A 113,501-nucleotide genomic window follows, 5' to 3' on the forward strand; every position below is an offset into this window, starting at 1 on the left:
CTCACCGCCGGCGGGCGGGTTCTGGTGCATGGCGGGGCGGGCGGGGTGGGTTCCTTCGTGGTGCAGATCGCCGTGGCCCTGGGCGCCTCGGTCACGGCCACAGCCTCGGCCCAAGACGCGGAATTCGTGCGTGAGCTGGGCGCGGAGTACGTCGTCGACTACGCGAGCGAGCGGTTCGAGGACCAGGTCAAGGATGTCGACCTGGTCTTCGACACGGTCGGCGGCGACAGCCAGACCCGCTCCTGGCAGGTGCTGCGGCCCGGGGGTGTGCTCGTCAGCATCGTCGCCCCGCCCGACACGAGCCGGGCGGGCGAGGCGCGTGGCGTGTTCTTCGTGGTCGAGCCGGACCGTGCCGGGCTCACCGAGCTGGCCCGGCTGTTCGAGTCCGGCAGGCTGACGCCGCGCATCGACCGGGTGGTGCCGCTGTCGGACGCGGCGGGGGCGTATGCGGCGCTGGAGCGGGAGCACCGCCGGGGGAAGGTCGTGCTCAGGGTGTCGTAGGTGTGGCCTCGGTCTTGCCGATGCCCACCTCACCCGCGACGACCAGCGCACCGCCCCCCTCGGGGAGCCGTCCGACCAGCTCGGCGAGGGCCCGGAGTTCCGCATGGCGCCCCACGAGGTCCTGTTCGTCCATGCTCCCCCGCGTTTCGGGAGTGACCGGTCGAGACCGAGGCGAACCGCTCGCGGGGCGGCGGCCCTGGTCTCATCTTGAGCCGCGCACGCCGATCTCGCGAACCTTCCGCCAATCCTGTGGCGGGCGGTGCCGGCGGTACGGGCAGGAGGCGACGAAGGGTGGGTGAGTGCGTCGGTGGAACAGTCGTATAACCCAAGCCCGCCCCTCGGCCTCCGCGTACGGTCAACGGTGTGGGCGGCGAGCGCCCCGGAGATTCCTCCCGGAGACGTCAGGAGCAGGTCATGGACCATGAACTCGACGGTCAGGTCGCCGTCGTCACCGGAGCAAGCCGCGGCATCGGCCTCGCCGTCGTACAGGCGCTCGCGGGTGAGGGGGCCCGGGTGATCGCGGGTGCCCGCCACTCGTCGGGCGAGCTGGACGAGTTGGCCAAGACCGGTGCCGTCGAGGTCGTCGAGGTCGACCTCGCCACGGAGTCGGGTCCCGCCCGGCTCGTCGAGCGGGCGGGCGACCGCGTCGACATCCTGGTCAACAACGTCGGCGCCGCCCCCGTACGGCCCGAAGGTTTTCTGAGCATCACCGACGAGCACTGGCTGACCTCGCTCAACCTCAACCTGCTGGCGGCGATCCGGACGACCCGCGCCGCGCTTCCCCTCATGCTCGCGCAGGGCCGCGGCAGCATCGTGAACATCGCCTCGGTGAACGCCGCGCTGCCCGATCCCCTGGTGCTCGACTACAGCACGGCCAAGGCTGCGCTCCTCGCCTTCTCCAAGGGCCTGTCGAAGGAGGTGGGCGCCCGCGGGATCCGCGTCAACACGGTCAGTCCGGGCCCGGTCGCCACCGATCTGTGGCTGGCCGACGACGGCGTGGCGGCCACGATGAGCCGGGCGACCGGGGCCGATCCGTCGACGGTGGCGGCGGGCGCGGCGAAAGCGATGGTCACCGGCCGGTTCTCGCAGCCGGCCGAGGTCGCCGAGGCCGTCCTGTTCCTCGCCGGTCCCCGGGCCGCGAACACGGTGGGCACCGACGTGCGGGTCGACGGCGGATTCATTCCGACCTGGTAGTCGGCGAAGGCCGCGTGAGCGCACCCTGGAGATATCCGGCCACTAACCGCAACCTTTCAGCCATCCCCCATGTCTCATCCAATATCAGCACCAAGCATGCTTCGGGGGACGTGATGAGACGAAGCAGAACACTATGGGCAGCGCTCACGGTCACGGCAACCGCACTGGGAGTGACCGCACTCCCGGCCGACGCCGCGCCGGCGGCAGCAACGCAGACCACCGCCTGCCCCACCGGCTGGGGCAGCCTTACCAAGACCTACACAGCCAGTACGACGACGCCGGTGACGAATGTCAGGACCGGCCGTCACGCCTGCTACGACCGGATGGTGGTCGACATCCCCGGCGCGGGCAAGAGCCACCTCGGCTACTCCGTCAGGTACGTCAAGAACCTCTACCAGGACGGATCCGGTCGCCTCATACCCGTCGGCGGCGGAGCCGTCCTCGAGGTGCGGGTGACGGCGCCGAGTTACGACCCCGAGACCGGGGCGCCCTCGTATCCGGCACGCGCCGGCCGTCCGCTGCCGGGCGTCGATCTCACCGGGTACCGCACCTTCCGGGACACCCGGTTCGCCGGCAGTTTCGAGGGCGACACCCAGCTCGGACTCGGTGTCCGGGCCCGGCTGCCGTTCCGGGTCCTGCGGGTGGACGGCCACGTGGTCGTGGACGTGGCCCACAACTGGACCGGGGCGCGCTGAGGCGCGTCGGGCTCAGAGCTCGAGGGAGAGGAGCCAGTCGATCAGGAGCCGGTTGACCTCCTCGGGGCGTTCCTGCTGGATCCAGTGGCCGCAGCCGTCGAGGACGTGCGAGGAGGTCAGACCGGGCAGCGTGGTGGGGTAGGCCTCGATCGCGTCGGCCAGCCAGACGGTGGAGGCGTCCAGGGCCCCGCCGGCGAAGAGTGAGGGCAGGCGGATCGGGGCGCCGTGATGGTCGGCCAGATCCGCCCAGTCCCGGTCCATGTTGCGGTACCGGTGCAGGGCTCCTGTCATGCCGGTCCGTTCGAACTCCCCGGCGTAGACGTCGAGTTCGTGCTCGCCGAGCCAGGACGGCAGACGTCCCGCCGGGAATCGGTCGCGCATCCTCCCGTCCCGGGCGACGAAGTGCGGGGCGGGGGCGCCGGGTTGGGGCATGGTGTCGGCCGACAAGGCGGCGTAGAAGCCGGCGAGCCAGCCGCGCACGTCGGGTTCGATCTCCGCCTCGGCGCGGCCGGGTTGCTGGAAGTAGGAGACGTAGAACTCCTCCTCGCCGCCCATCTGCGCGAAGACCTCGCTGGGCCGCGGTCCGCCGGGCGGCGTGTAGGGCACGCTCAGCAGTCCGACCGCGCGGAACACATCCGGCCTCAGCAAGGCGGAAGTTGCTGCGATGGTCGCACCCCAGTCGTGCCCGACGATCACCGCGGAGCGCTCGCCGAGTGCGTCCACCACGGCGAGGTTGTCCTCGACGAGGTCGAGCATGCGGTACGAGGCCACGTCCCGGGGTTTGGAGGAGCGGCCGTAGCCGCGGACGTCGACGGCCACGGCGCGGTGACCGGCGGCAGCCAGCGCGGGCAGTTGGTGGCGCCAGGAGTACCAGGACTCGGGGAAGCCGTGCAGGAGCAGCACGAGGGGCCCGCTGCCCTGCTCGACGAGGTGGGTGCGGCCGGCCGGTGAGGGGACCAGGCGGTGGGTGGGGGCGGTGACGGGGGGCTGCGTCATGGGTCCTTCCCGGAGCGGGGGCATGGACGACGAGCATGCAGGGGTCGGGACGGTGCACGCGATACCTGTTGCCGTTTCAGCAATGTCCGGGTGAACGCGGGCCCGGGGCAGGGTAGTTGTCGCCCGCTCGGAGCCCGTTGCGTTTGTACGGCCGCACTTCCTCAGTCGTCCGCGACCAGTTCCACCGGTGTCGCGATGACGTCCACGAGGGCGTCACCGCGCAGGGCGGTCAGGGCGAGTGGTCGCCCTATGGCGTCCTCGAGCATCAGCCGCTGCAGGGCCTGGGCGCTGGTCACCGGCCCGCCGTCCACGGTGATCAGCAGGTCGCCGTTGCGCAGCCCGGCCCGGGCGGCCGGCGAGGCTGGGACGACCTCGACGATCCGCAGGCCGGTGGATCGTCCGGTGCGGGCCCGGAGCAGCGGCGGCAGCGGTGCGGGGATGCCGGCGAGGCCGAGGTAGGCGCGGCGCACTCTGCCCTCGGAGAGCAGGGTCGCGATGATCTGCCGGCTGGTGCCGTTCACCGGGATGGCCAGGCCGAGGCCGACCTCGGCGATGGCGGTGTTGATTCCGACGACCTTGCCGTCGGCCGTGGCGAGCGCTCCGCCCGAGCTGCCCGGGTAGAGCGTGGCATCGGTCTGGACGACGTTGTCGATGACGCGTGTCGCGGTGCCCGCGCTCGCCGGCAGTGAGCGGCCCAGCGCGCTGACCACGCCGGCGGTGACGCTGCCGGTCAGTCCGAGCGGGTTGCCGACTGCCACGACCAGCTGGCCGACCCGCAGTGTGTCGGCCTCGCCGAGCCGGGCCGGGGGCGGGGTCGGCCCGTCGGCGCGGACCACCGCGAGGTCGGACAGCGGGTCGGCGCCGATGACGTGGAAGGGGGTGGTGGTGCCGTCGGCGAAGGACGCCGTACCGGCGTCGGAGTGCCCGACGACATGGGCGTTGGTGAGCAGGAAGCCGTCGTCCGTGAACACCACCGCGGAGCCTGTGCCGCGCACGAACCGGCCTCTGGAGCGGCGGTGCGCGACGTTCAGGGCCGCCACCTTCGGTGTGAGTTCGGCGGCGACGGAGGTGACGATCCGGGAGTAGGAGTCGAGCGCGGCCTGCTCCTCACGGGAGCGGTCGGGCTCGGAAATGGTCTCGGCCACGAGTCGACCTTTCCGCTTGCCCAAGGGCTTGGATTACATGCTTACACCCTTGAATCGGTGTGCGGGCGGGACTTCGCTGCGGGCTGACGGCCCAGGCGGTGCCCGGTGCGCACAGCCCCCGCGCCGGCCACGACCACCATCGCGATCGCTCCGCACTGCGGCAGGGACAGCCCCTGGTCCAGCACCGGATAGCCCGCCAGTGCGGCGAGGGCCGGTGACAGGCTCGTCAGGACCGCGAAGGTCGCCGCGGGCAGCCGTCGTAGAGCGAGGAGCTCCAGGGTGAAGGGCACGCCCGAGCTCAGCACGGCGACCGCCAGACCGAGGGCGAGCGCTCCCGCTTCCAGCAGCGTCCCGCCCGCGGCGCCGATGCCCAGCGGCAGGCTGACCGGCGCGGCGACGGTCATCGCGAACGCCAGGCCGTCCAGCCTCGGGAAGCGGGCGCCCGCGCGGGCGTTGAGCAGGATGTACGCCGCCCACATCAGGCCGACGCCCAGCGCGAAGGCGACGCCCCGGCGTCGAGCCGGCCCAGGCCGGCGCGGCCCAGCAGGTAGACCCCGGCCGGTGCGAGGCAGGCCCACAGGAGGCCGGCGGCCCGGCGCGAGGCGACGACCGACAACAGCAGCGGTCCGAGCAGGTCATCCCGTTGCTGCGCCGCTGGGACGAGACCCGTCCGGACGTTCCTCTGCAGCTGCTCCGCATCGACGACCGCACGGCCGGCCTCACCCAGGGCAAGGTCGACGCGGCCCTGCTGCGCGGGACGGTCACTCGTCCGGCCTCTGCACGGAGCTGCTGCTGTCGGAGGAGCGGGTGGTGGTGATGCCGACGGACAGTCCGCCGGCGGCGCTTCCCGAGGTCAGGCCGGCGGATCTGGCCGCCCATCCGATCGCCCTCAACACCGTCTCCGGTACGACGACGATGGGTCTGTGGCCGCCGACGGCGCGTCCCGTCCGGACCATGGAGGTGACCAACACCGACGAGTGGCTCATCGCCATCGCCGCGGGCCGTGCCGTGGGTATCTCCACGACGGCCACCCCGGGCAACCACGCGCACCCCTCGCTGATCCACCGGCCACTCGTGGACGCGCCGAGGGTCCCCGTCGTCCTGGCGTGGCGCCCGGGACCGGTCCACCCTGCCGTCCCGGACCTGCTGGCGCTCGCCCACGAGGTCGTCGCGGCCGGACGCGCCTGAACGCTCTCCGCCCGCAGCGTCCGAGTCGTGTTATGGAGCCGCCGGAGGCGTCCAAGTCCTGCCGTGGGCAAGGGCGTTCAGCGTGCGCGGGATCCCGTGGAAGTGCTGGATGCCGCCCGGCGGGAGGTGCGCAGTTCGCCGATCGTCTTCAGCAGACGGTCGGCGGGTGCGCGCAGCTCGGGATGGGCGTTGACCGTGTTCCGCAGGCCCCGCACGGGTCTGCGCCACAGCCGGTGCGCCGTCGCGACCGGATGGGGGCGGCTGGCGAACCCTTCCGCCACACGCAGTTCGCGGGTCTTGAGCCAGTCCTTGTACTCCTTGTCGCCGCGCCCCAGGTCCATGAGCGTCACCCCGTGCCGCGCGGCCGCCTCAGCCGTACGCAGATGCATCATCAAGCCCGGCGAGTAGTAGTGGAGTTCGGGGTCGTACGCGGTGAACCAGGCGGCGAGCACCGTGCGTGAGCGGGGTCCGAAGTGCGCGGCCACGGGCCGGTCCCCGGCGTAGAGCACGGACAGGACGCCGGTGAAGTGTTCCTCGCGGACCTGGAAGAGATGGTCCACCAGGTCGACGATCCAGGGCCGCGCGAAGCGGTCCATGCGTCCCGTCCTGCGGTACTGGGCGGACTTCCACTGCATGAGCCGGCGCAGCATCTGCGGGTCGCGCTCGTCGAACTCGAAGCGCACCTCGCCGACGTCGCGGCCGATACGGCGCTCCTTCTTCAGCGTCGTCTTGGCCAGTCCGGGGTAGGCGCCGCGCAGCCAGGGCGCGTAGCCGCTCTCGTCGGGCTTCAGGTCGACCACCGGGGAGGCGAACTTCCCCGTCACATGCCGTCCGAACGGCTTCTGCTCCTCCACGAGATGGTCGAACTCGAAGATGGACAGCCCGCAGGCCTTCAGCAGCTCCTGGGCGTCCCAGGTGACCCCGGGGCAGTGCACGAGGGCCTGGCAGTCGGACAGCCCGAGTCCGACGGCCCGGCCGACGCCGAAGGTGTTGCGCTCGTACGGGAAGAAGCCGACCGGCGTGCCGTTCTCACGCAGGATCGCGATCCTGGTGCCGGCGCGGTATCTGCCGATGCCTTGCGCGAACTCCGGTGCCAGGAAAGGGTTGGCGTATTCGGGTGATTCGTCCATCGCGCGGTGCCATGCCGTTCGAAGCGAGTCGCTCAGCTCGTCGGCTCTGTGGATCGTGACGTCCACTTCAGATCAACCGCCCTTCCACAGGCTCCGCGAGGGACGTGCCGGCCGCGGCACAGACCGGAAAGGCGTGTGAACCCCTGCTTGTCGATCGCATCGGCGACCGCTCCCCCCGTGACGTCCCCCCATGACGCGCTGTCCGCGTCCTACCACTTCTTTGAGTATCAGCCGATTCCACGCCGTGTACACGCTCGTTTCGCGGATGACCCCGGGATTCCGAACTGCCCGTCGAGGATCAAACGTCGCGAAACAGTACGCATGTTGTCAAGAGTGCCTACCGCAACGAAAGACCACGCGGCGTCCCGCCTGCGGGTGCCCGTTCCGCGCGAGGTGACACAGGGGAGAAATCCCCCTCCGCCCGGCGCTCAGCCGACGGGCAGATTGGCCAGCCTCACCTGTCCGCGGGCTGTGAGTCGTCCCTCGTCGTCGACGATGTCGACCGTCCACAGTTGCTGGGAGCGCCCCCGGTGAACGGGGACGGCCGTGGCCGTGAGCCGTCCGTCGCGCACCGCCCGTAGGAAGTCGGTCTGGTTGGCGCTGCCGACGACCCGCCCGCGGTTTCCGAACCACAGGCTGGCGCCGACGCTTGCCGCGGTCTCCACGAGCGCGCAGTACACGCCGCCGTGCACGATGCCGTGGGCCTGCAGATGCTGGGGAGTGACATGGCAGGAGAGCACCACGCGGTCGGCGTCCAACACCTCGTACTTGATGCCCAGCACCCGCGCCAGGCCGACGTCGATGACCTCCGGGTCCACGCCCCCGGGGAACCCGCCTTGGTCTGATTGAGAACTCATGCGAATGGTCAAACCCTTCTCGCTCTGCGCCCTTGATGTCGACGATTCCCGACTCTAGAGATCTTTGACGGCTGGGGTCAGCACCTTCGGCACTCGGCGCAAGCGGATGCCGGAGCCCATCACGGCGTCCCGCCCCTCGAACCGCGTGCGCGTCCGCGTCGTAGGAGATCTGTGGTCCTGCCATGCACGGGGGCAGAATGTCGAGGCATGCGGGACCGGCCGACGGGCTTGAGCGAAAGCGTACTGATCCGGGCGCTGGCCGACGGCTGGGCCATCGAGGCCCGATCGGCCCGGTACCTGCCGGTGGGCGCGGGCAGCTATCAGTGGTCGGTGGTCGACCGGCAGGGGACGGCCTGGTTCGTCAAGGTCGACGACCTCGGGTTCGAGGCCACCGGGCGCGATGACGCGTTCGGCCGGCTGTGTCGAGCGTTGGGCACCGCGCTGGCCCTGAACCGCGGTGCCGGGCTCGACTTCGTCCTCGCGCCGGTCCCGGCGGTGACCGGCACGGTGGTGTGGCGGCTCACCGAGCGGTACGCCCTCTCCGTGTTCCCCATGGTCGCGGACACCGCCGGGCAGTTCGGGACGCACCGGCCCGAGGACCGGGCCGAAGTGATCGACCTGCCGGCCGAGTTGCATCGCGCCACTGCGGTGGTGGCCGACATCGCCGTGCGCACAGATCTGGCGCTGCCCGGCCGGGACCGGCTGCACGAGGCGCTGCGTGACCTCGGCCAGGAATGGACCGGCGGGTCGGAAGGGGCCCGCAGAGTGCTGGCCGCGCACGCCGGGCGCACCACAGCCGGCTCGCCGACTTCGACCGGCACATCGCTGCGGTTCGTGGCACCGAGGCGAACTGGGTGCTCACCCACGGCGAGCCGCATCCCGGCAACATCATCCGCTCCCCGGCCGGGCCACGGCTGATCGACTGGGACACCGTGCAGATCGCCCCGCCGGAACGAGACCTGTGGATGCTCACCACCGCCCTGGCCGACCTGCTCGGCGAGGAGCCGGCCTGCGATGACGATCAGGCACTTGCGCGCTACACCCGGCTCACCGGCCGCACCGCCACGCCGACCGGCATCGCGCTGTATCGGCTGTGGTGGACGCCGGCCGACATCGCCGTCTTCGTCGACGAGCTGCGCCGGCCACACGGCACCGGTCAGGACGTCACGGCGGCACTGACCTACCTCACCGGCTGTCTCGAATCCGGCCGGAACCACCACCAGCGGCAGCGGCCGACCGCCGGAGTCCCTGCTGACGTGCTCGACCGGATCTCCACACAGACATGGACGGCTGCCTGGACAAAGGCCGAGTGACTGCCTGTCAGCAGTGGATGCGCAGGCGGACGACCAAGGCTCGCGGCCCGTTGTGAGACGCGGGTCCGCATGCCCGTAGAGCCGGCGGGGCGGCTCAGTCGGCGGTGAAGTAGTGGCCGTCGTCGAGGTCGGCGATCAGGCCGGGGTGGACCGGCTCCCAGCCCAGCAACTGCCTCGCGCCCGTGTCGGGCATCGTGATGTCGAGCGTGATGAACGGGAATCCCTTGAAGTGGTCCGCGGCCTGCTCGGCCGGGATGCTCACGGCGGGAACGTCGAGGTGGCGGCCGATGGTCTCGGCGATCTCGCGCACCGTGATGCCCTCTTCGGCCGCGGCGTACAGCTGCGAGCCGGCCGGGGCCTTCTCCAGGGCCAGGCGGTACAGGCGGCCGACGTCCAGGGCGTGGGCGGCGGGCCAGCGGTTGGTGCCGTCGCCGACGTAGCCGGACACGCCCGTGGCGCGGGCGATCCTGATCAGCGTGGGGATGAAGCCGGTCCTGTCCCGCGGGCTGTGTGTGACCGGTGGGATCGCGACGAGCACGGTCCGCACGCCGCGTTCGGTGAACCCGGCGAGCGTGCGTGCGACGGCGGATCGGGGGTTGGCTTCGATGGCCGCGTCCCGCTCGGCGTCACCGGTGCGCGTCAGCCCGATGCCGACGAGAGTCTTGCCCGTGCCGGCCAGCACGTCGCCGAGTGCCTGCACCACTGCCAGGTCGGCTGCCACCGCGTCGGTGAACTTCCCGGCGGCGATGGCGTCATGGTTGAACGCGAGATGGATGACCGCGTCCGCGTGGGCCGCGGCCTCGCGCAGGCCGTCCAGGTCGTCGAGGTCGCCGTGGCGGACTTCCGCGCCCATGGCCTTGACCGTGGCGGCCGAGGTGTCGGACCGGGCGAGGCCGACGACCTCGTGGCCGGCCTGGATCAGTTCGGGCACCGCGGCCGACGCGATGTGGCCGCTGGCTCCGGTGACGAAAACACGCATGAGTGGCTCCCAGGATGGAGCACTCCGCCCGGGCAAGGCGAAGTGATGTGACTTGGTACCGTCACTCTAGCCGGTGACGGTACCAAGTCACATCACTTATGCTGTCCGCATGGCTCGATGGGAACCGAACGCGCGGGAACGGCTGGTGCGTGCCGCACTCGACCTGTTCACCGAACAGGGCTACGACGCCACCACCGTCAAGGAGATCGCCGATCGAGCCGGTCTGACCAAGACCACGTTCTTCCGGCACTTCCCCGACAAGCGGGAAGTGCTCTTCGCCGGCCAGGACGTGCACGCGCGGCTCCTCGCCGACGCGATCACCGAGGCACCCGGCTCGGCCACGCCCATGGAAGCGGTCGGCGCGGCCCTCGACGCGATCACGGCCACCTTCACCGACGACCGCCGCGAGTTCAGCGCCAGGCTCCGGCCGGTCATCGCCGGCCACAGCGAACTTCAGGAGCGCGCCGCCCTCAAGCGAGCCGGACTCGCCCGAGCGATGACCGACGCACTCCGCACGCGCGGCGTATCGGAGCCGACCGCGAGCCTCGCCGCCGAACTCGGCGTCCGCGCCTTCTACGACGCCTTCGACCAGTGGGCCGATCCGGCCGACCGACAGACCTTCACCGAGCTCGCACGCCACACACTCGACGAACTCCGGGCCTCGGCAGCCGCCCTCGGCTGACACCAGCGGTCGCAGGACACCCCTTACGCTACTGCTCTTGATCGGCTCATCGGATCGGGCGATCAGGGCATCAGGGGGGACGGGGACCGATGAACAACGCGACCGAGGTGTTCCAGCCACTGCAGGCGGACGACCCGCCCTTCGTGGCCGGTTACCGCCTCGCCGCCCGGCTCGGCGCGGGTGGGATGGGCCGGGTCTATCTCTCGCACACGCAGGGCGGCCGCCCCGTGGCGATCAAGGTGGTGCGCCCGGAACTGGCCGACGACCCGGACTTCCGGCGGCGGTTCGGCCGGGAGATCAGAGCGGCACGGCGGGTCCGGGGCGCGTACACCGCCGAGTTGATCGACGCCGACGCGGACGGCCTACCGCCGTGGCTGGCCACGCTGTACGTGCCCGGCCCCTCCCTGGCGGAGGCTGTCGCGCGGCGCGGACCGCTGCCGGTGCCGGCGGTGCTGTGGCTGATGGCGGGCGTGGCGGAGGCGCTGCAGGCGATCCATGGCGAAGGCATCGTGCACCGGGACTTGAAGCCGTCGAACGTGCTGCTGGCCGCCGACGGGCCGCGCGTGATCGACTTCGGCATCTCGCTGGCCTCGGACATCACCTCGCACACGGCGACGGGAGCCGCCGTAGGAACACCGCAGTTCATGGCCCCCGAGCAGGCGACCGCGGGCAAGGTCACGGCGGCGACCGACATCTTCGCGCTCGGCCAGACCGCAGCGTTCGCAGCGCTCGGCGAGCCGCTCTACGGGGACGGCCCCTCGCCCGGCGTGCTGTACCGGATCGTGCACTCGCAGCCCGACCTGTCCCTGCTGCCCGAGCAGCTGCGTCCGCTGATCGCCCGGTGCCTCGCCACCGATCCGGAGGAGCGGGCCACCCCGGCGGAGGTCGTCGAGTGGTGCCGTCAGCAGCTGGGTCGGGACGCCGACGCGGGCGGCGGCCCGGCCGTCTGGCGGGAGGTCACCGGGCCGGAGGTGACGGTCCCGGCTCCGGTCCCCCACCCCACGCCGGTGCACACAATGCCGTTGCTCGCACCGCCGCAGCCGGTGGGGCCGACGGTCGCGGACGAGTTGCGCGTCCGTCGGCGCCGTATCGCGCTGGTCACAGCCGTCGCCGTGTCCACGGGCGCGCTGCTGCTGACGGGTCTGGTCTGGAAGGTCAAGGAAGGGGCGGACCGGGGCCGGGACACAACCGCCTCCTCCACGGCGTCCGAACGGTCGTCGGCGTCCTCCTCCACATCCGGCGCGGACTCGACGGCCGGGGACCGGGCGCCGGAGGCGTCGAGCCCCTCGTCGACCACGGCCGGGAAACCGCGAGCACACGCCTACGCCGCACAGGACCTCAACGAGAAGAACTCCCTGTACATCGACGTCGAGAAGCCGGGCACGCGCGACGACCGCAACGGAGACATGCGCTTCACCTGCGAGAAGATCGGCTGCGCGCTGGAGAGCGACGCCAGCGCGATCGTCCAGCTGTTCGGCGATCCGGGCGCCACCTTCGAGGATTGCCGTCTGCTCCTCTCCGGCGCCAAGGGCGCCACATTCCACAACTTCCCGCTGGCCTCGGCGGCAATCGGCACCGAGTTCTGCATCAAACCGCCTTCCGGAGCCATCACGCTGCTCGCGATCCAGCAGAAGTCGACCGCACTGTGGGACACCCCCGGGGTCAGCTTCGTAACCGCGGACATGACGATCTGGCGGGCGGCGTAGACGCGTGCGATCTTCGTGGTCATGTTCAAGTGGTGGGATGTGTTGGCGGACGACGATCGGCAGCAGTGGACGCTCGCTCCGTTCGTGAGCGTGGGGCCGCTGCGTTTCGGCATGAGTCCCGGTGAGGTGTCGAAGGCGCTGAGCGGCGTCACGTCGGAATCCCAGCGCCACAGGGTTCGGCGCTCCTCGAACGGGACCGTCGTCACAGTCGAGGAGGGCAGGTACCAAGAGTTCGGCCTGACGCTCTACTACCGGCAGGAGCGGCTGGCCGGTGTTGTCGTCGACGCGCTGCGCGGGCCTCAGGTCTGCGCGGAGAGCGTGGCGCTCGTCGGCCGGGTTCCCTCGGTCCTGGAGCAGTGGATGGTCGACCGCGCGCAGGCCCGTGAGCCCGAATCGGATCTCTTCTACGTGGACGCCGGCGTGCCCGGGTCGGAAACACTGGGTGTGGTGATCGATGTGCAGCGAGCGGGCGACAACCTGCTCACGCGGCCGGTCCTCGTACCCTCCGAGGCGCTGGACGACCTTTCCCACTTCCTCCCGAGGGCTGCATGGTCGCTGTGCTGAAACACGCCGCTCGTTCAGCCCCCTGCCTCTGCGACGAGGTGAGTTTTCAGAGGCCGGCGAGCAGTTGGAGGCGTTCGGCGTCGGCTGAGTCCTGGTCGGCGTAGTAGAGGACGAGCAGCTGCCGTGCTTCCGGCCTGAGCAGTTTCTCGTAGCGCAGTTCCAGTTGGCCGACCAGAGGGTGGTTGAACCGGGTGTGTCCGGTTGAGCGGCGGCGCACTTCGCGTTTGGCCCACAGCGTGCGGAAGCGTTCGCTGGCGACGGTGAGTTCGCCGACGGTCTCCAGGAGTTCGGGGTCGGTGTCGTCGATGCTGAGCGTGGCACGCAGCCCGGAGACGGCTTTGGCGGTCATGTCGTCCCACTGCGGGTAGAGGCTGCGCATCTCGGGTTCGAGGAATGCGGCGCGCAGTGGGTTGCTGCCCACGGCGAAGAACGGGCACAGGATGACGGCGAGACGGTTCGCGGCGACGACACGGCCGGCCGTTCCCTGCGCGTAGGCGGCCGTGAGGGGCCAGCTGTCGAGGAGCGGCTGGAGATGGTCGGCCGAGGCGGCACGAGGCCGGGGACGGCGTCGTCGGGCCGAGGGCGTGGGATGGGCGAGGCGGTGCAGGTAGGCGACGGCGTCGTCGTCGAGTTGCAGCGCGGCGGCCAGACTTTCCAGGATCTGGTCGGAGGGGTGCTGGTTGCGGCCCTGTTCCAGACGCAGGTAGTACTCGGGGCTGATTCCGGCGAGGTGAGCGACCTCCTCGCGGCGCAGCCCGGGGACGCGGCGGCGTTCGCCGGCGGGAAGGCCTGCCTGCTCGGGGCTGAGCTGTTCCCGCCGGGTCCGCAGGAAGGCGCCGAGGGTGTCCGCCATGTCATGCATCCTTCGACGTTAGTCGGCGAGCAGGCCGAGCCGTACCAGACTGTCCGCGCTGGCGACGACGGCGTCCTCGTTCGAGCGCGGTGACCAGTCCAGTTGCTCGCGGGCCTTGGCGTTGGCCGCCCGGCGGACGACGCCGAGTTGCGGCACCGTCTCGCGCAGCTGCGGGGTGAAGGCGGACAGCAGCCGCAGCAGCCAGGCGGGGGCCGATCGGGTGGGGGCCTTGGCGGCTGCTTCGCCCAGCCGGGAGCGGAGCGTGAGCGCGATCTGCTGGAAGGAGACCGGTTCGCCGGCCAGCGCCAGATACCGCTGCCCGGCGGCGTCCGGTGAGGTCATCGCCTTGATGTGCAGGTCGGCGACGTCCCGGACGTCGACGGTGTTGGTCCAGATCGGGGGTGCGGCACGCATGTCGCCGGTGAGCATCGCATGGATGATGCGGATCGAACTGGAGTAGTCGGGACCGAGGACCGGGCCGAAGATCCCGACCGGGTTGATCGCCACCAGTTCCATTCCCTGGCCCTCGGTCTCGATGAAGTCCCACGCGGCGCGCTCCGCGACGGCCTTCGACTTGATGTACGGGGCGACGCCGGGCCCGTCGACATTCGTCCAGTCGTCCTCGGTGAAGACGCGGTCCGCCGGTGCGTGGCCGTATCCGACGGCGGCGAACGAGGAGGTGAGAACCACGCGTTTCACGCCTGCGTTCCGTGCGGCGCGCAGCACCCGCAGTGCGCCGTCGCGTGCCGGGATGATCAGTTCGTTCTCGTGCTTCGGGCGTGAGCCGGGAAAGGGCGAGGCGATGTGCAGGACGTGGTCCACGCCGTCGGCCGCCTGCTCCCAGCCGTCGTCGGAGCCCAGGTCCGCCTCGAAGTAGGAGACTCGTTCCCGCCCCGGGGCCCCGGCCCTGGCGAGCATCCTCTCGACGTCGGCTTTCCGCTTCATCGAGCGCAGTGTGGTTGTGACCGTGTGCCCCGAGGTCAGGAGCTGGGCGATCGTATGGGAGCCGAGAAAACCGCTGCCGCCGGTGACGAGTACGTTTGCCATGGGCCCAGAATCACCGCGCACGAACCCCTGGCTCCAGATCCTGCCGATACCAGTACTCGCAGGGACAGGCAGGGCTGCCGGTGGGCCGGCTGGTGGAGCCGACTCCTAGGCGCCCGCCTCGGCGAGGGTGAGCGCCTCCTCCACCGCGGCGGGGATGTCGCTGATCGGAAACAGCGCATGCCGTACGACGCGGTCCGGGCCGATGACAAGGATGAGCCGCTTGATGCGCAGGCTCTGTCCGGCTCGGAAGGTCGGCAGGCGCAGTGCCGCGGTGAGTTGGAGCCGGTCGTCGGACAGCAGGGGAAACGGCAGGTCCTCGGCGTGCGCGAAGGCGGCCTGTTGCCGCGGTGACTGGGTGCTCACGCCGTGGACGGCGATGCCGGCCGCCTCGAACCGCGGCCAGGAGGCGCGGAATTGGCGGTTTTCCAGGGTGCAGCCCGCGCTGCCGGGTACCGGCGGTCCGGTGAGGTCGGCCGGGATCCCGGGAATGCCGGTCGCGGGGTAGGCGAACAGGACGGTCGATCGAGCGCCGACGGGGTCGTGCTCGTGGCTGTCGGTTCCCGGCAGTCGTAGACCACCCGGGACGGCTTCGCCGACCAGCGACGCGACCCGGCGCGCCTCCGCCCCCTCGTCGGACGCCTCGCCGGTGAGGGTGCCGTCGCCCAGCAGCCATCGGTCGGCCCAGTCCTGGAGGGAGACCAGCACGGGCAGCAGCCCGCGGCCCTGCTCCGTCAGCACGTACTCGTGACGCGGCGGGCGCTCCTGGTACAGGCGCCGCTCCAGGACCTGGTGGTCGGTCAGCGTGCGCAGCCGTTCGGCGAGAACCTTCCGCGAGACGGCCAGTTCGTCGGCGAGTCGGTCGAAGCGCACATGCCCGCGCGCGACCTCCCGCAGCACGAGCAGGCTCCACCAGTCGCCCACCACCGCCGCGGCCTGCGCGATACCGCAGGCATCGTCGGCCACACGCCGTGGATGCATCGTCGCTCCAGGGAATCGGGAAAGACGGAACGGGGACACGGAACGGAAACCCTTGGCGGGCCACCGCGCACCCATAGTAGGTTCACTTTCGGAACGCAGTCAGTATCGAAAGGGAACCGACGTGTCTCAGCAGACCTGGACCGCCGTCGACGACTACTTCAACGGACTGCTGGTCGAGGAGGACGACGCCCTCCTCACGGCCGTGGCGGACAGTGACACGGCAGGGCTGCCCCCGCACCAAGTCGCCCCCAATCAGGGCAAGTTGTTGAACCTGCTGGCGAAGGTCCAAGGTGCCCGCACGATCCTGGAGATCGGCACCCTCGGCGGCTACAGCACCATCTGGCTCGCCCGGGCCCTGCCCGCGGACGGACGGCTGGTCACCCTCGAGGCCGACGACAAGTACGCCGCCGCGGCCGCCACCAACATCACCCGCGCCGGGTTGGACCACATCGTCGACCTGCGCGTCGGCAAGGCCCTGGACGCGCTGCCCCGGCTGGCGGCCGAGGGGCAGGTCCCGTTCGACCTGGTCTTCATCGATGCCGACAAGCCGTCCAACCCGGCTTATCTGCAATGGGCGTTGAAGCTCACCCGGCCCGGCAGTGTCATCGTCGGCGACAACGTCGTCCGTGACGGCGCGGTCACGGACCCGGACAGCGACGACCCCCGCGTCCAGGGCGTCCGCCGCTTCACCGAGCTGATCGCCGAGCATCCCCGCCTCACCGCGACCACGATCCAGACCGTCGGCTCCAAGGGTTACGACGGCTTCACCCTCGCACTCGTCACCGGCTAGAGACCTCACTCGTCACCCGCCGGAGAGAGCCAGAGACCGCCAGAAAGCCGGAGGGCAACACATGGCCCACGTCGACGAGTTGACGTACTACCCCGTCAAGGGATGTGCCGGGGTCACGACCCGTGAGGCGCTCCTGACGCCCGCCGGTCTCGCGCACGACCGCAGTTTCATGGTCGTCAGCGAAGAGGGCGTCTTCCGCTCCCAGCGCAGGGACCCCCGACTGGCCCTGATCCGACCGGCCATTGACAGCAACGGCGAACGGCTGACCCTCCACGCTCCGCACACCGAGCCACTGGAGCTGCCCGTGGATGCCTCGGGCGCCCGCCGTCCGGTGGACCTGTTCGGGGTCGCCTACCAGGGCATCGACCAGGGCGACACGGCCGCCGCATGGCTGTCCGACGTGCTCGGTGCGCCCAGCCGTCTGGTGCGTGTGCCGCCGGAACACGAGCGGGTGACCGACGGCAGAACGCCGGGCACTTCCGGCTACGCCGACAGCTGCGCCCTGCACCTCATCTCGCGCTCCACCCTCGACCTGCTCAACCGGAAGCTGGCCGAACGCGGCGCTGTGGCGCTGCCCATGAACCGCTTCCGCCCGAACATCGTGATCGACGGCTGGCCCGATCCCCACACCGAGGACCGGGTCCACGGCCTGACGATCGGCACGACCGAACTGGGCTACGCCAAGCTCGCCATCCGCTGTGCTGTCACCCTGGTCGAGCAGGAGTCGGGCCGACGCGCGGGACCGGAACCACTGCGCACCCTCGCGGGCTACCGGCGGGCCGCGCAGGGCGGAGTCGCCTTCGGCACGAAGCTCTCGGTGCTCCGGACCGGAAGGGTGCGCGTCGGTGACGCCGTGACCGTCACCTCGTGGAGAGAGTCCGAACTGCACGCCTACCAGGCTTTTGCGTCTGCCCGCCGCCCGGATGACGGGGTGCCACGGTGACCAAGCACGCTGAGGCGGGGGCCGTCCGACTATTGACCCTGGCCTGGGTGAGCCGGCACCTGGAGGTCGGCGAACGGATCGTCGGAGGAACCGAGGCGCTGCACGGAGGCATCACCGCCGAAATGCGGCGGCTGACCCTCCGCACTCGGGACGGAGGCATCCGTGACCTGGTGCTGCGGACCTTCGTCGACGTGGAGTACGCCGAGGACTGGCTGACCAGGGAGGCCGGCGCCCTGACCCTGCTCCCGGGGACCGGCGTGCCGGCTCCTGAACTGGTCGCGGTTGATCCGACCGCCGCGCAGTGCGAGTATCCATCGCTCCTGATGACACATCTGGCGGGCCGGACGGTCCTGGACAATGAGGGCTTGGAGACGCGCGTCCCTCTGCTGGCCCGTCAACTCGTGGCGATCCACGCGCTGCGACCCGCTGAGCGGCCCCGGAAATATGTGACGTTGACGACCGCCGACACCGTCGTGCCCCCGAAGGGCGCCGACGCGGCGGCATGGGCCGCGGCGATCGACGTGATCCGGGGGCCTGCGGCACCCTGTGAAGGGCGATTCCTGCACCGCGACTTCCATCCCGGCAACGTGCTGTTCGACGTGCCGCCCGCAAGCCCGGCAGCTGCCCGGATCACCGGCGTCGTCGACTGGGCAGCGACCTCCTGGGGCCCGACGGGCCTGGATGTGGCGCACTGCTCCGCCAACCTCGCGCTGCTGCACGGCCCGGCGTGGGGTCTGCGGTTTGCTGCGGCGTACGAGGAGGCCGGTGGGGTGCCGGCGGCGGCCGCGAGCGAGCGGCTGTGCTGGCTGGTGCGGGACGCGCTGGCGTTCTCGGAAGAAGTGCAGTCGGTGTCGCAGCCATGGCGGGAGGCGGGGAGGACGGATCTGACGACGCGCGCCGTGAAGGAGCGGCTGGATGCCTATGTCACCGCCCTCATGGACACGCTGGGCTGAGCCAGAACAACCCGGGTGCGGGCGGGCGACGCCAACTGGCCGCACATTATGGGCGATTGGTGAACGCGGTGCGCGCGGGCGCGTCTCGGCGTCGGTTCACGGACCCGACTTCCGCGCGATCCCGCACGATGATCTTACCGGTGTTGCGGCCGCGCAGCATTCCCAGGAACGCCTCCACGATGTGCTCGAACCCGTCGACCACCGTCTCGTCCAGCACGAGCCGCCCGCTCTGCAGATGCGGTACCGCGAACTCGTACAACGCCTCCTGCACATCACGGTAGTTGCTGACCAGGAAGCCCTCCATGCGCAGGCTCTTCTCCACGATGTCCGCGTAGTTGAAGCGCGGCGACGTCGCGTCGGGGTTGTTGTACTGGCTGATCGTGCCGACGCGCACGATGCGCCCGAACTCGCGCAGCGCTCCCACTGCCGCGGCCAGCTGCTCACCGCCGACGTTGTCGACGAAGACGTCGATGCCGTCCGGTGCGACCTTGCCGAGCAGGTCGGCGGCGGGGCCGTCGCGGTAGTCGAAGGCGGCGTCGTAGCCGACCTCTTGAGTGAGATGGCGGGCCTTCGCCGCCGAGCCCGCGCTGCCCACGAGCCTTCCGGCGCCGAGCAGCCGGGCGAACCGCCCGGTCGCCGTGCCGACCCCGCCCGCCGCGGCCGACACGAACAGGTCCTCGCCCTCCTGGAGCCGGGCGATCCGGGTCAGGCCCACATAGGCGGTCAGGCCGGTGCCGCCGAGGATGCTCAAGTACGCGGTCAGGGGCACCCCGTCGAAGCGGGGCAGCTGCCGGATCTCCTCGGGCGTGACGACCGCGTGCGTGCGCCAGCCCTGCCGGTGGAACACGATCTCACCCTCGGCCAGCCGAGGCGTGCGCGAGGCGAGGACGCGCCCGATGGTGCGGCCCTCCAGCGGTGCGCCGAGTACGAAGCCGCCGGGCACGTCGTCCATCATCTCGCGGTGATAGGGGTCGACGGACCAGTAGAGGTTTTCCACGAGGGCGCTGCCGGCTACGGGTTCGGGAATCGTGGATTCGACGAAGGTGAAGTGCTCGGCGGTGGGAAAGCCGTGGGGGCGGGCGGTCTGGTGCACGGTGAGCGCGGTCTCGTTCATGCCCGGACCGTAGGGCGGGAATGCCCCTGGTGGGCAGCCGGTTGGGCTCATGCGACACCACGTTCCATGAGCAGTTCTCATATGTTGAGGTGAGCGCCCCGTGGCCCGCACGACCGACGCCGATCTGGCTCCGCACGAACTGCGCGTCCTGGTGGCCGTCGCGGTCACCGGCGGCTTCTCGGCGGCGGCCGAGACACTGGGGCTGACTCAGTCGGCGGTCTCCCACTCGGTCCGCGGCAGCGAGCGCAAGATCGGTGCCGTGCTCTTCGAACGCGGCCGCAACGGAGCCCGCCCCACCCCTGCCGGTGAGAAGGCCGTGGCCCACGCCCGCCGCATCCTGCGCCTGCTGGACGTCCTGACCACCGAGGTGCGCGGTGCCGCCCGGTCCGACGCGGCGAAGGGGCCGTTGCGGATCGCGGCCTTCCGCAGCGCGGCCCTCCATCTGCTGCCGCCCGTCCTGCAGCGGCTGCGCGCCCGGCATCCCGGGATCGAGCCGCAGGTGCGGATCATTCGCGAGGTGGGGCGCGGCACCATGGGCGAAGTGGCCGACGGGAAAGCCGACATAGCCATCGCCACGCTGGGCGGCTCCGTGCCGCTTGGATCGGGATTGGTCGCGAGCCGGCTCTTCGAGGAGCCGTACGCGCTGGTGCACGCGGCGGGTCACGCCGCCCCGCGCTCGCTGCCGCTGGTCGACTGGGCCGAGAACTGCGGCTCGTACACCCGCGACTGGTGGGCTGCGCAGGACTGGATCCCGAAGGCGACCGTCGAGGCCGAGGACGACGGAGCGGTGCTCTCCTTGGTGAGCGCAGGTCATGGCATGGCGATCATGCCCGCGCTCTCCCTGGTCGGCGCACCGGACTCGGTCGGGATCACCGACCTCGGCCCCAACCGCCCCACCCGGCAGGTCGGTTACGTCACCGCCTCCGAACTGGCCGGATCCGCGGTCGTGCGCGCTTTGGTCAGGGAATTGCGGGCCACGGCTCCCCAGGGCGTGAGCGTTCCTGGCCGCGAGGCTTGATCCGGTCGAGGGCGTGACCGCGGTACCGATCGGTTCTGGACATTCACCGGCCCATCATGTCCAGGACGTTGAGCCTGCCCACGTCCCAACTAGCGTCTGGAGGTGGCCCGAACCGACACGAGTGAGGTTTCGATGTCCTCAAGACATGTCCTCGCCGGCCTGGCGCTGGCTCCGCTGTTCGCCGTCCCGGCGACCGCCCATGCGACACCGTACGACGGCTCCGAAGTGCCGTACCAGAAGGCGCAGTTCGACCTGCAGGCCCATCGCGGTGGCATCGGCATGACGACCGAGGAGTCCCTGGAGGGCTTCGGCAAGGCGATGCGCCTCGGGGTCTCCACGCTGGAGCTGGACACGCACGTCACCAAGGACGAGAAGGTCGTCGTCAACCACGACCGGCAGATCAGCCCCGTCAAGTGCCGTGACACGGCGCCGGTCACGCCGGGCGACCCGATGTACCCGTATGTCGGCAAGTACATCAAGGATCTGACGTTGGCTCAGATCAAGACGATGGACTGCGGTTACCAGCAGCTGCCCGGCTTTCCCGAGCAGGAGGTGGTCAAGGGCTTCCGGATGGTGGAGCTCAAGGACGTCCTGAACCTGGTCAAGAGCTACCGCGCCAAGCAGGTCAAGCTGAACATCGAGACCAAGGTTGAGGCGGGCGCGCCGGAACAGACCGCGCCGCGCGAGCTGTTCGTGCGCCGGGTCCACGAGGAGATCCACCGCTCCGGCATCGAGAAGCAGGTCACCATCCAGTCCTTCGACTGGGGCGCGCTGAAGGCGATGCACAAGCTGGCCCCGAAGTGGCCGCTGGTCGCTCTCACCAACTACGACTTCCTCCAGGTCGGGCAGCCCGGCGCGTCCCCCTGGCTGGGCGGGATCGACGCCGACGACTACGGCGGCGACTTCGTCAAGGCGGCCGCCACCATCCCCGGCGTCAGAGCGCTCTCCCCCAACTACGGCTTCCCGCAGTCCGGCAAGGTCGGCGACCCGGACTTCCGCTTCTACGCGGACCGGACGATGGTGCGCGAGGCGCACGCGCGGGGTCTGAAGGTCGTCCCGTGGACCTGCGACGACCCGGCCACCGTCGAGGCACTCATGGACATGGGCATCGACGGCATCATCACCAACTACCCCAACCACGTCCGTCAGATCATGGCCGAACGGGGCATGCGCCTGCCCAAGGCGTACGAGCCGCACTGATCCGTCTCTCCGACCTGCCCGTCCAGCTCCGGTCGAGGCTGCATGCCCCGAATCCACTCTTTGACACTTGTCCATTTATTAACAGGTGTCTACGATCGTGGCGTGCAGCCTCGAACCCCCGGAGAGCCCGAACCGCGCAGCCAGGACCGCCGCGTGCTGCGCTCGCGCGCCGCGCTCATGGCCGCCGCCGTACAACTGGTGTCCGAGCGCGGCAGCACCGCGATCCCCGTCACGGATCTCGCGGAGGCGGCCGACGTCAGCCGGCAGCTGATCTACCTGCAGTTCGGCGACCGGGACACCCTGCTGGTGGAGGCCGCAGCCGACCTGGTGCGCCGTGAGCTCATCGCGGAGACCGAGGACGACGACCTCGAGGCGCTCGAGGGGGCGCCGGCGATGGCCCGGCACTTCGCGGCGCACCGCCCCTTCTACCGGGCGATGCTGACCGGGTCGTGCGCCTTCGCCATGACCAGGACGCTGAACAGCCTGTTCAGCAGGGTCAACGAGAAGGCCGTACGGCAGCGGTTCGGGGAGCTGGACGAGGACGTCGCGCGCGATCTGGCGGCGTTCGTCGCGGGCGGCACCGGTGCGGTGGTCAACGACTGGCTGATCGGCGGTGCCGATCCCCTCGACCCCGAGGAGCTGGCGCACCGCCTGCTCCGCCTCTCGGAGGTCGTCACCGGCAGCCGCACCCCGGCGGACGGAGGCCCCAACCGATGAGGCTCAGCAGCCACCTCGTCCAGCGCATGCTGCGCCTTCCCCCGCCGCCGACCCGGAACCTGACCGTTGAGCGGCGTCTGCGCGTGCCGCTGCGCGACGGTGCCGTCCTGCTGGCCGACCGCCGTTCCCGGCATCCGGCGGTGACGGCCTGCCGACCGCGCTCATCCGCATCCCGTACGGCAGGTCGGGACTGATCGCCGAACAGATGGTGCGGCCACTGGCCGAGCGCGGCTTCCAGGTGCTGGTGCAGAGCACGCGCGGCACCTTCGGCTCGGGCGGCGCCTTCGACCCGCTGCGGTGCGAGCGAGAGGACGGTCTGGACACCCTGGAGTGGCTGGTCAAGCAGCCGTGGTGCGGTGACGGTGTGGTGCTCTACGGCGGCAGCTACCTCGGCTACGCGCAGTGGGCGATCGCCGATGCCGTACCGCCGCAGGTGAAGGCGATGATCCCCGGTGTGTCGCAGTCCGCGTTCACCCTGGACTTCGTAGGCAAGGAGTCGTTCTCGCTGGAGGCGACGTTCGGGTGGGGCCTCCAAGTCGCCGAGCAGGAAGGCAAGTTCGCCCTGCTGCGCCAGCTGCTGCGGATCCGCAAGGAGCAGCGGGCCTGGTACACGCTACCCCTCGAACGGGCCGACACCGCGGTCCTCGGCCGACCTTCCGACTACTTCCAGAACGTCCTCGCCCACGACGCCGACAGCCCGTTCTGGCAGGTCCTCGACCACAGCGGGCGCGTCGCCGACATCACCGTGCCGGTCAGTACGGTCGGTGGCTGGTACGACATCTTCCTGCCCGGCCAGCTCCGCGACTTCCGCACGCTGCAGGAGGCCGGGCGCTCGCCGATCCGCCTCACCGTCGGCCCCTGGGCGCACATCTCCACCGGCGGCGGCCAGGTGACCACCGCCGAAGCCCTCGACTTCGGGCTCGCGCTGGCCCGCGGCGAGCAGCCGGCCGAGCGTGCGCCGGTGCGCCTGTACGTCATGGGCGAGGAGAAGTGGCGCGACTTCCCGTCCTGGCCGCCGCCCGGCTACGCGCCACAGCGCCTGCACCTCCACCCGCACAGCACCCTCTCGACCGAGGAGCCCGCCGACTCGCCCCCGGACGGCTACAGATACGACCCGGCCGACCCGACCCCGGCGGTCGGCGGCGTCCGCATGGCGGTCGGGGTGAAGTCGGGCCGCGTGGACAACACCGCGCTGGAGGCCCGAGCCGACGTCCTGACGTACACAACTCCCCTACTGAAGAAGGACATTGAGGCGATCGGGGACGTGGAGGCCGAGATCTTCGTCCGCTCCGGCCTGCCGTACGCCGACGTCTTCGTCCGCCTGTGCGACGTCGACGACAAGGGCCGCTCCGTCAACGTCTGCGACGGCCTGATCAGCCTCACCGGCGCCGACGAGACGACCTGCGCGACGCTACGACTGTGGCCGACGGCCTACCGCTTCCGGCGCGGCCACCGCATCCGCGTCCAGATCTCCAGCGGCGCCTTCCCCCGCTTCAACCGCAACCCGGGCACGGGCGAGCCCAGGGCGACAGCCACCACGCTCCGCGCGGCCGACCAGCTGATCTTCCACGACCCGGTGCACCCTTCCGCGATCGTCCTTCCGGTACGGGAAGCGGACTGACGGCACCTGGGCGCGCAGCGCAAGCCGATCCAGAAGACCCGGCCAACAGGCCTGTCGCGGCCCAGGGAGCCCGATACGCTGAAGAGCGGCCATGAACCGGGGGCGGGGCTGGGGGCGGGGGCATGGATCCACGGATGCAGTCGTCGGTGGGCGGGTACATCTGCGAGCGCGAGCTCGGCCGGGGCGGGCAAGGTGTGGTGTGGCTCGCCCGGGACCGTGCGGGGCGGCCCGTCGTGGTGAAGTTCCTGTTGCCGGGCAAGGAGTACGACGAGGTCGCGCTCGCCCGCGTACGCCGGGAGTTCGGCGCGGCGAGCCGGGTCGGTGAGCTGGCCACGGCGCGGGTCCTCGATGCCGACCTGTCCGGGCGACACCCGTTCATCGTCAGCGAGTTCGTGCCGGGTCCCACGATCCACCAGCATGTGGATGCCAATGGCCCGCTGCCCTCCGGGCGGCTGCAGTCCGTGGCGCTGGCCGTCGCGCACGCGCTGGCTCAGGTGCACCGGGTGGGTGTCGTGCACCGGGACATCAAACCGTCCAACATCCTGCTCTCCCCGGACGGACCGCGGATCATCGACTTCGGTATCGCCCGCGACGACCGGTTGCTCGAGTCGGCGCTCACCACACCGGGCAATGTGCTCGGCTCACCCGCGTACATGTCGCCCGAGCAGGTCCAGTCGGCCCGGGTGACCAGCGCCTCCGACGTGTTCTCCCTCGGCGGCACGCTGTACTTCGCCGCCACGGGACGCCACCCCTTCGACGGGGAGAACGGCTACGAGGTGCTCGTCGCCGTGTGCGAGCGCGACGCGGATCTCACGGCGGTGCCGGAGCCGGTCCGTACGGTCATCGCCGACTGCTTACGCAAGGACCCGGCGCAACGGCCCACCGCTGCCCGGCTCGTGGCCCGGCTCGCGGGGACGGTGGAGGCCTCGGAGGGTGGGCAGACGGAGTCGGGTACGCCACCTCCACAGCCCCCTCCATCGCCTCCCCGCGGACGTGGGAGCGGCGCCGGCTCCGGCACCAGCGCCAAACAGCTGCGGCTGTGGGGGTTCGCGGCCGGTAGCGCCGCGGCGGCGGCGCTGCTCGCCGTCGTGCTCAGCACCACCTCGGGAGGATCTGCGACGGAGGGCGGCGCGCAGGCCCACGGCTCGGCCTCCGGGTCCTCGTCGTCCGACAGAGTCAAGAACTCGGCGGGCTCCCAACCTCTGTCCTACACCGATGATTTGACCGACTCGGGCAACTGGTCGCACAAGGACCCCGCCCTGGCGAAGATCACGCACAAGGGCGGGACCATGCTGGTGGATCCCAGGACCCAGCTGGAGGTGTGGCCGCAGGCTCCCTTCCAGCCGTCCTCGTTCGCGGTGGACCTGAGCACCCAGACGGAGTGGTACGGGGGCGAGGGCGGGGTCGGGCTCTGGTGCAACGGCTCGGGCGACTACCAGAAGGGTTCGCGCTGGGCGACCTACCTGACCACGGATCAGGAAGCCCTGATCGTGCGTGAGTTCCGGTTCAAGGGAAGCTTCCAGCACGACCGGGTCGTCGAGGTCGACCTCGCGGACGTGGGCCTGAAGGTGGAGAGTCAGCAACAGGTCGACATGTCGATGACCTGTGCCCCCGCCGGCGCGGGCCGGATCAATGTGGAGCTCGCCGTCGACGGCACCCGGGTCGCCTCGTACACCGGAGCCGCCTTCGACGACCGGGGCTGCGGTGTGGCCGCCTTCCACTACAGCGCGACCGACCCGAAGGGAACGGTCTTCCACGCGGGTTTCGAGCGCTTCACCGCGTCCGAGCCGTCGGCAAGCTGACGACAGGAGCCATGGCGGCGTGGCCCGCCGCCGGTACGGGGGGCGGCGTCACGCCGCAGGGCGGCAGCAACCTGGCGTTTCTGCCGCTGTGTCCCGCGCTGATCCGTGGCGTGCACGAGGTGACCGGGCTGGGGTGTCGCTCCGCCGCCGTGGTCAGCGCGCAGCTGTCGCTGGTCGTCGCGCTCGTCGTCATACATCGGCTTCTCGTACGGCTGTACGGCCTCGTACCGCTATGGCCGCGATCGTCCTGCTCGCCGCGCCCAGCCCATGGCGCTCGTGTCTTCATGGGCTACAGCGAGTCCCTGTTCCTCGTGCTCTCGACCCTCCTGGCGCTGCACCGGCGGGCGTGGCTGACCGCCGGGGGTCCTCGGACTCCTCGCGGACTCACGCGGCCCACCGCCGTCGGCGTGGCGGCCGCCCTCACGGTGGCTGCGGTCGGACATCCGGTCCGCGAGCGGCGGTGCGACTGGCGGCCGGTCGCGGCCGTGGTGCTCGGCGTCTCGGGGATGCCGCTGTATCTGTGGTGGGTGGGGAGGCGGGTCGGGCGTACGGACGGCTGGTTCCTGATCCAGGACGCGCGGTGGGGCACGCACTGGGACTACGGGCGGTCGTTCGTCGGCTTCCTCGGCTACGCCCTGGTGTGCGGCGACGGCTGGGTCGCCGTCAGCACCGCCATGCTCGTCCTCGGCCTGGTCATGGTCGCCTTCGCCGTGCCGGGCAGAGGGAGCCGGCCACAGTTGATCGTTTACGGTTTCACCGTGATCGTTCTCGCTCTCGGGCAGAGCAACTACTTCCACTCCAAGCTGCGGATGCTCGTACCGGCGCTGATCTTCCTGGTGCCGCCGGCCCGCGCTCTGGCCGAGACCCGCCCCGCACCGCCCCCGTCGTCCTCGGCTGTGCCTGGCTCTTCGGCTCCTGGTACGGCGCCGATATGCTCACGGCCTGGCGCTATGCGATCTGACCTGCGCAGACCCGCGATCGCCGCCGCGTACGCCGTGTGCGCGGTGTCCGCCGGTGCGGCCGTCGTCGTCCGCGCCGCCGCGGGCGACGGCCCGAATTCCCGGGGCACCTGCACGACTGCCGTGGTGGTGCCCGGTTCGCCGGCTGCGGAAAAAGTTCCGCAGCGATGTCAACCAAGTCCCTGCCCCCGGGCGTACAGAACTTGCAACGTGATCAGCATCGGGGAGCCCCATGACCGTCGAGGAGGTCGAGGAGTTCTACGCGCACTCCCGGCAGTCCCTGGTGGGTCAGCCTCCACAGGGCGGGCGGGCGAGCCGTCCGCGGACAGCAGCAACACCGCCGCCCCTCACGTCAGCACCACCCCCACCGGCTCCGTGGACGAGTCCGCCGCCGTGGTCGTACCGAATCCCGGCTCGTAAGGACATCGCCCCCGTGCCCAACACCCAGCAGGACGCCCCCACTTCACTGCTGCCCGAGCCCTCCATACCGGCGCCGGTCACGCCTCCCCCGTGTGACCGGCGCCCCCGTCCCCCCGGCCGACGCGACCCCCGCCTCCTGGCGGGCGCCCTGTTCCTCGCGTACGCGGCCCTGTCCATCGGCCGGTACCGGCATCTGGCCGCCCGGTCCTGGGACCTGGGCATCTTCGAGCAGGCCGTGCGCGCGTACGCCCATCTGCAGGCGCCGATCGCGGATCTGAAGGGCCCGGGCTTCAACATCCTGGGCGACCACTTCAGCCCGGCCCTCGCACTTCTCGCCCCCGTCTACCGCCTCTTCCCCTCCCCGCTCACGCTGCTGCTCGCGCAGGCCGCCCTCTGCGCACTGGCGGCCGTGCCGGTGACCCGTGCGGCCGCCGGGCTGCTGGGCCGGCGGCGCGGGCTCGCGCTCGGGATCGCGTACGGGCTGTCCTGGGGCCTGCAGCGGGCCGTCGACTTCGACTTCCACGAGATCTGCTTCGCCGTACCGCTGATCGCCTTCAGCCTGGAGGCGGTTCTGCTCCGCCACTGGCGGGCCGCGCTGCTGTGGGCGCTGCCGCTGGTGCTGGTCAAGGAGGACCTGGGTGTGACGGTGGCGGCCATCGCCCTGGTCGTCGCCCTGCGCGCCCGCCGCTCCTCCAGGCGGACGGTCCTGTACGCCCTCGCCGTGGCCGTTCTGGGCATCGCCTCGACCCTCGTCACCCTCACTCTCGTCATCCCGGCCTTCAACACGGCCGGTGACTACGACTATTGGACGAAGATGGACGGCGGCTTCGTCCTCTTCGACGGTGCGGGCACCAAACTCCGCACGCTGGCCTGGCTGTTGCTGCCCACCAGCGGTCTACTCGCCCTGCGGTCACCCCTGTTCATCGTGGCCCTGCCCACCCTGGGCTGGCGCTTCTTCTCCTCCGACGAGCACTACTGGGGCACCGACTGGCACTACAGCGCGGTCCTGATGCCGGTCGTCGCGCTGGCCCTCGTCGACGCACTCGTCCGGGCGCGCGTCAGCCCCCGGCCCTGGCTGCGCTCGTACGCCCAGCACGTGCCCGCGGCCGTCGCCGGTGCCGCGCTGGCACTCACGACCTCGCTCCCGCTGTCCGCGCTGACGGAGTCCGCCACCTACGAAACCCCCGAAAACATCCCCCGCATCGAACGCGCCCTGGACCACATCCCGAACAACGCGACGGTCGAGGCCAACATCGGCCCCAGCAGCCGCCTCACCTCCCGCTGCCGCGTCTTCTGGCTCGGCAACACCCGGGGCATCACGCCCGACTACATCGCCCTGGACAACACCACCAAGTGGGTCGGCGACGTGCAGGCGTACGCCCACCAACTCCACCCGAACGCCCGGTACACGATCGACGACGCCGCCTACGGTTACGTCGTCCTCAAGCGCAGCTCGTGATCGGCGCGGAGGCCGCTGGTCCCCTGCTCGCCACATCGTGATGGTCGTCATTGACAAGTCGATCATCGAGCGTTGTCATGAGCACATGCTGCGTTGCCCCGGGACCTGCCGCACTCGCCGCGAGTACGGTCATTGACCGGGCGCCGCGAGCTGCTCGAAGCCGCCCGGGCCGAGTTGACGGGTCGTTCGGGCGTGCTCTTCCACGGGCCTGCGGGGATCGGCAAGTCCACGCTTCTGACTGCCCTGTTGGCGTCCTTGGCCGCGCATGACCGGTCATGCACGGTGTTGCACTGCTCCCCCGCGCAGCAGGACGCACGGCTGCCGTACGTCGGACTCGTCGACCTGTTCGCGCGGGTGCCGGAGAGCTGCCTGGAGGCCCTGGCGCCGCAGCCGCGGGCGGCGTTGAAGGCAGCCCTGCTGCAGGGCACCGAACCGGCCGACGACCACAGCCGTCTCGCGGTGCGCGTTGCCGTCCTCGAAGTGCTGCGGAACCTCGCCGCCACCGGTCCCGTTCTGCTGGTCCTCGACAATCTCCAGTGGCTCGACGAGCCGAGTGCCGAGGTGCTCGCCTTCGCCGTACGACGTGTCGAGGGCCTCGACATTCGGGCGGTGGCCGCCGAGCGGGTGGCCGACGGCGAGCAGCCTGAGCGGCTGCGCTGCTGCCCGCCGGACACCGTCGATGTTCCCGTGCCGGCCATGACGGACGGCGAGGTGGCCCACCTCGTGCGCACCGCGGTCGGGGCCGATCTGCCACCGGCCGTGCTGCGGGCGGTTCAGGAGACGGCTGCCGGAAACCCTTGGTATGCGCTGGAGTTGGGGCGGGCGGCCCCGTGCGACGTGACGTCCGTCGGCTTCGACCGGACGCTGCCCGTACCCCGACGACTGCGTGACGTGCTGCTGGGCGAGGTGCGCACGCTGCCGGATGCTGCGCGTCGCACACTCCTCGTCGCGAGCGCCGCCGCCCGGCCCAGCCTCACCGTGCTGCGTGCCGCCGGGCTCCCCCACCCGGCCGAGGACCTCGCGGCGGCGGAGCGGCTCGGCGTCGCGGCGGCCGACGTCGACGGGGCCGTACGTTTCCGGCATCCGCTGATCGGGGCCGCCGTCCACGCCGACGCCCCGGAGTACGGCCGCCGGGAGGCGCATGCCCTGCTGGCGCGAGCGGTCACCGAGCCGGTGGAGCAGGCCCGTCACCTCGCGCTCGCCCATCCGTACGAGGACGAGTCCACCGCCTGCGCGCTGCACTCGGCGGCCGAATCCGCACGCCGCGACGGCGCGCCCGATGCCGCCTTCGAACTGGCCGGGCTCGCTGCCCGGCGCACTCCCGGCGACCGTCCGGCGGACCGCGCCGACCGGCTCCTGTCCGCGGCCGAATACGCCTGTGACGCCGGGCAGTTGGAGGAGGCGGGGCAGGCGGCCGAGACCGTGCTCGCCGGGTCGGGCTCCGCACGGCAGCGGGTGCGGGCCCGGCTGATCCTGCTGCGCAATGCCGGGCAGGCCCTCGACGGCACCCGGGACCTGATCGAAGAGGGCCTGCGGGACGCGGACGGCGATCCGGAGGCCGAGGCCTGGCTGCACCACTGGGCGGCCGTACGCGGCCTGCTGTGCGGGGAGTTGGCGGACGCGGCCCGGCACGCCCGGCACGCCGCGCGGCAGGTGGAGCGGGCGGGCGACACGGACACCCGGATCGGGGCGCTCGCCACCCTCGCCCGGGTGCGATCCCTGGCCGGGGAACCGGTCGCCGCCGGTGCCGCGATCGAGGAGGCGCTCGCCCTGGCCGGGGGCGCCGGAGCCGGGCCGGAGAGCTGGGGGCTGATCCGGATGCGGGCGATCCTCGCGCTGGACTCCGACAAGGTCACGGAAGCCGGGGAGCAGGTCGCCCAACTTCTCGCGGGGATAGGCGAGTTCGCCGGGGTCGAGGAGGTCATGGCGACCTTGGTCGCACTGACCCGTATCCAGGTGCGCGCCGGGCACTGCCGGGAGGCGCTGCACACCGCCGCCCGCTGCTCGCGCGCCCAGGCCGAGACGGGCGTACAGGCTGCTCCGGCGCTGTATGCGGCGGCGCTGGCGGCGACCGCGGGCGGCAGCGCCGAGGAGGCCCGGAGCCTCGCCGAACAGGCGGTGCGGGCCTCGGAGGCCGACGGCGACCGGCTGTTCCTGCTGCGTGCGCTGGCGGTGCTCGGGCAGGCCGAGTTGCTCGCCGGCGACCCGCGGGGTGCGGCGTCCGCTGTCGAGGCGCTGCAACGCGTCAAGGAGCTCGGCGAGGCCATGTGCGCCGCCGATCCGCCGTTGCTGCACTGGTACGGCGACCTGGCCGAGGCCCTGGTGGTCCTGGGTGAGACGGACGCCGCCGGGTCCGTGCTGCACGAGGCCCGTACGCGGGTGTCCGGGGATGCGCCCGGGAGCGTGCTGGCGGCCCTGGAGCGGGCGGAGGGGCTGCGTGAGGCAGGGCTCGGCCGGGCGAAGGAGGGGGCCGTTCGGCTGCGTGCCGCGGTGGAGGGGCTGCGTCAACTGCCCTTGCCCGTAGAGCTCGTTCGCACCCTGATCGCGCTCGGTACGGTCGAGCGCCGCGGCCGCCGCAGAAGCGCGGCACGTGCCGTCCTGGGCGAGGCCCTGGAGACCGCGACGCGAATCGGCGCCGCTCCGCTGGCAGTTCGGGCCAGGGACGAGCTGGCGCGGCTGAATGCCGGAGACCGGAGCGGGGAGGCGGGCGCGGGCCGACCCGAACTCACCCCCACGGAAGCCCGGATCGCCGAACTGGTCGGCGGCGGGGCCACCAACCGGGAAGTCGCCGCAGAGCTGTTCATCAGCGTCAAGACGGTGGAAGGCGCCCTGTCACGGGTCTACCGCAAGGTCGGAGTCCGCTCGCGCACGGCGCTGGCCCATGCGATGGCGGTCGCCGTCATCGCATCCGGGGCGGCGGCGTCCGTGAGTTCCGGCGACGACGACCAAGTGCGGCCCACGGTCCAGGCGGTGACGGTAAGTCAGCCGGGCCGTGTCCGGGGCGGCCGGGCGCTCGACACCCGCCGTTGACCCACCGTCGGCCCGGCGTCCGCCGCCCTGCCCGACATGCGCCGTTGACGTGACATCCGCTGTTAACACGTGAAGCAAGGGTTCCCCCGCTTATGCGGGTGGGGCCGGTGTTCCTACGTTGAAGCCGTTCCGATGCGCGTTCCGCTTCCGGGACACACCCCCCACTTTCCGGAGGACCTCAGTGAAGTCACGCCTGAAACTGCTCGGTCTGGTCACGGTGCCGGCCCTGCTCGCCGCCGCCGTACCCGCCGCCTACGCCGCGAACGCCGCTCAGCCGCACGCAACTCGCGCGGCCCTCACCGGAGATGTCCTGAAGGGCCTGAACAAGAACGCGACCCGCACCGGCAACGTGGCGGCCGGGAAGCGGATATCGGTGGCGATCAGCCTGACGCCCAGAAACGACAAGGCACTCGACACCTTCGTCGCCAAGGTCAGCGACCCACGGTCGAGTTCGTACGGCCACTACTTGACGAAGCGTCAGTTCGCGGCGCGCTTCGGCCGGACCGACGCCGAGGTCAAGCAGCTCAAGGACTACCTGCGCGCGCAGGGGCTCACCATCGGCAAGGTCCATTCGGGCAACCTGCTGGTCGACGCCAGCGGCACCGCCGCCCAGCTGGAGAAGGCCTTCGGCACCAAGCTGTCGACCTTCAAGGACTCGGCGTCGGGACGTTCGTTCTACGCCAACGACAGCGCGCCGACCCTGCCGTCCTCCGTCGCCTCCCTCGTCAGCGACGTGGCCGGCCTCAACAACCGCCTCACCCTGCACCACCAGGCGCCCGCCACCGTCACCCCGCACAACGGCCCGGGCGGCGGTTACACCCCGGCCCAGCTCAAGGGCGGTTACAGCGTCTCCGATACGTACACCGGCAGCGGCCAGAAGATCGCGCTGCTCGAGTTCGACGGATTCCAGCAGTCCAACATCACCAAGTACGACACCAACTACAGCCTGGGTTCGCCCACTCCGACCGTGCAGAAGGTGGACGGTGGTTCCGGCGCGCTCGGCGACGGCCAGGTCGAGGTCGAGCTGGACATCGAGGTCCTGCACGCGATCGCCCCCAAGGCGAACGTCACCGTCTTCGAGGGCCCCAACTCCGACGCGGGCGAGGTCGACACCTACCAGGCGATCGTCGACAGCGGCATCCCGACCACCTCGATCAGCTGGGGCGCCGCCGAAAGCGCCCGCACCACCTCCAACATCAACGCGGTCGACGCCGTCTTCAAGGCGGGCGCCGCCCAGGGCCTGGGCTTCTACGCGGCCTCCGGCGACGACGGCTCCGACGACGCGGGCGACGGCGGCACGTCCGTCGACTACCCGGCCAGCGACCCGTACGTCACCGGAGTCGGCGGCACCAAGCTGACGGTGACCTCCTCCAACGCCTGGAGCAAGGAGGTGGCCTGGTCCGGCGGCGGTGGGGGCAAGTCCTCCGTCTTCAAGATCCCGAGCTGGCAGACCGCGGTGCAGAAGAGCGCGGGCGGCGGCTTCCGCCAGGTCCCGGACGTCTCGGCGCACGCCAACCCCAGCCCCGGCGTCTCGATCTACTCGCAGGGCTCCTGGTCCTCGGTCGGCGGCACCAGCGCGGCGGCGCCCGAGTGGGCGGCGTTCGCGGCCCTGTACAACCAGCAGGCCGCGGCGGCCGGCAAGGCCGACCTCGGCTTCGCCAACCCCGCCCTCTACTCGGCGAGCGGCACCGGCTTCCACGACATCACCAGCGGCAGCAACGGCGCCTACTCGGCCGCGACCGGCTGGGACTTCACCACGGGTTGGGGCTCGTACAACGCCGCGACCCTGGCGAGCAAGCTGCTGGGCTGACGGCCGACGGCTGAAGACCGACCAACGGGGCGCGGGCCGGGAGCACTTCCGGCCCGCGCTTCCGCTCGGTCAGTCGGCGAACCCGTCTCGTACGGCGTCGAAGACGGGACGGTACGAGTTCCACTGGGCGTTCGGGGCCGACAGGTAGATGTCGTACTCCCGGCCGCCCGCCGTGCCGTATCCGAGATCGATGGCGCGGAAGGCGCGGGCGCGGCCGTGGAAGGTGAACTCCCACACCGCGGCCGGCTTGCCCCTGAAGGTGGTCTTCTGGAGGCGCAGCCTGCGGTATGTGGAGTAGTTGGCCCTCGTGTTCGCCTCGATGTCCTTGAAATGCTCGATCGGGTGCGAGCCGGCCGGGTCCACCATGCCGATGGTGATACCGGCCAGTCCGGTCGGGTCGGCGTAGGTGACCTCCGCGTCCGCCCCCTTCTTCGCCGTCCAGCCGTCCGGCACGGGGAAGGAGACGCCGAGCTTCTGGTCGCGGACCAGGTGGTAGCCGTCGGGGACGGGCGAGGGCGTGACGGATGCGGTGCCGCTGCTCCTGTGCGGACCTGCCGTGCTCCCGCCGTCGTGCAGGGAGACGTAGAGGGTCACCGCCGTGGCGGACGCGACCAGGACGGCCCCCGCTGCCGGCAGGATCCGCCGTCCCCGTTTCCGGCCCCGGCGGCGACCTCGCCCGCCCCTGTCCGGCGGAGCGGGCGGGGCCTGCGGTGTCGGGGACGCATGTGTCTCGACTGGGGTGCCATCAGGCCCGGAGGGGGCGAGGACGGCCGCGGGGGCGGTCGGCGAGCGACCGGCCCAGGCGGCATGCAGGGCACGTTCCGTCTGCTCGGCCGTGGGCCGGTCCTCCGGGTCCTTCGACAGCAGGGTCTCGATGAGCGACTCCAGCGGACCGGCCTGCCGCATCGCCTCCAGCGGGTCCACGGCGATGGCGTACGCGGTCTCCATGGCGGTGTCGCGGCGGTACGGCAGACGTCCCTCGACCGCCTGGTACAGCGTCGCGCCCAGCGACCACAGGTCGGAGGAGGGGCCCGGCTTCTGTCCGCGGATGCGCTCCGGGGCCATGTAGTCGATGGAGCCGATCATCTCGCCGGTCTGGGTGAGCGTCGAGGCCCCGGCGGTCTGGGCGATGCCGAAGTCGGTCAGGACGACCCGGCCCCCGTCGCCCAGCAGGACGTTGCCGGGTTTGATGTCGCGGTGCAGGACACCGGCCGCGTGGGCAGCCCGTACGGCGGCGATCATGCCGAGTCCGATGCGGGCGGCCTCCTCGGGCGGCAGGGTCCGGCCGTCCTTGAGGGCGTCACCGAGGGTGGGCGCGGGGACGTACTCCATGACGATGCAGGGCCGCCCGTCGTCCTCGACGACGTCGTGGACCACGACCACGTTGGGATGGGCGACCTGGGCCGCGCTGCGCGCCTCGCGGCGGGTCCGCTCGTAGAGCGTGCAGACCTCGGCGTCGGACAGGTGCGGCTGCGTATGGAGCTGCTTGAGCGCGACCTGGCGGGCCAGCAGCTCGTCCTCGGCCCGCCACACCGTGCCCATACCTCCGCGGCCGATGCGTTCGACCAGCCGGTAGCGCCCGGCCACGAGCCGTCCCTCGTCCGACACAGCCCTGCCCTCCGCCTGCTCTGCCCCCCTTCATGACACTTGGTCCTGCACACTAACCGACCCGGTCAAGAGACCGATGCACGGTCCGGCATCTGGAGCTGCACGTTGCTGACCTGGGGCTACGCGGTTCAGGGAGGGTCAGATCCCGTCCGGATTGTCGACAAAACGGGCACAGTACGCGGGTGCCTGTGCGGCAGATCACCGGCGGGATCCCGCGGTGGGCCGGCCGCCGGCTGGCTCAGGCCGCCCGATCTCCGTCCTGGCAAGATGGCGGCATGGAACGTGTGCTTGGAATCGGTGGGTATTTCATGAGGGCGGCCGACCCGGCGGCTCTGAACGCGTGGTATCGCGATTGCCTGGGCCTGGACGCCGACGAGCACGGTCTGTGGCGTCAGGAAGCCGGGCCGACGGTCTTCGCACCGTTCGAGTCCGAGACCGACTACTTCGGGGCCCGCACCCAGCAGACCATGCTCAACTTCCGGGTCAGCGACCTGGACGCGATGCTCGCGCAATTGCGCGCCAAGGGAGCGGACGTGGCCGAGGAAACACAGGACATGGAGGGCGTCGGCCGATTCGGCTGGGTCACCGATCCCGAGGGCAACCGCATCGAACTGTGGGAACCCGCCTGACCGCGCCTTCCCGCAGGACGCGACGTACACGCTTCTCATGTGCGCTATCTGGCAGAGCCCTTCGCCCTTGGAGCTTTGAGGCGGGGTCGGCCAAAGACGCACCGGAGTTGCGCACCGGAGTTGGGCGTCAAGGGCGCCGCAGGCACCCCTCGGGCAGGGCGGCCCCGTTGCCGCACAGGTGCTTGATGGCCGCAGCGAAGGAATAGCAGTCGAACAGTGCCGAATGCTCATTCCCGGCCGCGGGCTTGGGGAGTCCGAGTACCTGCCACAGGCGGCCCACGTTGGCGGCTGCCGTTTCCGGTGCGACGGTGTTCAGCCACGGGCGGACATTCAGGAAATGAGCGGCCAGGAAACCGTTCTTGACTTCCTCTCCCCGGGCTCGTGCCCAGCCCACGTTCTCTCCGAGAACAACCATGTCGTTGCCGTAGGAGAGCACGGATTCGCCCCGGCAGAAACCCAGGAAGTCGCCGAGTGCTTCCGCCGGGGAAATCCCTTCCTGGTCCACGGCCTCCTGGTCGATGCCGGTGAGCTCGGTGAAGTACGTGGACAAGTGCGGGTTCGTCACGGGCCGTACCAGTGCTTCGTACTCCTCGACGACGGAACAGTCCTCGCGCAGGCGCAGCGCGCCGATCTGCACGATCTCGCGGAGCTGTCCCGGTGCCCCCCAGTCCCGCTCGAGCGCCCCCGGCCATGACGTGAATTCGAGGTCGAACACAACAAATGTGGGCACAGCGGGTCTCCCTTTGGTGCGAGTCACCGCCAGATTACCGGCTCTTCGCAGTTGCGGGTGCAGTCGGGGGTGTTGGCGGATAAGCCTCGAGCAACGCCCTGAACCGGATCAGGCGGCGATCCGGTGCCGACACCCAGTCGCGTTCACCGATTAGCGGCCAGCACTGCCTTGAGCCCCTCCTGCAGATCTTTGACGAAATACTCGGGAACCTCCAGCGACGGGAAATGTCCACCGGTCTCGGGCGACCCCCATCGGACGATCTGCCGATATCGCTCCTGCGCCCAGGGGCGCGGATACTTCTCGATGTCGCGGGGATACACAGTGATTGCTGACGGAACGTCGACCCGAAGTTCGGGATCGAGCGAGTTGTGGCTTTCGTAGTAGATGCGGGCCGCCGATGCGCCGGTCCGCGTCAGCCAATACAGGGTGACGTCGTCAAGAACGCGGTCTCTGGAAATCGTCTCGAACGGACTGTCTTCGGTGTCTGACCACTCGGCGAACTTGTCGAGGATCCAGGCAAGCAGCCCGACAGGCGAGTCGACGAGCGAGTAGCCGATGGTCTGCGGTCGGGTCGCCTGCTGCTTCGCGTACGCCGCGCGGTGGTGCCAGAAATCGCGGGTTTCCTCCGTCCACTTTCGCTCGGCCGCCGTCAGCCCGTCCGTTGTCAACCCGGGCGGTCCCTCCGCGAACGTTGTGTGGATGCCGAGAACGTGCGCCGGGAACCTGCCGCCGAGGACCGTGGTGATGTTGCCTCCCCAGTCTCCGCCGTGGGCTGCGAACTTGCTGTAGCCGAGCCTTCCCATCAGTTCCACCCATGCGGCCGCGATCTTTTCGGTTCCCCACCCGGTGGTGGCCGGCTTGTCGCTGTAACCAAAGCCTGGAAGCGACGGGACCACGACGTGAAACGCCGGCGCGTCTGCATCTTTCGGATCTGCCAGCTCGTCCACCACATCGATGAACTCGGCAATGCTGCCTGGCCAACCGTGCGTCAAGATCAGAGGCGTGGCATCTGCGCGCGCGGATCGGCGGTGCAGGAAGTGGATTCCCAGATCATCAATGGTTGTGCGGAACTGGCCGATCCGGTCAAGGCGCTCTTCGAACGACCGCCAGTTGTACCCGGTGCGCCAGTAGTTCACGACGTCGACGAGGTCGGCGATGGGAACGCCCTGTTCCCATCGGCGAGGGTCGGGCGCGACGCGATAGACCGTCTCGGCCTCCGGTAGCCGCGCCGCGGCCAGTCGCGCGCGCAGATCGTCGAGGTCGGCGTCAGTTGTGTGGGCTTCGAATGCTTGCACGTCGCTGGTTGGACGGGGCATGAGACCTCCTGACCATTATGGAACCGGCTAAGACGGTTCTACCAGTCCTCCGAGCCACGCCGCAACCGGCTAAGGTGGTTCCATGCGCTCTGGGTTCCCTGACTTCCGCCTCGGCAACGTGCTGGCGACCAGCTTCACGGGGACTCTGTCGGAGCGTCATGGCAACGCTGTGGAGCGCATTCCCACGCCGCAGCGACTCATCGACTGGCTGGCAATGAGCGGCCTCGCCGTGGACTCCTGCACCACTGCCCAGCTCGACCTCGCTCGGGAACTGAGGGAGTCGATTCACGCCGCTGCGACGGCGGCCGCGACCCAGGACGCTCTCCCTGCGTCTGCCGTCCAAGTCATCAATGACTGCAGCGCTCAGGGGCGGGCCGCGGCGATCCTGACACCCGAAGGCAAGCGGCAATGGCGGCTCAGCTCGGCTTCCTGCGTGGAAGATGCCCTCAGCGTGATCGCCGCCGACGCGATCAGCATCATCGCAGGCGAACGAGACGGAAAATTGGCCTTGTGCGCATCACCAACCTGCCAAGCCGCCTTCTTCGACACCAGCCAAAGTCGCACCCGCAGATGGTGCGACATGAACACGTGCGGGAATCGGCAGAAGAAGGCGCGCTTCAATGCCAACCAGCGCAAAAAACCCAGACCAGCGGAGTGATCGTTACCTCGGTACATCCAAGCGGGTCCCACGCCTGCGACCCTTCGCAAACCGTGCAGCAGAAACAGTGGAGGGCCATACCCCCGTCGTCATGAGCGAATGCCAACTGCGCACCTGCGACTACAACTTGAGCCAGGGCGCGTCGGCGTTTTATGTCGTGGACGCGATGAGCCTCCGCTCACTGGTGTGGTCCGGCATCGAAATCGATGGCGGCGTGCCATACCGCGTCCTTGTCACCCTCTCTGCCTCCTCAACGGGAAACGCGTATCACCCCCTCGCCTGCCTCTTCGGCGAGGACGCCTCGGACGGACTACGGAACGCGTTCAACGCGTGGGGCGGGCCGCAGCGCGTGCACGGAACGACGTGGAGCAACTGGGCCGAGCTCGAAGCCGCCGACCGGGACGACACCGATCGGTCGCGCACGCTCAGCCGAAGTGCCGTTGCCTGGCGACTTCCGCGTGGGAAGGAGCGGCCAGGGCGCGCCGCCCGACGGGACAGTCAGGCGGCGCGGCAGAGCACAACTGCGTCGGCCTGCACCTCGGCGCGGGCCACGGCCGCACGCACGGGACGGGCGGTGCAGCCGACGGCCGCGAGCTGCGAGCGGTTTCGCGCGAAGACGACGAGGCGCAGCACGGCGAACCGCGCGACACCGGCAAGTGCGGAGGCGGACAGGTAGACGACCTGCTCGAGCACCGCACCGGGTGCCGCCACCAGTTGCTGCAGGACCAACATCGCCACGCAGGTCACCACATACGCGGCCACCGCGGACCCGGCCGACTGCGCGTGCTGACGCCAGGTCGCACGACCGCCCGCGCCGAAGGTGAAGCGGGCGTGCAACTCGGTGGCGAGGAGCGTGGAGGCCACGGTGATCATTGCGTTGGCCAGGCTCCAGGGAATCCAGGAAGCGAGGGCCGCCACGGCGAAGCTCGAGGCGAGCCCTACGCCGCCGCCGCACAGCACGAAGCGGGCGAAGGCGGCGAAGGTGCCGGGCGCCGCCTGATGTCGGCTCTGCGCTGCCTCCATGATCCGCCCCCTTTGATCGCCCACTTCGCGAAACCCGCACGTCTCGACTTGCGAGGCTTTCGAGCCGTCGTTTCTCATGACAGAAACGCTACGTTGCATTCACAGATCAGGCAATGAGATTGTTGCGTAGATCCTACGTTTTTGCAGGTAACGGCATACAAATCGTTGCAATGGAATAAATCTAACGCAACACGTGAACCCTACGACCATTGCAATGGGTCACAGGTGAACGCACTGGCTCGACAACCCGGGATCAGTGCTGTGCGTGATCGGCCCGGGGGGCGGTGAGCGAGCCGAGGGGCTTGGCTTCGGCTGGGCGTGTGCACGAAGATCGCGGTAGGCGACCCGGGGGTCCACGCTGTGTTTGCTGCCATGTGCGGCAAGGGCACCCAGTGCGGCGGTCACCGTCGAGGGCAGCGCGACCGGTGTCCTGATCTGTCCTCGGCGGGCTCCCTGCCGGACACGGCCCGCACCCTCCGACCATCCCGAAACCCTGTCGGTTCAGCCGGCCGTCGTCTGACCGTCGACTGCCCTACCCGGGCAGGGCCCACAGCGGTGGACGACTCGACTGCCCGGTCTTTCACCATGTGACCTCCGGGCGCGTATCGATTCCAGGCACCTCCTGCCTCGGTGACCGTCTACGCGGTGTTCACCAACTGATTCCGGCCGCCACCGGCAGGTGGTCGCTGCCGGTGGCCGGCAGCACCCATGAGCTCTCCGGCTGCACCCCGCGCACCAGGATCTGGTCGATCCGTGCCACCGGGAACTTCGCCGGCCAGCTGAAGCCGAAGCCGTCCCCGGCCGCGTCCTGGACCGAGTGCAGCTGCGCGGTGATGCCGGCGAACGCGCGGTCGTCCGTGGTGCCGTTCAGGTCGCCGAGCAGCACCACCCGCTTGTTCTTCTCGGCGGCGACTGCCTTGCCGAGCGCCTGCGCGTTTCTGTCCCGGCTGTCCGTCCAGAAGCCCGTCCTGGGAGTCACCCGTACCGACCCCAGGTGGGCCACGTACACGGCGAGGGACCCGTGGTCCGTGGTCACCGTGGCGCGCAGCGCCCGGTTGTAGGCCAGCTTGACGTCGGCCGGCTTGGTGGCCCCCAGCGGCCCGGCGTCCATCTCGGTGTCGACCGGCCGGATGTCCGTCAGCGGCAGCTTGCTCCACAGCCCGACCGTGCCCTGTACCGTGTGGTACCTGTACGCCTTCGCCAGCCCCTTCTCGTACGTGCCCCGGGCCTGCGGGGTCAGCTCCTCCAGTGCCACCAAGTCCGCACCGGTGGCGGCCAGGTCGCGGGCGGTGCCGGCCGGGTCGGGGTTGTCGGCGCCGACGTTGTGGCTGACCACGGTGAGGTCGCCGCCCGGGTGGGACTTGTCGCCGAGCAGCCCGCCGAAGAGGTTCAGCCACACCAGGACCGGCAACAGCAGCGCGACGACCGCGGAGGCGGAGCGGCGCCACAGCGCCCCGGCAAGCAGCACCGGGATGAACAGGCCGAACCACGGCAGGAAGGTCTCCACCAGGCTGCCGATGCCCCCGATCCCGTTCGGGATCTTCGCGTGCAGCAGCATGAGCAGGCCGAGCAGCAGCGCCAGCGCCGCGAGCACCGGGCCGCGTTTCCAGGGCCCCGGCCGGGAGGCGGTGCGGATCGCCCGGCGGATGCCCGCCCGCCAGGTCCCGGCGCCGGTGTCCCGGCGACCGGCACCGCCCTGTCCGGTCTTCGCCGTGTCGGCCTGCACCATCGTCTGTCCTCGCTCACTGCCGGTCACTGCTGCATCCTCGGGTCCTGGGTGGGGTCGGCATACATACGCGGGCAACCGCGATCGATCGCCTCGCTGCGCACTTCGTAATGCCAGGGTTCGTTCCGGTAGATCTGGCACAGCCCGTACGCGGCACCGTGCTTGGACAGCCACGCCATCGCCTCGGCGTGCCCGATGTCGACCGCGTCTCCCGAGACGTGAGGAGACGTCGCCGCGGTGGCCACCCATCGGGCGGCCTCTTCTTCGGACCCGTACTTGGCGACGGCCTGGCGAAGAAGCTGGTCCTGGTAGGCCGGGGAACGCCAGCCGCTGGTGACGTAGAACGCGACGCCGTCGTCCGCGGCAGCCGTTGCAGCCTGGCGGAGGGCCTTGAGCAGATCTGGATCGAGCTTGGCCACGGCCGGAATCGAGTCGTCGAAGACCGTCACGCCGTCGGGGACGGCACCGTCGGCCTCACCGAGCGCGCCACGGTGCTCGGTGCGAAGAGTGTTCAAGGGCGATGCGGCCGAGGGGAACGAGGGGGAGTTCGGCCCCTCGTAGGCGACGGCTGCGGTGATCACTGCTAAGAGGGCCAACAGGCCGACGACAAGGAGCCATCGAATCCGGCGGGCCGGTGTTCGTGCTGATGGTGGGGTTCCAGTCATACGGCCAGTCAAGGCAGCGCGGTGTTGCCGGCCCGTATGCGGTTTTCGATATGCCGACGATATGCGTCGCCTCGTAGCCTCAAGAGCATGCGTGTGTTGATTGTCGAGGACGAGCCCTATCTGGCAGAGGCCATCCGCGATGGCCTGCGGCTGGCCGCGATCGCGGCCGACATCGCGGGTGACGGCGACACCGCTCTGGAACTGCTGAGCATCAACGCCTACGACATCGCCGTCCTCGACCGCGACATCCCCGGACCGTCCGGTGACGAGATCGCCAAACGCATCGTCGCCTCCGGCAGCGGCATGCCGATCCTCATGCTCACCGCTGCCGACCGTCTCGACGACAAGGCCTCCGGGTTCGAACTCGGCGCCGACGACTACCTCACGAAGCCCTTCGAACTCCAGGAACTCGCGCTCAGGCTCAGAGCACTCGACCGCAGACGCGCCCACAGCAGGCCTCCCGTGCGGGAGATCGCAGGCCTGCGGCTGGATCCGTTCCGCCGCGAGGTCTACCGCGACGGCCGCTACGTCGCGCTGACCAGGAAGCAGTTCGCCGTGCTGGAAGTCCTCGTCGCGGCCGAAGGGGGTGTCGTCAGCGCCGAAGAGCTCCTGGAACGCGCGTGGGACGAGAACGCCGACCCGTTCACCAACGCGGTGCGCATCACCGTCTCGGCACTGCGCAAGCGTCTCGGCGAACCCTGGATCATCGCCACCGTGCCGGGCGTCGGCTACCGCCTCGACACGCAGCCGGTGGCCGGACGCGAGGGAGGCGAGCGTGGATAGGGCACCAGGCATGAGCGTTCGCCTCAAACTCACCCTCAGCTACGCCGGGTTCCTCATGGTTGCCGGCATCCTGCTGCTCGCGGCGGTGTGGCTGTTCCTCCTGCGCTACGTCCCCAACCGTGCGATGCTCTTCAACCCCGATGACAAGCCCAATGGTGTTTTTCCCATCCGGTCCGTCCTCCTGGAGGTCTTCGCCCCGAGGGCGGCCGCAGTACTGGCGTTCCTGCTGGTTTTCGGTCTCGTGGGCGGGTGGATCCTCGCCGGCCGCATGCTCGCCCCGCTGACCCGCATCACCCACGCCACCCGCATGGCCACGAACGGATCGCTTTCGCACCGGATCCGACTGCCCGGCCACAAGGACGAGTTCCGCGAACTCGCCGACGCCTTCGACACGATGCTCGTACGGCTCGAAGAACACGTCGCCGAACAGCGGAGGTTCGCGGCCAACGCCTCGCACGAGTTGCGCACCCCGCTGGCGATCTCGAAGTCACTACTCGACGTGGCCCGTTCCGATCCGAATCGCGACACCGGTGAACTCATCGACCGCCTTCATGCCGTGAACACCCGGGCGATCGACCTCACCGAGGCACTGCTCCTGCTCAGCCGAGCCGAGCAGCGTTCCTTCACCCGAGCACCCGTCGACCTGTCCCTCCTGGCGGAAGAAGCCACCGAGACACTCCTTCCCCTCGCGGAGAAGCGCGGGGTCGCCATCGAGACCGAGGGCGACGTCTGCCCCACGAGCGGTTCGCAAGCGCTTCTGCTGCAGCTGACGATGAACCTCGTGCACAACGCGATCGTCCACAACCTGCCGAAACAGGGCACCGTGTGGGTCACCACCCACGTCCGCTCCACGACGGTGGTGCTCACCGTCGAGAACACCGGCGAGCCGGTCACCCCACAGCTGGCCTCGACACTAACCGAACCGTTCCAGCGCGGCACCGAACGCACACACACCGACCACGCAGGCGTCGGCCTCGGCCTGGCCATCGTCAAGACCATCGCCCAGGCACACGACGGAACACTCACCCTCACCCCGCGCTCCGACGGCGGGATCCGCATCACCGTGGAGCTACCCGCGATGTCCCCGCACACCGACAATTGAAGAATCAGCTCGTCGAACTCCCCCGATTTGATGCCGCGTTCGCGCCGGTCCGTTCGCATCCGCCGGCCAGACGCCCCCGAGCTGCCGGGCGACCGACCAGCGAGTGGCGTTCCGCCTCGATCCGCTATCCGCGCTGTTCGTAGCGCCGCCACTCGCGTCCGCTGTCGCGAGAGATCCACAGCCCTTCGCCGTGCACCAGGTCGTACGTCGATGTCGTCGCGTCCGCGATGCCGTAGAGCGTCGTGCCGTCGACCGTGAACGACGTGAATGTCGCCGGTGTCTTCAGCTCGTGGAAGGCGCTGTTGGTGCGGTCGGCGGCGAGCCAGTAGCGGCCGCCCTCCTCGCCGACGACCAGCCGCCCGTCCGCAAGCAGTTCCAGGACCAGCGACTCCGGGCCGCGCTTCAGGTCCGTCCAGGGAATGCCGCCGGCGAGGACCGTCCGCCAGTGCTCGCCGCCGTCCGTCGTCACCAACAGGCCACGCACGCCCTCCCCTTGGGTGAGGGACAGCGCCGCGGTGCCACCCCGCGCGACAAGGATTCCGCCCGCGTACGGTTTCGGGACGGCCGTGGAGCCGAGGGTGCGACCGTCGCGCTGCCGTACGACGCGCTCGGGGCCCTCGGTCAGGGGCTGCTCCAGGCTCCAGGCGGTGCCCCGTTCGTCGACGGCGAGGCGGACGGCGTCGTCCGGCAGCCCGGCCGGGGGCGCCACGGTGCGTGTGGCCGGGCGGTAGACGAGGGCCAGTTCCACTTCGGCGAGCAGGACGTCGCCGGGGCGGGTGCCCAACGGGGTCTCGGCGGTGACGACCTTGTGCCGCTTGCCGTGCACGTCGAGGGCGTACGCACCCTCGGCCCCCTCGTCCTGCGGCACCCGCACGAAGCCTCCGCGCACCCCCTTGAACGCGGCCGGTACCGCCTCCGCGTCCGCGTGTTCCGCGTGCTCGGCGACCGTACGGCCGTCGGGGCCGACGATGCGCCAGGCGGTGGCGGCGGGCCCCTCGTCGTCCTCGACGTTGCCGGCGTCGTACGTCAGGAGCAGCGAGCCGTCGTCCGCGCGGGCGACGCCGGTGGGTGCGCCGGCCGCCTCGATGACGTCGGCGGGGCGCGGATGCGGGTCTTCGATGACGCGCCTGTACTTCGCCTCGCGGCCCCCCAAGGCCGCGTCGTCGGAGCCGCCCGGGCCGCAGGCGGCCATCGCCAGCGCCGCACTCGCCATGGCCACGAGCCCGACCGCCCGCCTCCCGTGTTTCCTCAGCCACGCCATCGCCATCGCCACATCCTCACATGAGGCGACAGCCGCGTGATCGAGCTTCCCTGGAATGACCTGCCACGACCGGAATTGGAGGTCTCAGGGGCGCCCGGAACAGGGGCGTACACGGCTTGGGCGGGCCCCCGGGCACGCTCCGGACGCGGTGCGCGCGCCTGGGGCCGAGCATCTCCCGGCAGGCCTTCACCCGCCCGTCCACAGCCTCGGCTTATCACCTCTGACCTGGTGTTTTCCTGGATTTCTCCTAGGCTGGGGTGATCTGCCGGACGCCATGGGAGGGGTCTTCGTGAGTGGAGAAGGCATGAGGTACGACGCTGCCCGGATCGAGGTGCTGGAGGGGTGGGAGGCGGTACGCAAGCGGCCCGGGATGTGGATCGGCTCGGTCACGGAACGCGGCCTGCACGAGATGGTGTTCGAGGTCGTCGGCCGGGCGGTGAACGAGGTCCTGGCGGCAGGTGCCGGTTCCGTCGACGTCACGCTCACACCGGACGGCGGGGTGCGGGTCGTCGACGACGGGCCGGGGGTCGCCTTCGAGGCCGGCACCGGCGGGGACAGCGGCGGCCCGGGCCTTGAAGCGTTGCTGACCAGTCTTCAGGCCGGTTCCGAGCCGAAGCGTCGGCACATCGCGGACGTGGCTCTTGTCGGTACGGGGCTCCTCGTGCCCAACGCCTTGTCGAGCCGCCTGACGGCCGAGGTGCGCTACGAGGGGGTCTGCCGGTTCCAGGAGTACGCGCGCGGTGTCGCGCTCGCCCCGCCCGCCGCCGTGGGACCCGCGACCGGCACCGGGACGACCATCGTCTTCTGGCCCGACGCCGAGATCTTCGAGAAGACGTGGTGCTCGTTCGCCGTGCTGGCGGAGCGTTTCCGGCAGGTGGCCTTCCTCAACCGGGGTCTCGGCATCTCTCTGACGGACGAACGTCCGGCGGGAGGTACCCGAGCGGTGCGGTTCCAATTCCCGGACGGGGTAAGGGACTTCGTGGCCGCCCTCGACGCGGAGGCGGGTGCGGTCCTCCATCCGGACGTGATCGGCTTCGAGCGGGAGGACCCGCGGATGGCGGGGACGATGGAGGTGGCCCTCCTGTGGGGCGGCTCCCGGGACGAGCGGGTGCGCGGCTTCGCCAACAGCCGGGCCACTCCCCAGGGCGGCACGCACGTGGACGGCTTCCGCGACGGACTGGCGGCCGCGATCACGGCGTACGCGCGAAGGCAGGGGCTACTGGCGGCAGCGGATCCCGGTCTTGTCGCCGACCGGATCGGCGAGGGTCTGACGGCGATCGTGTCGGTGAAGCTGGACCGTCCCGAATACCTCGGCGCCACGCGCGGACTGCTGGGCGGCCCCGAGGTGCGCGGCTGCGTCGCGGAGGCGGTCCGTGAACATCTCGGCGGCTGGCTCGAGGAGCACCCGAAGCGGGCCGCGGAGATCGTCGGCCGGATCGTCCGGGGCACCCACCAGGACTGAGGAACAGCGGACCGCGCCGTCGGATAATCCGTAGCCTCGGCCGCGCGAAAGCTCGGTGTTCCGGTGGGACGTGGCCAGGCGGTGTCCCGGAAAACGTACGTGCGTACGGGATCTCGGCCGTGCCAGGATGGCGTAGGGGAAGCGAGGTCTCGTGGACGAGTTGAGGCGATTTCGCCTGGCGCTGGGCGCGTGGGCGGCCGGCGGAGCGGGGGCGGGTGCGGCCGCCGCGGAGGCGCGGGAGCTGGCCGGCGGCCGTCTGCGGACGATCATCCTCGTCGAGGGAAGCAGCGATCAGGCCGCGCTCGAAGCGCTGGCCACGCGCCATGGTCGCGACCTCTGCGCGGAGGGCGTCGCGGTGGTACCGCTCGGAGGCGCGACGAACATCGGGCGTTTCCTGGACCTGTGCGGTCCTGCGGGGCTCGGCCTCCCGCTGGCCGGTCTCTGCGACATCGGCGAGGAGCGGCACTTCCGGCGTCATCTGGAGCGGGTCGGGCTCGGATCCGCTCTCACGCATGCCGGACTGGAGACACTCGGGTTCCATGTGTGCGTCGCCGATCTGGAGGACGAGCTGATCCGCGCTCTGGGGGCCGAGGGAGTGCAGCAGGTGATCGAGGCCCAGGGCGAGACGCGCCCGTTCCGCACCTTCCAGAGTCAGCCCGCGCAGCGGGAACGTCCCGTGGAGCACCAGCTGCGGCGGTTCATGGGCACGCACAGCGGCCGCAAGTCGCTCTATGCACAGGCGCTGGTCGCACACCTGGACCTCGAGCGCGTTCCCCGACCGCTGGAGCGGCTTCTCACGCAGGTCTGAGACGGCCGACGCACTTCTCTGCAACGACGGATGCTGAGCCTGACGGCAGGCCATCGCCAACCCGGGCGTCGGCGACACCAACCGCTGGTCAGGATCCGCCTGCCGCGGCACTGGTCCCCTGCCGGTGTCCGGCCGGCTCGCGGGGTTGGACGAGGAGCGGCTGGGTCGCGGTTCCGATCGTCCCGGACTCGTCGTGCAGGCCTGTCACCGTGGTCCCGATTCCGTCTCCGGACAGCGAGGTACGGGCGTCCAGCAAGATCCAGTCGCCCACCGGATGCCGGTGCAGGCTCAACTGCAGCGCCGTGGGCACGAACAGGAAGCGATCCAGCGCGAGTTCGCTGGAGATGCCGTTCGCCGAGTCGGCCACCACCGCCAGGCGCTGCAACGGGGTGGTGGTCTCGCCCTCGACCACCGGAACCCGGACCCGGGTCCAGACCGCGGCAGGCCCTGGCTGCCCGCTGTCGCCGTGGACGAACCGCCATTCGATCGCGTCAGGGTAGTGCCAGGCACGAGGGAAGCTCGGAAAGTGCGGACCCGGCGCAGCGGCCGGGATCGCGGGCAGCGGCGATGCCCGGTGTTCGACGCGCTTGTCCGCGCCCTGGCTGGTGGCCATCGTCCAGCATCTGGCTTCGGCCACCACCCTGCCGCCGATCGTCAGCGTGGCCGCATCGAGGCGGACGCGGCGGCCGGGGCGGAGCGTCCGGACCGCGACCTCGCCTGTCTCGCGCGGAATCGAGCCGAGGAAGTCGATCTGGGCGGCCGTGATCCGCCCGTGGCCCGCCACCGCTCTTTCGATCTCCCCCAGCAGCAGCGCGGACGGTGGGCCGCCGTGCTGCAGCGACTGGTCCCAGGGGCTTTCGGTGGCCCGGGTCGGCGCGAACGCCGCGGGTCCCACCCGGTGGTAGAAGGGCTCGCTCATCACTCCGGTGACGATACAGGTCTGTATCGTTTGAGGGCGATACAGGTCTGTATCGTTAGGAGCGTGGTTGGCACCAGGGACGCCCGTGAGCGGGTGCTGCGCTCGGCGAGTTCGCTGTTCTACGAGAACGGCATCGCTGCGACCGGGGTCGATGTGATCTCCGAGCATGCGTCGGTGGGGAAGATGTCGTTGTACCGGCACTTCCCCAGCAAGGACGATCTCGTCGTCGCCGTGCTGAAGTTCCGGGACGAGACCCATCTGGACTGGCTGCTCCCGGAGAGCGACCTCGATCCGCGCCGTCAGGTGTCGGCGATGTTCGACAGGATCGCCCGTGCCGCCGGACGTTCCGGGTTCCCCGGCTGTCCGTTCGTGCGGGCCGGCCTGGAACTGCCGGCCGGGCATCCGGGGCGGCGGGTCGTACGCGACCACAAGGCACGGTTCAGGGCGCGGCTGCGCGCGCTGGCGCAGGTCCTGCACGCTGCGGATCCGGCGGCGCTGGCCTGGCAATTGGTGACGCTGGCCGACGGCGCCGCCGCCGAATGCGTACTGCAGGGCAGCGGCACACCGGCCAGGGCTGCCCGTGCGGTGGCGATGCTCGCGATCGACATGGCGACGCCGGAACAGGAATGACCGTGGGCAGCCGGGTCGCAGCGATGGCGCGCCCGCATCCGGTTTCACCCGCCGTGGGTGAAGCGACGGCCACGGCGCTGTCGAACGCTTGGCTACAGGTACCCGCCCATCGCTGACCACGGCTCTTCGGCTCCGAGGGATGTGCGCTCGGATCCGCGCCCGCATGGCGATGCGCGGTCGGGGAGTCGAAAATGAGATCGGGACGAGAGCCACCGGATCATCGGACACGCCGTCGCAGCCAGGTGACCGGCGGACTCGTCGAAGACTCCGGAAGCCGCGAGCGGGACATGAAGGAATTCCGGTAGGTGCAGGTAGGAACACAGGTGATCGCTCATGTGCCGATGGCTCGCTTACTCGGGGACGCCCCTGCTTCTCGACACCATCCTGTACAAGCCGGCCCACTCGCTGATCGATCAGAGCCTCCACTCCCGGCTGGGGGTCGAGACGACGAACGGCGACGGTTTCGGCATCGGTTGGTACTCGGAGGAAAGCATCGACACCCCGGCCCTGTTCAAGGACATCGGCCCCGCCTGGAACAACCGCAACCTGAGGGAGATCGCGGATCATGTCCGCTCCCCGCTGTTCTTCGCCCACATCCGCGCCTCCACCGGCACGGCGGTGCAGCAGACGAACTGCCACCCCTTCCGGCACGGCCGTTGGATGTGGATGCACAACGGCGCCATCTCGGGTTTCCACCTCATGCGCCGCGAGTTGTCCCTGCTCGTCGAGCCTGAGCTGTACGCCGACATGGAAGGAACGACGGACTCGGAGGTGATGTTCTACCTGGCGCTCACCTTCGGCCTGGACCAGGACCCACCGAGCGCCGTGTCCCGGATGGCGGGAGTGGTGGAGCGCATCGGCCGCGGCCATGGTGTGGAGTTCCCGCTCCAGATGACCATCAGCGTGGCCGACGGCGAGAGCGTGTGGGCCTTCCGCTACTCGAGCCAGGGCGCTTCCAGGTCGTTGTTCTACAGCACCCGCGTGGACACCCTGCGCAAGCTGCACCCCGACATGACGTTCCTGCAGGGGGTTTCCAACGACACCCGCCTCATCGTGTCCGAACCCCTCGGCGACCTGCCCGGTGCCTGGAACGAGGTACCGGAGAGCAGCTACGGCGTCGTACAGCCCGGAGCCGACGAGTTGTATCCCTTCGCCCCGGAACCGGCGTGACGCGTCGACCGAAGCGTCAGACCTCGGGAGAGCTCAGCGCGTTTTGGTGGCGGCCCGCTTCGCGCCTCTGCTCCTGCCCGCGCCCGTCCGCGACGGCGCTGTCGTGGTCGATGCCGTCGGCCACTTGAACTCGATCTCCAGCTCGATCTCCCCGTCCCCGACCTCGACCTCGATCTCGCTGCGAAGATCGTCGGGAACCCGCAGGCTCAGCGTCACGGGGCCGAGTTCCAGTTCGGCATCCCCGCCTTCCCTCAGCGCAGCTGCAAGTGCCGTGAGCCGGTCGGCCGCCTCGATGCGTGACAGCGAGCCCTTCTGCTCAAACTTGAGGTCCTTCATGGAGGTCTCCGATCCGGAATGGGCAGGCCATAACGCCAATTCTGAGGCCATGCCCGGGATCGGACATCTTCATGGCCGGGCAAGGAGCCGGCACCAACGCCGCCTGCGCAATGCGCGAGACCCGGATGGCCTCTACGGTTGAAGGAAAGCCCCACATTCGCGGAACTCGGTTCCTCTCGCCCCACATCCCCCTCGGGCTCAGAACTCACCGGGAGGACATGCGACATGTCCACTGCGTCGGAAACCCCTGTCCTGGACACCCTCGCCGCCATGACGGTCGATTCGATCGAGCGATGCGGCCTGTCCCCGGACATGCTCATCCTCACGCGCATCGCGGCGCTCGCCGCCTCGGATGCCCCACCCATCTCCTACGTGGCCCATATCGACCCGGCCCTCAAGACCGGCCTGACCGTCGAACAACTGCAGGACGTCCTGGTCGCCATCGCGCCCATCGTGGGCACCGCCCGCGTCATGACGGCAGCGGGTCACATCGCCACTGCACTGGGCATCGCCATCGCCGTCACCGACGCCGAGATCGAGACCCAGGGCTGAGAACAGACGCCCACCGGCATCGGTGATCTGCGCGGCCGACACCGGGCAATAGGCAACCGAGCTGCCCTTCTGCCCGACGTGCCCGGTTCCGGGCTGGCCTCCCGGCGCCCTCCGTCTCGCGCCTCAGCGCACGAGACAGGGCCGCTTGCTGTCGAACGTCCAGTCCTTGATCAGGTAGCGCATTCCGGCCGTGTCGTCGCGGCCCGACAGGGCCTTCTCGCGGTAGAGGGCGTGGGCCGCGAGGAGGCGGTCGTGGTCGAGGCGGATTCCGAGGCCGGGGGTGTCCGGGACGGCGACCTCGCCACCGCGGATCTGCGGCGGTTCGACCGTGAGGCGTTCCAGGCCCTCCTGCCAGATCCAGTGGGTGTCCAGGGCGTTGTACTCCCCCGGCGCGGCCGCCCCGCAGTGCGCCATCATCGCCAGCGAGATGTCGAAGTGGTTGTTGGAGTGGCAACCCCACGTCAGGCCCAGGGAGTTGCAGAGCTGAGCAACGCGGACCGATCCCTGCATGGTCCAGAAGTGCGGGTCGGCGAGCGGGATGGAGACCGACTGCAGGGCCAGGGCGTGGGTCAGCTGCCGCCAGTCCGTGGCGATCATGTTGGTCGCCGTCGGCAGCCCGGTGGCCCGGCGGAACTCCGCGAGGATCTCGCGGCCGGAGTAGCCGCCCTCGGCTCCGCAGGGATCCTCGGCGTAGGCGAGGGTGCCGAGGAGCGGGCGGCAGAGTTCGACGGCCTCGCGCAGGGACCAGGCGCCGTTCGGGTCGAGGGTGATCCGGGCCTCGGGGAAGCGCTCCTTGAGCGCCCGGACGGCTTTGACCTCCTCGCTGCCCGGCAGGACACCGCCCTTGAGCTTGAAGTCACGGAAGCCGTAGCGCTCGTGGGTGGCCTCGGCCTGGCGGACGATCGCCTCGGGGGTCAGTGCCTCCTCGCGGCGGATGCGGTACCACTCCTCCGTCGAATCGCCCTCACGGACGTAGTCCAGATCCGTGCGGTCCGGGTCGCCGACGTAGAAGAGGTAGCCGAGGACCCGTACGGCGTCGCGTTGTTTTCCGTCGCCCAGCAGGGCAGCGACGGGGACCTCCAGGTGCTGGCCGAGCAGGTCGAGGAGCGCCGACTCGACGGCGGTGACGGCGTGGACGGTGGTGCGCAGGTCGAAGGTCTGCGCACCGCGGCCGCCCGCGTCGCGGTCCGCGAACGTTCCCTGGATCGTGCGCAGTACGCGCTTGTAGTCGCCGACCCGGGCGCCGACCACCAGGGGCTCGGCGTCGAGCAGGGTCCGCGTGATCTTCTCTCCGCCGGGCACCTCGCCGAGGCCCGTACGGCCTTCGGAGTCCTCGACGACAACCACGTTCCGGGTGAAGCAAGGAGCGTGCGCGCCGGAGAGGTTGAGGAGCATGGAGTCCCGGCCTGCGACCGGATAGACGGAGAACCTGGTGACCACGGGTTGGCTCATGACTGGCGATGCCGTTCTGGTGAGGTGGGTCGTGGAGGAAGTGGAGCGTGAGCTCAGGCCTTGACGGCGTCCAGCACCTGTTCCAGTACGAGAACACCGCCCAGGCCGAGGATCGCAAGAACCGTCGTGTAGGTGGTCCGTGCCTTGATGGCGTCCAGGACCGAAAGGTTGAAGTACTCCTTGAACATCCAGAAGCCCGGGTCGTTCACATGGGAGAAGGCGATCGATCCGCAGGAGACGGCCAGCACCATGACCTCGGGGTGGACGCCGCTGCCGGCGAGGAGCGGAAGCGCGACCCCGGAGGCGGTGACCACGGCGACGGTCGCCGAGCCGAGGGCGACGCGGAGGATGGCCGCGATCAGCCAGGCCAGGACGATCGGCGAGATGGACCAGTGCTCGGTGATGTCCTTGATGTAGTCGGAGATGCCGCCTTCGACGAGGACGTTCTTGAAGGCGCCGCCCGCGCCGATCACGAGCAGGATCATCGCCATCGCCTGGGCGGCCTCGCGGCACGAGGTGCCGACCTCGGCGAGGCTGCGGCCGATGCGCGGACCGAGCGCCCAGATCGCGAGGAGCAGGGTGAGCAGCAGGGCGATCGGTGCGGAGCCGATGAAGGCGACGAAGTGCAGCCACGGGTTCGATCCGGAGGTGGCCAGGTCGGTCACGGCGGCGCCCGCGATCAGCACCACGGGCAGCAGGGCGACCGACAGCGACCAGCCGAGGCCGGGCATCTCGTCGTCCTCGAAGACACGCTCACTGACCAGGCCCTGAGGGACCGTCGGGTTCAGTTGCCGGACGAAGGGCAGCCGGGGCCACAGCAGGGCGATGAGCGCGCCGGCCGGGACGGCGATGAACAGGCCGTAGAACAGGGTGAGTCCGACCGAGGCGTGGAAGGTGGCGGCCACCGCGGTCGGGCCGGGGTGGGGCGGCAGGAAGCTGTGCATGGTGGACAGGGCGATCGACATGGGCAGGCCCACCCACAGCAGGTTGGAGCGGGTGACCCGGACCAGGGTGAAGGCGACCGGGACGATGATGACGAAGGCCACCTCGTAGAACATCGTCACGCCGATGAGCATCGCGGTCAGCACCATCGCGACCTGGACCCAGCGCGGGCCGCAGAGGTCGAGGAGTCTGGTGGCGATGCGCTGGGCGGCGCCGGAGTCCCCCATCACGCGGCCGACCATGGCACCGAGGCCGATGGTGAGCATGGTGTCGCCGATCTGGCCGCCGATGCCTTCGGAGAGGACGTCGGAGATCTTCTCGAGGGGTATTCCCCTCACCAGGGCGACGCCCACGGCGACGAGGAGGAGTGCGGCGAAGCCGTTCAGTCTGAGCTTCGTCATCAGGAAGAGCAGGATCAGGACACTGATTCCGACCACGACAAGCGGCATGTGTGCCAGTTCTCCCTTGAACTGCCCGACGTTCCCGTTCACTCCATCGAATGAAGTCTCCATATGAAGACTCACGTCCACATATGAAGACGGACGCTAGGGTGATGGACATGGGCAGGTCAATGGGTGCGCATTACAGATTTACGATCGCTCCTGCCTGACCCCGCGTCAGGCGGCCGGCGTCACAACCAGCCGTTGCGCTTGAAGCCGCGGTGCAGGAGGAAGCAGGCGACGGCGATGACGCCGAGGGCGAGCGGGTAGCCGAAGGTCCAGCGCAGTTCGGGCATGTGGTCGAAGTTCATGCCGTACATGCCGGTGACCATGGTGGGCACGGCGATGATCGCGGCCCAGGCGGTGATCTTGCGGGCGTCCTCGTTCTGCGCGACGGCGACCTGGGCAAGGTGGGCCTGGAGGATGGAGTCGAGCAGGGCGACGAAGCCGGTGATCTGCTCGGTGACGCGGGCGAGGTGGTCGGCGACGTCGCGGAAGTAGGCCCGTATCTCCGGGTCGACGGTGCGCAGCGGTTTGGTGGAGAGCGTCTCCAGGGGGCGGGCGAGGGGGACCACGGCCCGCTTCAGTTCCAGCAGTTCGCGCTTGAGCTGGTACATCCGGCCGGCGTCCGCGGTCTGGTTGCCCTGCGGGGAGAAGACCTCGCTCTCGACCTCGTCGATGTCGTCCTGGACGGCGTCGGTGACGGTCAGGTAGTCGTCGACGACATGGTCGGCGATGGCGTGCAGCACCGCGGAGGGCCCTTTGGCCAGCTGCTCGGGCCGGGCCTCCAGGTCCTCGCGCAGGGGGCCGAGGGAGCCGTGGCGGCCGTGCCGGACCGTGATGACGAAGTCGCGCCCCGCGAAGACCATGATCTCGCCGGTGTCGACGACCTCGCTGGTCGCGGTGAGCTGTTCGTGCTCGACGTAGGTGACGGTCTTGAAGACGGCGAACAGGACGTCGCCGTAGCTCTCCAACTTGGGCCGCTGGTGGGCCAGTACGGCGTCCTCGACGGCGAGCGGGTGCAGGCCGAAGATGTCGGCGACCTCCGCGAACTCGGTCTCGGACGGTTCGTGCAGGCCCAGCCAGACGAAGTCGTGGCCTCGGCCGCGGACCTGGCGGACGGCCTCTTCGACCGTGTCCGTCACGGGCTGGCGGATGCCCTCGCGGTAGACGACGCAGTTGACGACCGAGGAGCCGAGCGGCGAACGGGCCGGGTGGCTGAGGTCCACGCGGCTGCGGTTGCGCCGCCCCAGGCGGACCGCCTTGCGCAGGTTGCCGACCATCGACATGCGGGAACCTCCTTCGCCGGGTCCGCACAGTCTGCCAGCCGGCGGTGAACGAGCGGGCGGAACCGCAGGCCGGGGGTGCGGCGAGGGCAAGGTCACAACCGCAGAGAGGGCAAGGTCACAGCCTGCCCCCTGCTGCTCCTTTGCGTCTCTGACCTAACATCCGAGCATGACGGTCCTGCCTGACGACGGGCTCGAACTGGCCGCCGAGTTCCCTGACGTTTCCCACGAGCAGTGGCAGCGCCTCGTGGCGGGTGTCCTGCGCAAGACGGGCAAGGACGTCGAGGGTGCCGAGGCCGAGGAAGCCCTGTCCACCGCGTTGGAGGACGGGTTGCGCACCCGTCCCCTGTACACATCGCGCGATGCCGCGCCCGAGCCGGGTTTCCCCGGGTTCGCGCCCTTTGTGCGCGGCAGCCGAGCCACGGGGAACACCGTGGGCGGCTGGGACGTGCGGCAGCGGCACAGCACCGCCGACGGAGACGCGGTGCTCGCGGACCTGGAGAACGGCGTCTCCTCGCTGTGGCTGGTCGTCGGCGAGGGCGGCATCCCGGTGTCGTCCCTCGGCCGGGTGCTCGAGGGCGTCTACCTCGACCTGGCGCCCGTCGTTCTCGACGCGGGCAGCGAACTCGAGCCCGCCGCACAGGAGTTGCTGCGCCTGTACGAGGAGCGGGGCGTCGCCAAGGAGGCCGTGCGCGGCAGCCTGGGCGCCGATCCACTCGGCCACGAGGCCCGCACCGGGCAGCCGTACGATTTCGCGCCGGTGCTCGGCCTTGCCCGCCGGTGCGCCGAGGAGTACCCCGGGCTGCGGGCGCTGACCGTGGACGCGCTGCCGTACCACGAGGCGGGCGGCTCGGCCGCGCAGGAGCTGGGCGCCTCGCTCGCCACCGGGGTGGCGTATCTGCGGGAGCTGACCGGGGCCGGGCTGAGCGTCGAACAGGCCTGTGCGCAGCTGGAGTTCCGGTACGCGGCGACCGCCGACCAGTTCCTGACGATCGCCAAGCTGCGGGCCGCGCGCCGGCTGTGGGCGCGCATCGCCGAGGCCTGCGGGGCGCCGGGCGCGGGGGCGCAGGTGCAGCACGCGGTCACCTCGCCGGTGATGATGTCGCGCCGCGACCCGTGGGTGAACATGCTGCGCACGACCGTCGCCACGCTGGCCGCGGGAGCGGGCGGCGCCGACTCGGTCACCGTGCTGCCCTTCGACGACGCGCTGGGGCTGCCGGACGCGTTCGCGCGGCGCATCGCCCGCAACACCTCGACGATCCTGATCGAGGAGTCGCACCTGTCCCGGGTGATCGACCCGGCGGGCGGTTCCTGGTACGTGGAGCGGCTGACGGACGAACTGGCCCACGCGGGCTGGGAGTTCTTCCGTTCGATCGAGCGGGACGGCGGCCAGGCGGCCGTGCTGCGCTCCGGCCGGATCCGCACCGACCTGGCCACGACCTGGGCGGAGCGCTCCAAGAGGCTCACCAAGCGGCGTGAACCCATCACCGGCGTCAGCGAGTTCCCGAACCTCGCCGAGAAGCCGGTGGTCCGCGAGAGCGCGCCCGAGCCGCCGTCCGGCGGGCTGCCGCAGGTGCGGCGCGACGAGGCGTTCGAGACCCTGCGTGCCCGCTCCGACGCCCACCTGGCCGCGACCGGCTCCCGCCCGCGCGTCTTCCTGGCGGCGCTGGGCCCGGCCGCCGCGCACACCGCCCGGCTGACCTTCGCCTCCAACCTGTTCCAGGCGGGCGGCATCGAGCCGGTCACCGAGGGCTCGTTCGAGGACAGCGGGGCCACCGAGGCGGTGCTGTGCTCCAGCGACGCGCTGTACGAGGAGCAGGCGGAGTCGGTGGCCGGGCAGTTGAAGGCCGCCGGTGCCGCGCACGTGTTCCTCGCGGGCCGGGGTGACCACACCGGCATCGACTCGTACGTGTTCGCGGGCTGCGACGCCGTCGCCGTGCTGTCCGCCGCCCTCGACCGCATGGGAGTGTCCTGATGACCAGCCCCTCCATCCCCGACTTCTCCGGGATCGAGCTGGGAACTCCGGCCGCCGGTGGCGGCGCCGACGAGTGGCGTACGGCCGTCAAGCAGGCCACGGGCGGGGACGAGCCGCTGTGGGAGACCCCGGAGGGCATCCCGGTCAAGCCGCTGTACACCGGCCGTGACCTGGAGGGCCTGGACTTCCTGGACACCCGCCCGGGCGCGGCGCCGTATCTGCGCGGCCCCTATCCGACGATGTACGTCAACCAGCCCTGGACGATCCGCCAGTACGCGGGCTTCTCCACCGCCGAGGAGTCCAACGCCTTCTACCGCCGCAACCTGGCGGCCGGCCAGAAGGGCCTGTCGGTCGCCTTCGACCTGCCCACCCACCGCGGTTACGACAGCGACCACCCGCGGGTGACCGGTGACGTCGGCATGGCGGGCGTGGCCATCGACTCCATCTACGACATGCGGCAGCTGTTCGACGGGATCCCGCTGGACCGGATGTCGGTGTCGATGACGATGAACGGCGCCGTGCTGCCGGTGCTCGCGCTGTACATCGTCGCCGCCGAGGAACAGGGCGTGGCGCCGGAGAAGCTGGCCGGGACCATCCAGAACGACATCCTCAAGGAGTTCATGGTCCGCAACACCTACATCTATCCGCCGAAGCCGTCGATGCGGATCATCTCCGACATCTTCGCCTTCACCTCGCAGCGGATGCCCCGCTACAACTCCATCTCCATCTCCGGCTATCACATCCAGGAGGCGGGTGCGACGGCCGACCTGGAGCTGGCGTACACGCTCGCCGACGGCGTGGAGTACATCCGGGCCGGGCGTGAAGCGGGCCTGGACGTGGACGCGTTCGCGCCGAGGCTGTCGTTCTTCTGGGCGATCGGCATGAACTTCTTCATGGAGATCGCCAAGCTGCGGGCGGCCCGCCTGCTGTGGGCGAAGCTGGTCAAGCAGTTCGACCCGCAGAACACCAAGTCCCTTTCCCTGCGCACCCATTCGCAGACCTCGGGCTGGTCGCTGACCGCGCAGGACGTGTTCAACAACGTCACGCGCACCTGCGTCGAGGCGATGGCGGCCACGCAGGGCCACACCCAGTCGCTGCACACCAACGCCCTCGACGAGGCGCTCGCGCTGCCCACCGACTTCTCCGCCCGCATCGCCCGCAACACCCAGCTCCTCATCCAGCAGGAGTCCGGCACCACCCGGGTCATCGACCCCTGGGGCGGCAGCGCGTATGTGGAGCGGCTGACCTACGACCTGGCCCGCAAGGCCTGGGCGCACATCCAGGAGGTGGAAGCGGCGGGCGGCATGGCCAGGGCGATCGACGCCGGCATCCCCAAGCTGCGCATCGAGGAGGCCGCCGCCCGCACCCAGGCCCGGATCGACTCCGGCCGCCAGCCGGTCATCGGCGTCAACAAGTACCGCGTCGACAGCGACGAGCAGATCGACGTCCTGAAGGTCGACAACTCCTCCGTGCGCGCCCAGCAGATCACCAAGCTGCGCCGGCTGCGCGAGGAGCGCGACGAGGCCGTCTGCCAGGACGCGCTGGAGGCGCTCACCCGGGCGGCCGGCGGCGAGGGCAACCTGCTGGAGCTGGCGGTGAACGCCGCCCGCGCCAAGGCCACCGTCGGGGAGATCTCCGACGCCCTGGAGAAGGTGTACGGCCGGCACGCGAGCCAGATCCGTACCATCTCCGGCGTGTACCGCAACGAAGCAGGCCAGTCCCCGTCCGTGGACCGCACCCGCACCAGGGTGGACGCCTTCGAGGAGGCCGAGGGGCGCCGCCCGCGCATCCTGGTCGCCAAGATGGGCCAGGACGGCCACGACCGCGGCCAGAAGGTGATCGCGACCGCCTTCGCCGACCTCGGCTTCGACGTGGACGTCGGCCCGCTGTTCCAGACCCCGGCCGAGGTGGCCCGCCAGGCCGTCGAGGCGGACGTGCACATCGTCGGGGTGTCGTCGCTGGCCGCCGGACACCTCACCCTCGTACCGGCGCTGAAGGAGCAGCTCGCCGAGGAAGGCCGCGAGGACATCATGATCGTGGTGGGCGGGGTGATTCCGCCGCAGGACGTGCCCACGCTCCTTCAGATGGGCGCGGCGGCCGTCTTCCCGCCCGGGACGGTGATCCCGGACGCGGCCCACGACCTGGTCGAGCGGCTGGCGGGCGATCTCGGGCACGACCTGTGATCGATGTCGACGCCTATGTGAAGGGTGTGCTCGACGGGAAGCGGGCGATCATCGCGCGCGCCATCACGCTCGTCGAGTCCACCCGGCCCCAACACCGGGTGCTGGCACAGGAGTTGCTGACCGAACTGCTGCCGCACAGCGGCCGGGCCCGGCGGATCGGGGTCAGCGGGGTGCCGGGGGTGGGAAAGTCGACGTTCATCGACGCGTTCGGCACGCTGCTGACCTCGCTGGGGTATCGGGTGGCGGTGCTGGCCGTCGACCCGTCGTCCAGCCGTACCGGCGGCTCGATCCTGGGCGACAAGACCCGGATGGAACGCCTGGCCGTGGATCCGGCGGCGTTTGTGCGCCCCTCCCCCACCGCGGGCACACTCGGCGGGGTCGCCAAGGCCACCCGGGAGTCGATCGTGGTGATGGAGGCGGCCGGTTACGACGTGGTGCTGGTCGAGACGGTCGGCGTGGGCCAGTCGGAGACCGCGGTCGCGAACATGGTCGACTCCTTCCTGCTGCTCACCCTCGCCCGCACCGGCGACCAGTTGCAGGGCATCAAGAAGGGTGTTCTGGAGCTGGCCGACGTGATCGCGGTCAACAAGGCGGACGGCCCGCACGAGCGCGACGCGCAGGCGGCGGCACGTGAACTGGCGGGCGCGCTGCGGCTGATGCACGGCAAGGACGTGATCTGGGCGCCGCCGGTGCTGAGTTGCAGTGCCCGCGAGTCGACCGGTCTGGAGACGGTGTGGGAGCGCCTGGAGCAGCACCGCACCCTGCTGGACTCCACCGGACGGCTCACCGCCAAACGCCGTGATCAGCAGGTCGACTGGACCTGGTCGATGGTGCGCGACGAACTCCTCGGCCGCCTGCACGCCGATCCGGCCGTACGAGCCCTCTCCCCCGGCCTCGAACAGCAGGTCAGGGACGGCGAGTTGACGGCCACGCTGGCCGCGGAGCGCATTCTGCGGGCGTTCGGTGAACACTGACGGGACACAGCGCCGGAGGGGCCCGCGATGCTGGTGACGGCAGCGCGGGCCGCTCTCGGCAAGGGGCTTCTACGTCCTACAGGCCCAGGGGCGAGTCCTCGGCACCGCCGAAGCCCTGACCCTCTCCCTGCCCCTGTCCGATGTCCATGCTGCCTTCGCCGCCGAAGACGGGACCGGCCGGGTCACTGACCGCGGGGCCCGTCCAGCCCTCGTCGCCCTGGCTGCCGGTGCCGGCGCCGACGCTGAACTTGTTGTGGTCGTCCGCGTTGGCGGCGGTGGCGCCGCCGAGGACGACCAGGGCCCCGAGAGCGGTGGCGGCAAGTGCGGTGCGGATACGCATGCGTACTCCTGTGAGTTGGGTGCTGTGCTCTTATGAACACCCCCAGGAGGCAACCGGTACACCACCAGCCACTCGGACGAGTGACGCCCGTCCTGCTGCGGAAAGGCGGCCCACCGGCCTCGTCACGGCGCCTGGTCCGCCACCGGATACGGCACGAACGTGCTGCTGTTCTGGTCGATCCGCAGGGGCCGGCCCAGGGGCGGCACGGCCCGCTGCGGGCAGTCGAGGCGTTCGCAGACGCGGCAGCCCATGCCGATGGGCGTGGCGGCGGAGGCGTTGGTGAGGTCGAGGCCGTCGGAGTAGACCAGCCGGTGGGCGTGGCGGATCTCGCAGCCCAGCCCGATGGCGAAGGTCTTGCCGGGTTCGCCCCAGCCGCCGCGGTGGTGGGTGACGGCCCGGGCCGTCCACAAGTAGCGCTGCCCGTCCGGCATTTCGGCGATCTGGACATGGATGCGGCCGGGCGCGGCGAAGGCCTCGTAGACGTTCCACAGCGGACATGTGCCGCCGGCCCGGGAGAAGTGGAAGCCGGTCGCGGACTGCCGCTTGGACATGTTGCCGGCCCGGTCGACACGGACGAAGGAGAACGGCACCCCGCGCAGGCGGGGGCGCTGGAGGGTGGACAGGCGGTGGCAGACGGTCTCGTAGCCGAGGCCGTGGCGGTCGGTGAGCCGCTCGATGTCGTAGCGCACCTCCTCTGCGGCCGCGTGGAAGGGGCCGTACGGCAGGATCAGCGCGGCGGCGAAGTAGTTGGCGATGCCGATGCGGGCCAGGGCGTGGGTGGGCGAGCCGGGCGGGAAGTCCTCGGCGGCCTGGCGGTCGAGTTCGTCGCCGTATTCGAGCAGGGCGAGTTGGGTCGCCATGCGGAAGGCGCGCTGGCCGGGGCGCAGGCGGCCGGACAGATGGAGGGTGCGGGACGTCGCGTCGTAGTGGTGCAGATGGTCGGCGGTCTCGGCGGCCAGGCGTACGCCGTGACGGTCGGTCAGGCGGGCGGTGAGGGCGCGTACGACCTCGCCGGGCCGGATGCCGGTCTCCTCCGCCAGCTGCTCGGCCGCGAGGTCGGTGTCGTGCAGGTAGTTCTGGCGGCGGTAGAAGAAGTCGCGGATCTCCTCGTGCGGTGAGCGGGGGCCGGTCTGTGCGCTGTCGCGACCGTCGGCGGCTCCGGCGAGCCGTTCCGCCAGGAGCTGGTTGCGGCGGCCGAGGTCGAGCAGAACCTGCGCGACGGCGGGCATGCGGGAGGCGACCTCCGCGAGGTCGGACGGGGAGACCCGGGCCTCGGTGAGCTCGCCGGCCAGTGCCTCCCGCAGATCGGCGACCAGCCGGGTGGTGTCGCGTTCCGAGAAGAAGGCGGGGTCGACGCCGAACGTCTCGGTCAGCCGGAGCAGGACGGGGACGGTGAGCGGGCGGGAGTCGTGCTCCATCTGGTTGAGGTAGCTGGGCGAGATGCCCAGGACCCGGGCCAGTTCGGCCTGGCTCATCCGGCGCTCCTCGCGCAGCCGCCGCAGCCGCGCGCCCGCATAGATCTTGCTCAACCGGGCCTCCTTCCGACTGTCCTCAGCCTAGCCGTTCCGGACCTTCGCAACCTTGGCAGAACAAGGCGGGAAGATTCGCAGAAGTTGGCAACGGTCCACCCTTGATGGCACTCAGTGCCACTGCCAGAGTCGTGCTGCGGCCCGCCGAAGTCCTCGCCAGCTCATCGACATTGCTCACCTTCGCTCATGAGCGAGGCACGCCGGGCCACCCATACCAGCGCGGGCACGGAGCGCTTCGCACTCTTCACCAACGACCTTCGGCTTCCACCCCTTTCAGGAGACGATGCATGGCGCACAAAGGCACACCGACGGCGGCGGACGAGCTGGCCCGCAAGTGGGCGACCGACCCGCGCTGGAACGGCATCGAGCGCACCTACGGTGCGGAGGACGTCATACGGCTGTCCGGCAGCGTCCGCGAGGAGCACACCCTCGCCCGGCGCGGCGCCGAGCGGCTGTGGTGGCAGCTGCACGAGCTGGACTACGTCCACGCGCTCGGCGCCCTCACCGGCGGCCAGGCGGTCCAGCAGGTCAAGGCCGGGCTGCAGGCCGTCTACCTGTCGGGCTGGCAGGTCGCCGCCGACGCCAACCAGGCCGGGCACACCTACCCCGACCAGAGCCTGTACCCCGCCAACTCCGTTCCGCAGGTCGTGCGGCGCATCAACAACGCGCTGCTGCGCGCCGACCAGATCGCCACCGCCGAGGGCGCAGACGACCGTACGGACTGGCTGGCGCCGATCGTCGCGGACGCGGAGGCCGGATTCGGCGGGCCGCTCAACGCCTTCGAACTGACCAAGGCAATGATCGCCGCCGGTGCCGCGGGCATCCACTACGAGGACCAGCTGGCCTCCGAGAAGAAGTGCGGCCACCTCGGCGGCAAGGTCCTCGTGCCGACCGCACAGCACATCCGCACCCTCAACGCGGCCCGCCTCGCCGCCGACATCGCCGACGTGCCCACCGTGATCATCGCCCGTACGGATGCGCTGGCGGCCGACCTGCTCACCAGCGACGTCGACGAGCGGGACGCCGAGTTCGTCACCGGCGAGCGCACGGCGGAGGGTTTCCACCGGGTGCGGAACGGGATGGCGCCGGTGATCGCCCGCGGGCTGGCGTACGCGCCGTACGCCGATCTGATCTGGGTCGAGACCGGTACGCCCGGCCTCGCGCAGGCCCGGGAGTTCGCCGAGGCGATCCACGCGCGGTATCCGGACCGGATGCTGGCCTACAACTGCTCGCCCTCCTTCAACTGGAAGGCCGCGCTGGACGACGACCAGATCGCCAAGTTCCAACGGGAGTTGGGGGCGATGGGCTACAAGTTCCAGTTCATCACCCTGGCCGGCTTCCACTCCCTCAACCACAGCATGTTCGACCTGGCCCGCGGCTATGCCGAGCACGGCATGAGCGCCTATGTCGACCTGCAGGAGCGCGAGTTCGCCGCGCAGCAGCACGGCTTCACCGCCGTACGTCATCAACGCGAGGTCGGCACCGGCTACTTCGACCTGGTCTCCACCGCCGTCAACCCGGCCTCCTCGACGACCGCGCTGACCGGTTCCACGGAGGAAGAGCAATTCCACTAGGCCGTTCCCACCCGAGGAGAACCTGATGTCCACCAGCGCACTGACCCACCGCGTCCGGGTCCTCGCGGCACCGGGCGAACGCCATGACGAGATCCTCACACCCGCCGCCCTGGACTTCGTCGGCCGGCTGGCCGCCGCCTTCGGCGTGCGTCGCCAGGGACTGCTGAAGGAGCGCCGCCGGCAGGCGATACGCCTCGCGGCGGGCTCCCCGCTCGACTTCCCCATGGTCACCTCCGCCGTCCGCACCGACCCCGAGTGGCGCGTCGCGCCGCTCGCGCCCGGCCTGACGGACCGCCGAGTGGAGATCACCGGCCCGCCGACCCGCCGTATCGCCGTCAACGCGCTCAACTCCGGTGCGCGGGTGTGGATGGCGGACTTCGAGGACGCCACCTCCCCCACCTGGGAGAACATCATCGGCGGCCAACTGTGTCTGCTCGACGCCGTCGGGCGCCGGATCGACTTCACCACACCGGAGGGCAGGGAGTACCGGCTCGGCACGCCCGACCGCCTGGCCACCATCGTGGTCCGTCCGCGCGGCTGGCATCTGACGGAGGAGCACCTGGAGTTCGACGGCGGACCCGTGCCCGCCGCGCTGGTCGACTTCGGGCTGTACTTCTTCCACTGCGCCCAGCGGCAGATCGACGCCGGGGCGGGGCCGTACTTCTACCTGCCGAAGCTGGAGAACCGCTACGAAGCCCGGCTGTGGAACGACGTGTTCGTCCTCGCCCAGGACCTGCTCGGCATCCCGCGCGGCACCGTGCGGGCCACCGTCCTCATCGAGACGATCACCGCCGCCTTCGAGATGGAGGAGATCCTCTACGAGCTCCGCGAGCACAGCGCCGGGCTCAACGCGGGCCGCTGGGACTATCTGTTCAGCCTCGTCAAGACCTTCGGACACCGCGGCGACTTCCTGCTGCCGGAGCGGTCGAAGGTGCCGATGACCGCCCCGTTCCTGCGCGCCTACACCGAACTGCTGGTCCGCACCTGCCATCGGCCGGCACCCACGCCATCGGCGGCATGGCAGCACACCTGCCCGGACGGGACCCAGCCGCTCTCGCCGAGGTGCGGTTGGACAAGGAGCGCGAGGCCGAGGACGGATTCGACGGCTCCTGGGTCTCGCACCCCGGCCTCGTCCCGGTCTGCCGCGAGGTCTTCGACCGCGTCCTGGGCCATCGCCCGCACCAGATCGCGCACACCCGGGACGACGTGGAGGTGTCCGCCGCCGACCTGCTGGCCGTACGACGCCTCACCGGCCCGCCCACGCCGGAAGGGGTGCGCACAACCATCGCCGTGGCGCTGCGCTACCTCGACGCCTGGCTGCACGGGCGCGGAGCCGTCGCGCTGGACGGGCTGATGGAGGACACGGCGACCGCGGAGCTGGCCCGCGTGCAGATCTGGCAGTGGCTGCGCCACCGCGTCGTGGATCGCGAGACGGTGCTACGGCTGCTCGACGACGAGCTGGCGGCCCTGGGCGCCGAGCATCCCTGTGCGGCACTCGACGAGATTCGGGCGATCTTCGAACGGACGGCCCTGCAACCGGAGTTGCCGCTCTTCTTCACCGCGGACGCCTACACCCGTCACCTCGTACAGCACCCGGAGGCCCGGTCATGAGCCGGGACATACGGCGCGTCGGCGTGGTCGGTGGCGGACAGATGGGGGCCGGTATCGCCGAGGTGTGCGCCCGGGCCGGGCTGGACACCGTCGTGTGCGAGGCGGACGCCCTGGCCGCGCAGGCCGCGCGCGATCGCGTGGCCGCCTCCCTGGAGCGTGCCGTACGGCACGGCAAACTCGACCCGCCGCAAGCACAGGAGGTCCTCGCTCGAATCGCCTTCACCGGCAGCCTCGAAGACCTCGCCGACCGTCAACTCGTGGTCGAGGCCGTCACCGAGAACCCCGACGTCAAGGCGGAGATGTTCACCGCCCTCGACAAGATCGTCGAGGATCCGGAGGCGATCCTGGCCACCAACACCTCCGCCATTCCCGTGATGCGCCTGGCCATGGCCACGTCCCGCGCCGATCGCGTCCTCGGGCTGCACTTCTTCAACCCCGTGCCGGTCATGCCCCTCGTCGAGGTCGTCACCTCGCTGCACACCCGTCCCGAAGTGGCCGCCGTGGCCGAGGAGTTCGTGACGGCAACCCTCGGCAGGACGGCGATCCGCTCCCGTGACCGCGCCGGCTTCGTCGTCAACGCACTGCTGGTGCCGTACCTGCTGTCCGCGATCCGCATGGCCGAGTCCGGCTTCGCCACCGCCGCCGACATCGACGCCGGCATGGAGCGGGGCTGCGCCCACCCGATGGGGCCGCTGCGACTGGCCGACCTGATCGGCCTGGACACCGTCGCCGCCATCGCCGAGTCGCTGTACGAGGAGTTCAGGGAACCCCTGTACGCGCCGTCGCCGCTGCTCCAACGCATGGTCCAGGCGGGCCTGTTGGGCCGGAAGTCCGGCCGCGGCTTCCACACCTATGTATAAGCTGATGACGCAGCTGGTTCGCCCTGTCCACCAGGCAGGCGCGTCGCAAGAGGGAACCCGGTGGGAATCCGGGACTGCCCCGCAGCGGTGAGCGGGAACGACCGCCGTCATACGCACTGGATCCGGATGTCCCGGGCCCGGGAAGCGACGGCCAGTAGGTGCCTCGTACGACGTCCTTCACACGACGTCTTCGTACGACACGAGGCGTGCCCGTGAGTCCGAAGACCTGCCACTGCCCGTGTACGACCCACTCGTGCGCGGAGATTCCGGTGACCTCGAGGGCGGGTCGGCGAGCACAACGGGCGGGCACGGACTGCGTGCCGTCGCCGGTTGGCCGTTCCTTCGCGTCCTCACCCCGTCGCCGGGGTCGTTCGACGAACAGAGCTCGCGAAGGAGAGTCTCGTGACAGCGAAGTCCGCAGCCGCGGCAGCACGGGCGACCGTGTACGGCTACCCCCGCCAGGGCCCGAACCGGGAGCTGAAGAAGGCGGTCGAGGGCTACTGGAAGGGCCGCGTCACCACCGACGCCCTCCATCGCACGGCCGCCGAACTGCGCCGCGCGAACTGGCGGGAGCTGGCCGACGTCGGCGTCCACGAGGTGCCGACCGGTGACTTCTCGTACTACGACCACGTCCTGGACACCACGCTCATGCTCGGCGCCGTCCCGGCACGCCACCGTGCCGCGGTCGAGGCCGACGCGCTCGACGGGTACTTCGCCATGGCCCGCGGCACGCAGAACGTGGCGCCGCTGGAGATGACGAAGTGGTTCGACACCAACTACCACTATTTGGTACCCGAGTTGGGCCCGGACACGGTGTTCACGGCCGACTCGGCCAAGCAGGTCGGCGAGTTGACGGAGGCGCTGGCCCTCGGCCTGGCGCCCAGGCCCGTGCTGGTCGGCCCCGTCACGTATCTGCTGCTGGCCAAGCCCGCGCCGGGTGTCACTGCGGACTTCGAACCGCTGACGCTGCTCGACCGGCTGCTGCCCGTCTACGCCGATGTCCTCGCCGATCTGCGGGCCGCCGGCGCCGAGTGGGTGCAGCTGGACGAGCCCGCCCTCGTCCAGGACCGCACCCCGGCCGAACTGACTGCCGTCGCCCACGCCTACCGCAACCTCGGCGCCCGCACCGACCGTCCGAAGCTGCTGGTCGCCTCCTACTTCGACCGGCTGGGCGAGGCCTTGCCGGTACTGGCCAAGACGTCGGTCGACGGGCTGGCGCTGGACTTCACCGGCCCGGCGGCAGCCAACTTGGACGATCTCGCCGCGATCGGCGGTCTGTCCGGGAAGCGGCTGGTCGCAGGCATCGTGGACGGCCGCAATGTGTGGATCAACGACCTGGGCAGGTCCCTGTCCACGCTGGCCACGCTCCTGGGCCTGGCCGACCGGGTCGACGTGGCCGCCTCCTGCTCCCTGCTGCATGTGCCGCTCGACGCCGGCGCCGAGCGTGACATCGAACCGCAGATCGCCCGCTGGCTCGCCTTCGCCCGGCAGAAGACGGCCGAGATCGTCACGCTGGCCCGCGGGCTGGCCCACGGCACCGACACCATCGCCGCCCAACTGGCCGCGAACCGCGCCGACCTGGCCTCCCGCGCCGGATCGCCGATCACCCGCGACCCCGCCGTACGGGCCCGCGCCGCCGCCGTCACGGACGCCGACGCGCACCGCTCCCGGCCGTACGCCGAACGGGCCGTCGCCCAGCGCACCCACCTGCGTCTGCCCGTCCTGCCGACCACGACCATCGGATCATTCCCGCAGACGGCCGAACTGCGCACGGCCCGCGCCGACTTGAGGGCAGGACGGATCGACACCGCCGGATACGAGGAGCGCATCAGGGCGGAGATCGGCGAGGTGATCGCCTTCCAGGAGAAGATCGGCCTCGACGTCCTGGTGCACGGCGAGCCCGAACGCAACGACATGGTGCAGTACTTCGCCGAGCAGCTCACCGGCTGTCTGGCCACGCAGCACGGCTGGGTGCAGTCCTACGGCACCCGTTACGTCCGCCCGCCGATCCTCGCCGGCGACATCTCCCGGCCCGATCCGATGACGGTGCGCTGGACGACGTACGCCCAGTCCCTCACCGCGCGCCCGGTCAAGGGCATGCTCACCGGCCCGGTCACCATGCTCGCCTGGTCGTTCGTCCGCGACGACCAGCCGCTCGCGGAGACCGCCCGGCAGGTCGCCCTCGCCCTGCGCGACGAGGTCAACGACCTTGAGGCGGCGGGCACTTCGGTCATCCAGGTGGACGAGCCCGCACTGCGCGAGACGCTGCCACTGCGGGCCGCCGACCGCCCGGCCTACCTGGCGTGGGCCACGGAGACCTTCCGGCTCACCACGAGCGCCGTGCGTCCGGACACACAGATCCACACGCACATGTGCTACGCCGAGTTCGGCGACGTCGTCCAGGCGATCGACGAGCTCGACGCGGACGTCATCAGCCTGGAAGCGGCCCGCTCCCACATGCAGGTCGCCCGCGAACTGGCCGCCCACGGCTACCCGCGCGAGGCGGGACCGGGCGTGTACGACATCCACTCCCCTCGGGTGCCGAGCGTGGCCGAGGCGGCCGCCCTGCTGCGCAAGGGACTTGAGGCGATCCCCGCCGAACGGCTGTGGGTCAACCCCGACTGCGGCCTGAAGACCCGCGGCTGGCCCGAGACCCGTGCGTCTTTGGAGAACCTGGTCGCCGCGGCCCGAACGGTCCGCGCGGAGCGGGCCGGCTCCTGACGGGACACCGGCCCGGCGCGTTACGCCGTCACGACGCGAGCAGCAGACTGTCGCCGCGCTCCTTCGCGGCGGCGTAACGCCGGGCCAGGTCCCGCCAGTTGACGACCTTCCACACGGCCTCGATGAAGTCGACCCCCTGACGCACGCCACGTGGGCCTCCCAATAGGATCACTGGCCTGACGTCGGCTTGAGGGGGTGGGCGAAGTGCCTGCCGTGGTGCTCGTTCACGGGCTGTATCACTGTCCCGAGCACTTCGCCGCGGTGACACAACGCTTGCGGACCGCAGGATCCGAGGTTGTCGTTCCCGAGCTCCACCGAGGCTCGTTGCCCGCTGACACAGCCGCGGTCCAGGCTGCCGTCGACTCGCTTCAGGAGCCTCCGATTGTGCTCGGTCACTCCTACGGCGGGTCAGTGATCACCGGGGTGCGTGGTGCGGGACACCTGGTCTATCTGGCGGCCTTCGTACTGGATGCCGGCGAGAGCGCAGCCGGTCTGGGCGGGGCGTCCCAGCAGCTCCGGGACGCGATCATCCCTGAGCCCGACGGCTCGACCACCCTGCACCCCGACCGGGCTGTCGAAACCCTCTACGACGACTGTCCGGAACCTCTCGCCGAGTGGGCGGTCCGCCTGCTGCGTGCGCAAGCCCCGGGCTGCGGGCGAGGGGTTCCAGATCGTCACAGCTGGAAGCACACGCCCTCCACCTACGTCGTCTGCGCACAGGACCGGGCCATCGACCCGGGCCTGCAGCGGAAGATGGCCTCGCGCTGCACCGACGTGCACGAGTGGCAGACGAGCCACTCCCCGTTCGTAGGGCAGCCCGATCTCATCGTTGAACTCCTGCAGGAACTGCTCGGCACCAGCATCTCGCGCAGGTGAGTGCCTCTGGGCAGCAGTGAATGCAGCCGGGCCCACTGTGTACCGTCAGATCCCCCCTCGTCGCTCGTGGGTATGCTCGCCGCCGTGTCCGCCCTGGTGGGGAGGGCCACAGAACCCGTACGACGAACGAGAGCAGTGAGAAGACCACCGTGACCACGTACGACTACGAGAAGGACGGCGCGGCCATCTACCGCCAGTCCTTCGCCACCATCCGCGCGGAGGCCGACCTCACGGGGCTGCCCGCCGACGTCAGCCAGGTCGCGGTGCGGATGATCCACGCCTGCGGAATGGTCGACCTCGCACGGGACTTGGCGTACAGCCCCGCCGTCGTGGCCCGCGCCCGCGCGGCCCTGCGTGCCGACGCGCCCGTCTTCACCGACGTGCAGATGGTGGCCAGCGGTGTGACCCGCAAGCGCCTGCCCGCCGACAACGACGTGATCTGCACCCTCTCCGACCCCACCGTGCCGGAACTCGCGGCGAAGCTCGGCACCACCCGCAGCGCCGCCGCCCTGGAGCTGTGGCGGGATCGGCTGGAGGGCGCGGTGGTCGCCGTCGGCAACGCGCCCACCGCGCTGTTCCGGCTCCTCGAGATGATCGAGGAGGGTGCGCCCCGGCCCGCCGCCGTCATCGGTGTGCCGGTCGGTTTCGTGGGCGCCGCCGAGTCCAAGGACGCACTGGCCGCCAACGCGTCGGGTCTGGAGTACCTGGTCGTGCGCGGCCGCCGGGGCGGCAGCGCCATCGCCGCCGCCGCACTCAATGCGATCGCGAGCGAGGAGGAGTGAGCGGCAAGCGGCCTGCCGGCGGCCAGGAGCGAGCGCAGGGCAGCTGATCGTGAAGGCGGCACCGGGAGGCTCTTCACCAGTGCCGGCAGTGCGGTGGTTCGGTCGGCGACGACTTTGCTGTCGGTCGAGTCGGTGGCGCCGCAACCGACCCTACTCCGCGCCCTGTTCGGCGGGCTGGGCCAGGCTCCCCGTCCACTTCTCCTCGATGCGGCCCACCTTCCACACCAGCAGGGCCACGGCCCAGGTGGCGAAGAACAGTCCGACGATGACGTAGCCGATGATGTTCAGGTCAAGGCCGGAGAACCAGTCCCAGAACGGGCCGTGCAGGTCGGCCTTCTCGGCGACCAGACCCAGCAGTTCGACGGTGCCAATGATGAGAGCGACGGCGACGGACAAGCCGGTGACGGTGAGGTTGTAGTAGACCTTGCGGACCGGCTTGGAGAACGCCCAGCCGTAGGCGAAGTTCATGAACGAGCCGTCGATGGTGTCCAGCAGTGACATGCCGGCCACGAAGAGGATCGGCAGACACAGGATCGCGTACCAGGGCAGGCCGGAGGCGGCGCCCGAGCCCGCGAGGACCATGAGGGCGATCTCGGTGGCGGTGTCGAAGCCGAGGCCGAACAGCAGTCCCACGGGGTACATCTGCGACGGTCTGGTGATCGACTTCATCAGGCGGCCGAGGATGCGGTTCATGAATCCGCGCTTGTTGAGCTGCTCCTCCAGCGCGGCCTCGCCGAAGTGGCCGGAGCGCATCTCGCGGAAGACCTTCCAGATCCCGGCCATGATCACGACGTTGATGATCGCGATGAGGTAGAGGAAGGTCCCGGAGACGGTCGTACCGATCCAGCCGGTGACGCCGTGGAGCGCGGAGTCGTCGTTCGCGACCGGTCCTGCCAGCGCCTTGAGGCCGAGGGCGAGCAGGAAGGCGAGGGCGAAAACGATCGAGGAGTGACCAAGGGAGAACCAGAAGCCGACCGACAGCGGCCGCTCGCCCTCGTGCATCAGCTTCCTGGTGGTGTTGTCGATGGCGGCGATGTGGTCGGCGTCGAAGGCGTGCCGCATGCCGAGGGTGTAGGCCGTGACGCCGATGCCGATGCCGAAGGTCTTGGTGCCCAGGCTGTAGTGCTCCGGGGCGACGATCACCACGAGCGTGAACCAGCCGATGACGTGCAGCGCCAGGACGAACGCGGCCATCCCGCAGAGGCTCGCCCATTCCTTGCGGGTCATGGATGTGCGGACGCGGTGCCACGAGAAACCGCCTCCGCTGCTCGGGGCGGCCGGGCGTGCGGAGGCGGATTCGGGAGCGGAGGTCATGGGCAGGCGGGCCTAACTGATGAGCGAGTGGCTGTCTTCCAGCCGCATCCGTCAGGTTTCTGCATATATATTGCAAGAACAAGGATCACGCGGCAAAGCCCGCGTCAGGATTCAGTCAGCCGGGCGGAAAGCAGGCCGGTCGAGGCGTTCCGCGAGCCAGCGGGCTGCTTGTTCCGGGTCGGATACGACCGGGACCCCCTCGGGCACCGCAGGCCGCCGGACCACGACCACGGGCACCCCGGCCTCCCGGGCCGCGGTCAGTTTCGGCGCGGTGGCCGCTCCCCCGCTGTCCTTGGTCACCACGACGTCGATGCGGTGGCGGCCGAGCAGCTCGCGCTCGCCGTCGAGGGTGAAGGGGCCGCGGTCGAGCAGCACTTCCATGCGGGGCGGGTGTGGGGCCTCGGGTGGTTCGACGGAGCGTACGAGGAACCACAGGTCCGTCAGGTCCGCGAAGGCGGCCAGGCCCATCCGGCCGGTGGTGAGGAAGATCCGCCGGCCGAGCCCGGGCAGCAGCCGGGCGGCCTCCTCCAGCGAGCCCGCGTCGTGCCAGTGGGCGCCCTCGACGGGGACCCAGCCGGGGCGGCGCAGGGCGAGCAGGGGAACATGGGCGGTGGCGGCGGCCCGTGCCGCGTGGCAGCTGATGGTTCCGGCGAAGGGGTGGGTGGCGTCGATGAGCGCGTCGACGGCGTGCTCGCGCAGCCACTGCGCCAGCCCCTCGCTCCCGCCGAACCCGCCGACGCGCACCTCGCCCGGCGGCAGCCGGGGACGTGCGACGCGCCCGGCGAGGGAGCTGGTCAGCCGCAGGCCGGGCGTGCCGTGCAGCACCTCGGCGAGGCGGCGGGCCTCCGTGGTGCCGCCGAGGATCAGTACGTGCATGGGAGTTCGGGTCCGTTCTGAGCAAGAGTGAAGCCAGAGGCGTCGGTGCGGCGAAGGGCGGTCGCGGTGCCCAACTCAAGCACACCGGTCTGCGGCCGGGCTGGACCACCGGTGCCTGTGCGACGGCGGCCACGACGGCCGCGTACACCGCGGTGCTGACCTGCGAGTTTCCCGACCCGGTGACGATCACTCTGCCCAAGGGTCAGACGCCGTCGTTCACGCTGGCGGCCGAGGAGCGGACGGGCGCCTCCGCGACGGCCGGCATCGTGAAGGACGTGGCAGACGACCCGGACGTCACGCACGGGGGCACTGGTCCGGGCCACGGTACGGCGGCTGCCCGCCGGGTGCGGGGTGGTCTTCAGGGCGGGCCCCGGCGTGGGCCCGATCACCCTGCCCGGCCTGCCCCTGCCGGCCGACGAACCCGCGATCAACCCCGGCCCGCGTCAGATGATGCGCGACCACATCGTCGAGGAGAAGCTCGACAAACTCTCCAAGGGCGGCACGCCGTACCGCTACACGGTGCTGACCGCGGTCTTCCACGAATCGGCCAAGGGCCGCTCCTCCGGTGCCGCGACGTGGCCGCTCGGCGATCTCGCCCACGCCGGCGAACCGACCCCGGCCGGACAGTGTCTGCTGGTCCAGGGCCGGGACCTGACACGGCTCGAGGCGGCGGCCCGCACCGCGAACTCGGGCGCCTGGTCCGACGGGACGGCCACCTATCAGGTGACGTTGCGCCCCCTGCTGCCCGGTGAGAAATCCTGCACGGACGTCGCCTCCTGATATCGGTCCCGACTCTGCCCGGCAGAGCTGCACGGCGGGGTCGACGCCGCCACCGAACAGACCCGTCAATCGTCCTTGCAGGCCGTGGCTTTGAACTTCGCCAGGGGGACGACGGCCGTGGACTCGTCGCCGTTGGCCGAGATGTCGTCGTAGAGGACCGTGCCGGGGGTGAGCCGGGCCTGGTCGGTCAGGGTGAAGGAGACGCTGCTCGACGACCACGAGTTGTCCTTGGTCCAGCCGTAAAGGACATACGTGGTCTTGGCGTTGAGCGGCGTGAGGGACGTGGTCGTGGTCCAGCCGGCAGCAGAAGCATCGAGGGGCCACGTGGTCAGACCGGCCTTGAGAGGGCGGTGGGCGGTCCATGAGCCGACGGTCCGCTCGTCGTCGACATCGGCGCTTTCCACGTAGACGGTCGCGCCGTCGATCTGATGCCCGCACACCATCATGACGCCGAGCAGACGGCCGTCGTCATCCACGGAGATGCCGGCGACTGCGTCCTCGGGAACCGTGCAGCCTGCTGTCGCGGTCAGGGCCAGGCCGGCCGAGACAACGCCGACGACGCGCCGGAACGCCGACGGCAAAGCGATCGACCACATAGAGCCCCCCTGCCCCTGGGGGCGCTGCCAATTCCCCCTGCACCCAGGATCGTAAGGACGTTCCGCGTCGAGCCGGAGCGTCGCCACCCACACGTTGCGCCCTCGTTGTGACCTCGTAGCCCACCGACGAAATCAGGCAGCGGGGTCCGGCGCGGGCGCCCCAGACGGGCCCTGCGGTGTGTAGGAGCTGATGACGTACAGGGCTTCGTCGTCGATGGCGTTCTTGTCCCAGTCCAGAGAGATCCGCACCGGTCGCCCGTCGGCCGCGTAGTCCGCCTCCGCCGTGTCCGCGCCTTCGCTTTGCGCCTTGTCGAGCCTCTTCAACAGCTCGCCGATCGTGGGCACTTCGGCGGGCAGCTCCCGCACCTGGCGCCGACTGTCCTCGTCGACCCCGACCGCCTCCGTCACCTTGCCGTCCCGAACCTCGACGCGGAAGGTCCCCGCCAGGACCTGGGTGGTCGACGCCAGCGTGTAGGCGTACGAGGAGGGCTCCTCCCACGTGTCCTTCGGCTTGTTCTCCCTGGCGGATTCCGGGGACGCCGAGGAGCTGCAGGCGGTGGCCGCGCACAGCAGAGCCCCGGCCAACGCGGCGGCGGACACGGAACGAGGACGGCAGTGACGCCCGGCGGTCATGGTGGCTCCCTCGGGTAGCGGTCACCACTGTGACGCCGATGAGCCGAAGAGCGTTCACAGCGGCGGGCGGACCGTCGCCCCGGGGCAGTTCCGCCCCGGGGTGACGGCGGTGAACGTCAGCTCCGCGAGGACGCGTTGCGCCGCTGCACCAGCCACCACGCAACGCCACCGAGCACCGCCAGCCCTGCGAGGACGACGCCGATGATCACGCCGGTCGAGCTGTTGTCCGACTCTGCGGTCTTGGCGTCGGTGTCGGAGGCTGCGGCCACGGACCCGGTGGCCGACGGGGTCGGGCCGGCTGTGGCGCTCTCCGACGCACTGGGGCCGGCACTGACGGTCTTGGCGCCCGGGGCCGCGGCCTTCAGCTTCAGGACCGGCGCGGGCTGCTCGGATTCCTTGCCGCCGGTGGGCAGTTCGATCCAGCGGGAGACTTCTCCGTCGCTGTAGGTCTCGACGGTCTTGAAGACCAGTTCCTTCTCGTCCGGCAGCTGCCGGACCTTGATCTTGTGCTCGGCGTCGACTCCGGTCTTCAATGCGGGTCCGCCGAGGCTGTAGCCGTCGTTGGTGGCCGTCAGCTTCCAGCCCTTCGGCTCCTCGTCGAGCGTCACGTCGGCGGGTGCGATGCCCTCGGGCAGCACGATGCGCAGCTTGGTGAATCCGGCCGAGTCGGACTCGGCCTCGGAGACGAAGCTGAGGGTGACGTTCTCGGCGAGGGCCTGGGGACGGTCGGCCTCGACCTCCGCGTGCGCGGCGGCCGGTGCGGCGAGGGCGAGCGTGGCCGTCAGGGCGGCGGCACCGGCGAAGACTATGCGGCGGCCGACGCGCGCCACGGGGTGGGTGGGCATGGACACAGGGGAACTCCTTGCAGATACGGGAGAATCCGGCCCCGCAAGTGCCGGGGCCGGTGAAGAACCGGAAGGTGCTCCCGTCGCGGTGGCCCCCTGCGCACCACCGCGTGCTCCAACACCCCCTCCCGTGCCTGTGCCGCCCCCGCGAACAACCCTTCCGTACGACCGTCGGGCAGCCGGGGCAACGCACGATCCGGGTCGGCCATCGGTCGCGGCAGGGCCTGGGCCAGGGCTGCCGCGGCCGCCTGGGCCAGCGTGCGCAGCGTGCCCAGCGCGGCCGTCATCCGTACGTCCGCCCGGTGCAGCAGCCAGGCCACCACCAGCGCGGTGGCCGTGTGGACCGTCGTCATCGCCGCTCCGGCTCGATGCCAGGCGTGGCCGTCCCCGGTGGCAGCGGCCGTGTGCATGGCGTGCTGTGGCATCCCCATCCAGGCCTCGCCGTCCGTGCAGGACAGCGCTAGGTGCAGCAAGCCCTGCATGGCCAGCGTGACCATGACCGTCGCGACCGGCGCGTAACGGTGCCGAGCGAGCGGCCAGACCGCCGCGAACTGCACCGCGATCAAAGCGCCCAACTGCCGCCACGGCACCGTGACTTCGGCGACCGCGTGGTGGCCGAAGGTCGCGAGCACGGTGCCGAGCACGGCGAACAGGCCGGCCCGCGCACACGCTCCCGCGCGGCTGGCCCGGCCTGCTCCGGCACGTCGCTCGTGCCCGGTCATGTGATCAGGCGGCACGGTCGCCCATCATTCCCTACGGGCAATCAGGATTGCGCGCCGAGCGCCCGGTTCGGGCGCTGGGGGAAACCACGGTCCCGTGATACGTGGCTCACAGGCGGGCCCCCTACGTTCCCGTGACCATGGCAAAGAGGCTCTCTGCGAAGTGGCAGAGCGAGTCAAAGCCGGCGGCGCACGCCGAGCCCTGGCCCGAGGAGCATCCTCCCGGCTGCCCGATCACCGCTGAGCCGTGTCCCGGGCGGTGCGACAGGAGAGCTGACACCACCCGCACGGGGCCTGCCTGCGCCCGCCGCCCCTCCGCTCTGCCGACCCTCCGAGGTACGGCCGCGGCCTCCTCGCACGTCCATGCCTCAACGGCCCATCACCCATCACCCGCGAAAGGACACCCGTCCCCTCATGAGCAACCACAAGAAGCGCAGGACCCGGCGCATTCTGGCCGTCGGTACCGCCGGGGCGTTAGCGCTCGGCGCGAGCGTCGCGGCCATGGCGTCGGCGGCCGGGCCACTCGCGGCGAAGGCCGCCGACTGCTCGTCCGGCATCGTCTTCACCCAGTCGGACAACCCCGCCGCGGTCGGTGACAACCCCCGGCACGTGGTGACCGGCGATCTCGACGGCGACGGGAACGCGGACGTGGTCGCGGCCGACAACGACGCCGACTCGGTGTCCGTGCTGCTGGGCAACGGCGACGGCACCTTCGGCGACGCCACCACGTACGCGGTGGGGGACAAGCCGTACCAGTCCATGATCGCCGACTTCGACGCCGACGGCAACCCGGACATCGCCACCGCCGACTTCGACGGCGGCACGGTCAGCGTGCTGCTCGGGACGGGTGACGGCGCCTTCGCGTCGGCCACGCAGTACACGGTCGGCGCGGGAGCCCGCTCCCTCGTGCCCGGCGACATCGACGGCGACGGGAACCTCGATCTGGCGGTGGCCGAGGAGTCGGGCGGCGGGGTCAGTGTGCTCACGGGTGACGGTGCGGGATCGTTCACGGTCGACCTCGAGACGGTGACCGTGACACGGCCGCACGGCCTGGTCCTGACCGACTTCGACGGCGACGGCGACCTGGACATCGCCACTGCCGGCGTCGCCACCGCGGGCGGTGTCAGCGTGGCGCTCGGCAACGGCGACGGCACCTTCGGCGAGGTCACGGAGTACGCCAGTGTCGCCCGTCTGTACTCCATCACCCACGGCGACTTCGACGGCGACGGTCAGATCGACCTCGCCACCATCAGCAACGGCTCCAACACCCTGGAGATCTACGCGGGCAACGGTGACGGGACGTTCGACGATCCCGTCGACTACACGACGTCCGCCCTGCCGGTCGCCGTCAACGCCGCCGATGTCGACGGCGACGACGTGACCGACGTACTCGTGTCCTCCCTCAACGGGAACTCCGTCTCCGTCTTCCAGGGCACGTCGGGAGGCGGGCTGAGCGAGCTGACCGAACTGACGGCCGCCGGCGCCTACGAGGCCGCGGCCGCAGATCTGACGGACGACGGCACGCAGGACCTGGTGGTGGCGAGCAGCAGCAGCGACCGTGTGGACGTCTTCACCGGCTCCTGCGACTGACAGCGGCCCACCTGCACCTTCGCCGGGCGACGGACCGCCGGTGAAGGTGCAGGACACAGCCACTCGCACGGTCGGCCGCGATCGGCTGCGCGCGCCACTCCCGAGTCTGTATAACTGTGAAAAAATTACAGATACGGCATCAAAGGAGAAGCTTCGTGAGCAGTCCCGCCGACGAGCTCGGCTACGGGAGCATACGGCTCGACCGCACCGGCCAGGCCGAGGCCTTCGACGCCATCGGCGACCGCTACGACGAGGCCTTCCCGCACAAGGAAGGGCAGATCGCGGCCGCCGAGTGGCTCATCAAGTCCCTCCCGGCCGACTCCCGGGTGCTGGACCTGGGGTGCGGCAGCGGGCTCCCCACCGCGCGCCAGGTGGTGGAGGCGGGCTCCCAGGTCGTCGGCGTCGACCTGTCGGCCGGGATGGTCGCGCTTGCCCGCCAGAATGTACCGGCCGGCGACTTCCGCCGGGCGGACATCGCGGATCTGCGGCCCGGAGGCCCACTGGACCTCGGCCGCTTCGAAGCGGTGACGGCCTTCTTCTCGCTGCTCATGCTGCCGCGCGCCGAGATTCCCCTGGCCCTGCGCACCATCCACCACCTGCTGCTTCCCGGCGGTCTGTTCGCGCTGTCGATGGTGGAGGCGGACGTGGACGACTTCTCGATCCCGTTCATCGGCAACACCATCCGGGTGTCCGGCTACCTGAGGGACGAGCTGCGGGAGGTCGTCGAGGCGGCGGGCTTCGAGATCGCCGAGGAGTCCTCGTTCACGTACGCTCCCGCGACCGCGGACGTCCCGCCGGAGGTGCAGATCTTCCTGCGCTGCAGACGGCAGGACTGACGCCCGCTGATCCGCCCGCCCGGCGCGGGCCCGCACGGCCGGAAGGACACGCGTGACCAAGCACCTCGGAGCCGAACCAGGCACCGGCACGCAGGCGTCCGGCGTGCAGGGCCGTGCCGCCCTCGACTCTTCCGAGGGCGGCACGGCGAGGCTCTCTCCGCCCTCGGACGACGCCGGACAACCGAGGAGCGACCGGCCGGATCCCGCCGAGCCGCAGACCGACCGACTCAGCTACCTCGACGCGGCGACCCGGCACATCGCCCGCGGCATGAACCTCGACGAGACGCTGCACGAGCTGTGCCGGGCGGCGGTCCCGGCATTCGCCGATACCGCGTTCATCCATCTGTACGATCCGCTTCCGGTCGCCGACGAGAGCGCCGATGCCTCCCCCGACATCCTGCGGCTGCACACCACGGACCGCGCACCACCCCGGGAGCCCGCCACTCGCGGGGCCGAGCCGCCTGCCGCTGCCACCGTCCGGGCGGCAGAGGTCGTACGCCCGGCCGCCACCGGCCCGCTCACCGACCTCCTGCGAACCGGGCGCCCGGTGTTCGGGGACACCCCCGGCATCCCTTCCGTGGTCGCCGAGCTACTGGAGACGGAGCCCGCTCCCGGCGCGCTGCCGCCCGGACGGCAGCTGATCCTCGCACCGCTGCACGGCCGCAGCCACGCCATGGGCAGCGTGCTCCTCCTCCGGGGCCCCGGCCGCCCGGACTTCACCGCCGACGATCTCCTCGTCGCCTCCCAGCTCGCCACACACACCGCTCTCGGCATCGACAAGGCGGTGCTCTACGCCCGCGAGGCATCCGTCGCGGACACGCTGCAGCGCACGATGCTCCCGCCGTCGCTGCCCGAGCCGACGGGCGTTCTGCTGGCCAGCCGCTACCTGCCGTCCTCGCGGACCGCGCAGGTCGGCGGCGACTGGTACGACGCGATCCCGCTGCCCGGCAACCGCGTCGCCCTGGTCATCGGCGACGTGATGGGCCACTCCATGACCTCGGCCGCGATCATGGGCCAGCTGCGCACCATCGTGCAGACCCTGGCCGGGCTCGACCTGCCGCCGGACGAGGTCCTGCACCACCTGGACGAGCAGGCCGAGCGCCTGGGCAGCGAGCACACGGCCACCTGCCTGTACGCCATGTACGACCCCGTACTGCGCCGGCTGCTGATGTCCAACGCCGGCCACCTGCCGCCCGTGCTCCTGCACCCCGACGGCCGCACGGAGGTCCTCCAGGTCCCGCCCGGCCCGCCGATCGGGGCCGGCGGTGGGGACGGATTCGAGTCCACCGAGATGCACGCTCCGGCCGGAGCGACCCTGCTGCTGTACACCGACGGCCTGGTCGAGTCCCGCGACTCGGACGTACTGACCGGGGTGGAACACCTGCGCACCCGCCTGCACACAGCCGCCGCGAAATCCTCTCCCCCTCTCCTGCAAGACCTGTGCGACGCGGCGCTCGGCACCCTGGGGTCCGGCGACCGCGACGACGACATCGCACTGCTCGCCGCCCGCTTCGAGGGCATCCTGCCGGAGACCGTCGCCTACTGGTACCTGGCTCCTCGCCCGCAGACCGCGGGACGCGCCCGCCGACTGACCCGCAGAACACTCCACAACTGGGGCCTCCACGCCCTGATCGAATCCACCGAGCTCATGGTCAGCGAGGTGGTGGCCAACGCCGTACGCTTCGCCTCCCGCCCGATCACCCTGCGCCTGCTCCGCACGGACGTCCTGCGCTGCGAGGTCGGCGACGACTCCCCGCTGGTCCCGAGAATGCGCCACGCCCAACTCAGCGACGAGGGCGGCCGGGGCCTGTTCCTGGTCGACCAGCTGTCACAGCGCTGGGGCGCGACGAGGGTGAGCACGGGCAAGGTGGTGTGGTTCGAGCAGCCGCTGCCGTGCGACCCGGCCGCCGGCTGAAAGGAACCAAGACGAGGCGTCAACGCATCTGACGCCCCCTCAAGTCACCATCGCCGTCCGCCGCTTCCTCACCGACGCCATCAGAGGGCGCGTAGCAGCCAGGTCAGTTGCAGCTCACGGGCGGTCAGGCCGGCTGCCTCGCGGAGCTGGTCGGCTTCAGGGCCAGGAGGCAGTTCGCCGGCGAGAGTGAGGGCCGCTGCCGCCGTCTGCGGACGAGCGCCGAGGGAGGCTCGCAGGTGGTAGGAGCGGCGCAGCTGGGCGACGCCCTGTTGCCGGTCCTGCCTCACGAGGTGGGCGCCGATGTGGCGTACGGCGTATGACTCCAGCAGTACGTCACCTTGCTGAACGGCATGCCCCAGGGCCTGCTCGTAGGCCGGTTGTGCCGTGCCGCGATCACGGTCGATGTTGTCGGCGAGCACACCCAACCAGAAGGTGGCTCAGCCGGCGAGCCGTGCGTCCGCCGTGGCGACGGTGAAGCCCTCGCGGGCGCGCGGCAGGTCTTCGGGGAGTGGGTCCAGGCCGAACAGCAGCCGCGTGTACCGGACTTGGGCATCGAGGTATCCGGCAAGCACCGGGTCGGACGGCGCCAGCGCGCCGACCCCCTCCTCGGCCGCCGCGGCGCCGTCCAACCGCCACCAGTAGAGGTCGACCAGGATCTCGGCCCGCTGGGCGAGCGCGTCCGCCGGCAACAGGGCGAGCGCCTCGTCCCACCGGCCCGAGCGGTGCAGCGTGCGAGCGACGGTGGATTTGCCGTCCACGTCGTAGGTGGCTTCATTAGTCATGGCGCCTACACTTCAGACACGCGAGGTAGGCGGTCAAGCGAATTACGGCGACTACATCGGGAACCCGGCCAAACCCGCGGTCGAACTCGCCAACGGCGACGAACCGAGCGAGCCGCGCCGGGAGATGCCTCGACCTGGCTCGGGCGCAGCTGTGACACCTCCGCCTGCGGGCGCTTCCACGTCGACGACTCCGGCAATCGCACCCGCCGCTGCCGCTCCAACACCTGCGCCAGCCGGACGACCCTCGCCGCGCACCGCGCCCGCCGCAAGGCCGCGGGCGAAAACACGTAAGCCTTGAGCCAGTTGCGTGGGGCGATCTCCCCAACGCCCGCTCTGGCGCCGGGACTTGGGTGTCTACTGCGCCAGTCGGACTCACTCGCCGTTCGTCAGATGATCTGCCCGACAGGCCCGGCGATACAGCGGCGCGCGCCTCGGGGTGCTCCCGGTTCTAGATCACGAACCATGGCGCGTCGCCGTACAGTCCGGGACATTTCGCACTAATCTCCCGTGGCTGTAAGGAGTCGATCGATCGCAGATCGCATCCACTTCACCTCTTCACTCCACCGGAGATGACATGCACAAGCTTCGCAAGGCTGCCGTCCTGGTTGCCGCCCTCGGGAGCATCGGGTTCCTGACGGCCGGCGCTGCCCACGCCGACGGGCGTCAGGGCGGTGGGGGCGTCGACGTCCTGCAGAGCACCACCTGCCGGTCGCACGACCTCAACCTCGACGTCCTCGGCTCGGTCGGGCTGATCAACGGCCTGCTGGGCAACGGCCTCAACGGCGAGGGCAACTCGGGCGCGCAGGAGACCTCCCTCGGCTCGGACATGGGCTGCAACAACGGAGCGTTCAACAAGTAGGCCGAACGCACTTCGGCGCCCCGGCCGCGGGTCGGGGCGCCGAAGTGTTTCGTCTCAGCGGAAAGCTGGTGCGGTGGCCGAGGTGCATGAGCCCGACGAGTGCCGGATCCCTTGAAGCCGCCCCGGGGGACTTCACCGGCCAGCACGAGGTGGGAGTTGACCCAGACGGTGCCGAAGTCGAGGCGCGCGGCGATGTCGTGGCTGCCGCGGGGGTTCTCGGTCCACACCGATGCGGACAGGCCGAGCGGGACGTCGTCGGCACGTCGTACGGCTTCGTCCTCGTCGGTGAAGGTCTCGACCCAGATCACCGGGCCGAAGATCTCCTCGCGGGCGACTTCGGCGCCTTCCGGGACGCCGACCAGCACGGTCGGGGCCACGAAGCAACCGGGCCCGTCGAGGGCGCCGCCTCCGGTGGCCGCGCGGATGCCTTCGGTCTTCGCGCGCTCCAAGTAGCCGGTGACGCGGTCGAAGTGGGCCTTGGAGACCATGGGGCCGACCTCGACGTCCTCGCCGGAGGTCGGCTCGCCGACCACCAACGACCGGACCTCGCCCACGAGTTGCTCGACGAACTGCTCGGCGACCGATTCATGGACGGGGACGCGCCAGGCGGCGCCGCATTCCTGGCCCGAGTTCCAGAAGCCGGCGGTGCGCAGGGACGATGCGGCGGCATGAGATCGGCGTCCGGGAAGATCACAACCGGGGCCTTGCCGCCCAGTTCGAGGTGTACGCGCTTGAGGGTCGCGAAACAGCGCACCAAGACCGGCATGGTCTTCCAGGCCTACAACCTCTTCCCGCACATGACGGTGCTGGAGATCCTCTTCGAGGCGCCGCGCCGCGTGAAGGGCGTGAACAGGGCCGAGGCCGTGGCCGACGCGATGCAGGCGCTGGAGGAGGTGGGCATGGCGCACAAGCCCGACGTCTACCCCAGCGCCCCGTCCGGCAGCCAGCAGCAGCGCGTGACGATCGCGCGTGCCCTGGTCATGAAGCCCAGCGTCATGCTCTTCGACGAGCCGACCTCGGCGCTGGACCCCGAGCTGTCCGGGATGGGCCGACTCGACCCGACCCCCGACCCGGCCGTCTACGACAAGAAGTACGCGCACACCGACGTCCTGGTCGTCGGCTCCGGCCCGGCCGGTCTGGCGGCCGCCGCCGCTGCCGCCGGCTCCGGCGTCCGCGTGATCCTCGTCGACGACCAGTCCGAGCCGGGCGGCTCGCTGCTCTCCGGACGCACCGAGCGGGTCGGCGCGCGGGCCGAGAAGGGCTACATCATCGTCGGCCAGGACACCGACGGCACCGTCACGCCGCAGGACTCGGGCATGTCCTGGGTGGTCTCGAAGCAGAAGGACTTCGTCGGCAAGCGGTCCTACTCGCGCCCCGACACTTCCCGCACGGACCGCAAGCAACTGGTCGGCCTGCTGCCCGCCGACCGCATGACCCGGCTGCCGGAAGGCACCCAACTCGTCGCGCCGGACGTGCCGTTGACCCCCGAGGCCGGGCCGGTGCCGATGCTCGGCCACGTCACCTCCAGCTATCACAGTCCGGCCCTCGGCCGCCCCTTCGCCCTCGCTCTCGTCGCCGACGGGCGGGCAAGGATCGGCGAGACGCTGCTCGCCCCGGTGGGCGAGGACCTGGTGCCCGTCGAGGTGGCCGACTTCGTCCTCTACGACCCCGAAGGGACCAAGCGAGATGGCTGAGCCGACGATCGACGCGAGCGCAGGCCGGGTGGCCCTGCGCACCAGCCCCCTGGCGCATCTGGAGGAGCGGATGCGCGCCGCCGCCGTCACCGGCGCCCACGGAGTCGCGCTGTCGGAGTGGCCGTACATCGCCATGGTGAACGTGCGTGTCGACCCCGCTTCGGAAGCGGCCGAGCGCATCGAGAAGGCCCTGGGGGCATCGCTGCCACGGCACTGCGGTCACACCAGCACGTCCGGACCCCACTCGGTCGTCTGGCTCGGCCCCGACGAGTGGCTCGTGCTGTCCCAGGCCGAAGTGGCCGCTGTGGTCGGCGAGTTGCGGGAGGCACTCGCCGACGACGCCGGCTCGGTGGTCGACGTCTCGGCGAACCGCACGACGCTGGAGCTGAGCGGCCCTGCCGCCCGGGAGGTGCTGGAGAAGGGCTGCCCGCTGGACCTGCACCCCCGGTCCTTCGGCCCCGGCCGGGCGGTGTCGACCACGGTGGGACCTGTCGCGGTAGTGCTCTGGCAGGTCGACGACGCGCCGACGTACCGGCTCTTTCCGCGGGCCTCCTTCGCCGACTACCTGGCCCGCTGGCTCATCGACGCGATGAGCCAGTACCGCGGCCCGGAGGTGCCCTGACGGCGTTGCGCGCCTTCGACCTGCACTCGGTCGGCATCGGCCCCTCCTCCTCTCACACGGTGGGGCCGATGTGGCCGGTCTGACGCTACGTCAGTCTGCTGGACAGTGAGGGCTGCCGTCCTCCGTCAGCCGGTCCAGGCCGAACAGTTCGGGTCGCTCGGCGCGACCGGCCACGGCATCAGGACTTTCCTTCCGCATGGCGGTGGTAACGCAGCAGGAGCATCGCCGCGTCGTCGTGGGGCGGCCCACCGACGTGCCGTACCAGGTCCTCGCGCAGCGCCTCCAACGCACCGTGCGCGTCCGGGTCCTGAAGCAGATGCGCCCGGTCGGCCAGCGGGTAGAACATGCCGTGTGCGTCGCGGGCCTCGGTCACGCCGTCGGTGTACAGCAGCAGTTGCTCGCCGGGCACGAATTCCGCACGGTACGGCTTCGGGCTCTCGCCGCGATGCGCACCCAGGCCCAGCGGGAGCGCGAAGGAGGCCGGCTGGAGGAACTCGGCGTCACCGCCGCGCCGGACGAGCATCGGGGCCGGATGGCCGTAGCTCAGGAGGACGGCCTCGTAGTCCGAGGCGATCTCGACGAGGATCGCGGTGACGAACTTCTCGTCGTCCAACTCGCGGGACACGCTGCGCTCCAGGCGCTCACCGAGATCGACCAGATCCGGTTCCTCGTGCGCGGCCTCCCGGAAGGCGCCGAGCACCACGGCGGCCGTCTCCACGGCGGCCAGCCCCTTGCCCTGCACATCGCCGACGATGATCCGCACGCCGTACGGCGAAGCGACCACCTCGTAGAGGTCGCCGCCGATGCGTGCCTCCGCGACGGCCGAGGTGTACGACACCGCCGCCTGCAGCGGGCCCGCGGTCAACGGCACCGGCCGCAGCAGCACCCGCTGCGCCACCTCCGCGATCGACCGCACACTCGCCAGCTCCGCCTCCCGGCGCGATCGCATCACGGCCGCGGCGATGCCCACGCCCGTCACGCCCACCACGGAGATCATGGCCGTGAAGCCCCGCCGTTCTTGGAACAGCCCGTCGTACAGCCCGAGCGCGACGCACAGCAGCAGTGCCGCGGCGCCGATCGCAGCGGTACGGCGCCAGCCGCCGACCAGTCCGGCGAAGGCCGGACCGAGCGAGATCAACGGCAGGAATCCCAGGCCGGCTCCGACGACCACGTCCCCGACCGTCACCGTCGCCATCACCACCACCGGCATGCAGGACAGCACGGTGATGCTGGACGGCAGCTTCCTCACGGCCATGGCGTCCTCCCGCGGTGCAGCGACGCTCGAGAGGCACCATTCTCTCGATTCTCAGGCGCCCCTCCCCCGCCCCAGCCTAGGAAGTTGCCGCCGCAACGAGACGGCTTCCGCACGAGCCCTTTGTCCAATCAAGGGCAGGAACTGACCTTTTACGTCCCTCATGGCAGCCGATGTCTCTTGGTCTGCGCAGCCCGCGGCGACCCCGCACACCCCCTCCGGCTGCTCATGCGTCTCCAAACCCCCGCGGAATTGTCCGTGATCCGTAACAGGCGGATCCCCCGGCGTCCTTTCCCCGTCCTGACAGGTGCACGGAAACCATCAGAACGACAAGGAACAGGGCAGACATGGCGCGGCATGGCGGGCGGGGATGGTACGGCCGGGTATTCGCGGCGGCGGTCGGGGTGACGGCGTTGGCAGCCGGTACTTCGGTGTGGACCGCGCAGGCCGGTGCCGTCGGCGGGCATCACTCGGGCGCTTCGGCGCGTCCTGCCGCCCCGAAGCCGGTGTCGGCGAGCATCGTCCACGCCTCCGACAAGGGGGCCCGCGGCGTCAACATCACGATCGACGACGGCCCGGACCCGAACTGGACGCCGCAGGTGCTGCAGTTGCTGAAGGAGAACGGAGTCAAGGCCACCTTCTGCATGGTGGGCACGCAGGCCCAGGCCCACCCGGACCTGGTCAAGGCGGTGGTGGCGGCCGGGCACCGGCTGTGCGACCACACGGTGTCGCACGACACCACCATGGACAAGAAGCCCAACTCCTACCAGTCGCAGGAGATCATGAACGCCGAAGCCATGATCACGAAGGCTTCGGGAGGCGTCCGGCCGATGTACTACCGGGCCCCCGGCGGTGCCTTCACCCCCTACAGCCGACACCTCGCCGCCTCCCACGGGATGCGTCCGCTGGGCTGGAACGTCGATTCCAAGGACTTCGAGCGCCCGGGCACCGAGGCCATCATCACCACCGTCAAGAACGAGCTGTCCAACGGTCCGACGATCCTCTTCCACGACGCCGGCGGAGACCGCTCCGAGACGGTGGCCGCCCTGCGCGAGATCCTGCCGTGGCTGAAGCAGCAGGGGTATTCGTTCGGCTTCCCGGTGCGGTGAGGGGCTGTTCCAAAGCGGCCAGGGCTGGGGCGCGTTGAGGGTCTTGCGGCTTGCGAGGGGACGCAGGATGCGATGAAGGCGTGCTCCAGATCGGGACGGGTGGGACGGACGGTCCCTGGCTGCGGTTCCGCATGGTCTGGGCGCGCGAACACCAACTGCTCACCAGCGACGAGACGGTCCGCCGCTATGTCTTCACCGCCGCGGCCACACACGGACCCGCCGGCCTCGGCTACCTCCGCCCCGAAACTGGAAGCGGCGCAGAGGCGGAGGCGTCGTAGGGGAAGTCGGGGGCTCGGTCACTGCTTGGCGCCGAAGTCCTGGGTCCACCACGGGCCGCCCGAGCCCTTGTGGATGCCCACGCCGATGTCCTTGAAGGCGCAGTTGAGGATGTTGGCGCGGTGGCCGGGGCTGTTCATCCAGGAGTCCATCACCGCCTCCGGGGTCTGCTGCCCCTGGGCGATGTTCTCGCCGTACGTGGACCACTTGTAGCCGGCGGCGGTGATGCGCTGTCCGGGGTCGGCGCCGTCCGGGTTGACGTGGTCGAAGAAGTTGCGGGCGGCCATGTCGTCGGAGTGGGCCTGCGCCGCCTTCTCCAGTTGCGCGTCCTCGGTGAGCGGATCGCAACCGGCGCTCGCCCGCTCCTTGTTCACCAGCGCGACGACCTGCGCGACGGCGTCCGTCGGCGCCGACTGCGGCTCCGGAGTGATCGCCGAACTCTGAGTCGGCTGCGCGGACTGCTGGGTGGTCGGCGCGCTCTTCGTCTTGCCGGGCTGCGGGGTCTTGGATGCGCTCGGCTTCTTCGACTTCGCGGGAGACGGCGAGGGCGAGGCGGAAGCCGACGGTGAGGCGGTCTCTGCGGCGCTGGATTCCGAGAGATCCGCAACCGGGGCGCCGGCGGTCCGCTCGGCGGTCGCCGCCTCTGTCCCTCCCCCGGTCCCGGGGTCCGTACCGAAGTACCAGAAGCCGCCACCGGCCACGCACGCCGCGACGACGGCCCCGCCGACGGCCCGGCGCCGGATGCGCCGGCGTCGTCGGGCCTCGCTGCGGGAGGTCGCCCGGCCGCGCGCGGCACGGTGTCCGGATCGCCCACCCGCCCCGGCGTGGCCTGCCCCGGCGCCGAGCCGGAACGTCGCCCCGGTCGCGACCATCCCGCCGGTGGCGGAGAAGACTCTCTCCACCAGCGCGGGCGCCGCCGCGACCAGTGCCAGGCCGGCCAGCAGTCCCTCCGCGGGCATCAGTCCGCTCCACAGGCCGGAGCAGCGCGCGCAGCCACGGGCGTGCCGGGCTATTCGCTTGCGCCACAGCGCGGAGGGGCGGCCGTCCCAGACGCCCAGCATGCCCCGCAGTTCCTCGCACGGCGGCTGCGCGTCGAGCGCCCGCACCACGACGCGGGCCGCCTCCAACTGTGCCTTCATCCGCTGCACCCGGACGGCCGTGTGCTGGGTCGACAGCTCCAGGGCCGCGGCGACCTCCGCGCGCGTCAGCTCGCCGGCGCACTCCAGCCACCACAGCGACAGCAGTCCTCGGTCGTCCTGCTCCAGCCAGCGTGTGGCGCGCGCGGTCTCCTGGCGCTGGCCCGACAGCTGGAGTTGTACGAGGGTCAGGTCCACGAAGTCGGCGCCGGGATCGGCGAGTTCCTCGGCCTCCTCCATGGCGCCCGGTGCCGACTGCCGCTCCTGCCAGTGCTTGCGGACCTCGTTCATCGCGATCGCCACGAGCCAGGAGCGGAAACTCTCGGGCTCACGCAGGCTTCCCAGCGCGCCGAGGGCACGGAGCATCGTGTCCTGCACCACGTCGTCGACGTCGACCGAGCCGTTGAGGGCCCGCCCCACGACGTTGTAGACCAGCGGGAGGTACGCGCTGACCAGAGCGTCCTGGGCCTCGGGGTCGCCCCCTCGGGCGGCGGTCACCAGTGCCGCCGACGCCACCGTGCGCTGTCTGCTCATCAAAGCTTCCCTGTCCTCGACGCCGAACGATCCTGCCCGATGCATGGGAGATCGTTCCGGGAGTCTCGGATAACAGTTCTTCGGACAGGTGCTCCACGAGACGTCCACCACACGCATACCTGGTGAACCCACATATTCGTTTCACCTGCGCGTCCGCGAGGTCAGCCGCTCACTGCTCGCAGCGCTCCCGGCCTGCGGCCGTTGAGACGGTCGAGCGCGGTGGCCGTGGCATCGTCGGCCGGGATGTGCACCACCAGGCGCCGGCCCTCGTCCGGGAACGCGAGGGTCTCGTACGACAGGTGGAGGCGGCCCGCCTCGGGGTGGTCGACGAGTTCGGTCCCGGTCCGGCTGGGCGCGACCGGTACGGCGGCGAGCCGGTCACTGAACGGCGCCCCGACCGCCGCCGTCAGCTCCTCGGCCAGGGCGATCACATGGGGTTCGTGCACCGAGGTCTCGTGGCGCAGCTGGGCCACCTGCTCGTCCGCCATCCTGTCCCAGCCGGGGAAGACCTCGCGGGCCCGGGCGTCGGTGAACAGGTATCGCACGATGTTGGGCGGGTCGCCGTCGAGCAGACCGAGCGGGCCGGCGTACCGCTCGTAGCCCTGTGTGCAGGCCACGATGTCGCCCATCCAGTTGAGCAGGACGGCCGGCGTGGGCTCCAGTCGGTCGAGAAGTGCCCGGAGGGTGGGGCGCACCGTACGCACCGGGGGTGCGACGACCGTCTGGCACAGCTCCTTGTCCGCGCCGTGTTCCTTGACCAGCCGGTGCAGGAGGAGGCGGTCCGCCGTACGCAGATGAAGGGCGTCGCCGATCGCGGCGAGGACCTTGGGCGAGGGGTTGCGGTCGCGGCCCTGTTCGAGTCGGGTGAGGTATTCGACGCTGATGCCGGCGAGGGTGGCCAGCTCGGCCCGGCGCAGCCCCGGTGTGCGGCGGCGGAGGCCCGTGGGCAGGCCCACCTCGGCGGGGGTGACGGCTTCGCGGCGGGTGCGCAGGAAGGTCCCCAACTCGTTGTGGTTCACCTGTCGAACCGTACAACGCGTGCCGTCGCGGAGGATGGCCCTGCCACTACCACCATTCGCCCGGCCTCCCTCTCCCGCCGCGGAGCTCGCACGATGAACCCATGAGCAATGACAACTCCGCGAACACCGCCGTCACCTCCGTCGCCGCACTGCCCCTCTCCCCCGGCGACTGGGAACTCGACCCCCTTCACTCGGCGGTCAACTTCACCATCCGCCATCTCGGGATCGCCAAGGTGCGCGGCCGGTTCACCGACTTCAAGACCGGGCTGTACGTCGGTGAGACCCTCGACGGCGTACAGGTGAGCGCCGAGATCGCTCTCGCCTCCATCGACACCGGCAACTCCGACCGCGACGCGCACACCCGCTCGGCCGAGCTGCTCGACGTGGAGAAGCGGCCGACGATGACGTTCCGCTCGACGCAGGTGTCCGGCCAGGGCGAGGACTGGACGATGGCCGGGGATGTGACCATCGGGGACGTGACCCGCCCGGTCACGTTCGCTGTCGAGTTCGGCGGGGTGGTGGACCACCCTCTGGACAAGCGGAAGCACGCCGGGTTCGAGGCGACGGGCGAGATCCGCCGCAGCGACTTCGGGCTGGACTTCGGGGCCGGGCTCCTCGGCGATGTCGTCAAGATCCATCTGGACATGCAGTTCGTGGGGCCGGAGGGCGAGAGCGACTGATCGGGCAAGGAGCGGCGCCCCGCGGAAGTTCTCCGCAGGGCGCCGCATTCTTCTTGTCCTCGGCATCATCCGGATCGTCGCCCGGCCGACTCGATCACATCGACCTCACCCCGTCGGCGCGCTGATCTCCCTCTTGAGGATCTTGCCGCTGGGGCCGGTCGGCAGCGTGTCCACGAGCCATACCTCGCGCGGGTACTTGTACGCCGCCACCCGCTCCTTGACGAACTGCCGGAGCTCGTCGGGCGTGGCCTGCGCCTTCGGGCGCAGCACCACCGCGGCGGCGATCTCCTCGCCCAGATGCGCGTCGGCCACGCCCACGACTGCGGCCAGCGCCACGGCCGGGTGCTCGTGCAGCACCTCCTCGATCTCGCGCGGGTAGACGTTGTAACCGCCGCGGATGATCATGTCCTTCTTGCGGTCGACGATGTACAGGTAGCCGTCCTCGTCCTGGCGCGCGAGGTCGCCGCTGCGCAGCCAGCCGTCCGGGATGGTGGCCGCCGTCTCCTCCGGACGGTTCCAGTACCCCTTCATCACGTTCGGCCCGCGCACGGCCAGTTCGCCGATCTCGCCGGGAGTCACGTCCTGGCCCTTGTCGTCGAGGAGGCGCACCTCCACGTCCTTGATCGGGGTGCCGATGGACCCGGCCTTGCGCGGCCGGTCGGGGTGGTTGAAGGTGACCACCGGACTCGTCTCGGACATGCCGAAGCCCTCCAGCACCATGCAGCCGAAGCGACGCTCGAAGCCGTGCAGGATCTCCACCGGCAGCGAGGCTCCGCCGGAGACGCACATCCGCAGCGTGGACACGTCGGCCTCCGACGGGTGCTGGAGCAGCGCCGCGTACATGGTCGGTACGCCCTCGAAGACCGTGGCCCGGTCGCGGGCGATGGCGTCCAGGACGGTCTGCGGGTCGAAGCGGGGGATCAGGGTGAGCGAGGCACCGGCGCGTACGGCCACGCTCATGGTGCAGATCTGGCCGAAGATGTGGAACAGGGGCAGACAGCCCACGACCACGTCGTCCGCTGTCATCTGCTGCACATGGACCGCGTTGACCTCGGTGTTGTGCCGCAGCCCGGCGTGGGTGAGCGTGGCGCCCTTGGGGCGGCCGGTGGTGCCGGAGGTGTACAGCAGCACGGCCACGTCCTCGCCGTCCGGCTCGCTCACCTCGGGCAGCGGCTCGTGACCGGCCAGCAGGTCCGCGAAGGCGGCGGGCTCGACGGCCGTGTGCCGGACTCCGGCGGCGGCCGCGCCCTGCGCGCCCTCGCCCGGCGCCTGGTGCCACTCGAAGAGCATCCGCGCGCCCGAGTCGCGCAGGTGGTACTCGGTCTCCCGGGTCTTCAGCAGCGGGTTCATCGGTACGACGACCGCTCCGGCGCGCAGCACGCCGTAGTAGAGGACGACGAACTCGGGAACGTTGGGCAGCATCAGAGCGATCCGGTCTCCCGGTCGTACGCCCTCGGCCCTCAGCAGTGCGGCGGCGCGGGCGCTGCGCTCGTCGAGCTCTGCGTAGCTGGTGACCTGGCCGCCCAGTCGCAGCGCGGGGCGTTCCGGCTGCCGCCGTGCCGTCTCCACCAAGAACTCCGCCAGATTGGCCATGACCGCCTCCACGAAAGTCGCCGTCGAAATCCGCTGTTCACGTTGACGACATCGTGTCGATGTCCGTGGCGACGGCCTATGTGCGGTGTGACAGCGCCTGCCCTCCGGGATTGTCACGGAGAACAAAACAGGGGCGTTACGCTGCGGGAATGGACCTTTCAGGAGTGGTCTCGGCGCTTCATGCGAGGCTGCCGGAACTGGGCGAGCGAATGGCGCAGCGCATCCGCTCGGACGTCGATGCCTACAAGGACGAGTCGCTGATCCCCTTCGACTCGCTGCGCCGCTCGTGCACCGCCAACGCGGACCTGCTCCTGGAGCAGCTCGGCCGCTCGGGCCCGCAGGACCCGAGCCCGGCACGGGAGACCGGGCGCCTCCGCGCCGAGCAGGGTGTGCCGCTGGCAGACACCCTGCACGCGTACCGGATCGGCTTCGAGCTCCTGTGGACGGACATCCTGGCCGAGGCACGCACCCATCCCGAGGTCACCGACGCCCAGCTGGTGTCCCAGTCCGCGGAGATCTGGGCCCTGTTCGGCCGCTACGCGGAGGCGGTGGCGGCGGCCTACCGGGAGACGACCGCCGAGCTGACCTCGCGGCGTCAGGCACGCCGCTCGGCACTGGTGGAGGCGCTGTTCACCGGTGTCATCGCCGACCGCACGCTGTGGGAGGCCGCCCGCGAGCTGGGGCTGCCCGACCGCGGGCCCTACGTGGTCGCCGTGGCGGCGGCCGACGCTCCCGGCGAGGAGCCGCTGGCGGGGACGGAAGCGGCGCTGCGTCAGGCCCAGGTCCACTTCGCCTGGCGGCTGCTGCCCGACCAGCAGATCGGTCTGGCCGCCCTGCCCACGGCGACGGCGGAGAGCACCTGCCTGCGCATCCTGCGCCACGCGGGCGCCCGCGTAGGTGTCAGCCCGTGCTTTCACTCGCTGCGGGACACCCCTCAGGCGCTGCGCTTCGCCCGGCTGGCCCTGGCCGGCCTCCGGGGCGCCGGCCCCGGCGTCGCACGGTTCGACGACAACCCGCTGGCCATGGTCCTCGCCGCCGCCCCGGCCGAGGCGGCGCACCTCGTGGAGGTGGTCCTCCAGCCGCTGCTCGACCTCCCGGCCGCGGAGCGTTCCCGTCTCCTGGAGACCCTGGAGCACTGGTACGCCGCCGCCGGCTCCGCCGCGGACGCTGCGCAGAGCCTCTTCGTCCACCCCAACACCGTCCGCTACCGGCTGCGCCGCGTCGAGGAGCTGGCGGACCGCTCCCTGTCCGATCCGCGAGCGGTGGCGGACATCGGTGCGGCGCTGCTGGCGGTCCGCCGGGCGGGCGCGTCCCCGCCCAGGGCGCAGACCGGTTGATCCGCCGGCGACGGAACCGGAACCGTTGAACGGCGCAGGACGCCAAGGAGGCTGTTCGGGAGCGGCCCATTTGTGTCGACTGCCATCGCGCGGCGAGCAGATGCGTTCTTCGCAGTCACCTCGGGTGTGAACTGAACAGAGGCAGCCTCTGGGCCCAACTACGTCCCCTCGCAGATCCCTTGGCGCTGCATCCCGACGCCCAGATCAACAACACCCCGGCCACAGCGACGCAGGGTGTCCACTCAACTCCCTTTCCTCAACTCTTACTTCATACCTTGACGTAAGTGGTCCGTACCTTTAGTTTCACCGGGCGACCCCACCCCCGTGCATGCACTCGTCCGTTCGCAAGTTGAACGCGGCCCGGGTGCATTACCCCCCACGAAAGGCCGCCCAGCCATGGCCAGACCCCTCCCCGCATCCGCCGTCCTGGCGGTCACCGCCCTCACCCTGTCCACCGGCCTGCTCACGGCCTCCCCCGCGCGGGCCGCCACCGGCACCATCACCGGCCTCGCCGGCAAGTGCCTCGACGTCGCAGGCGCCAACTCCGCCGACGGCACGGCCGTACAGCTCTACGACTGCAACGGCACCGCAGCCCAGCAATGGACCGTCGGCAGCGACGGCACCATCCGCGCCCTCGGCAAGTGCCTTGACGCGACCGGCAATTCGACCGCCGACGGCGCCAAGGTCCAGCTGTGGAGCTGCAGCGGCGGTGCGAACCAGAAGTGGACGGTCACCGCCGCCCACGACATCGTCAACCCGCAGGCCGACAAGTGCCTGGACGTCACGGACAACTCCTCGGCCAACGGCGCCCGCGCGCAGATCTGGAGCTGCACCGGCGCGGCCAACCAGAAGTGGACCGCGCCCGCGGCCGGCGACGGCACCACCCCGTCCGCGCCGATGGCCGTGGCGCCGTACCTCTACAACGGCTGGGGCAGCCCACCGAGCCCGACCACGATCACCAACGCGACCGGCGTCAAGTGGTTCACCCTCGCCTTCGTCCTCAGCAACGGCTACTGCAATCCGCAATGGGACGGCAGCCGGGCCCTGACCGGAGGTGTCGACCAGCAGACCGTGAACACCGTGCGCGCCAACGGCGGTGACATCATCCCGTCCTTCGGCGGCTACAGCGGCAACAAGCTGGAGAGCTCCTGCTCCAGCGCGGGCGAGCTGGCGGCGGCGTACCAGAAGGTCATCAACGCCTACGGGCTCAAGGCGATCGACATCGACCTCGAGGCCGACGCCTACAGCAACCCGACCGTGCAGCAGCGGACGGTGGACGCACTGAAGACGGTGAAGGCCAACAATGCAGGCCTGAAGGTGTACATCACCATCGGCACCGGGCAGAGCGGGCCGGACACGAGTCTCATCAACCGGGCAGCGTCCTCCGGGCTTTCCGTCGATGCCTGGGCCATCATGCCGTTCGACTTCGGCGGGGCCGGCCAGAACATGGGCAACCTCACCACTCAGGCGGCCGAAGGCCTCAAGAACGCGCTCAAGAGCGCCTACGGCTACAGCGACGACCAGGCCTACCGGGACATGGGCATCTCGTCCATGAACGGGATCACCGACAACAACGAGACCGTGACCGTCGCCGACTTCCGCACCATCCTCGCCTACGCCCAGCAGCACCACCTGGCCCGCCTCACCTTCTGGTCCGCCAACCGCGACCGGCCCTGCACCGGCGGCCCCGCCGACAGCTGCTCCGGCGTCAGCCAGTCCGACTGGGACTACACGCGCGTCTTCGCCGCCTACACCGGCTGATCCCGCCGGCCGACCACATCGGCCGAACTCCCGCTTCCGGCAAGGAGAACCCATGCCTTCCCTACCCCGCCGTGGCAGATCAGCCGTGGCCGCCCTGGTGGCCGTAACGGCCGCGTCCCTGCTCACCGGCGCCCCCGCGCGGGCGGCAACTTCCGCCCTGCCCACGGGCTTTGCGACCGTCATGAACGCCGCGAGCGGCAGATGCCTGGACGCCAAGGCGGCCGCCACCGCCAACGGCACCGTCGTGCAGCAGTACAGCTGCAACGGCACCACGGCCCAGCGGTGGAGCTTCACCGCCACCAGTGACGGGTACGTCCGGATCAACAACGCCAACGACACCAATCAGGTCGTGGACGTCGCCGACCTCTCCACCGCCGACAACGCGCAGGTCCACCTGTGGAGTTACGGCGGCGGTGCCAACCAGCAGTGGCTGCCGGTGGACGACGGGGGCGGCGCCTTCCACTTCGTCAACCGCAACAGCGGCAAGTGCCTGGACGACCCCGGCGCATCGATCGCCGACAGCGTGCAGTTCGTGCAGTACACCTGCAACGGCACCGCCGCCCAGCGCTTCCAGGTGGTCCCCGTGGCCCAGTCGGCCGCCGACCCCGACCTCGGCCCGAACGTCGTCGTCTTCGACCCCTCGATGTCGTCGTCGACGATCCAGAGCAGGCTGAGCTCCATCTTCCAGCAGCAGGAGACCAACCAGTTCGGCTCGCAGCGCTACGCCGTGCTGTTCAAGCCCGGTGCCTACAGCGCGGACGTCAACGTCGGCTTCTACACCCAGGTGCTGGGCCTCGGTCTGTCCCCCGACGCGGTGACGGTCAACGGAGCGGTGCACGCCGAGGCCGACTGGTTCCAGGGCAACGCCACCCAGAACTTCTGGCGCGGCGCGGAGAACCTGTCCGTCAACCCGACCGGCGGCAGCGACCGTTGGGCCGTCTCGCAGGCAGCGGCGTACCGCCGGATGCATCTGCGCGGCAACCTCGCTCTGGACGACGGCGGTTGGTCCAGCGGTGGCCTCCTCGCCGACAGCAGGATCGACGGCCAGGTCAACTCCGGTTCGCAGCAACAGTGGTTGACCCGCAACTCCCAGCTCGGCAGCTGGACCGGCTCCAACTGGAACATGGTCTTCACCGGCAGCACGGGCGTGCCCGCCACCAGCTTCCCCAACCCGCCGTACACCACGGTCGCCCAGAGCCCGGTCTCCCGCGAGAAGCCGTTCCTGTACGTCGACGGCAACGGCGCCTACCAGGTGTTCGTGCCGTCCGTGCGCTCCAACTCCTCGGGCACCAGCTGGGCCGGCGGCGCCTCCGGCAGCTCGCTCTCGCTGGACAGCTTCTACGTCGTGAAGCCGGGCGCCACCGCCTCCCAGATCAACTCCGCGCTCGCCGCGGGCAAGAACCTCCTGGTCACTCCGGGCGTCTACCACCTGGACCAGACTCTTCAGGTCAACCGCGCGGACACGGTCGTGCTCGGCCTGGGCCTTGCCACCCTCGTCCCCGACAACGGCGTCACCGCGATGAAGGTCGCCGACGTCGACGGCGTGAAGATCGCGGGCCTGCTGTTCGACGCCGGCACCACCAACTCGCCCTCCCTGCTGGAAGTCGGGCCGAGCGGCTCCGCCGCCTCCCACGCGGCCGACCCGACCTCCCTGCACGACGTGTACTTCCGCGTCGGCGGCGCTGGCGTAGGCAAGGCGACCACCAGCCTCGTCGTCAACAGCGACAACGTCATCGGCGACCACATGTGGATCTGGCGCGCCGACCACGGCAGCGGTGTCGGCTGGACCAGCAACACCGCGGACACCGGACTGATCGTCAACGGCGACAACGTCACCATGTACGGCCTGTTCGTGGAGCACTTCCAGAAGTACCAGACAGTCTGGAACGGCAACGGCGGCCGCACGTACTTCTTCCAGAACGAGATGCCGTACGACCCACCGAACCAGTCCGCCTGGATGAACGGCTCCACCCAGGGCTACGCCGCCTACAAGGTCGCCGACTCGGTCACCAGCCACAAGGCCTACGGCCTCGGCAGCTACTGCTACTTCAACGTCAACCCCGGCGTCGTCGCCGCGCACGCGATCGAGGCGCCGAACACCTCGGGCGTCCGCTTCACCAGCATGGTGACGGTCTCCCTCGGCGGCACGGGCACCATCAGCCACGTCATCAACAACACCGGCGGCCCGTCCAACTCCGGCACCAATGTCGCCAACCTGACCAGTTACCCGTAGGAGTTGACGTGCGCAACCGACTGCTTGCGGCAAGAAAGTCCCGCAGAACGGCGCTCGCCGCCGCCCTCGGTGCACTGGCTCTCGTCCTGGCCCTCCCGACCCAGGCGAGTGCCAACGTGCTGACGCTGCTCCCCCAGAACGCCGACGGCCTGGAGCAGACCTTCTCCCCCGCCTACGACTACGACGGCGACGGCTGCTACGCCACCGCGGCCATCGGCGCCGACGGCACCCTCAACCCCGGACTGGCGCTCGGCGGCGACGTGAACGGCCACTGCCACGACTACGCCCAACTGGCCAACGCCAACACGTACTCACGCGAGAAGTGCAACAACGGCTGGTGCGCCGTGATGTACGCCAGCTACTTCGAGAAGGACCAGGCGACGCTCGGTCCGGCGGCCATCGGGCACCGGCACGACTGGGAGCACGTCGTGGTGTGGATCAGCAGCAACCAGGTGCAGTACGTCTCGGTGTCCCAGCACAGCAGTTACCAGGGGGCGGCCGCCTCGGCCGTGCGCTTCGACGGCACCCACCCGAAGATCGTCTACCACAAGGACGGCGTCTCGACCCACGACTTCCGCTTCGCCAACACCAACGACGAACCGCCGGAGAACGCCACCGCCGGCTGGTTCTACCCGCGCCTGGTCGGCTGGAACGGCTACCCCGCCGGGTATCGCGACAAGCTCCTGAGCGCCGACTTCGGCTCGGCCACCATCAAGATCAAGAACGGAGACTTCGAGTACGCCCTCGCCCACTCCATGCCGTCGGGCATCCCGTTCGACCCGAACGCCTGACGCCGTCCGACTGAGCGGGCCCGGCACCCCCTTCATTGCATAGTGGTGTGCCGGGCCTGCATCTGCTCGTGGGTGACCTGCCGTTCGGCGGCGAGGGCCATGACGACGGCGTCCGGAAGGCCGTCCGGGATCGTCTCGTGACCACGCGCCGGATGGCTTGCGCCACTGTCTTGCCGCTTCTTCGATACGTGAGTTGTCCACGAGGCGGGCGCGGCTAGAAGACGGTGTATCCGCCGTCGGCCACGACGACCGAACCCGTGATGAACGACGCCGCGTCACTGGCGAGGAACACGACGGTCGGCGCGATCTCCCCGGGCAGCGCATAACGTTGCTGCGGCGCGTCCTCGATCCACTGGCGGCGAAACTCCGGCCGGTCGACCGGCGCCATCTCCGTCTTCACGTAGCCGGGGGCGACCGCGTTGACACGTATCCCGGCAGCGGCCCACTCGGCCGCGAGCGACTTCGTGAGGTGGTGCACGGCCGCCTTGGAGGCGTTGTACGCGTGCTGCCACTGGGGCCGGTTGACGATGAGGCCCGACATGGACCCGATGTTGACGATGGATCCGCCGCCGGAGTCCTTCATGTGCCGTGCCGCCTCGAGGCTGCACTTCCACAGCGCGCGAACGTTGAGGTCGAAGACCTGCGTCCACTCCTCGTCCGTGGTGTGCCAGGAGTCGTTGTGGAAGCAGGTGCCGGCGTTGTTGACGAGGATGTCCAGGCCACCGAGAACCTCAAGCGCCTCGCCGGTCATCCACCGCACGTCCGCGTCATCGGTGATGTCGGCGGTGATCGGGTGCAGTCGAAGCCCGTGGTCGGCCGCCCGTTCCACCGCGAGCGCCGTGCGTTCGGCGTCACGGCCCGCGATCGCCACGTCGGCGCCCGCCTCGGCAAGTGCCGTGGCGAAGGCCTGCCCCAGCCCGCGATTGCCTCCGGTGACCAGGGCCTTGCGACCGCTCAGCGAGAACTTGTCGAGAACTCCCATTCAGAGCACCACCATTGTCTCGAGGTTGCCTGGAAGGCTTTCAGCGTTGAGTGCCTTCTCCGTGTCCTCCAAGCTGAACCGGGCGGTGACCAGGCTGTCCAGGTCCACCCGGCCCGAAGCGACGAGGTGCTCGGCGAACGGCCCGGCGTCCGCGCAGCGGAACACCCCCGGTGACGAGCAGCTCGCGGGCCTGGATCACCGGGACGGTCAGGGTGCCGCGTCGGGTCCGGCGGGGGCGTAGTAGCGCAGGAACATCTCCACGCCCTGCAAGAGGTCGATTCCCGCGGAGAGGCCCTCCTTGAGGAAGGTCTCGCGGGCGGCCGCGATGATCGCTGCGCGCTTCTGCTCGGCGCGCACGGCGGCACCGGGGACCACGTAGGCCCGCACCACGGCTTCGATGACCACACCGGGCAGGGTGGCGGTCACCCGACGGCGGGGCAGCTGTTCAGCAGGCCCACGCGCCGGCAGCGCAGCAGGGCACCGGGCCCGGCCGCCGCGTTGAAGAGCAAGTGGTGGGGGTGATCGCCGGGCCGGGCACGCCGCGCACACTCAGTGGCAGGGCGGCAGGAACACCGCGCCGAGACACCCACCTGCGCGGTCACCACAGCGATCAGGAGGCCGACGGCCAGACGGACCGGCCCTGTCGACCGTGTCACGGCGCCCCCGATGATTCGAACGTCGGCCCAGTGTCGCCGCCATGGTTCGGCGCCGATCCCTGAGGCGGCTCAGGCCGTGGTCCGCATCACGGGCTGAGCGGCCCGGTCAGCGCGTCGAGAACCGGTCCGCCCGCCAGGCCGAGGCCGAGAGAGACCGCCGTGGCCGAATACGCGACGACGCGCGCCGCACCGTCTCCCCCGGCGAGGACAGAGGAACCGCCGCGAGAGACCGCCGGCACGATCCAGCGCAGGTAGTAGAACAAGGACGCCACTGTGTTGACGGCGGCCAGGACAGCGAGCCAGGCGTAGCCGGCGTCGAACGCGGCGCTGAATGCCTCGAGTTTGCCGAGGAAGATCGATGTCGGCGGAGTTCCGACGAGCCCCAACAGACAGATGACGAGGCTTGCAGCCAGCAGCGGACGCTCCTTGGCGAGTCCTCGGTAGTCGTCCAGCGTGTGCGCGCGAGGGAGTGCGCACACCACGGCGAAGGCGCCGAGGTTGGTGACCGCGTACGCCGCGAGATAGTACAGCAGCGCCTGTTGGGCGAGGTCCGAGCGGCCCGCGACGGCCACCGGCATGAGCAGGTAGCCGACCTGGCTGATCGTCGAGTAGGCGAGAAGGCGTTTGACGTCCTGCTGGAAGAACGCGCCGAGATTGCCGAGCGTCATGGACGCGGCTGCGAGTACGGCGACGAGCGCGGACCACGGCAGTGGGCTGTCCGCGAAGACGACGTCGCCGAGCCGGAAGAGCGCGGCCAGTGCACCGATCTTCGGAAGGGTGGTGAGCAGCGCCGCCACCGGCGGGCTGCTGCCCTGCACGGCGTCCGGCACCCAGAAGTGCGCCGGCACACCACCGGCCTTGAACAACACGCCTGCGAGCAGCCCGATCGCCCCGGCCGCGAGCAGCGACTTGGGCGCGTCACGAAACGCGTCCCCGAGCATCGGATACGACGTCACACGCCCGGTCGCGTACAGGACCGTGATGCCGGTCAGCATCAGTACGCCCAACAGGGCGCCGATGACGTAGTACTTGAGGGCGGCTTCGGTGCCGGACCCGTCCTTGCGGAACCCGGCGAGGGTGTACGCGGGGATGCTCGCCACCAGATACGCGGCGGCAAGCAGCAGCAGGTCCTGCGTGCCCGCCATCACCAGGGCGCCGAGGGCTGCCAGCTGCACCAGGACGTAGAACTCGGTCTCCCGCGCATCGCCTTGCAACGGGCGGAACGAGACGCCGAGGACGAGGAGCGTGCCGCCGAGGAGCACGATCCGGGACGTGCTCGTCACCGGGTCGACGGCGAACGCCTCGCCGAAGGCGGTCGTGGCGGGTTCCGCCGCGGCCACCGATGCCGCGACGATCCCCGCCGTGCACGCCACGGCCGCCAGCAGCCCCACGACCCACTGCCGGGTGCGTGGCAGCCAGGAGCCGAGCAGCAGGCCGAGCACGGCCGAGGCGGCCAGCAGCACCTCTGGGAGGAGATCGAGCGGGTTCTCGTTCATCTCGGTCATCGGGCGAGCAACTCCAGGACGGAGCGGGAGGCCGGCTCGATGACGTCGAGCAGGAAGCGCGGTGCCACGCCGAGCACCACGGCCAGGACCAGCAACGGCACGACGGCGAGGGCCTCGTGCGGACGGATGTCGGGGAAGGCGCGCGGGGTGCCCGGCGCGTCGGGCAGGTGCAGCGGCCCCATGAAGACCTGCCTCAGCGCGCGCAGGAACAGCCCAGCTGTGAGGAGGATGCCGAGCACCGCAAGCGCGGTGGCAACGGGCCGCGGCCCGAGACTGCCGGTGAAGATCTGGAACTCGGCGATGAAACCGGAAAAGCCCGGCAGCCCGAGCGAGGCGAAGGCCGCGACGCCGGTCATGGCCGCGAACACCGGTGCTACGGCGGCCACTCCGGAGTAGGCGCCCATGTCGTACGTCCGCCCCCGCTCGTACAGCACCCCGGCGAGCAGGAACAGAGCGCCGGTGAGCAGCCCGTGGCTGACCATCTGGGTCACCGCCCCGGTGACGGCGAGGGAGCGGGCCTGTTCGAAGCTGTCCGCGGTCGCCGCGGCCGCGCCGACGGCGAGGACGATGTAGCCCATGTGGTTCACGGAGGTGTAGGCGACCATCCGTTTGAAGTCGGTCTGCGCGAGCGCGACCAGGGCACCGTGCAGGACCGAGAGGACGCCGATGACGACCAGGACCAGGGCGTAACGGCGCCAGGCCTCCGGGAGCATCGGCATGGCGATGCGGACGAAGCCGTACGTGCCCATCTTCAGCAGCACCCCGGCCAGGATCGCCGAACCGGCCGCGGGTGCCTCGACGTGGGCGAGCGGCAGCCAGGTGTGGAACGGCACGGTCGGGGTCTTCACCGCCAGACCGACGACGATCGCGAGCAGCACGAGACCGCCGTAGACGGAACGACCGGCGAGCGGGTTCTGACGCAGCAGCTCGACCATGTCGAACGTGTGCGGGGACGCGGCGAGATAGAGGCCGATGAAGCCGAGCAGCAGGGCCAAGGAGCCGATGAACGTGTAGAGGAAGAACTTCAGCGCGGCGCGGGCGGCCTGCCGGTGACCCCATCCGGCGATGATGAAGTACATCGCCACGATCGACAGGTCGAAGAAGACGAAGAAGAGGATCAGGTCCAGGGCCGCGAACAGCCCCAGGCACGTGGTCTCGAGGAACAGGAACAGCGCGGCGAACTCGCGGATACGGCGGCTCTCGCGCAGCGAGTACAGCGCACAGGCGAGGAACAGCAGGCAGGTGAGGGCGAGCAGCGGCAGCGACAGCCCGTCGACGCCGACGTGGTAGCCGACGCCCGCGCCCGGAATCCAGCGGGCGCGCTGTTCGTACTGCATTCCGCCGTCGGCCTCGTATCCGGCCCACAGGACGATGACCAGGGCGAGTTCGAGGGCCGACACCGTTGCCCAGACGCTCCGGAACACCGTCGGTTTCGTACGGCGCGGCAGGGTGAACAGGAGCAGCGCGATGGCCGTGGGCGCGAAGACGAGGGAGGTCAGCAAGCGGGTCACCTCACGAGAACGAGCACGACGGCGAGGACGGTGAAGGCCGCGACGGCCTGGGCGAGGTACTGGTGCAGCTGCCCGGTCTGCGGGCGGCGCGCCAAGCGGCCGAGGGCGCGCGTCCCGGCCGCGACCGCGGTGACCGAGCCGTCCACGGCGTGCTCCACGACGCCGTCCGTCCAGCGGGCGAACCGTACGGCGGCCGCGGCGGCACCGTCGACGGCCCGATCCAGGCCCCGGTCGTCGAACCTCGCGGCCGCGCGAGCCAGACGCATCACGGGAGCCACCACAAGGACGTGGGCGGCACGTTCGAGGTGCAGCCAGTCCTCGAGGCCCGACTTGGCGCGCTCGGGCAGGCGCAGCGGGCGCGTGCCCCAGGCCCAGGTGACTGCGGCCGCCACGAGCGCGAGTCCCGCGGAGAGCGCGAACTCCCACGCGTCCGGAGCCGGTTGACCGGGGGACGCGAGCACCCGCCCGACGCTGTCGCGCAACGGCGGGAACGCCAACGGCGTCAGCGCCACGCAAGCCAGTGCCAGCAGGACCAGGGGCGCCACCGCACCGCCCGGGACGCGACGCGCATCGGGTCGTGTCACTGCCGGCTGCCACACGTACCACAAGGCCTTGGCGCTGTAGACCGCCGACAGCAGAGCGGCGGCCAGTCCCGCCGCGTACAGCCAGGGGCTGGTCTCCAGAGCTCCTGCGAGCAGGACGTCCTTGGCGGCCCACAGGGAAAGCGGGGCAAGGCCGGCCAAGGAGAGCGCGCCGACGGTGAAGGCCACGCCGGCCGTGCGGTGGTGGCGGGCGGCGCCGAGCAGTTCTGGGAGGTGCTGGGTGCCCAGCGCGGTCAGCCAAGCGCCCGCTGTCAGGAAGAGCAGGCTCTTCGCCGCCGCGTGGGCGATCAGTTGCAGCGTCCCACCCGAGGGTGCTTCGGTTCCTGCAGCGAGCACCATGAAGCCGATCTGCGCACAACTCGAGGCGGCGAGCAGCTGTTTGAGGTCCGTCTGCGCGACCGCGACGAGCCCGAGGCAGAATGCGGTGCCCACGCCTACCCAGGCGACCACGTCGTCGCCCCAGACGGATGCGTCGAGCATCGGCCCGGTGCGCAGCAGCAGGTACGCGCCCGCGACGACCATCGTGGCCGAGTGCAGCAGCGCGGAGACCGGGCTCGGGCCCTGCATCGCCTTCGACAGCCAGAAGCTGAAGGGGAGTTGGGCGGATTTACCGAGGGCCGCGGCGATGAATCCGGCGGTGACGAAAGACAGCCAGGGATCGTCGATACGCGCAAGGCTGCCGAGCGAGAGCGTCGAATCCTGACCGCTCGCGAGCGCGGCACCTGCCGCCAGGTAGAGGCCGAGGTCCGCTGTGCGGGTGGTCAGGAACGCGGTGTCGGCCGCGCTCGTGCGTTGCGGATCCCGCCACCAGTAGCCGATGAGCGCCCACGAGGTGGCGCCCATGACCTCCCACCCCATCAGCAGGACGGGGACGGTCGCGGCCGTGACCGTGACGAGCATGCTCCCGGCGAACACGAGCATCAGCCCGAAGAACCGGGCCCGTGCCTCGTCCGCGCCGAACTCCACGCAGCTGAAGAGGAGTACGGCCAGGGCGACCGAGGTGATCGTGACGGCCAGCAGCCCGGACAGCCCGTCCACCTCCAGCCGCACCGGCAATCCGTCGAGCAGCGGGGCCTGTACAGCGGGGTGCCGAAAGGCCGCAGCGACGGCGATTGCTGTCGCGGCGACCGCCACGGCGAGCGCGAGGGCGGCTGCCGCCCGGTCGGCCTTTCGCCCAGCCACCAGAAGCAGAACCCCCGCACCGAGCGGTACGGCGACCAGCGCCCACAGCAGGGCGCTCACTCCTTCAACTCCGCCGCCATGTCGGTCAGGTCGATCTCCCGTGATCGGAACAGGGCGGTGACGACGGCGAATCCGATCGCCATCTCCAGCGCCATTGCCGTGACCGCCACGACGATCAGCACCTGTCCGTCCGCGGTGCCCGGCGCGATGTAGTGCCAGGCGGCCCCGGCAGCCAGGATCACGCCGCCCAGCATCAGCTCAAGGCCCATCATCAGCATCACGATGGACTGCTGGGTGAGCGCGCCGAACAGTCCGATGCAGAACAGCGCGGCGGCCGACAGCAGAAACAACTCCAGACTCACCGGCCGACACCGCCTCGTACGGGATCATCCGCGCGGCGAGCACGGAGATCGTCGCCGAGCCGGTCGTACCGTCCCCGCCGGGTGGCCAGCACCACCGTGGCGACGATCGTCGCGAACAGGGCCATGCCGAGCGTCATCATGGTGAGCATCTGCGGCCCCATGAGCGACATACCGACATCCATGGTCGGATCGTCGGGAGCCCGACCCTTGCGTCCGGGCCAGGGCGCGAGCAGGATCCCGGCAGCCAGGAGCGCGAACACCACGCCGCAGACGACAGCTGCACCCTTCTTGTTGTGGATCATCGTCATCGGCATGAGCCCGGCCGGGTTCATCATGTACATCACCATGAAGACCGCCATGATGGCCATCTCGATCGTCATCATCAGCACGATGACGATGCCGAGGTAGTCGAGCCCCAGGAGCACGACGAGCCCGCCCACGCACAGCAGCGAGGTCAGCAGGGAGAACGTCGCGCGGGCCATGGAGTCGAAGCGGAACACCATCGCGCCGCTGACGACCGCCAGGGCGGCCAGCACCCAGAAGACCGTGACATCCATCTACGTACGACACCTCGCTCTCGTCGTCGACTTCACCGGTTGAGCACCACCAGGGCGACCACCAGGGCCTGCACGATCGCCAACGGGGTCAGCACGACCCAGGCCAGCTCGACATACCGCTCCATGCGCAGGGTCGGGACCCTGCGCCGGGCCCAGACCAGAAAGGCCAGCACAGCCGCCGTCTTGAGCACGGTCCACGCCCAGCCAGGAAGCAGCGGCCCGTGCCCACCACCCAGGAAGAGCGGCACGGCGAAGGCCGCGGCCACGACCAGCAGCAGCCACCGGCCGCCGAGGAACAGCACCCGGTCCGCGCCCGACAGCTCAGATGCCGCGCCACCGGCCACGTCCAGCCCGGCCGGCTGGTCGAACGGACCCCAGAACGCCATCGCCGTGGCGCTGAGCAGATAGATCCCGAAGGTCGCCGGCATCCACACGGCGAACCACAACCCCGCCTGCGCGTCGACCACTTCGCCGACCTGCAGCGACTCTGCGCCGAGCGCGGCCGTCGTGATCGCGAGCATGTGCGGCAGTTCGTACGCCAGGCCCTGCGCCAGGAACCGGTAGCCGCCGATGAGCGAGAGGGCCGAGTTCGGTCCCCAGCCCGCCAGCCACACCGCAGCCCAGGCCAGCGCCTCCATGGCGTTGAACCAGACGATTCCTTCGGGCAGATCGCTCACTGACCGGAAGCCCAGCGGGAGTACGACGGCGGCGAGGATTGCGGCCGCGGGCAGCAGTGCCGTTCCGATGCGGGCCAACGGCACATCGGATGCTCGTGTCCGCCGCGGTTGCTGCACCAGGTGCCGCAGTACCTCGCGGGCGGGCGCCATGGCGCGGACAGTCGTCTCACGCAGTGACCGGGTGGGGCCGCTGCGGGCCCCGGCCGACAGCACGGCATCGAATCCAGCCACGACCACGGCCGCAGCGACCAGCAGAACGGGCAGGGCGAGGGCAGCCCACAGCGGGGAACGTTCAGCCATGGGCCATCCCCGCCACGGGTGCGTACTCGAACTCGTCGAGATCCGGGTCCAGGCTCGCCACGATGATCCGTGCGCACGCGAACTCGGCGCCCTCGATCAGTCCGGGCAGGACATCCAACAGCGCCCGCGAGGGCGTCACCGCACCTGGAACACTCCCGCGCGGTCCGACCGCCTCGCCCTGCTCCAGTGTTTCGGAGCGGTCGACCGCTGCCGCGCTGCGACCTACCGCGTCCAGCCACACGAGCATGCGGCCGTGCGCGTCTCCGTCGGCGGCCAGGGCCGGGCCGGTGACGCCGCGGTGTCGAGCATGGTCGGCAGGCAGCAGCCCCAGGCCGGAAGTCAGCCAGCGCAGTGTCCGTGAACGCTCGGCCCGACGGATCACAGGGCGTACGGCGGCGGAGAGTTCCGCGGCGGTGGCCCCCGCGAGCGCGCGATCCCGTGCGTGCCGGGTGCGGGAGGTCATGTCACCCCACCCCGCCACGGCGAAGAACCTGCCCAGACTGTCCAGGTGCGCAGCACACAGCCGTCGTGCCGCATCGCCCTGACGGATCCGTCGGCCCGCGCCGGCGAGCAGGAACGGCTCGTCCCAGAAAGGCGGTTGAGGAGACGGCAAGACGGCCGGCCGCTCGACCGTGGCCTCCTGCACGACGTCACCCTGCAGGGCGAGTCGTAGCACCAGCCCAGCGGGCCAGTCGGCGAGCGCGGGCCCAAGGGGCACATGCAGGCGGTCGAGCCGCAGCCCGTCCCGGTCGTCGGCACGATCCGCCATGGGCAGCCCGTCCACGACTCCCATGGCGTGCCCGTGGTGGCCGTGATCACCACCGTGGATGTCGTGTCCGCCATGCATCTCATGCCGCTCGTGTTCGTCGTGATCGTGGTGACTGTGCTGCCCCATGTCCTGGGAGTCGTGCGGAGAGTGCCCGTCCCCGTGGTCGTGCGCCTCCTGATCGCGCCGACCGTGAGAATCGCCGGTTGCGGCCGGCTGCGCAGGCACTCGCGTCCCGAGTTCAGCCAGCCCGCGATCCAGCGCGTCGAGAGTCCGTTCTGCATCCGAGATCCGCACTCGCGCCTTGGGGGCCGGGATGCCACCCCAGACGTTTCCGATCCAGTCGCCCCCTTGGTCACCGGGGTCGCCCACAACCACGAGCAGATCCGCGTCCGCTGGTACGGCCACGCACGGCCATCCCCGCCGCGCCAACTCCGCCTCGGCGGCGAGCCGCTCCCGGGTCGCTCCGGGAGACGTCACCAGCAGAACTCCCGGCCGAGAAACCGCCGCTCGCGTCAGCCTGCGTCTCAGCTCCACCGGAAGGCCCCCTCCCGCCAGGCGTAGGCGACGCCGGCGAGCAGCACGCCGAGGAAGAGGAACATCTCGACGACCGCGCTCGTGCCGACGGCCGGGACGACCTTCGTCCACGGGTACATGAAGAGCATCTCCATGTCGAAGGCGAGAAAGATCATCGTGACCGGGTACCAGCGGACGTGGAACCGGGACAGTGCGTGTTCCTGCGGTTCGAGGCCGCCGCTGAACGGGCCTGCGTGCAGGGGCGCGCGAATCGTCCGCAGCGCGATCGAGGCGGCGTGCAACAACACGATCGCCGCCACGACGAGCACGAGGAGCACCACCACCGGTCGCCAGTCGGAACTCTCCACTCGGCCCCTTCCCGTGACGGGCCCCGCACCCGGTCACCGTAGTGACGCATCATGCCAATCAGGAGCGCCCATGAGGCGATGGCGGACGCGTGTCAGCGGACTTCGGTCTGCTGTGGCCTCCGAGATACCCGGCCCCTCGACTTCCAGAGCGTGCGCGACCTTGCCCACGTTGTCGGCAACCAAGGGGCCGGCCTTGCTCTTGGCGCTGCTCTCCGGTCGGCGGCCACCCTAAGTCACTAATTGGTTTAGTAGCAACGGTCGACGAAGCATCGATATCGCCTGCGCGGGATGCGCTGCTGGGCCCTCACGACGACAAGGACGCCGCGCTCAAACGGCTACGTCGCGTCGAGGGCCAGGACCGGGGTCTGCTCACCCAGGTCGCGGCCACCGCCAAGGCTCTCCCGGCGGTGACCGCGAAGCTGCTGGAAGATCACCTGAAGCACTGCCGAGACGCCCGGGCGGGAACCCGGGCGCCTCGGTCAACGGTGGTGCCCGCCTGGTTACTTGAAGGACCGCAGCCGCAGGCTGTTGGTCACCACAAAGACCGACGAGAACGCCATCGCGGCGCCCGCGATCATCGGGTTGAGCATGCCGAACGCGGCCAGCGGCAGGGCCGCGACGTTGTAGCCGAAGGCCCAGAAGAGGTTGCCCTTGATGGTGGCCAGGGTCCGGCGGGAGAGGCGGATCGCGTCGGCGGCCACGCGCAGGTCGCCGCGTACCAGGGTCAGGTCCCCCGCCTCAATGGCCGCGTCCGTGCCGGTGCCCATCGCGAGACCGAGGTCGGCGGTGGCGAGGGCGGCCGCGTCGTTGACGCCGTCGCCGACCATCGCGACGGAACGGCCTTCTCCCTGCAGTCGCCTGACGACGTCCACCTTGTCCTGGGGCAGGACCTCGGCGATCACCTCGTCGATACCGACGGCCCTGGCGACCGATTCCGCGACGAGCTGGTTGTCACCGGTCAGCAGGACGGGTTTCAGGCCCAGCCTGCGCAGCTCGGCCACCGCTTCGGCGCTGGTCTCCTTGACCGCGTCGGCGACGGTGAGGACACCGCGCGCCTCGCCGTCCCAGGCGACGGCGACCGCCGTACGCCCCTCGGCCTCGGCGGCGGCCTTGGCCTCGGCCAGCTCATGGGGCAGCTCGATGACCCACTCCTTGAGAAGCTTCTCGCGCCCGACGAGGACCGCGTGCCCGTCGACAACGCCCTGGACGCCGAGACCGGCGACGTTCTCGAAGTTCTCCACCATCGGCAGGCTGCCCGCCCGCTCTGCGGCACCGGCGGCGATGGCCTGGGCTATCGGGTGCTCGGAGGCGTGCTCCAACGCGCCCGCCAGTCGCAGCAGTTCGTCCTTGTCCACGCCCTGGGCGGTGAACACGTCCTGGAGCTGCATGCGGCCGGTGGTGACCGTGCCGGTCTTGTCGAGGACGACGGTGTCGACGCGGCGCGTGGACTCCAGGACCTCGGGGCCCTTGATGAGGATGCCGAGCTGGGCCCCGCGCCCCGTGCCGACCATCAGGGCGGTCGGGGTGGCGAGCCCCAGGGCGCACGGGCAGGCGATGATCAGCACTGCGACGGCCGCGGTGAACGCGGCGACAGTGTCGCCGGTGATCCCGAGCCACGCGCCGAACGTACCGGCGGCGATCAGCAGCACCACCGGCACGAAGATCCCGGAGATCCGGTCGGCGAGCCGCTACACTTCCGCCTTGCCGTTCTGCGCGTCCTCCACCAGCTTCGCCATGCGCGAGAGTTGGGTGTCAGAGCCGACCCGGGTGGCCTCGACCACGAGCCGACCGCCCGCGTTGACCGTGGCCCCGGTGACCGTATCCCCGACCGTCACATCCACCGGCACCGATTCACCGGTGAGCATGGACGCGTCGACCGCGGAGGCACCTTCGACGACGATGCCGTCGGTCGCGATCTTCTCCCCGGGCCGTACGACGAACCGGTCCCCGACGACCAACTGCGCGACCGGGATGCGTACTTCCTTGCCTGCCCGCAGCACGGTGACGTCCTTCGCGCCCAGCTCCAGCAGTGCCCGCAACGCCGCACCCGCCTTGCGCTTGGACTTCGCCTCCAGGTAGCGCCCGGCGAGGATGAACGTCGTCACGCCTGCCGCAGCCTCCAGGTAAATGGAGGAGGAGCCCCCGCCGCGGGAGATGGTGAGCTCGAAGCCGTGCCGCATGCCCGGCATCCCGGCGTCGCCCCAGAACAGCGCCCACACCGACCAGCCGAGCGCGGCGAGCGTGCCGATGGACACCAGGGTGTCCATGGTCGCGGCGCCGTGCCGGGCGTTCGTCCAAGCGGCTTTGTGGAAGGGGAAGGCTCCCCAGACCACGACCGGCGCAGCCAGCGTCAGCGACAGCCATTGCCAGTTGTCGAACTGCAGCGACGGCACCATCGCCATCAGGACGACAGGCACCGTGAGCACGAGCGACACGTACAGACGCTGCCGCAAGGACAGCAGCTCACCATCCGCCGGTGCGGTCTGCGCTTCTCCCTCGACCGCAGCCGCGATGACGGGCGGGGGCGGCTCTTCGGCGATGTAGCCGGTCTTCTCGACGGTGGCGATGAGGTCGGTGACCTCGATGCCTTCCGCGTACGAGACTTTCGCCTTCTCGGTGGCGAAGTTGACGGTCGCGGTGACGCCGTCCAGGCGGTTGAGCTTCTTCTCGATGCGGGCGGCGCACGAGGCGCAGGTCATCCCGCCGATGGAGAGCTCGACCTCGCGGGCAGGCGCGGGTGGCGCCGCCGGTAGTGCCTTTTCGGGAGCCGTGCTGGTCATGTGCGTATCTCCTGGGTAGGCCGGGACGTACGGCGTCCGTATCAGCGAAGCGGCACGTCCCGGCGCGGGGAGGTTTCTCGCGTTGCCGGGGCCGGACCCCGGCACAGCCGTCAGGCCTGGCCGACGAGCTCGTAGCCGGCCTCGTCGACGGCGGCGCGGACGGCCTCCTCGTCGATCGGGGCGGCGGATACGACGGTCACCTCGCCGGTCTTGGCGACGGCCGTGACCGCGGTGACGCCGTCGAGCGCCGAGATCTCCTGGGAGACCGCGCCCTCGCAGTGGCCGCAGGTCATCCCGGACACCTTGTAGACCGTGGTGACACCGACGCCCTGGACGTCGACCGTGGCGCCAGAAGCGCAGGAACCGGTGCCGCAGCAGGAGCCGGAGTTCGTCTCAGTGGTCATGGCTTCTTCCTCGGGGTGTGGACGCGTGGGTCGTCTCCGGGAAGGGCGTCGTTCCCCGGCCCCTCCCAGCAACGAGAACACTATACCCCCAGGGGGTATCATGTCCGCCTGTGGCGCCGTTCACACAGCCCTCTTCGCCACCTGGCGGCACGCGTGCGGGTACAGCAGCGATACGGGATCACCCCCGCCGCCAGGCAGGTCAACGGGGCTCCCGGCGATCATGCGGCCATCATCAACAGCATCGCGGACATCGTCCCGCCCATGCCGATGTGCGCCGCCAGCGCCGCGTCCGGCGCGGCTCCGAGTTTGCGGCGCCGACCACGTCCCGACCGCTCCGCCGCCCTTGCCCTGTCCCACACCGCGAGCGTCAGCGACGTCAGGAAGACGAGCACCGTGTCCGGCATGGCCAGCAGCCACCGAACCCAGCCGAACGGCGCATCCGCGCCCCGCCGGATCCGGCCGGCACCCCTGATCCTCGCCCACATCGACGCGCCGATCGACAGCAGGAAGTACACGGCGAGCCCCGCGATCACGAACCGCCACACGGAACCGGACCCCGCGGTGGAACCCGCGGCGGCAGCGGTGTGCCCCATCCCCTGCATGTCCATCCCCTGCATCGAGCCCATCCCCTCCATGAGCTCCATGCCGGCCATCCCGTGCGCGCTGGTCGCGCCGCCCATGTTCTCCATGCCCGGCATGTGCGACATCGAGGAACCGCCCAGGGCCAACACCGGCCCCGACGACGTACTCGTCATGGCGAGGGTCATGATCACCATGCCGGCGCTCCCCACAATGAGGTGCACCCAGTGGCGCCCCTCCTTCCACCCGCACGCGCGCGTGTGCTTCACCGCCATGGCCACGCCCCCGAGCCCGAGGATGCCGAACGCCGCCGCCCACCACATGCCGTGGCCCGCATACCAGCCGACCGTCGCGGGCAGGGCCATGGCAGCCATGCACAGCCCCATCAGCAGGTCGCCGCTCGCCGCGAACCGGATACCGCCGCTGGTGGTCATGACCCGGACCGCGCTGACGGCAGCCACGAGAGCGGCGACCACCGCCACGGTCCAACTGAGCGCCAGAGTTGCCATGTTCCCCATCCTGATGGACCGTAACTGCTAACGCCCTTAGTACGTCTCAGGGCCGGAGGGCGTTCAGGGGCCGATGGTGAACCGTCGCGGCCGACGGAAGGGCCGGCGCCGACGACCAGATACCCCCTGGGGGTAAGACTCCGTCCGGCAATCACGGCACACCGGTTGCGGCCGGATCCACACGTACCAGCTCGGTCGATCCCGCTGCCGAAGAAGCTGTCCGGCTTCTTCGGCTCCGACAACAGCCTGCGCAATTCACGACGCCCGGATCGAAACAACGTGGATTGACAGAGACACAATGTCTCGATAAAGCTTGTGGTCGTCACAAGCAGCCGGACAAGGCCCCGGGATGCCAGACGCGACGGAAGGACACGGCATGGCTGGCTCACTCCGTCACCCTCACGACCTGTACGCCGGCCCGCCGCCCTGGTGCATCGACCGGCCGCAACCGGCGTTCCTCGCCCTCGCCGAGGCGGGTGCCATCCAGGGCCGGGTCCTGGACGTCGGCTGCGGCACCGGCGAGCACGTGCTCATGTGCGCAGGCCTCGGACTGGACGCCACGGGCGTCGACCTCGCCTCCCGGGCCCTACGCACCGCCGAGGAGAAGGCGCGCGAGCGGGGCCGCACGGCGAGGTTTCTCCACTGGGACGCCCTGAAGCTCGCCGGTCTCCGGGAAACCTTCGACACCGTCCTCGACTGCGGGCTCTTCCACATCTTCGGCGGCGCCGACCGCGCCGCCTTCGTCGACAGCCTGCGCGCGGCCGCCCGGCCGGGCGGCCGCTACTTCATGCTGTGCTTCAGCGACCGGCAGCCCGGAGAGTCGGGACGGGTGCACAAACTCGCGCGGGACGAGATCGAGGCCGCGTTCGCCGCGGG

Annotated in this window: 102 protein-coding genes, 7 pseudogenes and 1 riboswitch (2 of these 110 running past the window's edge); of the genes and pseudogenes, 57 read left to right on the top strand and 52 right to left on the bottom strand. The window is 70.4% G+C overall.

The features are described from left to right. Positions 1–501, top strand: partial view of an NADP-dependent oxidoreductase gene (locus ABZ880_RS00520; RefSeq protein WP_361254498.1) — the 3' portion only. Its footprint begins 450 nt before the window's first position; 501 of the gene's 951 nt are visible here — the last part of the coding sequence; the start codon falls outside the window, past its left edge; its stop codon occupies positions 499–501. Here the strand turns inward: ABZ880_RS00520 and ABZ880_RS00525 are convergent. After that, positions 488–634, bottom strand: coding sequence for a hypothetical protein (locus tag ABZ880_RS00525; protein WP_361254501.1), 147 nt, complete (start codon positions 632–634; stop codon positions 488–490). The two genes, ABZ880_RS00520 and ABZ880_RS00525, sit on opposite strands and share 14 nt — an antisense overlap. Before the next feature lie 281 nt (positions 635–915). Here ABZ880_RS00525 and ABZ880_RS00530 point away from each other — a divergent pair, with 281 nt between their 5' ends. Together ABZ880_RS00530 and ABZ880_RS00535 are read left to right on the top strand one after the other, a co-directional pair. Next, positions 916–1,695 (top strand): SDR family oxidoreductase, encoded by a 780-nt coding sequence (locus tag ABZ880_RS00530; protein WP_361254504.1) that lies wholly within the window; start codon positions 916–918, stop codon positions 1,693–1,695. Between the two features lie 113 nt (positions 1,696–1,808). Next, positions 1,809–2,390, top strand: coding sequence for a hypothetical protein (locus ABZ880_RS00535; RefSeq protein ID WP_361254507.1), 582 nt, complete (start codon positions 1,809–1,811; stop codon positions 2,388–2,390). A 12-nt stretch (positions 2,391–2,402) separates the two neighbouring features. Here ABZ880_RS00535 and ABZ880_RS00540 read toward each other — a convergent pair whose 3' ends face one another. The 3 genes and pseudogenes from ABZ880_RS00540 to ABZ880_RS00550 form a co-directional block, all read right to left on the bottom strand. After that, complete coding sequence (locus tag ABZ880_RS00540; RefSeq protein ID WP_361254510.1) at positions 2,403–3,386, bottom strand: alpha/beta hydrolase; 984 nt, start codon at positions 3,384–3,386, stop codon at positions 2,403–2,405. 161 nt (positions 3,387–3,547) lie between these two features. Then, the gene (locus ABZ880_RS00545; RefSeq protein ID WP_361254513.1) at positions 3,548–4,531 is read right to left on the bottom strand and encodes a trypsin-like peptidase domain-containing protein; all 984 of its coding nucleotides are present in this window, start codon (positions 4,529–4,531) and stop codon (positions 3,548–3,550) included. 41 nt (positions 4,532–4,572) lie between these two features. Continuing rightward, positions 4,573–5,168, bottom strand: a pseudogene (locus tag ABZ880_RS00550) (EamA family transporter); the annotation flags it as partial. Positions 5,169–5,347: 179 nt separating this feature from the next. Between ABZ880_RS00550 and ABZ880_RS00555 the strand changes: the two are divergent. Beyond that, on the top strand, positions 5,348–5,719 hold the full coding sequence (locus tag ABZ880_RS00555) for a LysR substrate-binding domain-containing protein (RefSeq protein WP_361254515.1): 372 nt from the start codon (positions 5,348–5,350) through the stop codon (positions 5,717–5,719). Positions 5,720–5,796: 77 nt separating this feature from the next. Here ABZ880_RS00555 and ABZ880_RS00560 read toward each other — a convergent pair whose 3' ends face one another. Both ABZ880_RS00560 and ABZ880_RS00565 read right to left on the bottom strand, forming a co-directional pair. After that, positions 5,797–6,915: a GNAT family N-acetyltransferase gene (locus ABZ880_RS00560; protein ID WP_361254518.1), complete on the bottom strand. Its 1,119-nt coding sequence runs from the start codon at positions 6,913–6,915 to the stop codon at positions 5,797–5,799. A gap of 362 nt (positions 6,916–7,277) precedes the next feature. Continuing rightward, positions 7,278–7,706, bottom strand: coding sequence for a PaaI family thioesterase (locus ABZ880_RS00565; RefSeq protein ID WP_361254521.1), 429 nt, complete (start codon positions 7,704–7,706; stop codon positions 7,278–7,280). Positions 7,707–7,934: 228 nt separating this feature from the next. Here ABZ880_RS00565 and ABZ880_RS00570 point away from each other — a divergent pair, with 228 nt between their 5' ends. Further along, positions 7,935–8,624, top strand: coding sequence for a hypothetical protein (locus tag ABZ880_RS00570; protein WP_361254523.1), 690 nt, complete (start codon positions 7,935–7,937; stop codon positions 8,622–8,624). Next, positions 8,561–9,019 (top strand): phosphotransferase, encoded by a 459-nt coding sequence (locus ABZ880_RS00575; protein ID WP_361254526.1) that lies wholly within the window; start codon positions 8,561–8,563, stop codon positions 9,017–9,019. Before ABZ880_RS00570 ends, ABZ880_RS00575 begins: the two co-directional genes overlap by 64 nt. Positions 9,020–9,113: 94 nt before the next feature. Here ABZ880_RS00575 and ABZ880_RS00580 read toward each other — a convergent pair whose 3' ends face one another. After that, positions 9,114–9,998 carry an SDR family oxidoreductase gene (locus ABZ880_RS00580; RefSeq protein ID WP_361254528.1) on the bottom strand — a complete coding sequence of 295 codons (885 nt, stop codon included), beginning with the start codon at positions 9,996–9,998 and terminating at the stop codon, positions 9,114–9,116. A 109-nt stretch (positions 9,999–10,107) separates the two neighbouring features. Here ABZ880_RS00580 and ABZ880_RS00585 point away from each other — a divergent pair, with 109 nt between their 5' ends. The 3 genes from ABZ880_RS00585 (at position 10,108) to ABZ880_RS00595 (ending at position 12,950) form a co-directional block, all read left to right on the top strand. Continuing rightward, positions 10,108–10,680 (top strand): helix-turn-helix domain-containing protein, encoded by a 573-nt coding sequence (locus ABZ880_RS00585; RefSeq protein ID WP_361254531.1) that lies wholly within the window; start codon positions 10,108–10,110, stop codon positions 10,678–10,680. Positions 10,681–10,769: 89 nt separating this feature from the next. Next, complete coding sequence (locus ABZ880_RS00590) at positions 10,770–12,386, top strand: serine/threonine-protein kinase (protein WP_361254534.1); 1,617 nt, start codon at positions 10,770–10,772, stop codon at positions 12,384–12,386. Positions 12,387–12,407: 21 nt separating this feature from the next. Continuing rightward, positions 12,408–12,950: a hypothetical protein gene (locus tag ABZ880_RS00595; protein ID WP_361254537.1), complete on the top strand. Its 543-nt coding sequence runs from the start codon at positions 12,408–12,410 to the stop codon at positions 12,948–12,950. A 46-nt stretch (positions 12,951–12,996) separates the two neighbouring features. On the opposite strand, the gene ABZ880_RS00600 is transcribed toward ABZ880_RS00595, so the two are convergent. The 3 genes from ABZ880_RS00600 to ABZ880_RS00610 all read right to left on the bottom strand — a co-directional run bounded on the left by ABZ880_RS00600 (position 12,997) and on the right by ABZ880_RS00610 (position 15,828). After that, positions 12,997–13,803, bottom strand: coding sequence for a helix-turn-helix transcriptional regulator (locus tag ABZ880_RS00600; protein WP_361254539.1), 807 nt, complete (start codon positions 13,801–13,803; stop codon positions 12,997–12,999). Between the two features lie 18 nt (positions 13,804–13,821). Further along, on the bottom strand, positions 13,822–14,850 hold the full coding sequence (locus tag ABZ880_RS00605; protein WP_361254542.1) for an aldehyde reductase: 1,029 nt from the start codon (positions 14,848–14,850) through the stop codon (positions 13,822–13,824). A gap of 105 nt (positions 14,851–14,955) precedes the next feature. Next, positions 14,956–15,828 carry a winged helix-turn-helix transcriptional regulator gene (locus tag ABZ880_RS00610; protein WP_361254545.1) on the bottom strand — a complete coding sequence of 291 codons (873 nt, stop codon included), beginning with the start codon at positions 15,826–15,828 and terminating at the stop codon, positions 14,956–14,958. Positions 15,829–15,949: 121 nt separating this feature from the next. Here ABZ880_RS00610 and ABZ880_RS00615 point away from each other — a divergent pair, with 121 nt between their 5' ends. From ABZ880_RS00615 to ABZ880_RS00625, 3 genes are all read left to right on the top strand, one after another. Further along, on the top strand, positions 15,950–16,618 hold the full coding sequence (locus ABZ880_RS00615) for an O-methyltransferase (protein ID WP_361254547.1): 669 nt from the start codon (positions 15,950–15,952) through the stop codon (positions 16,616–16,618). A gap of 61 nt (positions 16,619–16,679) precedes the next feature. Further along, positions 16,680–17,561: an MOSC N-terminal beta barrel domain-containing protein gene (locus ABZ880_RS00620; protein ID WP_361254550.1), complete on the top strand. Its 882-nt coding sequence runs from the start codon at positions 16,680–16,682 to the stop codon at positions 17,559–17,561. After that, the gene (locus ABZ880_RS00625; protein ID WP_361254553.1) at positions 17,558–18,514 is read left to right on the top strand and encodes an aminoglycoside phosphotransferase family protein; all 957 of its coding nucleotides are present in this window, start codon (positions 17,558–17,560) and stop codon (positions 18,512–18,514) included. The genes ABZ880_RS00620 and ABZ880_RS00625 overlap by 4 nt, the downstream gene beginning before the upstream one ends. A gap of 46 nt (positions 18,515–18,560) precedes the next feature. On the opposite strand, the gene ABZ880_RS00630 is transcribed toward ABZ880_RS00625, so the two are convergent. Continuing rightward, positions 18,561–19,628 (bottom strand): NADP-dependent oxidoreductase, encoded by a 1,068-nt coding sequence (locus ABZ880_RS00630; protein ID WP_361254556.1) that lies wholly within the window; start codon positions 19,626–19,628, stop codon positions 18,561–18,563. 100 nt (positions 19,629–19,728) lie between these two features. Between ABZ880_RS00630 and ABZ880_RS00635 the strand changes: the two genes are divergently transcribed. From ABZ880_RS00635 to ABZ880_RS00680, 10 genes are all read left to right on the top strand, one after another. Beyond that, entirely contained in the window at positions 19,729–20,646 is a 918-nt protein-coding gene (locus ABZ880_RS00635; RefSeq protein WP_361254559.1) for a LysR family transcriptional regulator, read from the top strand. 132 nt (positions 20,647–20,778) lie between these two features. After that, the gene (locus ABZ880_RS00640) at positions 20,779–21,846 is read left to right on the top strand and encodes a glycerophosphodiester phosphodiesterase family protein (protein WP_361254562.1); all 1,068 of its coding nucleotides are present in this window, start codon (positions 20,779–20,781) and stop codon (positions 21,844–21,846) included. A gap of 102 nt (positions 21,847–21,948) precedes the next feature. Then, a complete protein-coding gene (locus ABZ880_RS00645) occupies positions 21,949–22,563 on the top strand; it encodes a TetR family transcriptional regulator (RefSeq protein WP_361254565.1) in 615 nt (204 codons plus the stop codon). Continuing rightward, a complete protein-coding gene (locus tag ABZ880_RS00650; RefSeq protein ID WP_361254568.1) occupies positions 22,560–22,757 on the top strand; it encodes a hypothetical protein in 198 nt (65 codons plus the stop codon). Before ABZ880_RS00645 ends, ABZ880_RS00650 begins: the two co-directional genes overlap by 4 nt. Then, positions 22,733–24,184 (top strand): CocE/NonD family hydrolase, encoded by a 1,452-nt coding sequence (locus ABZ880_RS00655; protein ID WP_361255815.1) that lies wholly within the window; start codon positions 22,733–22,735, stop codon positions 24,182–24,184. Before ABZ880_RS00650 ends, ABZ880_RS00655 begins: the two co-directional genes overlap by 25 nt. A gap of 134 nt (positions 24,185–24,318) precedes the next feature. Next, positions 24,319–25,986: a serine/threonine-protein kinase gene (locus tag ABZ880_RS00660; RefSeq protein WP_361254572.1), complete on the top strand. Its 1,668-nt coding sequence runs from the start codon at positions 24,319–24,321 to the stop codon at positions 25,984–25,986. An 11-nt stretch (positions 25,987–25,997) separates the two neighbouring features. Then, complete coding sequence (locus tag ABZ880_RS00665; protein WP_361254573.1) at positions 25,998–27,365, top strand: hypothetical protein; 1,368 nt, start codon at positions 25,998–26,000, stop codon at positions 27,363–27,365. A gap of 136 nt (positions 27,366–27,501) precedes the next feature. Then, complete coding sequence (locus ABZ880_RS00670) at positions 27,502–28,824, top strand: DUF2079 domain-containing protein (protein WP_361255818.1); 1,323 nt, start codon at positions 27,502–27,504, stop codon at positions 28,822–28,824. 132 nt (positions 28,825–28,956) lie between these two features. Continuing rightward, a complete protein-coding gene (locus ABZ880_RS00675; RefSeq protein ID WP_361254575.1) occupies positions 28,957–31,854 on the top strand; it encodes an AAA family ATPase in 2,898 nt (965 codons plus the stop codon). Positions 31,855–32,035: 181 nt separating this feature from the next. Then, positions 32,036–33,664: a S53 family peptidase gene (locus ABZ880_RS00680; RefSeq protein WP_361254578.1), complete on the top strand. Its 1,629-nt coding sequence runs from the start codon at positions 32,036–32,038 to the stop codon at positions 33,662–33,664. 69 nt (positions 33,665–33,733) lie between these two features. On the opposite strand, the gene ABZ880_RS00685 is transcribed toward ABZ880_RS00680, so the two are convergent. Beyond that, a complete protein-coding gene (locus ABZ880_RS00685) occupies positions 33,734–35,272 on the bottom strand; it encodes a serine/threonine-protein kinase (RefSeq protein WP_361254581.1) in 1,539 nt (512 codons plus the stop codon). Positions 35,273–35,547: 275 nt separating this feature from the next. On the opposite strand from ABZ880_RS00685, the gene ABZ880_RS00690 reads away from it, so the two are divergent. Next, positions 35,548–35,901 carry a VOC family protein gene (locus tag ABZ880_RS00690; RefSeq protein ID WP_361255821.1) on the top strand — a complete coding sequence of 118 codons (354 nt, stop codon included), beginning with the start codon at positions 35,548–35,550 and terminating at the stop codon, positions 35,899–35,901. A gap of 127 nt (positions 35,902–36,028) precedes the next feature. Here ABZ880_RS00690 and ABZ880_RS00695 read toward each other — a convergent pair whose 3' ends face one another. Both ABZ880_RS00695 and ABZ880_RS00700 read right to left on the bottom strand, forming a co-directional pair. Continuing rightward, complete coding sequence (locus tag ABZ880_RS00695) at positions 36,029–36,631, bottom strand: exonuclease domain-containing protein (protein WP_361255824.1); 603 nt, start codon at positions 36,629–36,631, stop codon at positions 36,029–36,031. A gap of 143 nt (positions 36,632–36,774) precedes the next feature. Beyond that, positions 36,775–37,947, bottom strand: coding sequence for an epoxide hydrolase family protein (locus ABZ880_RS00700; RefSeq protein WP_361254584.1), 1,173 nt, complete (start codon positions 37,945–37,947; stop codon positions 36,775–36,777). Positions 37,948–38,029: 82 nt separating this feature from the next. On the opposite strand from ABZ880_RS00700, the gene ABZ880_RS00705 reads away from it, so the two are divergent. After that, a complete protein-coding gene (locus ABZ880_RS00705; RefSeq protein WP_361254587.1) occupies positions 38,030–38,605 on the top strand; it encodes a CGNR zinc finger domain-containing protein in 576 nt (191 codons plus the stop codon). Positions 38,606–39,103: 498 nt separating this feature from the next. Here ABZ880_RS00705 and ABZ880_RS00710 read toward each other — a convergent pair whose 3' ends face one another. The 3 genes from ABZ880_RS00710 to ABZ880_RS00720 all read right to left on the bottom strand — a co-directional run bounded on the left by ABZ880_RS00710 (position 39,104) and on the right by ABZ880_RS00720 (position 42,019). After that, on the bottom strand, positions 39,104–39,628 hold the full coding sequence (locus ABZ880_RS00710; protein ID WP_361254590.1) for a hypothetical protein: 525 nt from the start codon (positions 39,626–39,628) through the stop codon (positions 39,104–39,106). A 649-nt stretch (positions 39,629–40,277) separates the two neighbouring features. Further along, entirely contained in the window at positions 40,278–41,357 is a 1,080-nt protein-coding gene (locus ABZ880_RS00715) for an endonuclease/exonuclease/phosphatase family protein (RefSeq protein ID WP_361254593.1), read from the bottom strand. 23 nt (positions 41,358–41,380) lie between these two features. Beyond that, positions 41,381–42,019 (bottom strand): M15 family metallopeptidase, encoded by a 639-nt coding sequence (locus ABZ880_RS00720; protein ID WP_361254596.1) that lies wholly within the window; start codon positions 42,017–42,019, stop codon positions 41,381–41,383. Between the two features lie 87 nt (positions 42,020–42,106). Between ABZ880_RS00720 and ABZ880_RS00725 the strand changes: the two genes are divergently transcribed. Next, entirely contained in the window at positions 42,107–42,802 is a 696-nt protein-coding gene (locus ABZ880_RS00725) for a response regulator transcription factor (protein ID WP_361254598.1), read from the top strand. A gap of 10 nt (positions 42,803–42,812) precedes the next feature. Continuing rightward, positions 42,813–43,904, top strand: a complete 1,092-nt coding sequence (locus ABZ880_RS00730; RefSeq protein ID WP_361254601.1) for a HAMP domain-containing sensor histidine kinase — start codon at positions 42,813–42,815, stop codon at positions 43,902–43,904. A gap of 124 nt (positions 43,905–44,028) precedes the next feature. Here ABZ880_RS00730 and ABZ880_RS00735 read toward each other — a convergent pair whose 3' ends face one another. Continuing rightward, positions 44,029–45,171, bottom strand: a complete 1,143-nt coding sequence (locus ABZ880_RS00735; RefSeq protein WP_361254604.1) for a hypothetical protein — start codon at positions 45,169–45,171, stop codon at positions 44,029–44,031. Positions 45,172–45,469: 298 nt separating this feature from the next. Between ABZ880_RS00735 and ABZ880_RS00740 the strand changes: the two genes are divergently transcribed. Both ABZ880_RS00740 and ABZ880_RS00745 read left to right on the top strand, forming a co-directional pair. Then, positions 45,470–46,627 (top strand): DNA gyrase subunit B, encoded by a 1,158-nt coding sequence (locus ABZ880_RS00740; protein WP_361254607.1) that lies wholly within the window; start codon positions 45,470–45,472, stop codon positions 46,625–46,627. A gap of 151 nt (positions 46,628–46,778) precedes the next feature. Next, positions 46,779–47,435 carry an ATP-dependent endonuclease gene (locus ABZ880_RS00745; protein ID WP_361254609.1) on the top strand — a complete coding sequence of 219 codons (657 nt, stop codon included), beginning with the start codon at positions 46,779–46,781 and terminating at the stop codon, positions 47,433–47,435. Positions 47,436–47,523: 88 nt separating this feature from the next. Here ABZ880_RS00745 and ABZ880_RS00750 read toward each other — a convergent pair whose 3' ends face one another. Next, entirely contained in the window at positions 47,524–48,354 is an 831-nt protein-coding gene (locus tag ABZ880_RS00750) for a thioesterase family protein (protein ID WP_361254610.1), read from the bottom strand. Between the two features lie 63 nt (positions 48,355–48,417). Here ABZ880_RS00750 and ABZ880_RS00755 point away from each other — a divergent pair, with 63 nt between their 5' ends. Continuing rightward, a complete protein-coding gene (locus ABZ880_RS00755) occupies positions 48,418–48,984 on the top strand; it encodes a TetR/AcrR family transcriptional regulator (protein WP_361254613.1) in 567 nt (188 codons plus the stop codon). 333 nt (positions 48,985–49,317) lie between these two features. Next, positions 49,318–50,154: a class II glutamine amidotransferase gene (locus ABZ880_RS00760; RefSeq protein ID WP_361254616.1), complete on the top strand. Its 837-nt coding sequence runs from the start codon at positions 49,318–49,320 to the stop codon at positions 50,152–50,154. Positions 50,155–50,187: 33 nt separating this feature from the next. Here ABZ880_RS00760 and ABZ880_RS00765 read toward each other — a convergent pair whose 3' ends face one another. Beyond that, positions 50,188–50,490: an amphi-Trp domain-containing protein gene (locus ABZ880_RS00765; protein ID WP_361254619.1), complete on the bottom strand. Its 303-nt coding sequence runs from the start codon at positions 50,488–50,490 to the stop codon at positions 50,188–50,190. A gap of 225 nt (positions 50,491–50,715) precedes the next feature. Between ABZ880_RS00765 and ABZ880_RS00770 the strand changes: the two genes are divergently transcribed. Next, positions 50,716–51,042, top strand: a complete 327-nt coding sequence (locus tag ABZ880_RS00770; RefSeq protein ID WP_361254622.1) for a carboxymuconolactone decarboxylase family protein — start codon at positions 50,716–50,718, stop codon at positions 51,040–51,042. 123 nt (positions 51,043–51,165) lie between these two features. On the opposite strand, the gene ABZ880_RS00775 is transcribed toward ABZ880_RS00770, so the two are convergent. The 3 genes from ABZ880_RS00775 to ABZ880_RS00785 form a co-directional block, all read right to left on the bottom strand. After that, the gene (locus ABZ880_RS00775) at positions 51,166–52,494 is read right to left on the bottom strand and encodes an enolase C-terminal domain-like protein (protein WP_361254625.1); all 1,329 of its coding nucleotides are present in this window, start codon (positions 52,492–52,494) and stop codon (positions 51,166–51,168) included. A 53-nt stretch (positions 52,495–52,547) separates the two neighbouring features. Further along, positions 52,548–53,885 (bottom strand): gluconate:H+ symporter, encoded by a 1,338-nt coding sequence (locus ABZ880_RS00780; protein WP_361254628.1) that lies wholly within the window; start codon positions 53,883–53,885, stop codon positions 52,548–52,550. A 182-nt stretch (positions 53,886–54,067) separates the two neighbouring features. Then, complete coding sequence (locus tag ABZ880_RS00785; RefSeq protein ID WP_361254630.1) at positions 54,068–55,165, bottom strand: magnesium and cobalt transport protein CorA; 1,098 nt, start codon at positions 55,163–55,165, stop codon at positions 54,068–54,070. Positions 55,166–55,331: 166 nt separating this feature from the next. On the opposite strand from ABZ880_RS00785, the gene ABZ880_RS00790 reads away from it, so the two are divergent. From ABZ880_RS00790 to meaB, 3 genes are read left to right on the top strand one after another with little or no spacing between them, the layout of a single operon-like run. Continuing rightward, the gene (locus ABZ880_RS00790; protein ID WP_361254633.1) at positions 55,332–57,137 is read left to right on the top strand and encodes a methylmalonyl-CoA mutase family protein; all 1,806 of its coding nucleotides are present in this window, start codon (positions 55,332–55,334) and stop codon (positions 57,135–57,137) included. Beyond that, positions 57,137–59,320, top strand: a complete 2,184-nt coding sequence (gene scpA / locus ABZ880_RS00795) for a methylmalonyl-CoA mutase (RefSeq protein ID WP_361254636.1) — start codon at positions 57,137–57,139, stop codon at positions 59,318–59,320. The genes ABZ880_RS00790 and scpA overlap by 1 nt, the downstream gene beginning before the upstream one ends. Further along, on the top strand, positions 59,317–60,294 hold the full coding sequence (gene meaB, locus ABZ880_RS00800) for a methylmalonyl Co-A mutase-associated GTPase MeaB (RefSeq protein ID WP_361254639.1): 978 nt from the start codon (positions 59,317–59,319) through the stop codon (positions 60,292–60,294). The genes scpA and meaB overlap by 4 nt, the downstream gene beginning before the upstream one ends. A 76-nt stretch (positions 60,295–60,370) precedes the next feature. On the opposite strand, the gene ABZ880_RS00805 is transcribed toward meaB, so the two are convergent. Both ABZ880_RS00805 and ABZ880_RS00810 read right to left on the bottom strand, forming a co-directional pair. Then, positions 60,371–60,634 carry a hypothetical protein gene (locus tag ABZ880_RS00805; protein WP_361254642.1) on the bottom strand — a complete coding sequence of 88 codons (264 nt, stop codon included), beginning with the start codon at positions 60,632–60,634 and terminating at the stop codon, positions 60,371–60,373. Positions 60,635–60,756: 122 nt separating this feature from the next. Beyond that, a complete protein-coding gene (locus tag ABZ880_RS00810) occupies positions 60,757–62,163 on the bottom strand; it encodes a short-chain fatty acyl-CoA regulator family protein (RefSeq protein ID WP_361254645.1) in 1,407 nt (468 codons plus the stop codon). Positions 62,164–62,450: 287 nt separating this feature from the next. On the opposite strand from ABZ880_RS00810, the gene aceA reads away from it, so the two are divergent. From aceA to metE, 4 genes and pseudogenes are all read left to right on the top strand, one after another. Then, a complete protein-coding gene (aceA, locus tag ABZ880_RS00815; protein ID WP_361254648.1) occupies positions 62,451–63,737 on the top strand; it encodes an isocitrate lyase in 1,287 nt (428 codons plus the stop codon). Positions 63,738–63,762: 25 nt separating this feature from the next. Further along, a pseudogene (gene aceB, locus ABZ880_RS00820) lies at positions 63,763–65,348 on the top strand (malate synthase A). Then, positions 65,345–66,208, top strand: coding sequence for a 3-hydroxybutyryl-CoA dehydrogenase (locus tag ABZ880_RS00825; RefSeq protein ID WP_361254651.1), 864 nt, complete (start codon positions 65,345–65,347; stop codon positions 66,206–66,208). The pseudogene aceB and the gene ABZ880_RS00825 overlap by 4 nt, the downstream one beginning before the upstream one ends. Then, positions 66,206–66,457, top strand: a riboswitch (cobalamin riboswitch). It overlaps the preceding gene by 3 nt. Positions 66,458–66,610: 153 nt before the next feature. Then, complete coding sequence (gene metE, locus ABZ880_RS00830) at positions 66,611–68,929, top strand: 5-methyltetrahydropteroyltriglutamate--homocysteine S-methyltransferase (protein ID WP_361254654.1); 2,319 nt, start codon at positions 66,611–66,613, stop codon at positions 68,927–68,929. 28 nt (positions 68,930–68,957) lie between these two features. Here the strand turns inward: metE and ABZ880_RS00835 are convergent. After that, positions 68,958–69,068, bottom strand: a pseudogene (locus tag ABZ880_RS00835) (superoxide dismutase); the annotation flags it as partial. 65 nt (positions 69,069–69,133) lie between these two features. On the opposite strand from ABZ880_RS00835, the gene ABZ880_RS00840 reads away from it, so the two are divergent. Together ABZ880_RS00840 and ABZ880_RS00845 are read left to right on the top strand one after the other, a co-directional pair. Beyond that, entirely contained in the window at positions 69,134–69,805 is a 672-nt protein-coding gene (locus tag ABZ880_RS00840; RefSeq protein WP_361255826.1) for an alpha/beta hydrolase, read from the top strand. Positions 69,806–69,954: 149 nt separating this feature from the next. Further along, complete coding sequence (locus ABZ880_RS00845) at positions 69,955–70,587, top strand: precorrin-8X methylmutase (protein ID WP_361254657.1); 633 nt, start codon at positions 69,955–69,957, stop codon at positions 70,585–70,587. Between the two features lie 150 nt (positions 70,588–70,737). Here ABZ880_RS00845 and ABZ880_RS00850 read toward each other — a convergent pair whose 3' ends face one another. Together ABZ880_RS00850 and ABZ880_RS00855 are read right to left on the bottom strand one after the other, a co-directional pair. Next, positions 70,738–71,901, bottom strand: a complete 1,164-nt coding sequence (locus tag ABZ880_RS00850) for a HoxN/HupN/NixA family nickel/cobalt transporter (protein WP_361254660.1) — start codon at positions 71,899–71,901, stop codon at positions 70,738–70,740. Between the two features lie 111 nt (positions 71,902–72,012). Beyond that, positions 72,013–72,777, bottom strand: coding sequence for a cobalt-precorrin-6A reductase (locus ABZ880_RS00855; RefSeq protein ID WP_361254662.1), 765 nt, complete (start codon positions 72,775–72,777; stop codon positions 72,013–72,015). 17 nt (positions 72,778–72,794) lie between these two features. On the opposite strand from ABZ880_RS00855, the pseudogene ABZ880_RS00860 reads away from it, so the two are divergent. Then, positions 72,795–73,242 (top strand): annotated as a pseudogene (locus ABZ880_RS00860) (cobalt-precorrin-5B (C(1))-methyltransferase); the annotation flags it as partial. A 380-nt stretch (positions 73,243–73,622) separates the two neighbouring features. On the opposite strand, the gene ABZ880_RS00865 reads toward ABZ880_RS00860, so the two are convergent. From ABZ880_RS00865 to ABZ880_RS00880, 4 genes are all read right to left on the bottom strand, one after another. Continuing rightward, positions 73,623–74,153: a hypothetical protein gene (locus ABZ880_RS00865; protein WP_361254665.1), complete on the bottom strand. Its 531-nt coding sequence runs from the start codon at positions 74,151–74,153 to the stop codon at positions 73,623–73,625. A 132-nt stretch (positions 74,154–74,285) separates the two neighbouring features. After that, positions 74,286–74,786: a DUF6174 domain-containing protein gene (locus tag ABZ880_RS00870; RefSeq protein WP_361254668.1), complete on the bottom strand. Its 501-nt coding sequence runs from the start codon at positions 74,784–74,786 to the stop codon at positions 74,286–74,288. Positions 74,787–74,902: 116 nt separating this feature from the next. Next, positions 74,903–75,631, bottom strand: coding sequence for a DUF1775 domain-containing protein (locus ABZ880_RS00875; protein WP_361254671.1), 729 nt, complete (start codon positions 75,629–75,631; stop codon positions 74,903–74,905). After that, the gene (locus ABZ880_RS00880; protein ID WP_361254674.1) at positions 75,592–76,353 is read right to left on the bottom strand and encodes a hypothetical protein; all 762 of its coding nucleotides are present in this window, start codon (positions 76,351–76,353) and stop codon (positions 75,592–75,594) included. The genes ABZ880_RS00875 and ABZ880_RS00880 overlap by 40 nt, the downstream gene beginning before the upstream one ends. Before the next feature lie 411 nt (positions 76,354–76,764). Between ABZ880_RS00880 and ABZ880_RS00885 the strand changes: the two genes are divergently transcribed. The 3 genes from ABZ880_RS00885 (at position 76,765) to ABZ880_RS00895 (ending at position 80,691) form a co-directional block, all read left to right on the top strand. Then, positions 76,765–77,940: a VCBS repeat-containing protein gene (locus ABZ880_RS00885; RefSeq protein WP_361254677.1), complete on the top strand. Its 1,176-nt coding sequence runs from the start codon at positions 76,765–76,767 to the stop codon at positions 77,938–77,940. A gap of 155 nt (positions 77,941–78,095) precedes the next feature. Next, a complete protein-coding gene (locus ABZ880_RS00890) occupies positions 78,096–78,776 on the top strand; it encodes a class I SAM-dependent methyltransferase (RefSeq protein ID WP_361254680.1) in 681 nt (226 codons plus the stop codon). A gap of 268 nt (positions 78,777–79,044) precedes the next feature. Next, positions 79,045–80,691 carry a SpoIIE family protein phosphatase gene (locus ABZ880_RS00895; RefSeq protein ID WP_361255829.1) on the top strand — a complete coding sequence of 549 codons (1,647 nt, stop codon included), beginning with the start codon at positions 79,045–79,047 and terminating at the stop codon, positions 80,689–80,691. Between the two features lie 80 nt (positions 80,692–80,771). Here ABZ880_RS00895 and ABZ880_RS00900 read toward each other — a convergent pair whose 3' ends face one another. Beyond that, the gene (locus ABZ880_RS00900; protein ID WP_361254683.1) at positions 80,772–81,110 is read right to left on the bottom strand and encodes a hypothetical protein; all 339 of its coding nucleotides are present in this window, start codon (positions 81,108–81,110) and stop codon (positions 80,772–80,774) included. 18 nt (positions 81,111–81,128) lie between these two features. Next, positions 81,129–81,473: a hypothetical protein gene (locus ABZ880_RS00905; RefSeq protein WP_361255897.1), complete on the bottom strand. Its 345-nt coding sequence runs from the start codon at positions 81,471–81,473 to the stop codon at positions 81,129–81,131. A 574-nt stretch (positions 81,474–82,047) separates the two neighbouring features. Between ABZ880_RS00905 and ABZ880_RS00910 the strand changes: the two genes are divergently transcribed. Further along, complete coding sequence (locus ABZ880_RS00910; RefSeq protein ID WP_361254686.1) at positions 82,048–82,332, top strand: hypothetical protein; 285 nt, start codon at positions 82,048–82,050, stop codon at positions 82,330–82,332. A gap of 146 nt (positions 82,333–82,478) precedes the next feature. On the opposite strand, the pseudogene ABZ880_RS00915 reads toward ABZ880_RS00910, so the two are convergent. Continuing rightward, positions 82,479–83,129 (bottom strand): annotated as a pseudogene (locus ABZ880_RS00915) (aldehyde dehydrogenase family protein); the annotation flags it as partial. On the opposite strand from ABZ880_RS00915, the gene ABZ880_RS00920 reads away from it, so the two are divergent. Genes ABZ880_RS00920 through ABZ880_RS00930 form a run of 3 tightly spaced genes read left to right on the top strand, consistent with a single transcriptional unit; the run spans position 83,064 to position 84,731 of the window. Continuing rightward, complete coding sequence (locus ABZ880_RS00920) at positions 83,064–84,026, top strand: ATP-binding cassette domain-containing protein (RefSeq protein WP_361254689.1); 963 nt, start codon at positions 83,064–83,066, stop codon at positions 84,024–84,026. The pseudogene ABZ880_RS00915 and the gene ABZ880_RS00920 overlap by 66 nt on opposite strands. Next, on the top strand, positions 84,019–84,648 hold the full coding sequence (gene soxG / locus ABZ880_RS00925; protein WP_361254692.1) for a sarcosine oxidase subunit gamma family protein: 630 nt from the start codon (positions 84,019–84,021) through the stop codon (positions 84,646–84,648). The genes ABZ880_RS00920 and soxG overlap by 8 nt, the downstream gene beginning before the upstream one ends. 5 nt (positions 84,649–84,653) lie before the next feature. Then, complete coding sequence (locus ABZ880_RS00930) at positions 84,654–84,731, top strand: serine dehydratase beta chain (protein WP_361255832.1); 78 nt, start codon at positions 84,654–84,656, stop codon at positions 84,729–84,731. Between the two features lie 95 nt (positions 84,732–84,826). On the opposite strand, the gene ABZ880_RS00935 is transcribed toward ABZ880_RS00930, so the two are convergent. Beyond that, positions 84,827–85,903 carry a PP2C family protein-serine/threonine phosphatase gene (locus tag ABZ880_RS00935; RefSeq protein ID WP_361254695.1) on the bottom strand — a complete coding sequence of 359 codons (1,077 nt, stop codon included), beginning with the start codon at positions 85,901–85,903 and terminating at the stop codon, positions 84,827–84,829. 344 nt (positions 85,904–86,247) lie between these two features. On the opposite strand from ABZ880_RS00935, the gene ABZ880_RS00940 reads away from it, so the two are divergent. Together ABZ880_RS00940 and ABZ880_RS00945 are read left to right on the top strand one after the other, a co-directional pair. Beyond that, a complete protein-coding gene (locus ABZ880_RS00940; protein ID WP_361254698.1) occupies positions 86,248–87,009 on the top strand; it encodes a polysaccharide deacetylase family protein in 762 nt (253 codons plus the stop codon). A gap of 80 nt (positions 87,010–87,089) precedes the next feature. Continuing rightward, on the top strand, positions 87,090–87,287 hold the full coding sequence (locus ABZ880_RS00945) for a hypothetical protein (RefSeq protein WP_361254701.1): 198 nt from the start codon (positions 87,090–87,092) through the stop codon (positions 87,285–87,287). An 18-nt stretch (positions 87,288–87,305) separates the two neighbouring features. Here ABZ880_RS00945 and ABZ880_RS00950 read toward each other — a convergent pair whose 3' ends face one another. Beyond that, positions 87,306–88,955 (bottom strand): sigma-70 family RNA polymerase sigma factor, encoded by a 1,650-nt coding sequence (locus ABZ880_RS00950; protein WP_361254704.1) that lies wholly within the window; start codon positions 88,953–88,955, stop codon positions 87,306–87,308. 161 nt (positions 88,956–89,116) lie between these two features. Continuing rightward, on the bottom strand, positions 89,117–89,974 hold the full coding sequence (locus tag ABZ880_RS00955) for a helix-turn-helix domain-containing protein (protein WP_361254707.1): 858 nt from the start codon (positions 89,972–89,974) through the stop codon (positions 89,117–89,119). Positions 89,975–90,075: 101 nt separating this feature from the next. On the opposite strand from ABZ880_RS00955, the gene ABZ880_RS00960 reads away from it, so the two are divergent. After that, positions 90,076–90,654: a YceI family protein gene (locus tag ABZ880_RS00960; RefSeq protein WP_361254709.1), complete on the top strand. Its 579-nt coding sequence runs from the start codon at positions 90,076–90,078 to the stop codon at positions 90,652–90,654. Positions 90,655–90,759: 105 nt separating this feature from the next. Here ABZ880_RS00960 and ABZ880_RS00965 read toward each other — a convergent pair whose 3' ends face one another. After that, the gene (locus ABZ880_RS00965) at positions 90,760–92,247 is read right to left on the bottom strand and encodes a long-chain fatty acid--CoA ligase (RefSeq protein WP_361254711.1); all 1,488 of its coding nucleotides are present in this window, start codon (positions 92,245–92,247) and stop codon (positions 90,760–90,762) included. Positions 92,248–92,411: 164 nt separating this feature from the next. Here ABZ880_RS00965 and ABZ880_RS00970 point away from each other — a divergent pair, with 164 nt between their 5' ends. The 4 genes from ABZ880_RS00970 (at position 92,412) to ABZ880_RS00985 (ending at position 98,369) form a co-directional block, all read left to right on the top strand. Then, positions 92,412–93,584 carry a helix-turn-helix domain-containing protein gene (locus tag ABZ880_RS00970; protein WP_361255834.1) on the top strand — a complete coding sequence of 391 codons (1,173 nt, stop codon included), beginning with the start codon at positions 92,412–92,414 and terminating at the stop codon, positions 93,582–93,584. Positions 93,585–93,980: 396 nt separating this feature from the next. Then, a complete protein-coding gene (locus tag ABZ880_RS00975; RefSeq protein WP_361254714.1) occupies positions 93,981–95,345 on the top strand; it encodes a lectin in 1,365 nt (454 codons plus the stop codon). Positions 95,346–95,397: 52 nt separating this feature from the next. Beyond that, complete coding sequence (locus tag ABZ880_RS00980; protein WP_361254717.1) at positions 95,398–97,578, top strand: RICIN domain-containing protein; 2,181 nt, start codon at positions 95,398–95,400, stop codon at positions 97,576–97,578. Between the two features lie 8 nt (positions 97,579–97,586). Then, on the top strand, positions 97,587–98,369 hold the full coding sequence (locus tag ABZ880_RS00985) for an NPP1 family protein (RefSeq protein ID WP_361254720.1): 783 nt from the start codon (positions 97,587–97,589) through the stop codon (positions 98,367–98,369). 214 nt (positions 98,370–98,583) lie between these two features. Here ABZ880_RS00985 and ABZ880_RS00990 read toward each other — a convergent pair whose 3' ends face one another. The 10 genes from ABZ880_RS00990 to ABZ880_RS01035 all read right to left on the bottom strand — a co-directional run bounded on the left by ABZ880_RS00990 (position 98,584) and on the right by ABZ880_RS01035 (position 108,353). Further along, a complete protein-coding gene (locus ABZ880_RS00990; RefSeq protein ID WP_361254722.1) occupies positions 98,584–99,351 on the bottom strand; it encodes a glucose 1-dehydrogenase in 768 nt (255 codons plus the stop codon). A gap of 207 nt (positions 99,352–99,558) precedes the next feature. Next, positions 99,559–99,777 (bottom strand): hypothetical protein, encoded by a 219-nt coding sequence (locus ABZ880_RS00995; RefSeq protein ID WP_361254725.1) that lies wholly within the window; start codon positions 99,775–99,777, stop codon positions 99,559–99,561. A gap of 316 nt (positions 99,778–100,093) precedes the next feature. Beyond that, positions 100,094–101,512: an NADH-quinone oxidoreductase subunit N gene (locus tag ABZ880_RS01000; RefSeq protein ID WP_361254728.1), complete on the bottom strand. Its 1,419-nt coding sequence runs from the start codon at positions 101,510–101,512 to the stop codon at positions 100,094–100,096. Further along, positions 101,509–103,014 (bottom strand): NADH-quinone oxidoreductase subunit M, encoded by a 1,506-nt coding sequence (locus tag ABZ880_RS01005; RefSeq protein WP_361254730.1) that lies wholly within the window; start codon positions 103,012–103,014, stop codon positions 101,509–101,511. Before ABZ880_RS01005 ends, ABZ880_RS01000 begins: the two co-directional genes overlap by 4 nt. 5 nt (positions 103,015–103,019) lie before the next feature. Beyond that, complete coding sequence (locus ABZ880_RS01010; RefSeq protein WP_361254733.1) at positions 103,020–104,867, bottom strand: proton-conducting transporter membrane subunit; 1,848 nt, start codon at positions 104,865–104,867, stop codon at positions 103,020–103,022. Beyond that, a complete protein-coding gene (locus ABZ880_RS01015) occupies positions 104,864–105,169 on the bottom strand; it encodes an NADH-quinone oxidoreductase subunit K (protein ID WP_361254736.1) in 306 nt (101 codons plus the stop codon). The genes ABZ880_RS01010 and ABZ880_RS01015 overlap by 4 nt, the downstream gene beginning before the upstream one ends. Continuing rightward, complete coding sequence (locus ABZ880_RS01020; RefSeq protein WP_361254739.1) at positions 105,166–105,726, bottom strand: NADH-quinone oxidoreductase subunit J; 561 nt, start codon at positions 105,724–105,726, stop codon at positions 105,166–105,168. Before ABZ880_RS01020 ends, ABZ880_RS01015 begins: the two co-directional genes overlap by 4 nt. 32 nt (positions 105,727–105,758) lie before the next feature. Next, the gene (locus ABZ880_RS01025) at positions 105,759–106,703 is read right to left on the bottom strand and encodes an NADH-quinone oxidoreductase subunit H (protein ID WP_361254742.1); all 945 of its coding nucleotides are present in this window, start codon (positions 106,701–106,703) and stop codon (positions 105,759–105,761) included. Continuing rightward, positions 106,696–107,598, bottom strand: coding sequence for a hypothetical protein (locus tag ABZ880_RS01030; protein ID WP_361254745.1), 903 nt, complete (start codon positions 107,596–107,598; stop codon positions 106,696–106,698). Before ABZ880_RS01030 ends, ABZ880_RS01025 begins: the two co-directional genes overlap by 8 nt. A gap of 398 nt (positions 107,599–107,996) precedes the next feature. Continuing rightward, positions 107,997–108,353, bottom strand: coding sequence for an NADH-quinone oxidoreductase subunit A (locus tag ABZ880_RS01035; protein ID WP_361254747.1), 357 nt, complete (start codon positions 108,351–108,353; stop codon positions 107,997–107,999). Between the two features lie 272 nt (positions 108,354–108,625). Here ABZ880_RS01035 and ABZ880_RS01040 point away from each other — a divergent pair. After that, positions 108,626–108,799, top strand: a pseudogene (locus tag ABZ880_RS01040) (metal-sensitive transcriptional regulator); the annotation flags it as partial. 54 nt (positions 108,800–108,853) lie between these two features. Here the strand turns inward: ABZ880_RS01040 and ABZ880_RS01045 are convergent. The 3 genes and pseudogenes from ABZ880_RS01045 to ABZ880_RS01055 form a co-directional block, all read right to left on the bottom strand. After that, positions 108,854–111,133 (bottom strand): annotated as a pseudogene (locus tag ABZ880_RS01045) (heavy metal translocating P-type ATPase). A gap of 110 nt (positions 111,134–111,243) precedes the next feature. Further along, positions 111,244–111,537: a heavy-metal-associated domain-containing protein gene (locus ABZ880_RS01050; RefSeq protein WP_361254750.1), complete on the bottom strand. Its 294-nt coding sequence runs from the start codon at positions 111,535–111,537 to the stop codon at positions 111,244–111,246. 218 nt (positions 111,538–111,755) lie between these two features. Next, the gene (locus ABZ880_RS01055; protein ID WP_361254753.1) at positions 111,756–112,625 is read right to left on the bottom strand and encodes a DUF5134 domain-containing protein; all 870 of its coding nucleotides are present in this window, start codon (positions 112,623–112,625) and stop codon (positions 111,756–111,758) included. A gap of 376 nt (positions 112,626–113,001) precedes the next feature. Here ABZ880_RS01055 and ABZ880_RS01060 point away from each other — a divergent pair, with 376 nt between their 5' ends. After that, positions 113,002–113,501 carry the 5' portion of a class I SAM-dependent methyltransferase gene (locus ABZ880_RS01060; RefSeq protein ID WP_361254756.1) on the top strand. Its footprint extends 94 nt past the window's final position, so only the first 500 of its 594 coding nucleotides appear in the window; it begins with the start codon at positions 113,002–113,004; the stop codon falls past the right edge of the window.

It is taken from the genome of Streptomyces sp. NPDC047043 (assembly GCF_040644055.1).
Taxonomy (GTDB): Bacteria; Actinomycetota; Actinomycetes; order Streptomycetales; family Streptomycetaceae; genus Streptomyces.

Coding starts and splice junctions, on each gene's coding strand:
- ABZ880_RS00905 (WP_361255897.1), bottom strand. CDS start 81,473: ATGACTAATGAAGCCACCTACGACGTGGACGGCAAATCCACCGTCGCT.
- ABZ880_RS00630 (WP_361254556.1), bottom strand. CDS start 19,628: ATGAACGAGACCGCGCTCACCGTGCACCAGACCGCCCGCCCCCACGGC.
- ABZ880_RS00715 (WP_361254593.1), bottom strand. CDS start 41,357: ATGGTGCAGGCCGACACGGCGAAGACCGGACAGGGCGGTGCCGGTCGC.
- ABZ880_RS00825 (WP_361254651.1), top strand. CDS start 65,345: ATGAGCCGGGACATACGGCGCGTCGGCGTGGTCGGTGGCGGACAGATG.
- ABZ880_RS00610 (WP_361254545.1), bottom strand. CDS start 15,828: ATGCATCCACGGCGTGTGGCCGACGATGCCTGCGGTATCGCGCAGGCC.
- ABZ880_RS00855 (WP_361254662.1), bottom strand. CDS start 72,777: ATGCACGTACTGATCCTCGGCGGCACCACGGAGGCCCGCCGCCTCGCC.
- ABZ880_RS00705 (WP_361254587.1), top strand. CDS start 38,030: ATGCGCTCTGGGTTCCCTGACTTCCGCCTCGGCAACGTGCTGGCGACC.
- ABZ880_RS00850 (WP_361254660.1), bottom strand. CDS start 71,901: ATGACCTCCGCTCCCGAATCCGCCTCCGCACGCCCGGCCGCCCCGAGC.
- ABZ880_RS01055 (WP_361254753.1), bottom strand. CDS start 112,625: ATGGCAACTCTGGCGCTCAGTTGGACCGTGGCGGTGGTCGCCGCTCTC.
- ABZ880_RS01030 (WP_361254745.1), bottom strand. CDS start 107,598: ATGGGGCAGCACAGTCACCACGATCACGACGAACACGAGCGGCATGAG.
- ABZ880_RS00600 (WP_361254539.1), bottom strand. CDS start 13,803: ATGGCGGACACCCTCGGCGCCTTCCTGCGGACCCGGCGGGAACAGCTC.
- ABZ880_RS00535 (WP_361254507.1), top strand. CDS start 1,809: ATGAGACGAAGCAGAACACTATGGGCAGCGCTCACGGTCACGGCAACC.
- ABZ880_RS00980 (WP_361254717.1), top strand. CDS start 95,398: ATGCCTTCCCTACCCCGCCGTGGCAGATCAGCCGTGGCCGCCCTGGTG.
- aceA (WP_361254648.1), top strand. CDS start 62,451: ATGGCGCACAAAGGCACACCGACGGCGGCGGACGAGCTGGCCCGCAAG.
- ABZ880_RS00940 (WP_361254698.1), top strand. CDS start 86,248: ATGGCGCGGCATGGCGGGCGGGGATGGTACGGCCGGGTATTCGCGGCG.
- ABZ880_RS00530 (WP_361254504.1), top strand. CDS start 916: ATGGACCATGAACTCGACGGTCAGGTCGCCGTCGTCACCGGAGCAAGC.
- ABZ880_RS00765 (WP_361254619.1), bottom strand. CDS start 50,490: ATGAAGGACCTCAAGTTTGAGCAGAAGGGCTCGCTGTCACGCATCGAG.
- ABZ880_RS00740 (WP_361254607.1), top strand. CDS start 45,470: ATGAGGTACGACGCTGCCCGGATCGAGGTGCTGGAGGGGTGGGAGGCG.
- ABZ880_RS00990 (WP_361254722.1), bottom strand. CDS start 99,351: ATGGGAGTTCTCGACAAGTTCTCGCTGAGCGGTCGCAAGGCCCTGGTC.
- ABZ880_RS00595 (WP_361254537.1), top strand. CDS start 12,408: ATGTTCAAGTGGTGGGATGTGTTGGCGGACGACGATCGGCAGCAGTGG.
- ABZ880_RS00700 (WP_361254584.1), bottom strand. CDS start 37,947: ATGCCCCGTCCAACCAGCGACGTGCAAGCATTCGAAGCCCACACAACT.
- ABZ880_RS00885 (WP_361254677.1), top strand. CDS start 76,765: ATGAGCAACCACAAGAAGCGCAGGACCCGGCGCATTCTGGCCGTCGGT.
- ABZ880_RS00735 (WP_361254604.1), bottom strand. CDS start 45,171: ATGGCGATGGCGTGGCTGAGGAAACACGGGAGGCGGGCGGTCGGGCTC.
- ABZ880_RS00895 (WP_361255829.1), top strand. CDS start 79,045: ATGAACCTCGACGAGACGCTGCACGAGCTGTGCCGGGCGGCGGTCCCG.
- ABZ880_RS00585 (WP_361254531.1), top strand. CDS start 10,108: ATGGCTCGATGGGAACCGAACGCGCGGGAACGGCTGGTGCGTGCCGCA.
- ABZ880_RS00730 (WP_361254601.1), top strand. CDS start 42,813: ATGAGCGTTCGCCTCAAACTCACCCTCAGCTACGCCGGGTTCCTCATG.
- ABZ880_RS00870 (WP_361254668.1), bottom strand. CDS start 74,786: ATGACCGCCGGGCGTCACTGCCGTCCTCGTTCCGTGTCCGCCGCCGCG.
- ABZ880_RS00665 (WP_361254573.1), top strand. CDS start 25,998: ATGGCGGCGTGGCCCGCCGCCGGTACGGGGGGCGGCGTCACGCCGCAG.
- ABZ880_RS01020 (WP_361254739.1), bottom strand. CDS start 105,726: ATGGATGTCACGGTCTTCTGGGTGCTGGCCGCCCTGGCGGTCGTCAGC.
- ABZ880_RS00590 (WP_361254534.1), top strand. CDS start 10,770: ATGAACAACGCGACCGAGGTGTTCCAGCCACTGCAGGCGGACGACCCG.
- ABZ880_RS00865 (WP_361254665.1), bottom strand. CDS start 74,153: ATGTGGTCGATCGCTTTGCCGTCGGCGTTCCGGCGCGTCGTCGGCGTT.
- ABZ880_RS00710 (WP_361254590.1), bottom strand. CDS start 39,628: ATGGAGGCAGCGCAGAGCCGACATCAGGCGGCGCCCGGCACCTTCGCC.
- ABZ880_RS00785 (WP_361254630.1), bottom strand. CDS start 55,165: ATGTCGATGGTCGGCAACCTGCGCAAGGCGGTCCGCCTGGGGCGGCGC.
- ABZ880_RS00935 (WP_361254695.1), bottom strand. CDS start 85,903: ATGGCCGTGAGGAAGCTGCCGTCCAGCATCACCGTGCTGTCCTGCATG.
- ABZ880_RS01050 (WP_361254750.1), bottom strand. CDS start 111,537: ATGACCACTGAGACGAACTCCGGCTCCTGCTGCGGCACCGGTTCCTGC.
- ABZ880_RS00580 (WP_361254528.1), bottom strand. CDS start 9,998: ATGCGTGTTTTCGTCACCGGAGCCAGCGGCCACATCGCGTCGGCCGCG.
- ABZ880_RS01000 (WP_361254728.1), bottom strand. CDS start 101,512: ATGACCGAGATGAACGAGAACCCGCTCGATCTCCTCCCAGAGGTGCTG.
- ABZ880_RS00640 (WP_361254562.1), top strand. CDS start 20,779: ATGTCCTCAAGACATGTCCTCGCCGGCCTGGCGCTGGCTCCGCTGTTC.
- ABZ880_RS00960 (WP_361254709.1), top strand. CDS start 90,076: ATGAGCAATGACAACTCCGCGAACACCGCCGTCACCTCCGTCGCCGCA.
- ABZ880_RS00540 (WP_361254510.1), bottom strand. CDS start 3,386: ATGACGCAGCCCCCCGTCACCGCCCCCACCCACCGCCTGGTCCCCTCA.
- ABZ880_RS00720 (WP_361254596.1), bottom strand. CDS start 42,019: ATGACTGGAACCCCACCATCAGCACGAACACCGGCCCGCCGGATTCGA.
- ABZ880_RS00525 (WP_361254501.1), bottom strand. CDS start 634: ATGGACGAACAGGACCTCGTGGGGCGCCATGCGGAACTCCGGGCCCTC.
- ABZ880_RS00760 (WP_361254616.1), top strand. CDS start 49,318: ATGTGCCGATGGCTCGCTTACTCGGGGACGCCCCTGCTTCTCGACACC.
- ABZ880_RS00725 (WP_361254598.1), top strand. CDS start 42,107: ATGCGTGTGTTGATTGTCGAGGACGAGCCCTATCTGGCAGAGGCCATC.
- ABZ880_RS00690 (WP_361255821.1), top strand. CDS start 35,548: ATGGAACGTGTGCTTGGAATCGGTGGGTATTTCATGAGGGCGGCCGAC.
- scpA (WP_361254636.1), top strand. CDS start 57,137: ATGACCAGCCCCTCCATCCCCGACTTCTCCGGGATCGAGCTGGGAACT.
- ABZ880_RS00660 (WP_361254572.1), top strand. CDS start 24,319: ATGCAGTCGTCGGTGGGCGGGTACATCTGCGAGCGCGAGCTCGGCCGG.
- ABZ880_RS00805 (WP_361254642.1), bottom strand. CDS start 60,634: ATGCGTATCCGCACCGCACTTGCCGCCACCGCTCTCGGGGCCCTGGTC.
- ABZ880_RS00950 (WP_361254704.1), bottom strand. CDS start 88,955: ATGAGCAGACAGCGCACGGTGGCGTCGGCGGCACTGGTGACCGCCGCC.
- ABZ880_RS01025 (WP_361254742.1), bottom strand. CDS start 106,703: ATGGCTGAACGTTCCCCGCTGTGGGCTGCCCTCGCCCTGCCCGTTCTG.
- ABZ880_RS00910 (WP_361254686.1), top strand. CDS start 82,048: ATGCACAAGCTTCGCAAGGCTGCCGTCCTGGTTGCCGCCCTCGGGAGC.
- ABZ880_RS00770 (WP_361254622.1), top strand. CDS start 50,716: ATGTCCACTGCGTCGGAAACCCCTGTCCTGGACACCCTCGCCGCCATG.
- ABZ880_RS00750 (WP_361254610.1), bottom strand. CDS start 48,354: ATGAGCGAGCCCTTCTACCACCGGGTGGGACCCGCGGCGTTCGCGCCG.
- ABZ880_RS00555 (WP_361254515.1), top strand. CDS start 5,348: ATGCCGACGGACAGTCCGCCGGCGGCGCTTCCCGAGGTCAGGCCGGCG.
- ABZ880_RS00875 (WP_361254671.1), bottom strand. CDS start 75,631: ATGCCCACCCACCCCGTGGCGCGCGTCGGCCGCCGCATAGTCTTCGCC.
- ABZ880_RS00620 (WP_361254550.1), top strand. CDS start 16,680: ATGGCCCACGTCGACGAGTTGACGTACTACCCCGTCAAGGGATGTGCC.
- ABZ880_RS00780 (WP_361254628.1), bottom strand. CDS start 53,885: ATGCCGCTTGTCGTGGTCGGAATCAGTGTCCTGATCCTGCTCTTCCTG.
- ABZ880_RS00965 (WP_361254711.1), bottom strand. CDS start 92,247: ATGGCCAATCTGGCGGAGTTCTTGGTGGAGACGGCACGGCGGCAGCCG.
- ABZ880_RS00565 (WP_361254521.1), bottom strand. CDS start 7,706: ATGAGTTCTCAATCAGACCAAGGCGGGTTCCCCGGGGGCGTGGACCCG.
- ABZ880_RS00790 (WP_361254633.1), top strand. CDS start 55,332: ATGACGGTCCTGCCTGACGACGGGCTCGAACTGGCCGCCGAGTTCCCT.
- ABZ880_RS00605 (WP_361254542.1), bottom strand. CDS start 14,850: ATGGCAAACGTACTCGTCACCGGCGGCAGCGGTTTTCTCGGCTCCCAT.
- ABZ880_RS00650 (WP_361254568.1), top strand. CDS start 22,560: ATGAGGCTCAGCAGCCACCTCGTCCAGCGCATGCTGCGCCTTCCCCCG.
- ABZ880_RS00775 (WP_361254625.1), bottom strand. CDS start 52,494: ATGAGCCAACCCGTGGTCACCAGGTTCTCCGTCTATCCGGTCGCAGGC.
- soxG (WP_361254692.1), top strand. CDS start 84,019: ATGGCTGAGCCGACGATCGACGCGAGCGCAGGCCGGGTGGCCCTGCGC.
- ABZ880_RS00880 (WP_361254674.1), bottom strand. CDS start 76,353: ATGACCGGGCACGAGCGACGTGCCGGAGCAGGCCGGGCCAGCCGCGCG.
- ABZ880_RS00975 (WP_361254714.1), top strand. CDS start 93,981: ATGGCCAGACCCCTCCCCGCATCCGCCGTCCTGGCGGTCACCGCCCTC.